The 108964-nt window shown below is 73.6% G+C and carries 110 protein-coding genes, 3 pseudogenes and 2 riboswitches (2 of these 115 cut by a window edge); of the genes and pseudogenes, 51 read left to right on the top strand and 62 right to left on the bottom strand.

The window, feature by feature from the left end; genetic code table 11:
• Positions 1-521 carry the 5' portion of an SAM-dependent methyltransferase gene (locus Aau02nite_RS17615; protein ID WP_212989500.1) on the bottom strand. 286 nt of this gene lie to the left of the window's left edge, so the window shows 521 of its 807 coding nt (coding positions 1-521); it begins with the start codon at positions 519-521; the stop codon falls past the left edge of the window.
• Between the two features lie 111 nt (positions 522-632).
• On the opposite strand from Aau02nite_RS17615, the gene Aau02nite_RS17610 reads away from it, so the two are divergent.
• The 10 genes from Aau02nite_RS17610 (at position 633) to Aau02nite_RS17565 (ending at position 12529) form a co-directional block, all read left to right on the top strand.
• Positions 633-2951 (top strand): PAS domain S-box protein, encoded by a 2319-nt coding sequence (locus tag Aau02nite_RS17610; protein WP_212989499.1) that lies wholly within the window; start codon positions 633-635, stop codon positions 2949-2951.
• Positions 2952-2985: 34 nt separating this feature from the next.
• On the top strand, positions 2986-4665 hold the full coding sequence (locus Aau02nite_RS17605) for a cyclic nucleotide-binding domain-containing thioredoxin-disulfide reductase (protein WP_212989498.1): 1680 nt from the start codon (positions 2986-2988) through the stop codon (positions 4663-4665).
• Between the two features lie 44 nt (positions 4666-4709).
• Positions 4710-5603: a polysaccharide deacetylase family protein gene (locus Aau02nite_RS17600; protein ID WP_212989497.1), complete on the top strand. Its 894-nt coding sequence runs from the start codon at positions 4710-4712 to the stop codon at positions 5601-5603.
• 60 nt (positions 5604-5663) lie between these two features.
• The gene (locus tag Aau02nite_RS17595; protein ID WP_212989496.1) at positions 5664-6749 is read left to right on the top strand and encodes a glutamate-cysteine ligase family protein; all 1086 of its coding nucleotides are present in this window, start codon (positions 5664-5666) and stop codon (positions 6747-6749) included.
• A 61-nt stretch (positions 6750-6810) separates the two neighbouring features.
• Positions 6811-8313, top strand: a complete 1503-nt coding sequence (locus tag Aau02nite_RS17590; protein ID WP_212989495.1) for an IMP dehydrogenase — start codon at positions 6811-6813, stop codon at positions 8311-8313.
• A 68-nt stretch (positions 8314-8381) separates the two neighbouring features.
• Positions 8382-8933 (top strand): RNA polymerase sigma factor, encoded by a 552-nt coding sequence (locus Aau02nite_RS17585; RefSeq protein WP_212989494.1) that lies wholly within the window; start codon positions 8382-8384, stop codon positions 8931-8933.
• Positions 8930-9730 (top strand): cupin domain-containing protein, encoded by an 801-nt coding sequence (locus tag Aau02nite_RS17580; RefSeq protein ID WP_212989493.1) that lies wholly within the window; start codon positions 8930-8932, stop codon positions 9728-9730. The genes Aau02nite_RS17585 and Aau02nite_RS17580 overlap by 4 nt, the downstream gene beginning before the upstream one ends.
• Before the next feature lie 77 nt (positions 9731-9807).
• A complete protein-coding gene (locus Aau02nite_RS17575; RefSeq protein WP_212989492.1) occupies positions 9808-10611 on the top strand; it encodes an ATP-binding cassette domain-containing protein in 804 nt (267 codons plus the stop codon).
• Positions 10608-11927, top strand: a complete 1320-nt coding sequence (locus tag Aau02nite_RS17570; protein ID WP_212989491.1) for a hypothetical protein — start codon at positions 10608-10610, stop codon at positions 11925-11927. Before Aau02nite_RS17575 ends, Aau02nite_RS17570 begins: the two co-directional genes overlap by 4 nt.
• Positions 11924-12529, top strand: coding sequence for a hypothetical protein (locus Aau02nite_RS17565; protein ID WP_212989490.1), 606 nt, complete (start codon positions 11924-11926; stop codon positions 12527-12529). The genes Aau02nite_RS17570 and Aau02nite_RS17565 overlap by 4 nt, the downstream gene beginning before the upstream one ends.
• A 14-nt stretch (positions 12530-12543) precedes the next feature.
• Here the strand turns inward: Aau02nite_RS17565 and Aau02nite_RS17560 are convergent, their stop codons facing one another.
• Together Aau02nite_RS17560 and Aau02nite_RS17555 are read right to left on the bottom strand one after the other, a co-directional pair.
• Positions 12544-13791, bottom strand: coding sequence for an MFS transporter (locus Aau02nite_RS17560; protein ID WP_212989489.1), 1248 nt, complete (start codon positions 13789-13791; stop codon positions 12544-12546).
• The gene (locus tag Aau02nite_RS17555) at positions 13788-14273 is read right to left on the bottom strand and encodes a MarR family winged helix-turn-helix transcriptional regulator (protein WP_246595219.1); all 486 of its coding nucleotides are present in this window, start codon (positions 14271-14273) and stop codon (positions 13788-13790) included. The genes Aau02nite_RS17560 and Aau02nite_RS17555 overlap by 4 nt, the downstream gene beginning before the upstream one ends.
• Positions 14274-14322: 49 nt before the next feature.
• Here Aau02nite_RS17555 and Aau02nite_RS17550 point away from each other — a divergent pair, with 49 nt between their 5' ends.
• Both Aau02nite_RS17550 and Aau02nite_RS17545 read left to right on the top strand, forming a co-directional pair.
• Complete coding sequence (locus tag Aau02nite_RS17550; protein ID WP_212989488.1) at positions 14323-15243, top strand: LysR family transcriptional regulator; 921 nt, start codon at positions 14323-14325, stop codon at positions 15241-15243.
• A 59-nt stretch (positions 15244-15302) separates the two neighbouring features.
• Positions 15303-16205: a DMT family transporter gene (locus Aau02nite_RS17545; protein WP_212989487.1), complete on the top strand. Its 903-nt coding sequence runs from the start codon at positions 15303-15305 to the stop codon at positions 16203-16205.
• Positions 16206-16207: 2 nt separating this feature from the next.
• Here the strand turns inward: Aau02nite_RS17545 and Aau02nite_RS17540 are convergent, their stop codons facing one another.
• The 5 genes from Aau02nite_RS17540 to Aau02nite_RS17520 are packed head-to-tail and all read right to left on the bottom strand — an operon-like array spanning position 16208 to position 20109.
• Complete coding sequence (locus Aau02nite_RS17540) at positions 16208-16549, bottom strand: VOC family protein (protein WP_212989486.1); 342 nt, start codon at positions 16547-16549, stop codon at positions 16208-16210.
• Positions 16550-16569: 20 nt separating this feature from the next.
• Positions 16570-17433, bottom strand: a complete 864-nt coding sequence (locus Aau02nite_RS17535) for a TauD/TfdA dioxygenase family protein (protein WP_212989485.1) — start codon at positions 17431-17433, stop codon at positions 16570-16572.
• The gene (locus Aau02nite_RS17530) at positions 17430-18209 is read right to left on the bottom strand and encodes an ABC transporter ATP-binding protein (protein WP_212989484.1); all 780 of its coding nucleotides are present in this window, start codon (positions 18207-18209) and stop codon (positions 17430-17432) included. The genes Aau02nite_RS17535 and Aau02nite_RS17530 overlap by 4 nt, the downstream gene beginning before the upstream one ends.
• Complete coding sequence (locus Aau02nite_RS17525; protein ID WP_212989483.1) at positions 18196-19224, bottom strand: taurine ABC transporter substrate-binding protein; 1029 nt, start codon at positions 19222-19224, stop codon at positions 18196-18198. The genes Aau02nite_RS17530 and Aau02nite_RS17525 overlap by 14 nt, the downstream gene beginning before the upstream one ends.
• 9 nt (positions 19225-19233) lie before the next feature.
• Positions 19234-20109: an ABC transporter permease gene (locus Aau02nite_RS17520; protein ID WP_212989482.1), complete on the bottom strand. Its 876-nt coding sequence runs from the start codon at positions 20107-20109 to the stop codon at positions 19234-19236.
• A 269-nt stretch (positions 20110-20378) separates the two neighbouring features.
• Between Aau02nite_RS17520 and Aau02nite_RS17515 the strand changes: the two genes are divergently transcribed.
• Complete coding sequence (locus Aau02nite_RS17515; protein WP_212989481.1) at positions 20379-20822, top strand: hypothetical protein; 444 nt, start codon at positions 20379-20381, stop codon at positions 20820-20822.
• Here the strand turns inward: Aau02nite_RS17515 and Aau02nite_RS17510 are convergent.
• The 5 genes from Aau02nite_RS17510 to Aau02nite_RS17490 all read right to left on the bottom strand — a co-directional run bounded on the left by Aau02nite_RS17510 (position 20770) and on the right by Aau02nite_RS17490 (position 27540).
• The gene (locus Aau02nite_RS17510) at positions 20770-22569 is read right to left on the bottom strand and encodes a CocE/NonD family hydrolase (protein WP_212989480.1); all 1800 of its coding nucleotides are present in this window, start codon (positions 22567-22569) and stop codon (positions 20770-20772) included. The two genes, Aau02nite_RS17515 and Aau02nite_RS17510, sit on opposite strands and share 53 nt — an antisense overlap.
• Positions 22570-22675: 106 nt before the next feature.
• Positions 22676-23338: a response regulator gene (locus tag Aau02nite_RS17505; protein ID WP_212989479.1), complete on the bottom strand. Its 663-nt coding sequence runs from the start codon at positions 23336-23338 to the stop codon at positions 22676-22678.
• Positions 23335-24561 carry a sensor histidine kinase gene (locus Aau02nite_RS17500; RefSeq protein WP_212989478.1) on the bottom strand — a complete coding sequence of 409 codons (1227 nt, stop codon included), beginning with the start codon at positions 24559-24561 and terminating at the stop codon, positions 23335-23337. Before Aau02nite_RS17500 ends, Aau02nite_RS17505 begins: the two co-directional genes overlap by 4 nt.
• Positions 24554-26860 carry an FtsX-like permease family protein gene (locus Aau02nite_RS17495; RefSeq protein ID WP_212989477.1) on the bottom strand — a complete coding sequence of 769 codons (2307 nt, stop codon included), beginning with the start codon at positions 26858-26860 and terminating at the stop codon, positions 24554-24556. The genes Aau02nite_RS17500 and Aau02nite_RS17495 overlap by 8 nt, the downstream gene beginning before the upstream one ends.
• Complete coding sequence (locus Aau02nite_RS17490; RefSeq protein ID WP_212989476.1) at positions 26857-27540, bottom strand: ABC transporter ATP-binding protein; 684 nt, start codon at positions 27538-27540, stop codon at positions 26857-26859. The genes Aau02nite_RS17495 and Aau02nite_RS17490 overlap by 4 nt, the downstream gene beginning before the upstream one ends.
• Positions 27541-27713: 173 nt before the next feature.
• On the opposite strand from Aau02nite_RS17490, the gene Aau02nite_RS17485 reads away from it, so the two are divergent.
• Positions 27714-28187 (top strand): hypothetical protein, encoded by a 474-nt coding sequence (locus Aau02nite_RS17485; protein WP_212989475.1) that lies wholly within the window; start codon positions 27714-27716, stop codon positions 28185-28187.
• Here the strand turns inward: Aau02nite_RS17485 and Aau02nite_RS17480 are convergent.
• Positions 28184-28909 (bottom strand): MBL fold metallo-hydrolase, encoded by a 726-nt coding sequence (locus Aau02nite_RS17480; RefSeq protein ID WP_212989474.1) that lies wholly within the window; start codon positions 28907-28909, stop codon positions 28184-28186. The two genes, Aau02nite_RS17485 and Aau02nite_RS17480, sit on opposite strands and share 4 nt — an antisense overlap.
• 159 nt (positions 28910-29068) lie before the next feature.
• On the opposite strand from Aau02nite_RS17480, the gene Aau02nite_RS17475 reads away from it, so the two are divergent.
• Genes Aau02nite_RS17475 through Aau02nite_RS17455 form a run of 5 tightly spaced genes read left to right on the top strand, consistent with a single transcriptional unit; the run spans position 29069 to position 33695 of the window.
• A complete protein-coding gene (locus tag Aau02nite_RS17475) occupies positions 29069-30214 on the top strand; it encodes a S8 family peptidase (RefSeq protein ID WP_246595218.1) in 1146 nt (381 codons plus the stop codon).
• Positions 30215-30236: 22 nt separating this feature from the next.
• Positions 30237-30800 (top strand): hypothetical protein, encoded by a 564-nt coding sequence (locus Aau02nite_RS17470; protein ID WP_212989473.1) that lies wholly within the window; start codon positions 30237-30239, stop codon positions 30798-30800.
• Complete coding sequence (locus Aau02nite_RS17465; protein WP_212989472.1) at positions 30800-31594, top strand: phosphotransferase; 795 nt, start codon at positions 30800-30802, stop codon at positions 31592-31594. The genes Aau02nite_RS17470 and Aau02nite_RS17465 overlap by 1 nt, the downstream gene beginning before the upstream one ends.
• Positions 31595-31617: 23 nt before the next feature.
• Complete coding sequence (locus tag Aau02nite_RS17460; RefSeq protein WP_212989471.1) at positions 31618-32589, top strand: hypothetical protein; 972 nt, start codon at positions 31618-31620, stop codon at positions 32587-32589.
• On the top strand, positions 32589-33695 hold the full coding sequence (locus tag Aau02nite_RS17455) for a DUF4241 domain-containing protein (RefSeq protein ID WP_212989470.1): 1107 nt from the start codon (positions 32589-32591) through the stop codon (positions 33693-33695). The genes Aau02nite_RS17460 and Aau02nite_RS17455 overlap by 1 nt, the downstream gene beginning before the upstream one ends.
• A gap of 8 nt (positions 33696-33703) precedes the next feature.
• Here Aau02nite_RS17455 and Aau02nite_RS17450 read toward each other — a convergent pair whose 3' ends face one another.
• Genes Aau02nite_RS17450 through Aau02nite_RS17440 form a run of 3 tightly spaced genes read right to left on the bottom strand, consistent with a single transcriptional unit; the run spans position 33704 to position 35992 of the window.
• The gene (locus tag Aau02nite_RS17450) at positions 33704-34405 is read right to left on the bottom strand and encodes a DUF998 domain-containing protein (RefSeq protein ID WP_212989469.1); all 702 of its coding nucleotides are present in this window, start codon (positions 34403-34405) and stop codon (positions 33704-33706) included.
• Positions 34406-34464: 59 nt separating this feature from the next.
• The gene (locus Aau02nite_RS17445) at positions 34465-35091 is read right to left on the bottom strand and encodes a redoxin domain-containing protein (RefSeq protein WP_212989468.1); all 627 of its coding nucleotides are present in this window, start codon (positions 35089-35091) and stop codon (positions 34465-34467) included.
• A 55-nt stretch (positions 35092-35146) separates the two neighbouring features.
• Positions 35147-35992, bottom strand: a complete 846-nt coding sequence (locus Aau02nite_RS17440) for a zinc-binding dehydrogenase (protein WP_212989467.1) — start codon at positions 35990-35992, stop codon at positions 35147-35149.
• A 169-nt stretch (positions 35993-36161) separates the two neighbouring features.
• Between Aau02nite_RS17440 and Aau02nite_RS17435 the strand changes: the two genes are divergently transcribed.
• Both Aau02nite_RS17435 and Aau02nite_RS17430 read left to right on the top strand, forming a co-directional pair.
• Positions 36162-36563 (top strand): winged helix-turn-helix transcriptional regulator, encoded by a 402-nt coding sequence (locus Aau02nite_RS17435; protein ID WP_212989466.1) that lies wholly within the window; start codon positions 36162-36164, stop codon positions 36561-36563.
• Positions 36564-36616: 53 nt separating this feature from the next.
• Positions 36617-37072 (top strand): GNAT family N-acetyltransferase, encoded by a 456-nt coding sequence (locus Aau02nite_RS17430; RefSeq protein WP_212989465.1) that lies wholly within the window; start codon positions 36617-36619, stop codon positions 37070-37072.
• A gap of 8 nt (positions 37073-37080) precedes the next feature.
• Here Aau02nite_RS17430 and Aau02nite_RS17425 read toward each other — a convergent pair whose 3' ends face one another.
• Both Aau02nite_RS17425 and Aau02nite_RS47395 read right to left on the bottom strand, forming a co-directional pair.
• Positions 37081-38061: a DMT family transporter gene (locus Aau02nite_RS17425; RefSeq protein ID WP_212989464.1), complete on the bottom strand. Its 981-nt coding sequence runs from the start codon at positions 38059-38061 to the stop codon at positions 37081-37083.
• 530 nt (positions 38062-38591) lie between these two features.
• Positions 38592-38933, bottom strand: a pseudogene (locus tag Aau02nite_RS47395) (ATP-binding cassette domain-containing protein); the annotation flags it as partial.
• 95 nt (positions 38934-39028) lie between these two features.
• Positions 39029-39145, top strand: a riboswitch (SAM riboswitch).
• Positions 39146-39180: 35 nt separating this feature from the next.
• On the opposite strand from Aau02nite_RS47395, the gene Aau02nite_RS17410 reads away from it, so the two are divergent.
• The 3 genes from Aau02nite_RS17410 to Aau02nite_RS17400 all read left to right on the top strand — a co-directional run bounded on the left by Aau02nite_RS17410 (position 39181) and on the right by Aau02nite_RS17400 (position 43534).
• Complete coding sequence (locus Aau02nite_RS17410) at positions 39181-40431, top strand: aminotransferase class V-fold PLP-dependent enzyme (protein ID WP_212989463.1); 1251 nt, start codon at positions 39181-39183, stop codon at positions 40429-40431.
• A 90-nt stretch (positions 40432-40521) separates the two neighbouring features.
• Positions 40522-41319, top strand: coding sequence for an alpha/beta fold hydrolase (locus Aau02nite_RS17405; protein WP_212989462.1), 798 nt, complete (start codon positions 40522-40524; stop codon positions 41317-41319).
• Positions 41320-41407: 88 nt separating this feature from the next.
• On the top strand, positions 41408-43534 hold the full coding sequence (locus tag Aau02nite_RS17400) for a catalase (protein ID WP_212989461.1): 2127 nt from the start codon (positions 41408-41410) through the stop codon (positions 43532-43534).
• Between the two features lie 33 nt (positions 43535-43567).
• Here the strand turns inward: Aau02nite_RS17400 and Aau02nite_RS17395 are convergent, their stop codons facing one another.
• Both Aau02nite_RS17395 and Aau02nite_RS17390 read right to left on the bottom strand, forming a co-directional pair.
• Positions 43568-44371: an MBL fold metallo-hydrolase gene (locus Aau02nite_RS17395; RefSeq protein WP_212989460.1), complete on the bottom strand. Its 804-nt coding sequence runs from the start codon at positions 44369-44371 to the stop codon at positions 43568-43570.
• 50 nt (positions 44372-44421) lie between these two features.
• Positions 44422-46371 (bottom strand): putative bifunctional diguanylate cyclase/phosphodiesterase, encoded by a 1950-nt coding sequence (locus Aau02nite_RS17390; protein ID WP_212989459.1) that lies wholly within the window; start codon positions 46369-46371, stop codon positions 44422-44424.
• A gap of 137 nt (positions 46372-46508) precedes the next feature.
• Here Aau02nite_RS17390 and Aau02nite_RS17385 point away from each other — a divergent pair, with 137 nt between their 5' ends.
• Positions 46509-47669, top strand: coding sequence for a branched-chain amino acid ABC transporter substrate-binding protein (locus tag Aau02nite_RS17385; protein ID WP_212989458.1), 1161 nt, complete (start codon positions 46509-46511; stop codon positions 47667-47669).
• Positions 47670-47679: 10 nt separating this feature from the next.
• On the opposite strand, the gene Aau02nite_RS17380 is transcribed toward Aau02nite_RS17385, so the two are convergent.
• A complete protein-coding gene (locus Aau02nite_RS17380) occupies positions 47680-49302 on the bottom strand; it encodes an ArnT family glycosyltransferase (protein WP_212989457.1) in 1623 nt (540 codons plus the stop codon).
• A gap of 78 nt (positions 49303-49380) precedes the next feature.
• Between Aau02nite_RS17380 and Aau02nite_RS17375 the strand changes: the two genes are divergently transcribed.
• From Aau02nite_RS17375 to Aau02nite_RS17360, 4 genes are all read left to right on the top strand, one after another.
• On the top strand, positions 49381-50613 hold the full coding sequence (locus Aau02nite_RS17375) for a sensor histidine kinase (protein WP_246595217.1): 1233 nt from the start codon (positions 49381-49383) through the stop codon (positions 50611-50613).
• Positions 50610-51260, top strand: a complete 651-nt coding sequence (locus Aau02nite_RS17370) for a response regulator (protein ID WP_212989456.1) — start codon at positions 50610-50612, stop codon at positions 51258-51260. Before Aau02nite_RS17375 ends, Aau02nite_RS17370 begins: the two co-directional genes overlap by 4 nt.
• Positions 51261-51352: 92 nt before the next feature.
• Entirely contained in the window at positions 51353-51859 is a 507-nt protein-coding gene (locus tag Aau02nite_RS17365; RefSeq protein ID WP_212989455.1) for a hypothetical protein, read from the top strand.
• Positions 51860-51913: 54 nt separating this feature from the next.
• Positions 51914-52183 (top strand): DUF2277 domain-containing protein, encoded by a 270-nt coding sequence (locus Aau02nite_RS17360; protein WP_212989454.1) that lies wholly within the window; start codon positions 51914-51916, stop codon positions 52181-52183.
• Between the two features lie 4 nt (positions 52184-52187).
• On the opposite strand, the gene Aau02nite_RS17355 is transcribed toward Aau02nite_RS17360, so the two are convergent.
• A complete protein-coding gene (locus tag Aau02nite_RS17355) occupies positions 52188-52919 on the bottom strand; it encodes an RlpA-like double-psi beta-barrel domain-containing protein (protein WP_212989453.1) in 732 nt (243 codons plus the stop codon).
• A 72-nt stretch (positions 52920-52991) separates the two neighbouring features.
• Here Aau02nite_RS17355 and Aau02nite_RS17350 point away from each other — a divergent pair, with 72 nt between their 5' ends.
• Both Aau02nite_RS17350 and Aau02nite_RS17345 read left to right on the top strand, forming a co-directional pair.
• On the top strand, positions 52992-53351 hold the full coding sequence (locus Aau02nite_RS17350) for an ArsR/SmtB family transcription factor (RefSeq protein WP_212989452.1): 360 nt from the start codon (positions 52992-52994) through the stop codon (positions 53349-53351).
• Positions 53348-53980, top strand: coding sequence for an SRPBCC family protein (locus Aau02nite_RS17345; protein ID WP_212989451.1), 633 nt, complete (start codon positions 53348-53350; stop codon positions 53978-53980). Before Aau02nite_RS17350 ends, Aau02nite_RS17345 begins: the two co-directional genes overlap by 4 nt.
• A gap of 8 nt (positions 53981-53988) precedes the next feature.
• Here Aau02nite_RS17345 and Aau02nite_RS17340 read toward each other — a convergent pair whose 3' ends face one another.
• The 5 genes from Aau02nite_RS17340 to Aau02nite_RS17320 all read right to left on the bottom strand — a co-directional run bounded on the left by Aau02nite_RS17340 (position 53989) and on the right by Aau02nite_RS17320 (position 57990).
• Positions 53989-54564: a sigma-70 family RNA polymerase sigma factor gene (locus tag Aau02nite_RS17340; RefSeq protein WP_212989450.1), complete on the bottom strand. Its 576-nt coding sequence runs from the start codon at positions 54562-54564 to the stop codon at positions 53989-53991.
• Entirely contained in the window at positions 54561-55280 is a 720-nt protein-coding gene (locus tag Aau02nite_RS17335) for a YcnI family copper-binding membrane protein (protein ID WP_212989449.1), read from the bottom strand. Before Aau02nite_RS17335 ends, Aau02nite_RS17340 begins: the two co-directional genes overlap by 4 nt.
• A gap of 123 nt (positions 55281-55403) precedes the next feature.
• On the bottom strand, positions 55404-55877 hold the full coding sequence (locus Aau02nite_RS17330; RefSeq protein WP_212989448.1) for a hypothetical protein: 474 nt from the start codon (positions 55875-55877) through the stop codon (positions 55404-55406).
• 83 nt (positions 55878-55960) lie between these two features.
• Positions 55961-57319 (bottom strand): HAMP domain-containing sensor histidine kinase, encoded by a 1359-nt coding sequence (locus Aau02nite_RS17325; protein WP_246595216.1) that lies wholly within the window; start codon positions 57317-57319, stop codon positions 55961-55963.
• 2 nt (positions 57320-57321) lie between these two features.
• On the bottom strand, positions 57322-57990 hold the full coding sequence (locus tag Aau02nite_RS17320; protein ID WP_212989447.1) for a response regulator transcription factor: 669 nt from the start codon (positions 57988-57990) through the stop codon (positions 57322-57324).
• A 102-nt stretch (positions 57991-58092) separates the two neighbouring features.
• Here Aau02nite_RS17320 and Aau02nite_RS17315 point away from each other — a divergent pair, with 102 nt between their 5' ends.
• The 4 genes from Aau02nite_RS17315 to Aau02nite_RS46485 all read left to right on the top strand — a co-directional run bounded on the left by Aau02nite_RS17315 (position 58093) and on the right by Aau02nite_RS46485 (position 61429).
• Positions 58093-59235: a LolA family protein gene (locus tag Aau02nite_RS17315; RefSeq protein ID WP_212989446.1), complete on the top strand. Its 1143-nt coding sequence runs from the start codon at positions 58093-58095 to the stop codon at positions 59233-59235.
• The gene (locus tag Aau02nite_RS17310; protein WP_212989445.1) at positions 59232-60164 is read left to right on the top strand and encodes an ABC transporter ATP-binding protein; all 933 of its coding nucleotides are present in this window, start codon (positions 59232-59234) and stop codon (positions 60162-60164) included. Before Aau02nite_RS17315 ends, Aau02nite_RS17310 begins: the two co-directional genes overlap by 4 nt.
• Complete coding sequence (locus Aau02nite_RS17305; protein ID WP_212989444.1) at positions 60151-61020, top strand: ABC transporter permease; 870 nt, start codon at positions 60151-60153, stop codon at positions 61018-61020. The genes Aau02nite_RS17310 and Aau02nite_RS17305 overlap by 14 nt, the downstream gene beginning before the upstream one ends.
• Positions 61021-61285: 265 nt before the next feature.
• On the top strand, positions 61286-61429 hold the full coding sequence (locus tag Aau02nite_RS46485; protein ID WP_246595215.1) for a dihydrofolate reductase family protein: 144 nt from the start codon (positions 61286-61288) through the stop codon (positions 61427-61429).
• Here the strand turns inward: Aau02nite_RS46485 and Aau02nite_RS17295 are convergent.
• Complete coding sequence (locus Aau02nite_RS17295; protein ID WP_246595214.1) at positions 61405-62850, bottom strand: alpha/beta fold hydrolase; 1446 nt, start codon at positions 62848-62850, stop codon at positions 61405-61407. The two genes, Aau02nite_RS46485 and Aau02nite_RS17295, sit on opposite strands and share 25 nt — an antisense overlap.
• Before the next feature lie 132 nt (positions 62851-62982).
• Here Aau02nite_RS17295 and Aau02nite_RS17290 point away from each other — a divergent pair, with 132 nt between their 5' ends.
• Both Aau02nite_RS17290 and Aau02nite_RS17285 read left to right on the top strand, forming a co-directional pair.
• Positions 62983-64167, top strand: a complete 1185-nt coding sequence (locus Aau02nite_RS17290; protein WP_246595213.1) for a sensor histidine kinase — start codon at positions 62983-62985, stop codon at positions 64165-64167.
• Complete coding sequence (locus Aau02nite_RS17285; protein WP_212989443.1) at positions 64155-64847, top strand: response regulator; 693 nt, start codon at positions 64155-64157, stop codon at positions 64845-64847. Before Aau02nite_RS17290 ends, Aau02nite_RS17285 begins: the two co-directional genes overlap by 13 nt.
• Here Aau02nite_RS17285 and Aau02nite_RS17280 read toward each other — a convergent pair.
• Positions 64844-65566 (bottom strand): Stf0 family sulfotransferase, encoded by a 723-nt coding sequence (locus Aau02nite_RS17280; protein WP_212989442.1) that lies wholly within the window; start codon positions 65564-65566, stop codon positions 64844-64846. The two genes, Aau02nite_RS17285 and Aau02nite_RS17280, sit on opposite strands and share 4 nt — an antisense overlap.
• A gap of 123 nt (positions 65567-65689) precedes the next feature.
• Between Aau02nite_RS17280 and trpB the strand changes: the two genes are divergently transcribed.
• The 3 genes from trpB to Aau02nite_RS17265 are packed head-to-tail and all read left to right on the top strand — an operon-like array spanning position 65690 to position 68347.
• Complete coding sequence (trpB, locus tag Aau02nite_RS17275) at positions 65690-66850, top strand: tryptophan synthase subunit beta (protein ID WP_212989559.1); 1161 nt, start codon at positions 65690-65692, stop codon at positions 66848-66850.
• On the top strand, positions 66847-67650 hold the full coding sequence (gene trpA, locus Aau02nite_RS17270; protein ID WP_212989441.1) for a tryptophan synthase subunit alpha: 804 nt from the start codon (positions 66847-66849) through the stop codon (positions 67648-67650). The genes trpB and trpA overlap by 4 nt, the downstream gene beginning before the upstream one ends.
• On the top strand, positions 67610-68347 hold the full coding sequence (locus Aau02nite_RS17265) for a GntR family transcriptional regulator (RefSeq protein ID WP_212989558.1): 738 nt from the start codon (positions 67610-67612) through the stop codon (positions 68345-68347). Before trpA ends, Aau02nite_RS17265 begins: the two co-directional genes overlap by 41 nt.
• Here Aau02nite_RS17265 and Aau02nite_RS17260 read toward each other — a convergent pair.
• Positions 68310-69617, bottom strand: coding sequence for a tyrosine-protein phosphatase (locus Aau02nite_RS17260; RefSeq protein ID WP_212989440.1), 1308 nt, complete (start codon positions 69615-69617; stop codon positions 68310-68312). The genes Aau02nite_RS17265 and Aau02nite_RS17260 overlap by 38 nt on opposite strands.
• Before the next feature lie 388 nt (positions 69618-70005).
• On the opposite strand from Aau02nite_RS17260, the gene Aau02nite_RS17255 reads away from it, so the two are divergent.
• The gene (locus Aau02nite_RS17255) at positions 70006-70398 is read left to right on the top strand and encodes an SCO5389 family protein (RefSeq protein WP_212989439.1); all 393 of its coding nucleotides are present in this window, start codon (positions 70006-70008) and stop codon (positions 70396-70398) included.
• 41 nt (positions 70399-70439) lie between these two features.
• On the opposite strand, the gene Aau02nite_RS17250 is transcribed toward Aau02nite_RS17255, so the two are convergent.
• The 4 genes from Aau02nite_RS17250 to Aau02nite_RS17235 are packed head-to-tail and all read right to left on the bottom strand — an operon-like array spanning position 70440 to position 74771.
• The gene (locus Aau02nite_RS17250) at positions 70440-71627 is read right to left on the bottom strand and encodes a YibE/F family protein (protein ID WP_212989438.1); all 1188 of its coding nucleotides are present in this window, start codon (positions 71625-71627) and stop codon (positions 70440-70442) included.
• Complete coding sequence (locus Aau02nite_RS17245) at positions 71624-72805, bottom strand: tetratricopeptide repeat protein (RefSeq protein WP_212989437.1); 1182 nt, start codon at positions 72803-72805, stop codon at positions 71624-71626. The genes Aau02nite_RS17250 and Aau02nite_RS17245 overlap by 4 nt, the downstream gene beginning before the upstream one ends.
• Positions 72802-73986 (bottom strand): ATP-binding protein, encoded by a 1185-nt coding sequence (locus Aau02nite_RS17240; protein WP_212989436.1) that lies wholly within the window; start codon positions 73984-73986, stop codon positions 72802-72804. The genes Aau02nite_RS17245 and Aau02nite_RS17240 overlap by 4 nt, the downstream gene beginning before the upstream one ends.
• 38 nt (positions 73987-74024) lie before the next feature.
• Positions 74025-74771 carry a TetR/AcrR family transcriptional regulator C-terminal domain-containing protein gene (locus tag Aau02nite_RS17235; protein ID WP_212989435.1) on the bottom strand — a complete coding sequence of 249 codons (747 nt, stop codon included), beginning with the start codon at positions 74769-74771 and terminating at the stop codon, positions 74025-74027.
• A gap of 75 nt (positions 74772-74846) precedes the next feature.
• On the opposite strand from Aau02nite_RS17235, the gene Aau02nite_RS17230 reads away from it, so the two are divergent.
• On the top strand, positions 74847-75794 hold the full coding sequence (locus Aau02nite_RS17230; protein ID WP_212989434.1) for an ATP-binding cassette domain-containing protein: 948 nt from the start codon (positions 74847-74849) through the stop codon (positions 75792-75794).
• The gene (locus tag Aau02nite_RS17225) at positions 75791-76570 is read left to right on the top strand and encodes an ABC transporter permease (protein ID WP_212989433.1); all 780 of its coding nucleotides are present in this window, start codon (positions 75791-75793) and stop codon (positions 76568-76570) included. Before Aau02nite_RS17230 ends, Aau02nite_RS17225 begins: the two co-directional genes overlap by 4 nt.
• A 63-nt stretch (positions 76571-76633) precedes the next feature.
• Here the strand turns inward: Aau02nite_RS17225 and Aau02nite_RS17220 are convergent, their stop codons facing one another.
• Positions 76634-77410 (bottom strand): SDR family NAD(P)-dependent oxidoreductase, encoded by a 777-nt coding sequence (locus tag Aau02nite_RS17220; RefSeq protein WP_212989432.1) that lies wholly within the window; start codon positions 77408-77410, stop codon positions 76634-76636.
• 45 nt (positions 77411-77455) lie between these two features.
• Positions 77456-78535, bottom strand: a complete 1080-nt coding sequence (locus Aau02nite_RS17215) for an epoxide hydrolase family protein (RefSeq protein WP_438841145.1) — start codon at positions 78533-78535, stop codon at positions 77456-77458.
• Between the two features lie 62 nt (positions 78536-78597).
• Here Aau02nite_RS17215 and Aau02nite_RS17210 point away from each other — a divergent pair, with 62 nt between their 5' ends.
• Positions 78598-79014: a MarR family winged helix-turn-helix transcriptional regulator gene (locus Aau02nite_RS17210; protein ID WP_212989430.1), complete on the top strand. Its 417-nt coding sequence runs from the start codon at positions 78598-78600 to the stop codon at positions 79012-79014.
• Here the strand turns inward: Aau02nite_RS17210 and Aau02nite_RS17205 are convergent.
• The 4 genes from Aau02nite_RS17205 to Aau02nite_RS17190 all read right to left on the bottom strand — a co-directional run bounded on the left by Aau02nite_RS17205 (position 78989) and on the right by Aau02nite_RS17190 (position 82648).
• Positions 78989-79891 carry an aminoglycoside phosphotransferase family protein gene (locus Aau02nite_RS17205; RefSeq protein WP_212989429.1) on the bottom strand — a complete coding sequence of 301 codons (903 nt, stop codon included), beginning with the start codon at positions 79889-79891 and terminating at the stop codon, positions 78989-78991. The genes Aau02nite_RS17210 and Aau02nite_RS17205 overlap by 26 nt on opposite strands.
• Before the next feature lie 187 nt (positions 79892-80078).
• Complete coding sequence (locus Aau02nite_RS17200; RefSeq protein ID WP_212989428.1) at positions 80079-81071, bottom strand: C40 family peptidase; 993 nt, start codon at positions 81069-81071, stop codon at positions 80079-80081.
• A 14-nt stretch (positions 81072-81085) separates the two neighbouring features.
• A riboswitch (cyclic di-AMP (ydaO/yuaA leader) is annotated at positions 81086-81223 on the bottom strand.
• A 136-nt stretch (positions 81224-81359) separates the two neighbouring features.
• Positions 81360-82283, bottom strand: a complete 924-nt coding sequence (locus Aau02nite_RS17195) for a M56 family metallopeptidase (protein WP_212989427.1) — start codon at positions 82281-82283, stop codon at positions 81360-81362.
• Positions 82280-82648, bottom strand: coding sequence for a BlaI/MecI/CopY family transcriptional regulator (locus Aau02nite_RS17190; protein WP_212989426.1), 369 nt, complete (start codon positions 82646-82648; stop codon positions 82280-82282). Before Aau02nite_RS17190 ends, Aau02nite_RS17195 begins: the two co-directional genes overlap by 4 nt.
• A gap of 75 nt (positions 82649-82723) precedes the next feature.
• On the opposite strand from Aau02nite_RS17190, the gene Aau02nite_RS17185 reads away from it, so the two are divergent.
• Genes Aau02nite_RS17185 through Aau02nite_RS17170 form a run of 4 tightly spaced genes read left to right on the top strand, consistent with a single transcriptional unit; the run spans position 82724 to position 90721 of the window.
• Positions 82724-84118 (top strand): cytochrome ubiquinol oxidase subunit I, encoded by a 1395-nt coding sequence (locus Aau02nite_RS17185; protein ID WP_212989425.1) that lies wholly within the window; start codon positions 82724-82726, stop codon positions 84116-84118.
• Positions 84119-84127: 9 nt separating this feature from the next.
• A complete protein-coding gene (cydB, locus tag Aau02nite_RS17180) occupies positions 84128-85108 on the top strand; it encodes a cytochrome d ubiquinol oxidase subunit II (protein WP_212989424.1) in 981 nt (326 codons plus the stop codon).
• The gene (gene cydC / locus Aau02nite_RS17175; protein ID WP_212989423.1) at positions 85105-88662 is read left to right on the top strand and encodes a thiol reductant ABC exporter subunit CydC; all 3558 of its coding nucleotides are present in this window, start codon (positions 85105-85107) and stop codon (positions 88660-88662) included. Before cydB ends, cydC begins: the two co-directional genes overlap by 4 nt.
• A gap of 25 nt (positions 88663-88687) precedes the next feature.
• Positions 88688-90721: an aminotransferase class I/II-fold pyridoxal phosphate-dependent enzyme gene (locus Aau02nite_RS17170; protein WP_212989422.1), complete on the top strand. Its 2034-nt coding sequence runs from the start codon at positions 88688-88690 to the stop codon at positions 90719-90721.
• Here the strand turns inward: Aau02nite_RS17170 and Aau02nite_RS17165 are convergent.
• The 4 genes from Aau02nite_RS17165 to Aau02nite_RS17155 form a co-directional block, all read right to left on the bottom strand.
• Positions 90713-91990: a protein kinase domain-containing protein gene (locus Aau02nite_RS17165; RefSeq protein WP_281420995.1), complete on the bottom strand. Its 1278-nt coding sequence runs from the start codon at positions 91988-91990 to the stop codon at positions 90713-90715. The genes Aau02nite_RS17170 and Aau02nite_RS17165 overlap by 9 nt on opposite strands.
• Before the next feature lie 21 nt (positions 91991-92011).
• The gene (locus Aau02nite_RS46480; protein WP_246595211.1) at positions 92012-92161 is read right to left on the bottom strand and encodes a hypothetical protein; all 150 of its coding nucleotides are present in this window, start codon (positions 92159-92161) and stop codon (positions 92012-92014) included.
• Positions 92162-92261: 100 nt separating this feature from the next.
• Positions 92262-93386 (bottom strand): alpha/beta fold hydrolase, encoded by a 1125-nt coding sequence (locus Aau02nite_RS17160; RefSeq protein WP_212989421.1) that lies wholly within the window; start codon positions 93384-93386, stop codon positions 92262-92264.
• 152 nt (positions 93387-93538) lie between these two features.
• Positions 93539-94120 (bottom strand): TetR/AcrR family transcriptional regulator, encoded by a 582-nt coding sequence (locus Aau02nite_RS17155; protein ID WP_212989420.1) that lies wholly within the window; start codon positions 94118-94120, stop codon positions 93539-93541.
• 107 nt (positions 94121-94227) lie between these two features.
• On the opposite strand from Aau02nite_RS17155, the gene Aau02nite_RS17150 reads away from it, so the two are divergent.
• Together Aau02nite_RS17150 and Aau02nite_RS17145 are read left to right on the top strand one after the other, a co-directional pair.
• Positions 94228-94656 carry an ester cyclase gene (locus tag Aau02nite_RS17150; RefSeq protein ID WP_212989419.1) on the top strand — a complete coding sequence of 143 codons (429 nt, stop codon included), beginning with the start codon at positions 94228-94230 and terminating at the stop codon, positions 94654-94656.
• A gap of 66 nt (positions 94657-94722) precedes the next feature.
• Positions 94723-94980: pseudogene (locus Aau02nite_RS17145) on the top strand (DUF1772 domain-containing protein); the annotation flags it as partial.
• A 28-nt stretch (positions 94981-95008) separates the two neighbouring features.
• On the opposite strand, the gene Aau02nite_RS17140 reads toward Aau02nite_RS17145, so the two are convergent.
• Positions 95009-96004 (bottom strand): aldo/keto reductase, encoded by a 996-nt coding sequence (locus Aau02nite_RS17140; RefSeq protein ID WP_212989417.1) that lies wholly within the window; start codon positions 96002-96004, stop codon positions 95009-95011.
• A gap of 102 nt (positions 96005-96106) precedes the next feature.
• On the opposite strand from Aau02nite_RS17140, the gene Aau02nite_RS17135 reads away from it, so the two are divergent.
• Positions 96107-96979, top strand: a complete 873-nt coding sequence (locus Aau02nite_RS17135) for a helix-turn-helix transcriptional regulator (RefSeq protein WP_212989416.1) — start codon at positions 96107-96109, stop codon at positions 96977-96979.
• On the opposite strand, the gene Aau02nite_RS17130 is transcribed toward Aau02nite_RS17135, so the two are convergent.
• From Aau02nite_RS17130 to Aau02nite_RS17055, 16 genes and pseudogenes are all read right to left on the bottom strand, one after another.
• Positions 96936-97727: a class I SAM-dependent methyltransferase gene (locus Aau02nite_RS17130; RefSeq protein ID WP_212989415.1), complete on the bottom strand. Its 792-nt coding sequence runs from the start codon at positions 97725-97727 to the stop codon at positions 96936-96938. The genes Aau02nite_RS17135 and Aau02nite_RS17130 overlap by 44 nt on opposite strands.
• Complete coding sequence (locus Aau02nite_RS17125; RefSeq protein ID WP_212989414.1) at positions 97717-98793, bottom strand: radical SAM protein; 1077 nt, start codon at positions 98791-98793, stop codon at positions 97717-97719. Before Aau02nite_RS17125 ends, Aau02nite_RS17130 begins: the two co-directional genes overlap by 11 nt.
• Complete coding sequence (locus Aau02nite_RS17120; RefSeq protein ID WP_212989413.1) at positions 98790-99542, bottom strand: class I SAM-dependent methyltransferase; 753 nt, start codon at positions 99540-99542, stop codon at positions 98790-98792. The genes Aau02nite_RS17125 and Aau02nite_RS17120 overlap by 4 nt, the downstream gene beginning before the upstream one ends.
• Positions 99539-100033 carry a hypothetical protein gene (locus tag Aau02nite_RS17115; RefSeq protein WP_212989412.1) on the bottom strand — a complete coding sequence of 165 codons (495 nt, stop codon included), beginning with the start codon at positions 100031-100033 and terminating at the stop codon, positions 99539-99541. Before Aau02nite_RS17115 ends, Aau02nite_RS17120 begins: the two co-directional genes overlap by 4 nt.
• Entirely contained in the window at positions 100033-100494 is a 462-nt protein-coding gene (locus Aau02nite_RS17110) for a glycosyltransferase (protein ID WP_212989411.1), read from the bottom strand. The genes Aau02nite_RS17115 and Aau02nite_RS17110 overlap by 1 nt, the downstream gene beginning before the upstream one ends.
• Before the next feature lie 65 nt (positions 100495-100559).
• Positions 100560-101075, bottom strand: coding sequence for a GNAT family N-acetyltransferase (locus Aau02nite_RS17105; RefSeq protein WP_212989410.1), 516 nt, complete (start codon positions 101073-101075; stop codon positions 100560-100562).
• The gene (locus Aau02nite_RS17100) at positions 101072-101632 is read right to left on the bottom strand and encodes a helix-turn-helix domain-containing protein (protein ID WP_212989409.1); all 561 of its coding nucleotides are present in this window, start codon (positions 101630-101632) and stop codon (positions 101072-101074) included. Before Aau02nite_RS17100 ends, Aau02nite_RS17105 begins: the two co-directional genes overlap by 4 nt.
• A 25-nt stretch (positions 101633-101657) precedes the next feature.
• On the bottom strand, positions 101658-102068 hold the full coding sequence (locus tag Aau02nite_RS17095; protein WP_212989408.1) for a ChaB family protein: 411 nt from the start codon (positions 102066-102068) through the stop codon (positions 101658-101660).
• A gap of 33 nt (positions 102069-102101) precedes the next feature.
• Positions 102102-103079 (bottom strand): DNA topoisomerase IB, encoded by a 978-nt coding sequence (locus tag Aau02nite_RS17090; protein WP_212989407.1) that lies wholly within the window; start codon positions 103077-103079, stop codon positions 102102-102104.
• Positions 103063-103998: a glycosyltransferase family 9 protein gene (locus tag Aau02nite_RS17085; RefSeq protein ID WP_212989406.1), complete on the bottom strand. Its 936-nt coding sequence runs from the start codon at positions 103996-103998 to the stop codon at positions 103063-103065. Before Aau02nite_RS17085 ends, Aau02nite_RS17090 begins: the two co-directional genes overlap by 17 nt.
• A complete protein-coding gene (locus tag Aau02nite_RS17080) occupies positions 103995-104624 on the bottom strand; it encodes an SDR family oxidoreductase (RefSeq protein ID WP_438841142.1) in 630 nt (209 codons plus the stop codon). Before Aau02nite_RS17080 ends, Aau02nite_RS17085 begins: the two co-directional genes overlap by 4 nt.
• A pseudogene (locus Aau02nite_RS17075) lies at positions 104570-106066 on the bottom strand (PfkB family carbohydrate kinase); the annotation flags it as partial. The gene Aau02nite_RS17080 and the pseudogene Aau02nite_RS17075, both read right to left, overlap by 55 nt.
• A gap of 74 nt (positions 106067-106140) precedes the next feature.
• Positions 106141-106764, bottom strand: coding sequence for a D-sedoheptulose-7-phosphate isomerase (locus tag Aau02nite_RS17070; protein WP_212989403.1), 624 nt, complete (start codon positions 106762-106764; stop codon positions 106141-106143).
• The gene (locus Aau02nite_RS17065) at positions 106764-107987 is read right to left on the bottom strand and encodes a glycosyltransferase (RefSeq protein WP_212989402.1); all 1224 of its coding nucleotides are present in this window, start codon (positions 107985-107987) and stop codon (positions 106764-106766) included. The genes Aau02nite_RS17070 and Aau02nite_RS17065 overlap by 1 nt, the downstream gene beginning before the upstream one ends.
• On the bottom strand, positions 107978-108901 hold the full coding sequence (locus tag Aau02nite_RS17060) for a glycosyltransferase (RefSeq protein ID WP_212989401.1): 924 nt from the start codon (positions 108899-108901) through the stop codon (positions 107978-107980). Before Aau02nite_RS17060 ends, Aau02nite_RS17065 begins: the two co-directional genes overlap by 10 nt.
• Positions 108898-108964: the 3' end of an HAD-IIIA family hydrolase gene (locus Aau02nite_RS17055; protein ID WP_212989400.1), read on the bottom strand. Its footprint extends 1526 nt past the window's final position; 67 of the gene's 1593 nt are visible here — the last part of the coding sequence; its start codon lies beyond the right edge, outside the window — the gene reads right to left on this strand; the stop codon is at positions 108898-108900. Before Aau02nite_RS17055 ends, Aau02nite_RS17060 begins: the two co-directional genes overlap by 4 nt.

Here is a 108964-nt window from a genome sequence, read left to right as displayed (position 1 = left end):
AGCGCCCGGGTCAGCTCCGGGCCGTCCGGCAGGAAGTGCAGCACCGCCACCATCAGCACGCATACCGGCTCGGCGAGGTCGATCACGGCGCGCAGGGCCGGATCGTCGAGCAGCTCGCGGCTGCGCCGCAGGTCGGCCTGGAGCACTACCGTTGCCGGATCGTCGCCGAGGATCGCCCGGGCGTGCAGCACCGCGGTCGGTTCGCGGTCGACGTAGGCGACGCGGGCATCCGGCCGGATCGCCCTCGCGGTCTCGTGCACCGGGTCCGCCGTGGGGATGCCCGAGCCGAGGTCCAGGAACTGCCGGATGCCGCGGCCCGCGGCGAAGCGGACGGCGCGGCCCAGGAAGGCCCGGTTCGCCCGGGCGATCCGCGGCACATCGGGCACCAGCTCGACGGCCCGGTCCGCGACGGCGCGGTCGGCGGCGAAGTTGTGGGTGCCGCCGAGGAAGTAGTCGTACATCCGGGCCGGACTGGGCCGGTTCGGGTCGATGCCCGCCGGAAGCGGCGCCGGCTCACCCATGTCGCCTCCCGGAACGGGAGCGATTCGAAGAACCTCGCCCCTCTCGGCCGTCCCTGATCTTACGTTGGGTGTCGCGCGTGCGGGCCGAGAACCGGGCGGATCGGGGGACTTGTGGAGGCGCTGGAGTCCCTCACCGGCCTGCTCGTCGAGGAGGCACCCGACGCGGTCATCATCGTGGCCGCCGACGGCACGATCGCGCTGGCCAACCGGCGCGCGCACGGCATGTTCGGCTATCCCGAGCGGAAGCTGGCGGGCCGCTCGGTGGACGAGCTCGTACCGGACGAGATCCGGGCCGTGCACGCGCAGCACCGGTCCGGCTACCTGGCCAGTGCCCATCCCCCGCTACGGCGCCTGCCGCTGCGCGGCCGGCGGTGTGACGGCAGTGTCTTCCCGGTCGAGGTGTCGCTGGCCGCGGTGACCGCGCCCGGCGGCGAGATGTACGTGACCGCCGTGCTGCGCGACGACACCGCCCACCGCGAGGCCGAGCAGGCCCGGGCGCTGCTCGCCTCGATCGTCCAGTCGTCGCACGACGCCATCGTCACCACCGACCTCGACGGCCTGGTGCTGACCTGGAACCCGGGCGCGGAACTGCTCTACGGCCACACCGCCGCGGAGATGGTCGGCTCCCCCGTGCACCGGATCATCCCCGACGACCGGCGGGTGGACGAGGACGAGGTGCTGGCGCTGGTCCGTCTCGGTGGCCGGATGGACCGGTACCGCACCTACCGGCGGCACGCGGACGGGTCGGCCATCGCGGTGTCGCTGCTGGTCTCCCCGCTGCGCGACGCGACCGGCGCGATCGTCGGGGTGACCGCCACGGCCCGCGACATCAGCGACCGGGAGCAGGCCGAGGCGCGGGTCCAGGCGGTGCTCGACGCGGCCCCGGACGCGCTGCTCGGGGTGGACGCCGCCGGTTCCGTCGTGCTGGTCAACGCCGAGGCGGAGCGGATGTTCGGCTACCCCCGGCACGACCTGACCCACATGGCCGTCCGGCGGCTGCTGCCCGACGGCCTGCCCGCGGCCTCGGCCGTGCTGCGCACCGGCGGCGACTCCACCCCGCTGGACACCGAGCGCCTCACCGGTGCCACCACACAGGGCTGGGCGACCCGGACCGCCCGGCGCCGCGACGGCACCGACCTGCCGGTGGACATCTCCTGCAGTGCCCTGGACACCGGCGACGGGCTGATCGTCGTGGCCGCCGTCCGCGACATCACCGACCGGCTCGCCGTCGAGGCCGAGCAGCAGGCCCTGCGCGCGGAGGCCGAGCAGCAGAAGATGGAAGCCCGCTTTCAGCGCACCCAGCGGCTGGAGAGCCTGGGACAGCTCGCCGGCGGCGTCGCGCACGACTTCAACAACCTGCTCGCCGTCATCCTCAACTACGCCGCGTTCATCGTCGAGGACAGCGCCGGCACCCCGTTGGCCAAGGACGCCGAGCAGATCGCCCGGGCCGCCCGCCGCGGCAGCGACCTGACCCACCAGCTGCTGTCCTTCGCCCGCCGGGAGGTGATCCGCCCCCGGGCGCTGGACGTCAACACCGTGGTCACCGAGGTGCACCAGATGTTGCGGCGCTCGATCGGCGAGCACATCACCCTGGCCGTCCGGACCGCTCCCGGCCTGCCCGCCGTGATGGCCGACCCCGGACAGCTCGAACAGGTGCTGGTCAACCTCGCGGTCAACGCCCGCGACGCGATGCCCGGGGGCGGGCACCTGACCATCGACACGGCCGCGGTGGCCGTCGACGCCGACCACGCGGCCGGCCGCTCCGGCCCGATCCCCGGCCGCTACGTGCGCATCCGGGTGTCCGACACCGGTACGGGGATGCCGAAGGACGTCATCGACCGGGCCTTCGACCCGTTCTTCACCACCAAGCCCAGCGGCCAGGGCACCGGGCTGGGCCTGGCCACCGTCTACGGCATCATCACCCAGGCCGGCGGCACGGTGCAGATCTACTCCGAGACCGGCCTGGGCACCACCATCACGGTGCTGATGCCGGTCACCGACACCGCGGTGACGGCCGAGTCCACCCAGCAGCCACCCGCCGTCGTCGACGGTCACGGCATCACCGTCCTGGTCGTCGAGGACGAGGACGCCCTGCGCGAGGTGACCGAGCGCATCCTGCTGCGGGCCGGCTACACCGTGCTGACCGCGGCCGACGGCGTGCAGGCGCTGCGGCGCGCCAAGGCGTACCCGCACCGGATCGACCTGCTGCTCACCGACGTGATCATGCCGGGGATGCTGGGCAGGGACGTGGCCGCGGCGGTCATGGCGGAACGCCCGGAGACCCGGGTGCTGTTCATGTCCGGATACGCCCAGCCGGTGCTGACCACCCATGGCACGCTCAGCGCCGACGTGCACCTGCTGGAGAAGCCGTTCACCAGCGTGGAGCTGATGGCGGCGATGCAGGCGCAGCTGCCCCCCGGCGCCCGCTGAGCCGGCTGTCGCCGGTGCAGGGCATGCTTGGCCGGTGACCAGCACGGCAGCGGGCCCGGGTCCCGCCGATCCCCGGTTCTCCGACGAGCAGCTCGCCGCGCTGCGGGCGTACGGCGGGCCGCGCCGGGTGCCGGCCGGCGCCGTGGTCTACAGCCCGGCCGACGAGCGCAACGATCTGCTCGTGGTGCTCTCCGGTGAGATCGCCGTCGGGGACGAGTCGCCGGACAACGAGGTGGAGTTCGCCCGGTTCGGCAGCCGGGGCTTCGTCGGCGAGCTGAACCTGCTGACCGGGCAACGGCCGTACGTGACGGCCCGCGCCGCTGTCGACAGCGAGCTGCTGGCCGTCCCGGTGGACCGGCTGCGGGAGCTGCTCGACCGGGAGACCGATCTGGCCGATCTCCTGGTCACCGCCATGATCGCCCGGCGCCGGTTGCGGCTGGCCGGGGCCCGGGACGCGCCTTTCGAGATCATCGGCACCGACCGGTCCGAGGCCTCGCTGGCCCTGCGGACGTTCCTGAACCGCAACACCATCCCGTACCGGTGGGTGGACGTGGACGCCGAAGGCGGGCCGGACGAGCTCGCCTCGGCCGGGGCGACCCGCGCGGACCTGCCGGTGGTCGTGCATCCGGGCGGGGTGCTGCTGCGCTGCACGCCCGGCCGGCTCGCCGAGGTGCTGGGCCTGGCCCAGCTGCCCGGCGACGACCTGCTGTACGACGTCGCCGTGGTCGGCGCCGGTCCGGCCGGGCTCGCCGCAGCGGTCTACGGCGCGTCCGAGGGGCTGCGGGTCGCCGTCTTCGACGCGACCGGGCCGGGCGGGCAGGCCGGCACCAGCTCACGCATCGAGAACTATCTCGGCTTCCCGGACGGCATCTCCGGCGCCGAGCTGACCACCCGGGCGACGATCCAGGCGCAGCGCTTCGGGGCCCGGCTGAACAGCCCGTGCCGGATCACCGGGATCGAGCCGCAGCCGCGCGGCTTCACGGTGCTCGTCGGCGACGACACCCGGTTGTCCGCCCGGACGGTCGTGGTCGCCACCGGCGCCCAGTACCGGCGGTTGCCGCTGGAGAACTGGGACCGGCTCGAGGGCGCCGGGATCTACTTCGCCGCCACCGAGCTGGAGGCCGGGCTCAGCGCCGGCGGTCCGGTCTTCGTCCTCGGCGGCGGCAACTCGGCCGGGCAGGCGGCCCTGTTCCTGGCCCGGCGGTGTACGAGCGTGACGATCGTGATCCGCCGGGAGTCCCTCGCCGAGTCGATGTCGCAGTACCTGGTCGACCGGATCGACGCGCACCCGGTGATCAGGCTGGCGTCGTCCACCGTCGTCGAGGCGGTGGACGGCGGCGAGCACCTCGAGACGGTGGCGCTGCGGCACACCCCGACCGGCGTGGTCAGCGAGGCGCCGGCCCGGGGGCTGTTCTGCTTCATCGGGGCGCGGCCGGCGACCGGGTGGCTGCCGGTGGAGGTGGACCGCGACGACGACGGTTTCATCCGTACCGACGTGGCGCTGGGCGGTTCGCGGCTGCCGTACGAGACCTCGCTGGACGGGGTCTTCGCCGCGGGCGATGTGCGCCTGGGCTCGATGAAGCGGGTGGCGGCAGCCGTGGGCGAGGGCTCGTCGGTGATCCGGTCGGTGCACCAGTACCTGACCGAGCGTACGGACCGTGACGGCACCGAGGATCCGAGCGAGGGCCGGCCCGCGCCGGTGGCCGGAGGCTGACGCGCTCGCGGCTACCTTGTCCGGCCTTGATAGCTTTCCGTCACATGATCTTCCGTCGACCCTCCTTCCTCGAGCGTGCAACGCCCCCTCTCTCCATAACGGAGAGTGATAATGCGAGTGCGCGAGAGCCGGCGATCTCCCGGCGGCGCCTGCTGCGGGCCGGGCCCGGACTGGCCGGTGCGCTGGTGCTGGCCGGCTCGGCGTCGGCTTCGGCCGGCGTACCCTCGCCCCGGGCCACCGCCTCGCCGCGACCGACCGCACCGCCGCCGTCCGTGGCACCGTCGGTGCCGGCCGGATTGCGGCCGCTGAAGAAACCGGTCTCCACCCTCGAGGACTACCGGCGCGCTCTGCCCGGCTCGGCGTTCCCGGCCGACGCGGTCGCGCTGACCATCGACGACGGGCCGCACCCGGTGTGGACGCCCAAAATCCTGCGGCTGCTGCACAAGCATCACGTGCCCGCGCTGTTCTGCATGATCGGCAACCAGGTACTCGGTCATGAGACGGTGGCCCGCGACGTGGTCCGCGACGGCCATCAGGTGGCCAACCACACGTGGAGCCATCCCACCGAGATGGGCCGCCGGCCGCACCGCCACATGCGCCGCGAGCTGGCCCGCACCCAGGAGAAGATCTACGACACCACCGGGCACGCCCCCAATCTGTTCCGCTCCCCCGGCGGCGACTGGTCACCGGCGCTGCTGCGGACCGCGGCGAAGGCCCGGCTGGTGCCCCTGGACTGGAGCGACGATCCGCGCGACTGGTCGCGCCCCGGCGTCGCCGCGATCACCCGGCGACTGCTGGCCGCCCGGCCCGGACGGATCCTGCTCTGCCACGACGGCGGCGGCGACCGCTCGCAGACCTACACCGCCCTGCGCACGGTGATCCCGGCCCTGCAGGCCCGCGGCTACCGCTTCGTGGCCCTCGACCACCGCCACCCCTAAGACCCATAATTCCTGTCGGGTGAGTAGGATGGACATTCGCATCGACCCGGGGAGCGCCGTGTGCTGTCGCTGACCGAACCGGCCGCCGAGCTCCTGGTGGCCGACCACGCCTTCACACCTGGAGTGCCCGGCTTCGTCGGCCTCGCCGTCGACCTCCTGCTCGACGAGCCGGGACTGCCCGGTTCACTGGTCGGCTCGCTGCGGGAACGCCCACCGCTACGGCACGGCCTGCTCGGCGCCCGGTCGCCGCGGATCGCGGTGGTCAGCGGCCCACCCTCGCCGGGGATCGACGTCTGCGCCGGGCGGATGGCCGAGGACCTGCCGATGCCCCTGCCGCTGATCGCAGGCCACGGGATCACTGTGCTCTCCGAGGCCGCCGACGCCGTCGATCCCGCCACGGCCGGCGGCGACACGTTCGCCACCGCGACGGCGGGCATCCGGGTGGCCCTGGAAGCGGGCGTCGAGGGCGACGGGCCGTACGGGCTGCGCCGACGGTGGGACCTGGCCCACGCTCTCGCGCCCGTGCTGGCCGCGGCGTTCGCCAACGCGCCGCTGCGGCGCGGCCGGCCCTCCGGCTGGCGCAGCACCCGCCAGGCCCTGCGTCGGAACCTGCCGTCCGCGCCGCCCGGGCCGGACCCCCGCGCCGCCTGGACGGCCCTGGTCCTGGACGCGCCGGTGGCCGGCACGGGCCGGACCCTGCGCGCCTGGAGCCGGTCCGGACCCGGTGACCGGCCGACCGTCGCGGACCTCACCCGGCACCTGACGGAACTGCGGCCCCCGGTGGCGGCCCGCGGGCACCTGGAGCTGGACGTGGCCGACCGGCAGCCCGGCAACGGGTGGCGGGTGCCGCTCGCGGTGATCACGGCCCTGCTCGACGACCCGCAGGCGGCCACCGAGGCCGAGACAGCGACGCGGGCCCTGGCCGGCACGCCCCGGGTCTGGGAACGGACCGCCCGCGACGCCCTCACCGATCCGGAGCTGGCGGCGGCCGCGCGGGAGTGCTTCGTGGCGGCGTACGCGTCGCTGGCCCGCCAGGGGGTCTCCCGGGAGCTGCGGGACGCGGTGGCCGACTTCACCGAGCGCTACGTGCTGCGCGGACGCTGCCCCGCCGACGACGTCCTCGACCGGGCGACAGCGCGCCCCTGAGCCTGGGCCGACTGGTAGTTTCGTACCTTTATGTCGGCCCGGCCCACTGCTCAGGAGCCTTGTGAAGATCCTCGACGAAGTGTCGCGAACGCTCAACGAATTCCTGCTCGTCCCCGGCCTCACCACCGCAGACTGCACCCCGGACACCGTCGACCTCGGCGCGCCGCTGGTGCGCCACCGCGTCGGTGAGCCCGCCGCCATCCGGGTGGCCACTCCCCTGACCAGCGCCATCATGGGCGCGGTGTCCTCGCCGCGGCTGGCCATCGCGCTGGCCCAGTGCGGCGGGCTCAGCTTCGTGCACCAGAACCAGCCGGTCGCCGCCCAGGCCGCGATGGTGCAGGCGGTCAAGCGGCACAAGGCCGGCTTCCGGTTCTCCGACATCAACATCAAACCGTCGGCCACCCTCGGCGAGGTCGCGCTGCTGCTGGAGTCGGCCGAACGCGACGTCGCGGTGGTCACGGACGACGGCAGCCCGCACGGGCGGTTCATCGGCCTGATCTCGACCGACGACTTCCATCCGCACCGGCACGATCTGGCCAGCCCGGTCGCGTCCCGGATGCGACCGGCGCAGGATCTCGTCACCGCCCCGCCCACGATCACGCTCTCCGAGGCCAACACGCTGATCTGGGACCACCGCCTCGACGTGCTGCCGGTGGTCGACGCCGGCGGTCTGCTGCAGTCCATCGTGCTGCGCCGCGACTACGAGCTGCACAAGCGGTTCCGCAACGAGTCCATCGACGCCGACAAGCGGTTCCGGGTCGGCGCCGGGGTCAACACCCACGACTACCGCGAGCGCATCCCGGCGCTGGTCGAAGCGGGCGCGGATCTGCTCTGCATCGACTCCTCCGACGGCTACTCGGTGTGGCAGGCCGACACCCTGGCGTTCGTCCGCGACACCTACGGCGGCCGGGTCCGGATCGGTGCGGGCAACGTGGTGGACGCCCGCGCGTTCCGCTACCTCGCCGACGCGGGCGCCGACTTCGTCAAGGTCGGCATCGGCGGCGGCTCGATCTGCACCACGCGCGACCAGAAGGGCATCGGGCGCGGGCAGGCGTCGGCACTGATCGACGTCGTGGCCGGGCGGGACGCGTACGCCGCGGAGACCGGCGTGTACGTGCCGCTGTGCTGCGACGGCGGGTTGCTGACCGACGCGCACATGGCGGTGGCGTTCGCCCTGGGCGCCGACTTCGTGATGCTGGGGCGCTACTTCGCCCGCTTCGACGAGAGCCCGGCGCCCCTGGTCCGGGTGGGCGGGCAGTTCTTCAAGGAGTACTGGGGTGAGGGCTCCAACCGGGCCCGCAACGTGTCGCGCTACGAGCACGGCGGCGGCAGCCGGCTCACCTTCGAGGAGGGCGTCGACGGCTACGTGCCGTACGCGGGCAGCCTCTACGACAACGTCGCCCTGACCATCGCCAAGCTCAAGGCGACGATGATCAGTTGCGGGGCGACCGGCCTGCCCGGCTTCCACCGTGACGCGGTGCTGGTGCCGGTGTCGCAGCAGAGTTTCCTGCAGAACAGCGCCGAGATCCAGCTGCGGGACCGCCCGGGCGACGCCGGTCGCTGATCCTCGGCGAGTGACTCATGTCACAGCCACGGGAGAACCGCGAGCGGTGATCTTTCGTCTTGCTGGGTGTGAGACGAAGCTTGGAAGCGGCCGGCGAGGACGACCTCGTACGCCGCACCGCCGCCGGTGACCGGGGCGCATTCGACGAGTTGTACCGGCGCACGTCGCCGTGGCTGCTCGCCCGGTTGCGTCGCCGGTGCGCCGACGAGGACGTCGTCGCCGACGTGATGCAGGAGACCTACCTGGCCGTCTGGCGGGCCGCGGGCACCTTCGCCGGGTCCGCCACCGCCGGCAACGGGATCGGCTGGCTGTGGACCATCGCGGCCCACCGCCTGGTCGACGCGTTCCGGCGGCGGGCCCGGCAGAACCAGCTTCCGGCGGTGGCGCTCACCGAGACGGTCGCCCCGGCCGCCGAGGACGAGGTGATGGCCGCCCGCGTCGGCCAGGAACTGGAACACGCCCTGCTCGTGCTCCCGCCGGAGGCGCGACAGGTGTTGCAGGCGATGGTGCTCGACGGATTCTCGGTGCGGGAGACGTCGCTGCTGCTCGGCGTACCGGAGAACACGGTGAAGTCCCGGGCCCGGCGGGCCCGGCTCGCGCTGCGGGAGGCGCTCTCATGACCACCCATCCGAACCCCACCGTGATCACCCGCTACGCCGACCCGGCGGCCGACCTCGACGAGGTCACGGTGTGGGCCGTCGAGGTCCACCTGGAAGGGTGCGCGGACTGCCGGGCCCTGGTGGCGGGCAGCACGGCGGACGACACCCGGGCCCTGCTCGCCCGGGTCGCCGCCGGTATCGACGACGGCATCACCACCGGTCCGGCCCCGGAGCGCCGCCGGAGCTGGTCGGCGACCCCCCAGCGCTGGCTGGTCTGGCATCTGGTCCCGTGGCTGACCATGACGGTCGGGGTGCTGGCCTGCGCTGTGCTGCTCCAGGCGCTGACGCCCGGGCTGCCGTCGCTGGTGTCGCTGCTGGCTCCGGTGGCACCACTGCCCGGGGTCGCGATCGCCTGGAGCCGGCGCCACGACCCGGCCTGGGAACTGATCGCGGGAACGCCGGCGGCCGGGCTGACGATGCTGTTGCGGCGTACGGCCGCAGTGCTGGCCGTGGTGGTGCCGGCGCTCGCGCTGGCCAGCGACCGGGCGGGCATCTCTCTGGCCCTGACGCTGCTGCCGTGCCTGGCCTTCACCGCCGCGACCATCGCCCTGGGCGCCTTCGTCGGTGTGCGCCGGGCCGCCCTCGGGCTCGGTACCGCCTGGGCGCTGGCCGTGATCATGCCCGCTGTGGTCACCGCCGAACTGCCGGTGGTGCTGCGCGCAGGCAGTTCTCCCGGGTGGGCGCTGCTCACCCTCACGCTGGCCGGGTTCGCCTTGCTGCGGGCCGACAACTTCCGCCGGCTGTCCAGCCACAACTGAGCCCACCCGCGGCGGAAAACCCATGCAAGTTCGTTACATGAGCTCCCGGGCACCTGCCCGGATTTTTCGGAGGATCGATGATGCGTACGGTGAGCGCGGACGAGACGGCTCCCACCACCCACCCCTGGGCTGTGCACGCCGAGGAACTGCGGGTGCGCGCCGGACGCCACCTGGCGGTCGACGGGCTGGACCTGGCCCTCGGCACCGGGGTGCACGGCCTGCTCGGCCCGAACGGCGCCGGCAAGACCACCCTGATGCGCGCCCTGGCCACGGTGGTGAAACCGGCCGGTGGCCGGCTGACGCTGCTCGGTGAGGCGGTCGACGGCCGGGCCGACCTGCGGCGGGTGCGCCGCGGGCTGGGGTATCTGCCCCAGCAGTTCGGCTTCTACCCGCGGTTCACGGTCCGCGAGTTCGTCGAGTACATGGCCTGGCTCAAGGAGATGCCCAAGGCCGCGGTGCCGGGCGCGGTGCAGCGGGCGATCGACCGGGTCGGCCTCACCGCCAAGGCCGGCGCCCGGATGAAGACGCTGTCCGGCGGCATGCTGCGCCGGGCCGGCATCGCCCAGGCGATCGTCAACGACCCGGCGGTGCTACTGCTCGACGAGCCGACCGTCGGGCTGGACCCGGAGCAGCGCCTCGACTTCCGGGAGCTACTGCGCGACCTCGGCGTCGACAGCTGCGTCCTGGTCTCCACGCACCTGGTGGAGGACGTGGTCGTTGCCTGCACGGACGTGGTCCTGATCAACGAGGGCCGGCTGGTCTACCAGGGCACCCCGGACGACCTCGTCACGCGCGGCGGCCAGGGCGACGCCGGTGACAGCGCGGCCGAGCGCGGCTATTCCGCGCTGCTGCGCCGGCACCGGGCGGAGGCCGGCCGATGACCCGCATTCTCGGTATCGAGCTGCGTCGCTCGGCGGCGCTCGGCTCGGCCCTGGCCCTGGCGGTGGCCGGCACCCTGCTGATCTTCTTCGCCGAAGGGATCGACTTCTCCACCGGCTGGATACAGCTGGCCATGACGCAGCGGCTCTACCTGGCGGTGCTCTGGCCGCTGGCTCTGGCCGCCGGCGCCTGGCAGGCCCGCCGTGAGCACCGGTCCAACGTGGAGGAGCTGTTCGGCAGCACACCCCGTCCACGGGCGCAACGGACGGTGCCGACGCTCGGCGCCATGGGTGTCGCGGTGGTGGTCGGCTACCTGGTGATGGGCATCGCGGGCGCCGTGTGGATCATCAGCACCGCGCGGTACTTCCCGGTGGCCGTCCTCGTCGTCACGGCCGTCGGCGCACTCGCGCTGATCGCGGCGGTCTGGCTCGGCCTGGCGGTCGGTCGCCTGCTGCCGTCGGTGGCGACCGCTCCCGCCCTGGGTATCGCGGGCCTGGCCCTGCTGCTGCTCATTCCGGCGGCGACGCGTCCGCGGGGCTGGCTGGCGCTGGTGTTCTCGCCGATCTACGAGATGAACATGCCGGGCGCCTATGCGACCGTGCCCGGCCGGGCCAGCGCCGCCCAGGCCATCTGGCTGGCCGCTCTCGCCGTCGCCGCCGTGCTGCTGTTCGCCTCCGGCGGCTGGCGGATCCGCGTGGCCGCGCTGCTGCCGGTGGTGCTGGGCGCCACGCTGGCGATCGCCGTGATGCCGCACCGGAACAGGCTCGTCACGGACGCGATCGACCCGGTGGCGCGGGCCCTGGTCTGCACCGAGGACCAGCCGCGCGTGTGTGTCAGCCGGGTCCACTCCGGACTGCTCACCGAGGTGACCCCCAAGGCCCGGGAGGGCCTGGCGGTCCTGGCGAAGCTGCCGGACGGGCCGGTCGAGGCGCACGAGGACACCACGTCCTACCCCGACGTCTACCCGGCGTGGCGGGAGAACGTCGCCCTGCTCCGCGTCGAGGCCGGTCCGGACGGTCACGTCCTGGAACCGTCGGCGATTCCGGCCGACGTGGCGTTCGGCGCGTTCGCCAGCCCGCCCGGATGCGAGAAGCCGGCCGGTTGGCCGGAGCGGCTCGCCGCCGCCTCCTGGCTGCTCGGACGCGAGCCGGTCGCGGACGAGATGAGCGACCCGGAGGTCCACGGCACTGCCGTGCAACTGTGGCAGAGCCTGCGGCAGCTGCCCGAGGGCGAGGCGAAGGCGCGCGTGGTGGCCCTGCGCCGGGCCGCACTGAGCTGCTCGGTCGACGAGGGAATGCTCGCGGGGACCGCGCGATGAGGTGGCTGACGCTCTATCTGCGTTCCCGGCGGGCCCCGATGGCGCTGGCCGCAGCCGGCAGCCTCGCGGTGCTGATGTGGTCACTGTGGTCGTTGTTCTCCGACGCCCGCGACGTGGGCTTCCAGATGGTCGCCCTGACCGTCCTGCTGCTGGTGGTCGCGCTGACCGCCACGCTCGGCGGCCCGGACGACGCCCTGGAGGGCACGGCCGCGTTGCGCTGGCCCCGGCGACGGGTCGCCCACCTGCTGGTCGCCTTGCTGGTCGTCGTGGCGCCGCTGCTGGTCACGTTCGCGACCGGCGCCCACTTCGGGCCCGGGTGGATGGTGGTGCGCGACGCGGCCGGGCTGCTCGGGCTGACCGCGCTGGCCGCCGCCGCGACGGGTACCGCTCGGGCCTGGTTCCTGCCGCTGGCCTGGACCCTGGCCGCGGCCCTGTACCCCCGCACGGAACCGGTCCTCGGCCAGATTCTGACGTGGCAGTCCCAGCCGCCGGCGAGCACGGCTGCGGCTGTCACGGCCGGGCTGCTCGCGCTGGCCGGGCTCGTCGCCTACGCGGTGGCGGGACCGGCCCGGCGCCCACCGGCGGAAGCGGGCCAGCACTGAGGCGACCGGGCCCGTCATGGCGCCGGCTCGGTGACCCGGTCCTCGACGGTGAAGCGGCGCAGCGCGGGAGTCGTCAGCGCGATCAGGCCCGTCGCCACCACGCCGAGGACACCACCGATGGCCAGGGACGCGCCGCCCGAGGTCACCGTGGCGACCAGGCCGGCCCGTAGATTGCCGAGCTGCGGGCCGGCCGAGCCGACGATGTGTTCGAGCGAGGCCACCCGTCCCCGGTACGCGGCCGGCGTCACCGACTGCACCACCGTGCCCCGGGACACGACCGCCCAGGTGTCGGCCCCGCCGGCCACCACCAGCAGGCCGAGCACCACGAGCAGGTGGCCGCTGAGTCCGACCAGGCCCAGCGCCACGGCCCAGACGGCCCCGCAGATCAGCAGCACCGTCCCGGGGTGGCGGCGGCGCGTGGCCAGGCCGGACAGCACCGAGGCGAGCACCCCGCCGACGGCGACGGCCGTGATGAACAGCCCGAGGATCTCCGGCCGGCCGCCGAACCTCTCCTCGTTGATCACCGGGAACAGCGCGATGGGCATGGCCAGCAGCGTGGCGGCCAGGTCGGCCAGGAACGCGCCCCGGACCTGCGGGGTGCGCACGGTGAAGGCGATGCCGTCGCGGACCGCCGCCGCACCCGGGCGACCCGTCGCACCCTGCACGCCCCGGGGCAGGCCGGCGATGCCGATCAGCGCGAAGCCGAAGGTGACCGCGTCGATGACGAAGCACCAGGTCGTCCCCCACTGGGCGGTGACCAGGCCGGCCGCCGCCGGGCCGAGCAGCATGGCGAGCTGGAACGACAGGTGGTTCAGGGCCAGACCGGCAGCCAACCGGTGCCCGCTGAGCAGCACCGGGGTGAAGGTCTGCTTGGCCGGCCCGCCCAGGGCGGCCAGCCCGGAGGCGGCGCCGGCCAGGACCAGCATCAGCAGTACGCCGCCCACGTCCGAGGCGGCCACCCCGGCCATTCCCGCACTGATCAGCAGCTGGCCGTAGGAGCAGCCCAGCGCCAGCCGTCGCCGGTCGACGTGGTCGGTGAACGCGCTGCCGGCCAGCGCCAGCACGATCAGCGGGACCGCGCTGACCAGGCCGACCAGGCCGACCATGGCGGCGCTGTGGGTGCGTTCCCAGATGTAGTAGACGACGGCGAAACCGCCGAACTGGCCGCCGAGGCCGGAGGCGGTGGTGCCCAGCCACAGCCGGCGGAACGTGCGGTTCTCGCGCAGCGGGCGCAGGTCGACCAGCGAGTCGAGCGCGCTCACGGCTGCTCGCCGGCGAGCTGGTCGCGCAGCCGCTGGGCGAACGGGCGGGTGCGCAGCGCGGCCTGGAGGTCGGCCACCGCCCGCATGATCGGGTACGGCAGCTCGGCGTCCAGGGCCAGCACCGCCGCCTCGGTGGCCCGCCACTCGGCCTGCAGGAACGGCAGGAGCTCGCGGGAACGGGCGGTGAGCTGGACCCGGCGCTTGCGTCCGTCGCTGTCCTCGGCCGGCTCGACCAGGCCGGCCTTGCGCATCGCCGCGACGGTCTGGCTCATCGCCGAGTGGCTGACCTTGCGGCGTTCGGCGATCTCCTTGATGGACAGCGGGCCGCCGCGGCCCAGCTCGATCATCGGCCCGACGAAACGGGTCCGTACGCCCTCGATGCCGGCCTCGGCGTAGAGCCCGGCGATGTCGGCGTCCATGTCGGCGAGCAGGCGGAACAGCGGACCGTAGTAACTGCTGTCGAGCAGATCGGGAGGAGTCACGGGGGAACTGTAACAGTGCTTATATAAATCCTCCGCCTAGGATGCGGGCATGGGACAGATCGACCTGCGGCGGCTGCGCCTGTTGCGGGAGTTGCGCGACCGGGGCACCGTCACCGCCGTCGGCTCCGCGCTGCACATGACCTCGTCGGCGGTCTCGCAGCAGCTCGCCCTGCTGGCCAAGGACGTCGGGGCGCCGCTGCTGGAGCCGCACGGGCGGCGGGTACGGCTCACCGACGCCGCCTGGCTGCTGCTGCGCCACGCCGACCGGCTCTTCGCCCAGCTGGAGCTGGCCCAGACCGAGCTCGACGCCTACGTGAGCGGGGCGGCCGCGACGGTCCGGGTGGACTGCTTCACCACGGCCGTGCCGGCCCTGGCGGTGCCGGCGATGGCCCGCCTGGCCACCGACGCGCCGCGGCTCACCCTGCGGGTGCGCGAGGCCGACACCGAGGAGGCGCTCGACCGGCTGCTGCGCGACGAGACCGACGTCGTGGTCGGGCTGGACGGGGAGGTACGGGCGGACGACGCGCGCTTCACCCGTACGCCGCTGCTGGTCGACCCGCTCGACGTGATCCTGCCGGCCGGCCATCCGCGGGCGGCCACCACCGACCTGTGCCTCGCCGATCTGGCCGAGGAGGAATGGATCGTGCCGCCGGCCGGCCTGTGCCGCGACATCGCCCTGCGCGAGTGCGCGCTGGCCGGCTTCACGCCCCGGACCGCGCACACCGCGGACAGCTACGTCTCGGTGTTCGCCCTGGTCCGCGCCGGGCACGGCGTCGCGCTGGCACCCCGGATGTGCGGTGCCGACCAGGCGCCGGGGTTGACCGTACGGGCGCCACGAGCGCAACAGCCGGCGCGTCAGGTCTCGGTGTTCCTCCGGCACGCCGCCGTGCAGGCGCCACACCTGCGTCCGGTCGTCGAGGCGTTCCGCCGGGCCGCCGCCGAGCTGGAGCAATCTTTCATTTCTGCTTAACAAAAGCGCTTAGAAACGCCTGGTGGACGCCGGAGCCCCCGCACTTCGAGGATAGGACCATGAAGATTCGCTTCGTGGTTCTGGCCCTGCTCTGGGGCAGCAGCTTCACGTTCATCAAGGAGGCCCTGGCGGGTCTCTCCCCCGCACAGCTCGTGCTGGCCCGGCTGGTGCTGGGCGCGGCGGTGCTACTGAGCATCGTGGCGGTCCGCCGGATGGGACTGCCGCGCGGCGCCGCCGTCTGGGGTCACCTGGCCGCCGCCGCCCTGTTCGGCAACGTCATCCCCTTCCTGCTGCTCTCCTACGGCGAGCGCACCGCGGGCGCCGGTATCGCCGGGGTCCTGGTCGGCGCGACGCCGCTGCTCACCCTCTCGGTCGCGGCCTTCGCGCTGGCCGAGGAACGCGCCACCGCGCGCAAACTGGTCGGGCTGCTGGTGGGCTTCGCCGGCCTGGTCGTGGTCATCGCGCCGTGGCGCACGGGGCTCGGCGCGGCCGGCGGGGAGCTGGCGTGCTTCGGCGCGGCGGTGAGCTACGCCGCCGGCTTCGTCTACGTCCGCAAGTACCTGTCACCGCGGCACCTCCCGCCGATGTCCCTCGCCGCCGGCCAGCTGTCCATGGCCGTGGTGCTGCAGGCGGCGGTCAGCCCGTTCCTGCAGTGGGGTGCGGTGACGCTGACGCCGCGGGTGACGGTGAGCATCGTGCTGCTCGGCGTCCTGAGCACCGGGCTGGCGTACGTGCTGTACTTCCAGCTCATCGGGGAGGCGGGCGCGACCACGGCGTCCGCGGTCAACTACCTCGTGCCGATCGCGGCGGTCGTCGTCGGAGCGATCACGCTGGGCGAGCGGATCACCCTCACCACGGTGGCCGGCGGGGTCATCGTGCTGGCCGGCATGGCGTACGCGGAGAACCGCCTGCGCCGTCCCCGCCGGGCCCCGGTCACCGCGGCCGCGTCGCAGCCGCGGTGACCTCAGAGCGGGGCGCCGCCGAAGCCGATCTCGTTGCCGTCCGGATCCCGGAAGATCGCCTTGCGCACGCCGTTGCCGTAGGTCTCGCTGTGGGCCGGGGTCAGGCCGCGCTCGGCGATCGCGGCCAGACGGACGTCGAAATCGCTGACGAAGACCGTCTGCAGGGCGTGCCCCGCCCGGGCCGGGAGCACCTCGATGTACAGGAAACGGTGCTCGGCAAGCTCCCAGACCGCCTCGGTGTCGTTCGGCAGGAACGACGGCGGCTCCCCGAGGAGCTGCTCGTACCAGGCCGCCGCGGCGGTGAAGTCACGGACCGGGACGCCCGCGAACAGGTCCAGAGTCATCCGGCCATCGTGCCACCTGCTCAGCTCCGGCCGGGACCCACCGGCACGTCGCCGCGCAGGGTGATCCGGTGCATGACCCGCCGGTCGGTGCCGTAGTCGCGGTTGGCGTAGTGGGCCGTGCTGCGGTTGTCCCACATCGCCACGTCGCCGGCCCGCCAGCGGTGCCGCACGATGTGCTCCGGCTTGGTCAGGTGGGCGTAGAGCAGGTCGAGGATGGCCCGGCTCTCGAACTCCGACACCCCGGTGATGTGCGAGGTGAAGCCCGGGTTGACGAAGATGCCCTTGCGACCGGTCTCCGGGTGCACCCGGATCACCGGATGCTCCACCGGGTCGAGCCGGGTGACGACCTCGCCGTCCCACTCGTTGCCCTGGCCACCGCGGCGCTGGGCCAGGTAGTAACCGAACTCGCGGGTGCCGTCGTGCGCCGCGGTCAGCCCGTCCACCAGGTCCTTAACCGCCGGGCTGAGCGAGTCGTAGGCCAGCTGCGAGTCCGCCCAGTTGGTGTCGCCACCACTGGGCGGCAGCGTGACGGCCCGCAGGATCGAGCCCAGCGGTGGGCGGCGCATGAACGTCACATCGGTGTGCCACACGTCGGCGAAACCGTTGTCGGTGCTGTCCAGCGCGTACACCTCGGGGTGCGCGGCGTCGACCCCGCCGACCACCGGGTGCGACGCGGTGAGCTCACCGATCCGCCGGCCCAGCCGGACCTGGCCGTCGTCGTCCAGGCGCTGGTCGCGGAAGAACAGCACCTTGCGCTCCACCAGGGCGGCCCGGACGGCGACGAGCTGCTCGTCGCTCGCGGCGCCCAGGTCCACCCCGCGCACCACCGACCCGAAGTGCGGGCCGAGCGCCTCGAGGTCGAGCTGAACTGCGACAGCGGTCATGGGGAAACTCCTTCTCGTACGGTCGCCGCCGCGCGGACGGCGTGACCGATCTCCGAGCGCAGGGCGGCGTACGCGGGCAGCCCGCGCAGCTCGTCCGGCGCGATGCCGGTGCGGGGCAGGTCGATGGGCAGGTCCAGGGCGATCCGGCCGGGCCGGGCGCTGAGCACCACGACCCGGCTGCCCAGGAACACCGCCTCGTCGACGCTGTGGGTGACGAAGACGCACGTCCGGCCGGTGTCGGCGCTGACCCGGCGCAGGTCCTCCTGCAGCCGCTCGCGGGTCAGCGCGTCCAGCGCGGCGAACGGCTCGTCGAGCAGCAGCAACGGGTTCGGCACGGCCAGCGCCCGGGCGATGGCGACCCGCTGCTGCTGGCCGCCGGAGATCTGCCAGGTCCGCCGGTGCGCCACGTCGTGCAGCCCGACGCCGGCCAGCAGCTCGGTCACCCGGGCGCCGCGGTCGGCGATGCCGGCGTAGCGCAGGGCCAGCTCGACGTTGCCGCCGACGGTCTTCCACGGGAACAGCCGCGGCTGCTGGAAGACCAGGCCCGCACCGCGGCCCGGCACGGGTGCCGTCCCGCCGGTGCGGACCGTGCCGAGGGTCGGCTGCTCGAAACCGGCGATCAGCCGCAGCAGTGTGCTCTTGCCGCAGCCGGACGCGCCGACCAGCACCAGGAACTCCCCGGCCGGCACGGTCAGGCTGACCGGTCCGACCGCCGTGACGTCACCGTAGGAGTGCTGGACGCCGTCGAGCTCGACGGCGGCCTCAGCTGAGGACATCGGGCAGTCCCTTGACGTAGACGGACTTCTGCACGGTGGCCAGATCGGGAACGGCGTCGATCTTCTGCTGGCTCTTGAGGAACTCCGAGGCGCTGACCAGGTTCTCGGCGAGCTTGCCGACCTGCGCCTCGGTGCCCAGCCACTCCGGCGAGGCGAGGTCCGCGGGCTTGAGGAAGACGCCCTGGCTGAGCCGCTTCTGGGCGTCGGCGGGGCTGAGGTTCAGCTCCTGGCCGACCGCCTCGGCCGCCGCAGCCGGGTCGTCGGCGATGACCTCGAGGGCCTGCGCCTCGACCTTGCGCCAGGCGTCGACCGCCTCCGGGTGCGCCTGGATGAACGCGGTGCTGACCACGCCCAGGTCCAGGGTGGGCTTGCCGGCGGTGGCCAGCTCCTTGCTGCTGATCAGGACCTTGCCGTTCTTCTTCAGCTCGTCCAGCGACGGCAGCCACGAGTACGCGGCGTCCAGGTCCCCCCGGGTCCAGGCGGCCAGGATGTCCTGCGGCTCGAGGTCCACGATGGTCACCTCGGACTCCTTGACGCCGGCCTTGTTCAGCGCGGCGAGCAGGCTGTAGTGCGCGGTGGAGGCGAACGGCGTGGCCACCTTCCTGCCGCGCAGGCCGGCCACGTCGGTGACCCCGCTGCCGTTGCGGGCCACCAGCGCCTCGTTGTCACCGGCCACGTCGAGCACGAACGCGACCTGGTACGGGATGTTCAGCGGTGCGGACAGCCCGCGGGCCACCGGGCTCGAGCCGATCGCGGCGATGTCGATGCTGCGGCCCAGGAACGCGGTGTTGATGCCGGCGCCGGAGTCGAACTTGGTCCAGGTGATCTTGTAGTCCGGCAGCGCCTTCTCCAGCAGCCCCTGGTTCTTCACGATCAGGTCCCCGCTCGGGAACGCCTGGTACGCGAGCCGGATGGTCTTGTCCGCCGACCCGGCACCACCGCTGGCGGCGCCGTCGCCGCAGGCGGCCGTCGCGAGCAGCAGAGCGGCGGCGAGAACGGAGAGGAGTTTCTTCACGGGGGTTCCTTAACTACGGCCGCGCCACGGGATCAGCCGGTCCTCGGCTGTCCGCAGCAGGGCGTCGATGAGCAGGCCGGAGAGGCCGATGGCGAACAGACCGAGCACGACCACGTCGGTCTGGGAATAGCGCTGGGCGTCGCGGATCAGCCCGCCGATGCCGGGGACGCCGTTGATGGTCTCGGCCGCGACGACCGAGGAGTACGCGACCCCGACGGCGAGCCGCGCGCCGGTGAAGATCTCGGGCAACGCGTTCGGCAGCACCACGTCCCGGGTGGTCTGCCAGCGTCCGGCCCCCAGCGCCCGGGCCGCCTCGACCAGCCCGGTCGGCGCCGAGTAGACGGCCGCGGCGGTGGCCACCGCGACCGGCGGCAGCGCGGCGATGGACAGCAGCCACAGCTTGGGCGTCTCGTCGATGCCGAACCAGATGATGAACAGGCTGAAGTAGGCCAGCGGCGGCAGCGCCCGCACGAACGTGACGACGGGCTCCACGACGACCCGCAACCAGCCGACCGTGCCCATCAGGACGCCGAGCACCAGGCCGCCGCCGATACCGATGGCCGAGCCGATGAGGATGCGCCGCAGGCTGACCCCGAGGTGCTCGACGAGCAGGTGACCGCTGTAGCCGCGGATGCCGTCGTGGGTGGACGAGGTGACGATCAGCTGATGCCAGACGGCGGCCGGGGCCGGGATGAAGGTCGGGTTGCGCACCAGCCGGGCCGCGACCTCCCAGAGCACGTACAGCACGAGGAGGGAGACCAGCCGCAACAGCAGGCGACGCCGGCGCCCGCCGCGCGCGGCCGGGGCGGGACGGCCGGCGCTGGGCGCACCCAGGCCCGGATCGGCACCGGCGGGAGCCGGCGGAACGGACACGGAGGTGCTCACGGGTGACTCCTGCGGGACGGCGGATGCGGCCTGCTATTCCTATAGCCTTACTAGGCTATTGGGCAAGACCCCGTCCCGCCTGCTGGAAGCGAGCTGCGTCCTGACCACCCGGCGGAACGCTCCCCCACGGTCGGGCCGTGCCGAATCGGCGCCGGCACGGTCATCGGGGCGGCCCTCGGCCTGGCCGGGCTGGCCCTGCTGGCCACGGCGACGCTCGCCGTGCTGCTGCCCTTCGTTCTGCCGGACGGGCAGGGCCCGCCGCGGTTCTGGTGGCCGGTGGCGCGGCGGCGGCGCTGGTCGCGCTGATCGCCTGGGAGCGGCGGTACGCCCGCGGCGGCCGCACCCCGACCCCGCTCCCCGCGTTGCTGGGCTCCCGCGGCACCCTGACCGCCATGTTCCAGTTCGGCGCGACGATGTCGGCGTCCCCGGCCCTGACGCTGTTCCTGCAGGACGGTCTCGGCTGGTCACCGCTGCACGCGGCGCTGACGATCCTGCCCAGCTCGGTCGCGACCGTGCGTGCGGCCCTCGACGTGCGGCGGCCGCGCCGGGCCGCGGTGGCCGGCGGACCGGCGCGCAGACGCCGCCGGTCACGTCGGGCACCGGCCCGGCCGGTTGGAGCAGTCCCACCGGCCGGGCGGCTCACTCGAGTCGACCGAGTGCTCAGCGCGCGTTGCGGACGGCGAGCGGGAAGGTGCCCTCCCCGACGCCGGTGAGCGTCCGGGTGTACTGCCTCAGGTAGGTGTCGAGGAACGGCGACCGGTCGCCCTGGGTCGGCACGTCGAACCGGGGGTTCTGCAGGGCCAGCTCCAGCCGCGCCCGGGTGACCCCGATGGTGTTGCCCGACGGGGTGTCGAGCCAGCTGCCACTGCCGATCGTCCCGATCTGCACCCCGAGCTGGTGCCCCACCGCGAAGGTCCAGTCGGTGGACTTCAGGTCGAACGCCACCCGGCCGGCCCGGGCGATCAGCGCGACGTTCTCGTCGAACATCACCGCGGTCCCGTCCGGCGCGACGTCCCAGAGCCGCACCATGACGTTGCCCGGTGCACCGGCCCGCAACGTGATCCGCGGCGTGGCGGTGATCCGCACCCGGGACCGGACCGGCGTCGACCAGCTGAAGTAGCTGTGGGCATCGGCGGCGGCCGGCATCGGCGCGAGGCTTCTGGTGGCGGGCGGGGCCGGATCCGTGGCGTGCTCCATGTCCCACTGGCGGCCGGCGGGGACGGCCGGTGCGGCCAGCGTCGAGGCGACGCCGTCGTCCACGTACTGCCCGTCCGGCAGCCGCACCGCGGTGGACGACGACGGCGCCGGCCAGGTCCGCTGGGCGCGCCACGCACCGGTGTTGTCCTCGATGGCGTAGGCGGGGTCCTGGACCGCGGGCCTGATGCCCTTCAGGTAGCGGTCGTAGAAGCGCATGACCTCGGCGAAGAAGCCGGCGCGCCCCTGCAGCAGCTGCCCCTGCTCGTTGGTGTCGTTGCCGCGGACGTGCTCCCACTGCCCGAGCCAGCCCCGCTCCACGCCGCGGTGGTTGGCCAGGTACTCCTGCATGTCCTCCGGCTTGGTGTTGTTCTCGATGAAGCCCTGGGTGACGAACAGCGGGGTGCTGGTGCCCTTGGCGTTCGCCGCGAGGTTGCGGGCCCGCCAGTACGGCGAGGAGAGGTCAGGGTTGTTGTTCTTCGCGAGGTTGTCGGCGAAGCACTCGGGGTGGCTCTGCTCGTAGGCGGCGTTGGCCCGGTAGCGCCCGGTGTCGTCGGGCAGGGCCCCGGTCGCGGCTATGCCGTTGTAGGCGTTCGGGGTGGCGGTCACGTTGGGCCGGGGTACGCGGTTGCTGAACAGGTAGTTGTACATGTTCCACACCGGCTCCTGGGCCACGACGGCCTTGAGCGCGCCGAGACGCAGATTGTTGCCGACCAGGCCGGTCACGGCGTCGTACGACTTGCCGTACATGCCGACCTTGCCGGTCGACCACCGCCGGCTCGCCGCCCACTGGATCGCGGCCTTCACGTCCGCCTGCTCGCCGGGGCCCGCCCAGTCGAGGCAGCCGGTGCTCCCGCCGAAGCCGCGCAGGTCGACCATGACGTAGGTGTAGCCGCGGGCGAACAGGTCCGTGCCGCTGGTGAAGTCCAGGAACCGGCTGGACGGGCCGGTGCGGGTCCACCCCTCCGGCCCGGTCTGGCCCGAGTGACCGAAGTAGGGGCCGACGGCGAGGATCACGGGCGTCCTGGCGTGGGGCGGCAGATGGGCCGGCCGCAGGACGTCTGCGTGGAGCTCGACGCCGCTGCGGTCGGCGGACGGGAAGTAGGCCTCCGTCCACACCGCACCCTCCGGGACCCGGGGATTCTCCTCGTGGGTGAGGCCCCCCGGCACCGGCGGAGCGGCGGTCGCCGGGCCGGTCACCGCAAGAGTCGCCATCGTGATCAGCGCGCCGGCCGCGGCGACTGATGCCCGCCTGCGTATGTTCATCCGATCCCCCCGAGGGATAGACCAGTGTCACTGCGAGGCTTCACGGTAGCGCGCTTCGGCGGCCCCCGGAATGCCGTCGATCCGTCCCCCGGAGGACCGCCGGAGGTCAGTTGTCGCTGCCGGGCCGGACCAACCCCGACTCGTAGGCGAAGACCACCGCCTGCACCCGGTCGCGCAGGCCGAGCTTGGCCAGGATCCGGCCGATGTGGGTCTTCACGGTGGCCTCGGCGACCTGCAACCGGCCGCCGATCTCGGCGTTGGACAGTCCCTGGGCGACCAGCAGCAGCACCTCCCGTTCCCGTTCGGTCATCTCCGGCAGGCCGGCCGCCGCCGGGTCCCTGGTGACCAGCCGGCCGGCGAAGCGGTCCAGCAGCCGTCGGGTCACCCGGGGCGCCACGACGGCTTCACCCCCGGCCACCACCCTGATCGCGCTCAGCAGGTCGTCCGGCGGCACGCTCTTGAGCAGAAAGCCACTCGCCCCGGCCTGCAGCGCGGCGAACGCCTCCTCGTCGGTGTCGAAGGTGGTCAGCACCAGCACCCGGGGCAGCGGTCCGGCGGCGCAGATCCGCCGGGTCGCGGTCACCCCGTCGAGCACGGGCATCCGCAGGTCCATCACGACGACGTCGGCCGGGGTCGTCTCCAGCAGGCGCAGCGCCTCGGCACCGTCGCCGGCCTCCCCGACCACGGTCATGTCGTCCTGGTAGTCCAGCACCATCCGGAACCCGGCCCGGACCAGGTGCTGGTCGTCGACGAGCACGACCCGGATCACGCCGCCACCACCCGGGCGGCGGAGCCGGTGAGGGGAATCCCGGCGTGCACCCGCCAGCCGCCGCCCGGCTGCGGCCCGGCCTCGAAGGTGCCGCCGTACAGGGCCACCCGCTCGCGCATGCCGATGAGCCCGTGCCCGCCGGAGCCCGCCTGCTCCGCGGCAGTGCCCGTGTCCGTCACCTCGATGTCGATCATCGCCGGCCGGTAGCTGACGGTCACGGTGGCGACGGGCTCCGGGCCGGCGTGCTTCAACGTGTTCGTCAGCGACTCCTGCACGATCCGGCAGACGGCCAGGGCCACTCCCCCGGGCACCTCGGGCGGGGTGCCGTGCACGGTCAGGCCGGCCGTCAGGCCCGCGTCACGGGCCCGCTGCACCACGGCGCCGACCTGGTCCAGCGCGACCGGGGCCCGGTCGGGCGGGCCGTCACCGGCGCTCCGGAGCAGCTCGACCAGCTGCCTGATCTCCTCCAGGGCGTCGCTGCCGGTCGTGCCGATCGTCCGCAACGCCTCGCGCGCCCGCTGCTGGTCGTGGTCGAACGCGTACGCGGCCCCGTTGGCCTGCAGGATGATCACCGACAGCGAGTGCGCGACGATGTCGTGCAGCTCCCGGGCGATCCGGGCCCGTTCCTCGGCCACGGCGATCTGCGCCACGTGCCGGCGCTCCCGCTCGGCGCTCTGCCGGCGCTCGGAGGTGTTCATCTTCAGCTGGCCGACGTACCGCACGCTGAGGGCCGCCACCCAGATCACGGACCCGTAACCCAGCAGGATCCCCTGGCCGCGCGCGAACTCGTGGAACGAGACCGTCGACCACTCGGCCGGGGAGTTGTTCTGCAGCGGCAGCAGCACGGAGGCGAACAACCACCCGCCGATCCCGCCCGCCACCGCCCGGCGCAGCGTCGGGGCGTACACGATGACCGCGTACATCGCCACGGCGACCGTGATCAGCAGCATGCCGTCGTGCAGTTTCGTCTCGTTGACCTCGATCGTCGCGGTCACCGCGGTCAGCACCGCCACGGCGGCGAGGACGGTGACCGGCCGATGGCGCCGCCACAGCAGGGCCAGTCCCGCCAGCACGCCGAACAGCAGGCCGCCCAGCCGGAACTGGTGCCACCACCACGTGGACAGGGCGGCCACCGAGCAGGACACCGCCAGGTCGCCCCACAGGCCCCGGTCGCGGGCCAGAGCGCGCAACGACATGCCGGTCAGCGTAGGGGCTTCACTCACTGCGCAGCTCCTGAACCGTCAGCAGCCGGAACAGCAGGGGCAGGCCGGCGGCCGTGACGGCCAGGACCATCCCGGCCACCGTGACGGTCAGCGCGGCGATCGCCGGCCAGTCCAGCTCGACCGGGGCCCGGACGGCCGCGAGCAGGACGGCCGACAGGCTGCTGCCGATCAGGACAGCCAGGAGCAGTCCGATCGAGGCCGGGACAGCCACCTGGTAGAGCACCGACGCCGACAGCGTCCGCCGCCGGGTGCCGAAGGCGGCGAGCACAGCCAGCAGCCGCCGGCGCTCGCGCAGCTGCTCGGTGACGCCGACGAGCATGCTCGCGCCGATGAACAGCAGGAGCAGCACGGCGCAGCCCTGGGCCACCTGCCGGGCCCCGCCGAACTGGTTGCCGATCCGCTCGTCGCCGAACAGCTGCAGGGGTGCGGCCGGGGCCAGGCCCGTCATGGTGTTCCGGACCCGCTCGACGGCCTCCGGGCGGGCGGGATCCAGCCGTACCAGGTAGCCGTCGGTCAGCAGGCCCCGCAGGTCGGGACGGACCTCGAGCGCCGCCGGGGTGGCCAGGTACGACGCCGGGGCGGCTTCGCCGGCGTACAGCGTCACGGCCGGGAGGCCGGTGGGCACCTTCCACTGCGAGAGCGGCGCGGTGTCGTCGCTGCCGTGGAAGGCGGCCGTGACTCCGGGAGCCAGCTCGGGGCTCTCCCAGCCCGGGTGGACGGCCCGGAAGCTGTCCCCCTCCGCGCAGGACGGCAGCGGCGCGTACTGCCGGAGCACCTCGCAGTCGCCCACCCGGACGGTCACGCCCATCTGCTCCCGGTCCGCACGCAGGTAGCCGTAGCCGGAGGTGCGCACCGCCTGGACGCCCGGGGTGCCGGCCAGGGCGGCGCCCCAGCCGGTGCCGTCGGCGCCGTTGGTGTAGACGACGGCCTGGAACCGGTCGGCGGGCGGCTGGGCCCCGGCGGCGTTGGCGACCGAGGTGCTGAGCACGCCCTGGACGGCGATGATGCCGGCCACCGACACCGCGATACCGGAGACGAAACGGACGGCGGTGTCGCTGTCGAGCTGCAGGCGGCGGAGGCCGAGCTGCCATGCGACGCTGCCGCCGCCGAGGTGCCGTACGGCCGCCTGCACGAGCCAGGGCAGCAGCACGACGACGCCGGCCAGCAGCAGGATCGCCCCCGCCGCGAGCTGGGTCCGGGTGCCCGCCCCGACGTCGTCGGGCAACCCGCCGAGCAGGGGGTAGAGCAGGGCCACGCCGACGCCCGGGGGGACCAGCCGCCACCAGAGCCGCCGGCGGCGCGCGCCGCTGCGGCGGACCACGCCGAGCGGCTCGATGACGACGCGGCGCAGCGCGGACAGCGCCATCACCACCGCGCCGGCCGGCACGATCAGCAGGATCATGGCGAGCAGCGCCGCCACCGGGCGCAGATCCGCCGGGTACGGGCTGAAGTCGGCCGGCAGCAGGGCACCGACGACCCGGCGCAGACCGAGGAAGACCAGGCCGCCGACGGCGAGTCCGAGCACCGCGCCGATGAGGGCGTCCCCGGCCGCGATCCGGCGGGTCATCCGGCTGTCCGCGCCGACCAGCCGGATCGCGGCGAGCTGCCGTTCCCGGCTCTCGCTGCCGAACCGTACGGCCGTCGTGACGAACACCAGCACCGGCAGCAGCATGACGGCCGACCCGATGACGGCCAGCACCACGATCAGCGGGTCGGTCGTCGGTGAGCTGTCCGCACCGAACGAGGCGATGCGTGCCGCCCCGTCCTCGGTGGTCAGCGTGCCGGACCCGACGTAGAAGTAGACCTCGTCAGGCCCGGAGAGGCCCTGCGGTGCGATCGTGCCGGCCACCGTGGCGGACCACCGCGCCGGCAGCAGCTCACCACCGGGGCCGGCGATGAGGTCGGCCAGCGCCGGTGAGACGTACAGCTCTCCGGGCGCCGGCATCCGCGCCACCCCGGGCGGCGCCGGCGCGCGGTCCCCCTCGGCGCGCAGGATCCTGCCCCGCACGGGCTCGTCGCGGAACCGGGTCTCCGTGGTCAGCGCCAGCAGCGTGCCCGGCCCGGCCTGCTCGACGGTCGCACCCATCGCCCGGTCGGCCCGTCGCTCCTCGCGGGCCCCCACCGCGGTCGGCGCACCGGCCAGCATCAGCAGCATCCCCACGCCGAGGCCCACTCCGGCCGCGATCAGGGCGAGCCGCAGCCAGCCGGAACGCCCGCCCGACACGCTCAGCCGTACCCCCAGGACGAGGTCGCCCAGCCAGGCGAACCGGCCCCGGCGGCCGCGCTGCGCGGCGCTCATCGGGCGACCGCGGCGGAGACGGCGGCACCGTCGCGGAAGGTGACCTCGCGATCGGCGTACGACGCGATCGGCGGCTCGTGGGTGACCAGCACGACCGCGCTTCCCTGCTCCTTCGCGGCGGCGACCAGCAACCGCATCACGTGCTCACCGTTGCGGGAGTCGAGCGCACCGGTCGGCTCATCGGCGAAGATCACCCGGGGTGAGGTGATCAGCGCGCGGGCCACCGCGACCCGCTGGGCCTGCCCGCCGGACGCCTGCCCGGGGCGCTTGCCGGCCACCTCGACCACTTCCAGCTGCACGAGCAGCTCGGCCGCCCGCCGTTCGGCCCGGGTGCGCCGTACGCCGGCGAGCCGCAGCGGCAACGCGACGTTCTCCAGGCAGGTGAGCTCGGGCACCAGCTGGCCGAACTGGAAGACGAAGCCGAACGCGTCCCGCCGCAGCGCGCTGCGCTCCCGGTCGTTCAGCGAGGTCAGGTCGCGGCCCTCGAAGCTCACCCGGCCGGAGTCCGGGGCCAGGATCCCGGACAGGCAGTGCAGCAGGGTGGACTTTCCAGAGCCCGACGGGCCCGTCAACGCCAGCACCTCACCGGGGTGGACCTGCAGCGACGCGCCGTGCAGGGCCCGGGTGAGACCGAACGACTTGCTCACGTCGTCGGCGACGAGCAGGGGTGACGATGGCACGGGAGCTCCAGGTGGATCGGGGGCCGGGGACCTCCACGACGCTAGGAGCCGAGCGGTGGACGCGCGTCCACCTTGATGATGGACCTTCGCGTACGACTTGAGTCGTACGTCGGCGTCCGCCTCCGACCGGAGGCGTACCCGGCGGCGTGGTGCGGGTCGCCTACGCTGCGGCTGTGCGGATCGGTCGACGGCGCCTGGGCGCCGCCCTCGCTGGGGTCCTGGCGGTCGTCATCCTCGCCCTGGGGGCGATGACTCTCGTACGGTGGAGAGCCGCCGGCGTCCCGCGCACGATCACCCCGCCCGCCGGAGCGGTCCCCCAACCTCCCGCCGCTGAGCGGGTCGTCATCGACCGGGCCCACATCATGGCGCTCGGCCTGCGCAGCGATCGCGGAGACGCGACGGTGCACACCTATTCCTTGCCGGCGAGATCCCCGTGGCTGCAGGCGCGGAAGATCGTCGCCACGCAGCTCGATCACTGGGAGCAGCTCGGTGACTGCGCCGACGACCCCGCGGCCCCGATCGTGGAGTGCGCCTGGCGGGAACCGACCCGGTGGTGGCCGCGCGAGGTCCGGCTCACCATGATGCGCCTGCCGCAGACCCAGCCGGACCACACGTACCTGATCATCGCTTCCGGCCGGGGCGATTAGGGCGCCCGGAGAATGCTCTCCAGGAGTGCGCTGGGCTTCGGCTCGTCGTGGCTGTCGGCGTACCAGGAGAACCGGGAGGGAGGGAAGTCGGCGAGCAGGCGGTGGATCAGGGCGAGGTCGAGCCCGTCGTCCGGCTGCCGCAGGTGCAGCGGCGGCGGGTAGAAGCAGTCGCCCAGCAACACCACTCCCGAATCCGGCACGACCACCACCGTGGAATCCTCGGCGTGGCCACCGCCGACGTGCCGGACCTCGACGCCACCGGGAAGCGTGAGCACGTCGTCGAACTCGACGTGTGGCGCGACGACGGTGAAGCCGTCCCAGAGCCCGGACATCGCCGCGATCCGGGCCGTGCAGCTCGGGATCATCCGCTCGTTCCCGGCGGCCAGCTCCCGCACGTACGCCTCGCTCCACGGCCGGCCGGCCTCGGCGCGCAGGATGCGTGCACCGGCGCGGTGGCCGATGATCTCCACGTCGGGCCAGGCGCAGGCGCCCCAGACGTGGTCCCAGTGGTGATGGGTGTAGATCAGCCGGCGCGGCAGAGGCAGACCGGCGGTCACGACGGCCTCGCGCACACGTTGCGCCACGGCCGGGCTGTTGCCCGCGTCGACCAGCACGCTGCCGGCGTCGTCGGCGATCACCGCGACACAGCCCTGCACCCGGGCCGGGTCCGGATCGTGAGGATGGATCCAGACCCGCCCGGCGAGATGCCGAAGTGCGCCCACAGCCGCTTCCTTCCCTGCCCCGCGCGGCAAGCGCCGGGAGATCCATTATTCACAGGCGTCGATCCGGCTGCTAGCGTCACGTCACGTGGTTGCGTGACCACCCAATGTGGGGAGGCTCCGGTGAGAACAGCCATCCGTCGAGGCGCCGCAGCAGCAGGCGTGATCGTATTGTCGGTCCTCGGTTTCACCAACGGTGCGCAGGCGGCACCGGCCGAGGCGGACGTACTGTCGGTGTCCGGGGCCGAGGTGGTGCCGGACAGTTACGTCGTCGTCCTCAAGTCCGGCAGGGTCGCCCGCACGGTGGCCGCCGAGCACGACGCGACCGTGGTGCACACGTACACCAAGGTCTTCAACGGTTTCGCGGCGACGATGTCGGCGCGCCAGGCGCGGCAGGTGGCCGCCGACCCGGACGTCGCGTTCGTGCAGCCCAACGTGATCCACCGGGCCTCCGAGACGCAGACCAACCCGCCGTCCTACGGCCTGGACCGCATTGACCAGCGCAACCGCCCACTGGACCAGGCGTACACCTACTCCACGACCGCGGCGAACGTGCACGCGTACATCATCGACACCGGCATCCGCACCACCCACGCGGACTTCGGCGGGCGCGCCGTCAGCGGACACGACGCGGTCGACGGCGGCACCGCCGACGACTGCAACGGCCACGGTACGCACGTCGCGGGCACCGTCGGCGGCAGCGCCCACGGCGTCGCCAAAGGCGTCCAGCTCGTCGCCGTGCGCGTGCTCAACTGCGAGGGCAGCGGGACCACCGCGCAGGTCGCCGCCGGCATCGACTGGGTCACCGCCAACGCGGTCAAGCCCGCCGTCGCCAACATGAGCCTCGGCGGCAGCGCCGACACCGCCCTGGACAACGCGGTACGCGCGTCGATCGCTTCCGGGGTCAGCTACGCGATCGCGGCCGGCAACGGCCTGTTCGGCCTGTTCGCCCTGGACGCCTGCACCCAGTCCCCGGCCCGGGTCCCGACCGCGCTGACGGTCTCCGCGACCAACAGCAGCGACGCCAAGCAGTCGTGGGCCAACCGCGGCACCTGCGTCGACGTCTTCGCCCCCGGCATCAGCATCACGTCGAGCTGGTCCACCAACGACACCGCCACGAACACGATCAGCGGCACGTCGATGGCCGCACCGCACGTGGCCGGCGCCGCCGCGCTGTATCTGGCCACCCACCCCGGCGACACCCCGGCGCAGGTGCACAGTGCCATCGTCAGCAATGCCACCACGGGCGTCGTGACGAGCCCCGGCACCGGCTCACCGAACCGGCTGCTCTACACGGGCGGCCTCTGAATCAGTCGTTGAGCAGCATGGTGTGGAGCAGGCTGAGTTGCCGGACGTTCGTTTTTCCGAGCCGGAGGAGTTGGTTCATGGGCCGGTTCCCATGATTCCGGTGTTGCGGTGGCGGCGTGCTGCTGATGTGGGCCGGCCGCTGGTGAGCGCGCCCGAACCGGCGGTGGTGGAGGAGCCGTATCTGCCGAACCGGGGTGTCGTGCATCCGGAACAGCTCGTCGACTACCGGTACGTGGAGTTGCTGCCCCAGGATTTGCAGGACCGGATCGCCGAGTGGGAGAAGAATGGCGACGGGCTCGGCTACTCGGCGTGGTCCGTGGTGCCGGGGTGGAAGGTGGGCGGCTTCCCCTCGTGGCGGATGAGCGGTCCCTGGACGGTGAACTGCTCAACGTGCGGCACGGAGATGTCACTGTTGTTCACCATCGGTCACGGCGAGTGGGACGCGGCCGGGCTCTGGTGGCCGGTCGAGGAGCCGGCCGACACGGCCGATCCCCTGACCGGGGTTTTCATCGGGCGCGGCTTCGACTGGTACGTGTTCCACTGCCCCGCCTCGTTCGACCATCCCTTCTCGACGGCCATGCAGTGATGACCACTCCGGAGCGACTCGGTACATGGGGATCGGGCACTCACGTCGCGGATGCGGTTCTCCTCGACGGCGTGGTCCGTAAGGCGGCGGGGCCTTGGACGCCTGCGGTGTTCGCTCTGCTCGGGCATCTCGAGAGGGTCGGGTTCGTGGGCGCGCCACGCGTTGTCGGCGCCGGGTACAGCTTCGTGCCTGGGGAGTCGCCTCATCCGCACGCCTGGCCGGACGACGCTGTGGGCGCGGTCGGGACGCTGTTGCGCGGTTTGCACGACGCCACGGCCACATTCACACCGCCTGCCGGCGCGGTCTGGCAGCCGAACTGGTTGCGGGATTTGCGCGGTACGGACATCGTGATCGGCCACTGTGATACCGGTCCGTGGAACATCGTCGGCCGGTACGGGCAGGCGGAGGCATTCATCGACTGGGAGTTCGCCGGGCCGGTGGATCGGCTGTGGGAGCTCGCCGAAGCCGTCTGGCTGAACGCCCACCTCGTCGACGACGACATAGCGGAAATGCACGGGCTGCCCGAGGCCACCGCTCGCGCCCGTCAGGCCAGGGCCATCGTCGACGGGTACGGCCTGCCACGAGCCGCGCGTGACGAACTCGTTGATCGCCTTTCCGACGTTGCCGCCCACGGCGCCCGTCACGAGGCTGTCGCCGGAGGCGTCACGATCGACAGCACCGCGGCCGTCGCTCAGAACGGCTATCCGGTGCTCTGGGGCATTGCCTGGCGGGCGCGCAGCGCGTCGTGGATCGCCCGGCACCGCACGATGATCCGCCGTGCCGTCTGTGACTGACCCCGCGCCTAGACTTCGTGATCGTGACGATCGAGGTGGAGCTCGGCCAGGTGACGTGCCCGTCGGGCCAGTTGGTAATCATGGATGGTGGTTACCTCGAGCTGTGGTCGGGCGCCCGCGTACCGGACGACGAGGAGCGCCCGGCGACCGACTTCGCGGTCGTGGGATCCGATGCCGAGGCCGCGGCCGAGTCCTTCGACCGGCAGACCGGCACCCGCCTGTACGACATCCCCGCCCACGCCGTGGCCGAGTTCACCGCGACGTTCGACGGCCACTGCCGGGAGCGCGGGCACGACGCGAGCCTGCGGGCGTTCGACCAGCCGGTCCCCCACCGGGAACGGGTACGGCACGCGGTCGCGCACCGGGAGCCGGGATTCATCGTCATGGGCGTTCCGGTGCTGGCGATCGAGGCACCGGCCGACCGGGCTCTGCCGGTCACCGCTGTCCCCGGCGAGCACGGCTGGCGGTCCATGCGGATCGCGTTCAGTGCCGCGCCGGTCGCCGACTCCTGGGTGTTCTGGGAGCTCGGGATCGACCACGCGCGGTTCGTCTTCGCCGACGCGGACGCGCTGAACTCGTGGGAGCACACCCTGTCGCTGGACGGGCTGGCCGATCTGGTCCTCTGGGGCCGCGACCAGGAGCAGGTCGCGGCCGAGTTCGGCGCGCCCCGGCTCGGCGGCTCCCCCGATGCCGGGTACGGATGGGTGGACCTGCCGGCCGGGGAGGCGTACGAGCGAGGACTCGCCGTCGAGCGCCGGCGTAACGAGCCCGGCGGGCCGACGTTCGCCTTCGACTTCCGGCCGCACTCGCACCACTGGCAGGTGATGGCCGCGGTACGGGCTTCCGACCACGAGGCGGGCGTGATCCAGGTCGACGGCGCGGACATTCTGTTGGCGATGACGTCCGTGGGAGACGGCTTCTTCCCCGTCCACCTCGACGTCGACGCGGCCGGACTCCCGGTCGCCCTCCGCATCGAGATCACGGGTGAGGACTGATGGCGACGTTGACCGCGGTCTACTGCGACGGCTGGGACGAGGCGGTGATCAATCCGCTGGACCGGGATGTCGCTGAGGGCCGGCATGCGGCCGGGGAGCCGTACTCCGTGGTGCTGGTTGTCGGTGGACGGCCGCACGCCGTGCTCGATGTCGCGCTCGGCGCGGAGTATCTGGGGTTGACCCGGTTCGACGGTTTCGGTGGCCGGGCTTCCCGCCACCAGTGGCGGGTGGCCGCCGAAGGCGATCTGTTTCTGCGGGAGGCCCGTTCGTGGCGGCCTACGACCCGGACGACCGTCACGTTCGAGCTCAACGGCCGCCGCACCGACCTCGTCGAGCGGGAGAACTCGCGGGAGCAGCACTACACGCCCGATTCGCCGCCGCCGCGTACCCCTGTTCCGGTTTTCGGGCAGTGGCAGGCGCTGCTGGAGTTCGCCGGCGACGGCCGGCCCGATATCGCTGATGCGTCCGGGCACTTGCTGCCGGTCCGGGAGGGCACCCGGCCGTGGCAGCCGCCCCGGCCGATGGGGCCTCGCCGGATCGAGGAATTGTTCACCGACGGCACCGAGCGGCCGGTGCGGGACCGGACGATGCGGATCTCCACCCAGGCCGCCGGGCCGTTGCATCTGCCGTCCGGCCGGCTGGTGGCCGCCGACCCCTCGTCGCTCGACCACGGCGAGGACCCGTTCACCGTCACCGTGGCGCCGGGGACCTGTCCGGTGACGATCAGCCTGGCCACCTTCACCGACGACCCGGGCCATCGCCGGGTGGCCGCCGCCCGCCTCCAGGTCGTCGACTCGCCCACCGTCACCTGGGAACTCGCCCTGCGGACCGGCCAGGACCAGCTCGACCTGGGCGACGGCGAGTTCTTCGGGTTCGGGGTCGACGGGGGTATGGGCTGCTTCGTCGACGAGGACAACCGCGAGCGGCTGGCCGAGGAGTGGGAGCGGTTCGACTTCGACCGCTTCACCACGCTGCCCGGCGGCGACATGGTGGCCTGGTCCAGCGGGTGGGGCGACGGGGTGTATCCGACCTGGATCGGGCGGGACGCGTCCGGGGCGGTGACCTGCTTCGTCGCCGACATGCTGCTGTTCGGCACGAAGGCGTAGCGCCCGCCTCAGCGCATGCCGGGAGCCTCGCCGGCCGGGGCAGCGCCGCCCTGAGCGACGACCGGTGGATCCTCAGCGGCCGCGCGGGCGGCCCACCACGCGAGGGCCAGCACGATGCCGACCTCGCTCAGCGTGAGCGCCCGCTCGACAGCCCCCAGCGGGATCGCCTGCCACCACGGGACCCCGGTCCAGCGCTGGGCGACGATCGCGGCCACGATCGGCGTGAAGCACAGCGACGACCACAGGCCCAGACCCCAGATCCAGCGGGCGTACCCGCGCCACCGCGGATGGGACCACGACGCCCGTCCGATCAGCAGCGCGCCGATCGGCAGGCTCAGGAACGCCACCACGCCGGCGTACCGGTGCACCGTTCCTTCGAAGCTCGGGCCCACCGCCCAGTTGTGCTTCGGGAAGTAGACGACGACGGCCAGCGCGACACTCCACGTCAGCAGGGCGGCCACGCCGGCCGATCGCCTGGGCACCAGGCCGGCCCCGACGACCGCCAGCATCGTGGCCACCGAGCCGGCGGCCAGCATCAGCACCCCCACGTTGAACAGCACGCCGACCTCGGTCAGCGCGTACTCGCTGATGGTGCGCCGGTACGGGCTGATCGCGGACGACGGGGGAACGACGTGCAGCAGGCCGATGACCAGCACGGCCGCGCCGACCGTGCCCGCACCGACGATCGCCAGCCACCGGGGAGCGCTCATCCGCGCCATGGTGCCACGCTCAGCTGAGTCCCGTTCTCAGGTGCGCACAGCGGCGGTGGTCAGCCGCGCGGGGCCACCGGGATGGAGCCGATCTGCTGGCGCAGCGTCGCGAGGATCGGCGCGGCCGGGGTGCGGGCCGCCGTGAACGGGTGGACGTCGGCGTAGCGTACGGTCCCCGTCCGGTCGGCGACCACCACGCTCGGGTACGGCAGGACCGACCGGCGTGTGCCGAGCAGCTCGGTGGCCTCCGGCGCCTGATACCCGATGCCGAACGCGTCGATCAGGGCGTGCCGGGGGTCGGCGGCCACCAGGTAGCTCAGGTCGTTGCGGTGCTTGACCGGGGCGAGCAGCTCGGCCCGCTGCGGGCTCACCGCCACCAGGTGGGCGCCCAGGTCGGAGCAGGCCGGGGCCAGGGTGCGCTGGTACGCCACCAGCGTGTCCTCACAGGCCGCCGAGCCCGCGTACCGGATGAAGACCAGGACGAGCGGTCCGGTGCCGAGCAGCCGGCGCAGGTGGATCGGGCCCAGGTCGACCTCGATCAGCGGCAGGTCCGGCACCCGCCCACCCGGGGCGATCATCCGGCTCCAGACGGCGTCCTTCTCGAACTGGCGCCGGACCGCCGCCTCCTCGGCTCGGCGGCGAGCGGCTTCCGGCTCGCCGGCGCTCAGGTACACGGATCTCGTCATGGCGCCACCGTATCCATCCAATAGGTAGGCATTGTGAAGCCCGGATGAACGCTTGTCAGGGCACCAGCACCAACCGTCCCCGCAGGCCACCGGCCGCCAGCCGGTCGTGCGCCCGGGCCACGCCGGCCAGCGGGTACTCCTCCGCCACCGTCAGCGTCAGCAGACCCGCGTCGACCAGCGCCGCGAGCTCGGTCAGCCGGCCGCCGTCGGCGTCCACCTCCTGGACCACGACCCGGGTGGCGCGCAACGGCGGCGGGGCGAACGGTGCGACCAGAGTCACGAAAACGCCCGCACCGCGCAGCGCCTCGTGCGCTGTGATACCCACCACGGCGGCGTCGACGACGGCGTCCACTCCCCCGGGCACGACGTCGCGGACCGCCGCGCCGAGCCGGTCGGTACGCACCACGAACTCGTCGGCGCCGCGGTCCCGTACCGCCTTCTCGTCCGTTTCGTCCGCCACCGCGACCGTGCGGATCCCGCGCAGGGCGGCGAGTTGCAGCAGCAGGCCGCCGACCCCACCGGCCGCGCCGGTCACCAGCAACGTCTGGCCTGCCCGCAGGCCGGTCAGCGACAGCGCGCGGTCGGCGGTGAGGCCGATCAGCGGCAGGGTGGCCGCCTCCGGCAACGTCACCGAGCGGGGCGCCGGAGCGGTCGCGGACTCGTCCAGCACGACCCACTCGGCCTGCGCGCCGCCGGCCGACAGGACGTCGCGCAGGCCCACGACGGTGTCACCCGGCGCGCGGCGGCGTACCCCCGGGCCGGTCTCGTCGATCACCCCGGCGACGTCCCAGCCCAGCCCGATCCGGCCGGCCGGCGGCAGCAGGCCCGCCCGAGTCATCGCACCGGTGCGGGTCGACAGGTCGATGCGGTTGACGGCCGCCGCGGCGACCCGGAGCCGCACCCCGGCCCGGGCCGGGGTGCGGCTCCGGCAGGTCGGCTACTTCCAGCACTTCGGGGCCGCCGAAGCGGCGCACGGTCACGGCTCTCATGGTGGCGACGCTAGGGGCGATATCGTCGGGCGGTAAGGACGCACCCGGGAGTGCGTACCGTACCGGGAGGAGCCCGCCGCGATGGCCACGAAGTCCGCCGCGCAGCGCCGGGACGAGGCGCGCCGCAGCTACAACGCCAACCTCGCCGAGTGCCCCGGCCACGAGCTGCTGGCCGCGCTGAGCGACAAGTGGCTGACCCTGGTGGTGGCCGCGCTGGCGGACGGGCCGCTGCGGTACGGCGAGCTGTCCCGCGAGGTCGCCGGCGCGAGCCAGAAGATGCTCACCCAGACGCTGCGCAAGCTGGAACGCGACGGCCTGGTGGCCCGGACGGTCACCGCGGCGGTCCCGGTGCAGGTGTCGTACGCGCTGACCGCCCTCGGCCACGAGCTGGTGCCGTTGCAGCGGGCGGTCAAGAGCTGGGCCGAGACCCACATCGACGAGGTACGCCGGGCCCGCGCCGCCTACGACGCCGAGGTCGGCTGAGCCGCGCCGCACGCCTCTGGCATCCTGGGGCGGGCTACGCGAGGAGGAGTCTCATGGGGGATCGTCAGCGGGACGGCTATGTGCTGACCACGGAGGCCACGGGCATCGACGTCGCCCGGGTGCATCGATGGCTGTGCGACGAGTCCTACTGGGCCGCCGGGCGGGACTACGAGGTGGTGGCGCGCTCGATCGAGGGCTCGCTGCCGTACGCGGTCCTGTACGGCACCGAGCAGGTGGGCTTCGCCCGGGCGGTCACCGACGGGGCGACCTTCGCGTGGATCTGCGATGTCTTCATCGCCGCCGAGCACCGCGGCCGGGGGCTGGGCCGGTGGCTGGTCGACAGCATCGTCGAGGACCTCTCCGGCCGGGGCGTGGCCCGTTTCCTGCTCGCCACCAGGGACGCCCACGACGTGTACCGGCGTTCCGGCTTCACCGTCCTGGAGGGCCCCGGCCGCTTCATGGAGATCGACCGGCGCCCCACCCGCGCCGCCATTCTCGGCCACGCCTGAGACCCCGGTCAGGGGGCAGCCGCCGCCGGGCCGGGCCGCACCGCCACCGGGTCGTCCGGCGGGCGGGCAACGCGGCGGCGCGACAGCAGACCCTGGGAGATGGCCACGCCCGTCAGCACGATGAGCGCGCCCAGCGGCTGGTTCCAGATCAGGTGCTCGCCGAGGATCAGCACGCCGACCACCGTCGCCACCACCGGCATCAGGTAGGTCACCGACGCCGACGTGCTGGCCCCGGCCACCCGGATCACCCGCATGTTGAGCACGAAGGCCAGCCCGGTGCCGAGCGCGCCGAGCGCCAGCACGCACAGCACCACCTGCAGCGACAGCGCCGACGGGACCGGCGGGGCGCCGGCGAACAGCGGCGCCAGCACGGCGAGCTGGGCCAGGGCCATCAGCAGCTGGCCGGCGGCGATCGACACCCCGGAGCCGGCCCGGCCGGCGATGAACTTCTTCTGGTACGGGATCGCGACGGCATAGCACATCGCCGCGCCGAAGCACATGAGCTGTCCGGTGAGCTGCGAGCCGCCGAGGTCCCGCCAGACGCCCAGCACCACCAGCACACCGAGGAAGCCGGTCGCGATGCCGGCCACCCGGCGCGGGGTCAGCGCCTCGGTGCGGAACACCAGCACCGCCAGCGGCAGGGCGACCAGCGGGGTGGCCGCGTTCCAGATGCCCGCGAGCACCGAGGAGACGCGCTGTTCGCCGTACCCGAAGAGGGTGAAGGGCAGCGAGACGCCCAGCGCGGCCACGACGGCCAGATGACCCCACAGCCGCGCGTCGCGCGGCAGCCGGTCACGGGTCACCGCGAGCACGACGAGCAGGACCGCCGCGCCCGCGATGACCCGGGCGAAGGTCAGCCACAGCGGATGCAGCTCACGGACGCCGACCTTGATGAACAGGAAGCTGGTGCCCCAGATCGCGGCGAGAGCCAGATAGCTCGGCAGCCAGCCGCGCGGGTGGGCAGTGTCAGGACCGGTAAGGCTACGCACCCCTGACACTCTGCCGCATGGGTACGACACTCAGAAGGCCGCCGGCACCGAACCCTGGTACTTGTCGGTGATGAACTTGCTGACCACGGGCGAGTGCAGCAGCTTCTCCAGCTTGGCCACCCGCGGGTCGCCTCTCGGGGTTGGTGGCGATGTCCTTCTCGGTCGCCTTGACGCCGGCCCCGGGCTTGAGCGTGATGAGCCCGTTCCTGGCCAGCAGGTTGAGCGCCCGGCCGGGGCTCGGCCGGGGGCAGCGGGAAGAGCCCGTGCGCCGGCTCGGAACCGGGCCGGCGCAGCAGGTCGGCGACCGGGCCGGACTCGGTGAACCGGCCGTCGCGCATCACCGCCGCGCCGTGACAGATCCGCTTGACCACGTCCGTCTCGTGGGTGATCAGCAGGATGGTGAGACCGAGCCGCTCGTTCAGCTCGCGCAGCAGGTCCAGGATGGAGCGGGTGGTCTCCGGGTCCAGCGCCGAGGTGGCCTCGTCGGAGAGCAGCACCTGCGGCCCGGCCGCGAGCGCCCGGGCGATGCCGACCCGCTGCTTCTGCCCGCCGGACAGCTGCGCCGGGTACGCGTTCGCCCGCTCGCTGAGCCCGACCAGGTCGAGCAGCTCCGCCACCCGGCGCGCCCGCTCGGTCCGGGGCACCCCGGTGACCTCCAGCGGGAAGGCGACGTTGCCGGCCGCCGTGCGCGAGGCCAGCAGCGCGAAGTGCTGGTGCACCATGCCGACGCGGCGGCGGGCGGCGCGCAGCGGCTGCCGCTTGGGCCCGGTCAGCTCGACGCCGTCCACCACCACGGTCCCGGCGTCCGGGCGTTCCAGCAGGTTGACGCAGCGCAGCAGGGTGCTCTTGCCCGCGCCGCTGTGTCCCGGCACGCCGAAGATCTGGCCCCGGGCGACGCTGAGCTCCTTTGCAACGACCGTCACCGCCTGGCGGACCTGACCCCGGTGGCTCTGATACCGTGCCGGCAGGTCATGAGTGCCAGCGCGAAGCCCCGGCTTGCTGGCCGGCAACCCTTGTGTTCGCGATGGGGTGCTCCGGGTGAGGACCGGGCCGGCGTCGACACCGACGCGGGCAAGCGCGGGCCCCGGGCGGGGTCCCCGACCTCCCGGAGGCAGCACCATGTCCCTCGTCCTGCAGCGCACCGACCTCGACGTCGTCGGGGCCGAGCTGACCGTCGACCTGCCCGGCGGCACGACGGTCCCGTTCGCCCACCTCGACTACGCCGCGACCGCCCCCTGCGTCCGCGCGGCCGCCGACGCCGTGCAGGGCCTGCTCCCCTGGTACGGCAGCGTGCACCGCGGCACCGGCATCCGCTCGCAGACCTCCACACTGGAGTACGAGCGCGCCCGCGACCTCGTCGGTGAGTTCGTCGGCGCCCGGGCCGGCGACACGGTGGTCTTCACCCGCAACACCACCGACGCGCTCAACCTGCTCGCCCGCGCCCTGCCGGCCGGGGTGACCACGATCGTCTTCGACGGTGAGCACCACGCGAACCTGCTGCCCTGGCACCGCCCGCTGCGACTGCCCACGCCGTCGAGCCCGGACGAGGCCGTCGCGGCCGTCGAGCAGGCCCTGCGGGAGCTGCGCGGACCGGCCCTGGTCGCGGTCACCGGCGCGAGCAACGTGACCGGCGAGATCTGGCCGGTGCGACGGCTGGCCGACGTGGCCCACCGGTACGGCGCGCGCATCGTCGTGGACGCCGCGCAGCTGGCCCCGCACTCCCCCGTCGACCTCGCCACCCTGGGCGCGGACTACCTCGCGCTGTCCGGGCACAAGCTCTACGCCCCCTTCGGCTCCGGGGTCCTGGCCGGGCGGGCCGACTGGCTGGACGCCGCCCCGCCGTACCTCAGCGGTGGCGGGGCCAGCACCGCGGTCGGGGCCACCGCCGGGGACGTGACCTGGGCCCACGGACCTTCGCGGCACGAAGCCGGCACGCCGAACCTGCTGGGCGCGGTGTCGCTGGCCGCGGTCTGCGCGGCGCTGCTGCGCACCGACCGCGCCGCGCTGCACGAGCGCGAGCAGGAGCTGCTGGGCCGGCTGCGGGACGGCCTGGCCGGGGTGCCGGGCGTACGGCCGGTGAGCGTGTTCGGCGAGCGGCAGCCCCGGGTCGGCATCGTGTCGCTGGCCCTGCCCGGCCACGATCCCGCGGTGATCGCCGACCGGCTGGCCCGCGAGTACGGCCTCGGCGTGCGGGCCGGGCTGTTCTGCGCCCATCCGCTGACCCGGCGGCTGACCGGGGACACGGGCACGGGTGGCTGCGGCAGCGCGACGCCGGGGCTGCTGCGGGCGAGTTTCGGGCTCGGGACCAGCGACAGCGACGTGGACCGGCTGGTCGTCGCCCTGACCGAGCTGACCTCCGGCCCGGCCTGAGCTCCCACGGCGCCTCCGCCGATCGGGGTATCCGAGGTTCGCGGGGATGCCCGGGGGTATGTGCGGCAGGTGATACGACGCATCGCACGGATGAGTCCCGGCCAGCGGCAGCTGACCCGGGCAGCGCCGAGGACCGCCCAGGGATTCGTGAGCCACTGGACCGCGGTGGCCGGCCTGCGGCTGCACGTGCGCTCCCGGGCCGCCGCCGGCCGGCCGTGGGTGCTGCTGCACGGGCTGGCCGTCTCGCACCGCTACCTGATGCCGACCGCCGCCGCGCTGGCCGGCGGGCCGGTGCACGTGCCGGACCTGCCGGGTTTCGGGCTCTCCAGCAAACCGCGGCAGGTCTTCGACGTGGAGCAGCACACCGCGGTCGTCGCCGCCTGGATGGACACCGAGGGCATCACCGGCGCGCGGGTGCTCGCCAACTCCTTCGGCTGTCAGGTCGCCGTCGAGCTGGCCGTGCGGCGACCCGATCTGGTCTCCGCGCTGGTGCTGGTCGGCCCGACGGTGGACCCGGCCGCCCCCACCGCCACCGGCCAGGCGCGGCGCTGGCTGGCCGACCTGGCCTGGGAGGACGAGCGGCAGGCCCGGATCATCGCCGCCGACGTGCGTGACGCGCGGCCCCGCCGGATCCTGGCCACGCTGCGGCTGTCCGTGCGCCATCGCATCGACCACCGGCTGCCGCTGGTCCAGGCTCCGGTGCTGTTCCTGCGGGGCGAGCACGATCCCATCGCGCCGACGCGCTGGCTCCGGCAGGCCGCCCGGCTCACGCCGCTCGCCGCGACCGATGTCGTCCCGGCCGCCGGGCACAACGCGATCACGACCGCCGGGACCGTCGTGGCCCGGCAGGCGATGGCCTTCGTGGCCCAGTACACCGTGGGGAAATAGATCAACTGAACGTTTCGGGCGTTTCATACCGGGCACCGGGGATACAGCCCCGAATCTCCGGTGCCCGTGTTCGAGACGAGGACAGTAGATGGCAGTGAAGCGCCCCCGCAGGTCAGAGCCCACCGTGCCGAGCCCGGCCGCCATGGAACCGGCGGCTACCACCCCGCTGACCGGTGCTCTGGCACCGGAGCAGGGGTTGCAGACCGGGGAGTACCTCACGACGGCGCAGGGTCTGCGGCTCAGCGACACCGACCATTCACTGAAGGCGGGACCCCGCGGGCCGTCGCTGCTCGAGGACTTCCACCTGCGGGAGAAGATCACCCACTTCGACCACGAGCGGATCCCCGAGCGGGTCGTGCACGCGCGCGGTGCCGCCGCGCACGGCGTCTTCCGGGCGTACGGCAGCGCGGCGTCGGTCACCAAGGCGCGCTTCCTGGCCGAGGAAGGCAAGGAGACGCCGGTCTTCGTACGCTTCTCGACCGTGCTGGGCTCCCGCGGGTCCGCCGACACGGTGCGCGACACCCGCGGCTTCGCGGTGAAGTTCTACACCGACCAGGGCAACGTCGACCTGGTCGGCAACAACATCCCGGTGTTCTTCATCCAGGACGGCATCAAGTTCCCGGACATCATCCACGCCGGCAAGCCGCACCCGGACCGGGAGATCCCGCAGGCGCAGTCGGCCCACGACACGTTCTGGGACTTCGTCTCGCTGCACACCGAGGCCACCCATCACGTCTTCTGGAACATGTCCGACCGTGGCATCCCGCGCTCGTACCGCACCATGGAGGGCTTCGGGGTGCACACGTTCCGGCTGGTCGATGCCGACGGCGGTACGCACCTGGTGAAGTTCCACTGGAAGCCGGTCGCCGGGGTGCACTCGCTGGTCTGGGAGGAGGCGCAGATCGCCGCCGGGGTCGACCCGGACTTCCATCGCCGCGACCTGGCCGACGCGATCGACGCCGGCGCCTTCCTGGAGTACGAGCTCGGCATCCAGGTGATGCCGGACAGCGCCGAGGAGACCTTCGAGGGGATCGACCTGCTCGACCCCACCAAGATCGTCCCGGAGGAACTGGCGCCGGTGCAGCCGATCGGCCTGCTGACCCTCAACCGCAACCCGGACAACTACCACGCCGAGGTGGAGCAGGTCGCGTTCCACACCGGCCACCTCGTGCCCGGCATCGAGGTCACCAACGACCCGCTGATGCAGGCGCGGCTGTTCTCGTACCTGGACACCCAGCTCACCCGGCTCGGCGGGCCGAACTTCCCGCAGCTGCCGATCAACCGGCCGCACGCGCCGGTCAACGACAACCTGCGCGACGGGATGCACCAGACCGCCGTGCACCGCGGCATCGCGCCGTACCTGCCCAACAGCCTGGCCGGGGCCGAGGGCCCGGCCCCGGCGAGCGCGCCGGAGGGCGGCTTCGTGCACGTGCCGCGGCTGGTCGAGGGTGCGAAGGTACGGGCCAACCCGGTCTCGTTCGACGACCACTTCAGCCAGCCGGCGATGTTCTACGCCAGCCTGAGCGAGGTCGAGCGGATCCACCTCACCGAGGCCTTCACCTTCGAGCTCGGCAAGTGCTACGAGCAGGCGATCCGCGAGCGCATGCTGGGCGTGCTGGCGAACGTGGACGCCGGCCTGGCCGCCCGGGTCGCCGCCGGTCTGGGCCTGCCCGCGCCGGCCGGCACGCCCGTCCCGGAGGTAGCCGTCTCCGCCGCGCTGTCGCAGATCACCGGGGTGCCCGGACCGATCGCCGGCCGCGTCGTCGGCGTGGTCGCCGGACCGAAGGCGGACCTGGCCGGGATCGGCAAGCTGCGCGACGCGCTGACGGCTCAGGGCGCCCTGCTGCGGGTCATCGCGCCGCACGGCGGCGAGCTGGTCAAGGGCCTGCGCAAGGAGATCATCGAGCGCACGCTGCTGACCACGCGGTCGATCGAGTACGACGCGGTGCTCATCGCGGGCGGCGCCGGTGACCTCGCCGACGTGAAGCTGACCGTGCTGCTGCAGGAAGCGTTCCGCCACGCCAAGGCCATCGGCGCGTGGGGTGACGGCGTCCAGGCGCTGCGCACCGCGGGGATCGACGTCGAGGCGCCGGGCATCCTGCTCGCCGACGGCATGACGGCCGCGTACCGCAAGCAGCTCGTCACCGCTCTCGGTCTGCACCGGGTCTGGGCCCGCACGCCGCAGGTCATGGCCGCAGCGGCACCGACCGCGTAGCCGGCGGGGCTGCCGCTGCGCCGGGCCCGGGGCTCAGCGCAGCGGCAGCTCCAGGCTGTCCCCGCGAGTGATCGGCTGGATCCCGGTCAGGCCGTGCTCGCGGGCCCGGCCCAGGAACGCGCTCAGCGGCAGCTTCTGCACCACGTAGTCGTCGTTGTGGATCGGGATGGTGAGCCGCGGCCGGATCACCTCGGTCGTCGCCACGCCCTGTTTGTCGTCCATGGTGAGCAGCATGCCCAGGATCTTCGTGCCGCCGAGGTGGATGATCATGGCATCGATCTCCCCGCACCGGCGGGGCACTTCTTCCAGGAACGGCCGGTACAGCGTGTCGCCGGTGATGTAGAGCCGCAGCCGGCACCGGCTGTCCTCCTCCAGCTCCACCACCGAGCCCATGACGTCCGGCAGCAGCCGGTCCATCAGGCCGGGACCGTGCCGGCCCGGCACGGAGGTCACCCGCAGCCGCTGCCGTCCCCGCGAGAGCTCGTGGCTCTCCCACGTGGGCAGGCCCAGGACCTCTTCGAACTTGCGGCGCCGCAGCTTGCGCTGGGCCTCCCGGGTGGTGACGATCGGTGTCGTCTTCCCCACCTCGGCCGTGGCCACCCGGTCCCAGTGGTCGCCGTGGAAGTGCGACAGCAGCACCGCGTCGAGCGGCGGCAGCTCGGCGACCGAGCAGGCCGGGTCCAGCAGCCGCCGGGTCCACATGCCGTAGCCCAGGTGCACCCGGCTGCCCGCGGACACGAAATTGGGGTCGGTCAGCAGGGTGAAGTCCCCGAGCCGCAACACGGTCGTCGCGTTGCCGATGAACGTCATGCTCGCGCGCAGGCCGTCGGAATCCATGTGGCACCTCCGCGCGGCGCATACCCGCACGACGGCGGTCCACACCGGTTTCAGACGATCGGCGCGGCGGTACCGACGGCGTGGCGCACGACCTCCTCGGCGTCGCGGCAGGCCTGCGGGAGCCGGTCGGCGGGCACCGGGTGGCTCAGCGCGTAGCCCTGGGCGTACTCGCAGGACAGCTCGCGCAGCCGCAGCAGCGCCGCCACGTCCTCCACCCCCTCGGCCACCATGGACAGGCCGAGGTTGTGCCCGAGGTCGATCGCGCTGCGCACCATGACCGCGTCCGGGGTGCCCGGCGTCAGGTCGCGCATGAACGTACGGTCGATCTTCAGCTCGTCGGCCGGCACCCGGCGCAGCTGGGCCAGCGAGCTGAAGCCGGTGCCGAAGTCGTCGACCGAGACGGTGATGCCGTGCTCGCGGACCTCGTGCAGGGCGCGGACCGCCCGGTCCGGGTCGGCCATGATGCTGGTCTCGGTCAGTTCCAGGCACAGCAGGCGCGGCGGCAGCCCGGCGTCGGCCACGGTGCTCAGCACCCGGGCGACGAATCCGGGGTCGACCAGGCAACCGGGTGACACGTTCACCGCCACCTGGAACGCGTGCCCGGCCAGCCGCCACCGGGCGGCCTGGCCGACCGCGAGCCCCAGGAGGTGGTCGGTCAGCCGGATCTCCAGGCCCCGGCTCTCCGCGACGGGCAGGAACGTGGCCGGCAGCAGCAGCCCGCGCTCGGGGTGCTGCCAGCGGACCAGGGCCTCGGCCGAGGTCACGACACCGTCGCTGAGGCGTACCTGGGGCTGGTAGTAGAGCCGCAGCTGACCGTCCGGGTCGCCGCTGTCGAGCAGGGCCCGCAGGTCGGCGAAGAGCTGCATCCGGTCGGGGGTCTCGGCGTCCTCGGCGGCGTCGTAGACGGCGACGCCGCCGCCGTTGCCCTTGGCCCGGTACATCGCCGCGTCGGCGTGCCGGAACAGCTCGTCGCCGGCGCCGTGCAGCGGGCCCAGCGCGATGCCGAGGCTGCCGCTGATCGCCGCCGGGCCCTCGGCCAGCACGAAGTCGCGGCGCAGCGCGGCGACCAGCCGTCCGGCGAGTTCGGTGGCCGCCTCGACGCCGGTGACGTGGGGAAGCAGCACAGCGAACTCGTCCCCGCCCAGGCGGGCCACCACACCGTCGGTGCCGACGCTCTCGGCCAGCCGCCGCCCGGACTCGAGCAGCACCTGGTCACCGGCCTGGTGGCCGAGGGTGTCGTTGACGGCCTTGAAACCGTTGAGGTCGATCACCATGAGGGCGATCTGATGACCCCCGGCCGCGGTGAGCCCGGCCAGGGCCGCCTGCAACCGCTGGCCGAACAGGGTGCGGTTGGGCAGGCCGGTGAGCGGATCGTGCAGGGCCAGGTACCGGCTCGCGGCGGCCTGGTCCACCAGCCGCCGCTGGTAGCTCAGCACCAGCCGCAGGATCATGCCGACCAGGGTCAGCCCCACGGCGAAACCGACCGAGGTGCCGATCAGCAGCCGCACCTGGGTCCGGCGCAGCGCCGACACCTGCGACTGGGCGGCGTCGTGGTACGCCCGCGACACCTCGTCGATGTCGTCCTGGAGCGTGTAGAAGGCCGGCGTCACCTCGAGGCGGTCCAGCTGGACGTGGGCCGGGTCGCTGTCGGCGATCAGAGCGATCAGCCGCTCGGCGAGAGCTTGATAGGCGCGCTGCTCCTCGCGCAGCCGCAACGCGTCGGCCCGGGCCTGGCCGGTGTCGCCGGCGGCGATCTGCGCCAGCGTGTCGTTGGCGGTCAGCGCGACCTGGGCGAAGCGCTGCTCGACGGCCACCGAAGGCTCCACCTGGTAGTGCCGAAGGTTCACCTCCTGCATGGCGATCGCGATCCGCGCCTCGGAGAACAGCGAGTCGACGACCAGCGCGTGACTCTGCTGCTCGGTGGCCCGGGTGGTGTGCACCGTGCCCTGGATGACGTACCCGGCCAGCGCGAGCAGCACGCCCGCCAGGGCAGCAGTCATCGCGACACTGCGTCCCCGGATGCGGCTGATCACGGCGCTCTATTCGGCAGCGGCGGGCGGCGGTGAAGGCGAATGGGCTCAGGTGACCGGGCTGGAGACCGATGAGACCCATGAGCCGAAGGACGGGGTGTGGTTCCATGCGCAGCCGGAAACTGCTGTCCAGCATTGCCGTGGCGGTCGCCCTGACCGCCCTGGGCGGTTGCGGCGGGAGCGCGGACGGGCCCGCGGGTGACCCCGCGCCGTCGTCGGGCACCATCCGCCTGGGCACGCTGGTCCCGCTGACCGGGCGCAGCAGCCCGTCCGGCGAAGCCATGGTCAACGGGGCGCGGCTGGCCGTCAGTGAGGCCAACGCGGCCGGTGGGGTGCTGGGCCGGCAGGTCGAGCTGGTCGTCGGGGACGACGCCTGTGATCCCGGCACCGCGGTGACCGCCGCCCGTACGCTGGTCGGCCGGGACATCGTCGCCTCGGTCGGCGGCTACTGCAGCAGCGCCACCGTGCCGACGCTGAAGATCTTCCGGGCCGCGGGCGTGCCGATGGTCGTGGCCCAGTCCAACTCGACCGACCTGCTCGCGCCGAAGTACGACAGCGTCTTCCTGATCTGCGGCACGGTCACCGCCGAGGCGGACTTCGCGGTCGGCTGGATGAAGCGGCTCGGCGGGCGCCGCCTCGCGGTCGTGCACGACGGCACCAGCTTCCCGGTCACCCTGGCCGAGTCGACCGCGGCCGCGGCCGCGCGCACCGGCGCCCTGACGGTGACCGGCGAGTTCGAGCTGAGCCAGGGCGCGCCGAGCTACGCGCGGATCGCCGGCTCGGTGCGGGCCGGCCGGGCCGACATCGTCTACTACACGGGCTACTACGCCGAGGCGAGCCAGCTCATCAAGGACCTGCGCGACAGCGGCTTCACCGGCAAGATCGTCGTGGGCGACGGCGCGACCGACGGCCCGCTGCTGGCCGGGCTCACCCCCGAGCAGTCCCGCGGCGTGTACGGCACAGCCCTGATCTTCCCGGAGCTCCTGCCCGAGCTGGCCGGCTGGTCGAAGCGTTACCAGGCGGCATTCGGCTCGCCGCCGGGGCCGTCGACGGTCGAGGCGTACGACGCGGTGAAAGTCGCGCTCGACGCCGTGAAGCGCGCGGGCAGCACCGACCGCGAGGCGGTCCGCAAGGCGATCGCGGCCACCGACCTGCCGGCGATGAGCGGTCCGCTGAGCTTCAACCCCGACGGCACCCGGACGACGCCGAAGTTCCTGCTGCTGCGGGCCGAGAACGGCAAGTTCGGCCTGGAGCGGACCGCCGGCTGACCGCCCCGCCTCAGGGGCGGCGGTAGATGCTGATCGAGTGGCCGACCATGTCGATCGGTTCGCCGCTGCCGGCGATCAGTGCCCGGGTCCGGCCGGTCGCGCCGGCGACCGTGGAGTTCGAGACCACCAGCAGCCCGTGCACGTCGGCCGGCGGCACCCCGAGCGGGCTCCGGGCGTCGATGCCGTACGCGGCCGGCACCCCCGCGCCCTTGTACACCAGCCAGACCTGCTCGCCGGGATAGCGCTCGCGCAGCCGGTCGGCGAGCCGGCCCAGGTCCTGGCCCCAGTCGACGTTCGAGTCGTGCAGCCGCAGGTGGGTCTTGGCCGGCCCGCCGAACGCCTCGTTGGAGTACGGCAGGTAGTACGGGAACGTCCGCACGGAGCTGACCGCGACGAACGCCACCAGTACCGCTGCCGTGATCCGCGTCCAGCGCGGGCGCAGCGTCACCACCGCCGCGGCGGCGACGGCCAGGAAGACCGGCAGGAAGATCGCGTACCGGCTGCCGAAGTTGCGCGCGCCTGTCATGGACACGGCGAAGAGGATGGCCGGCGTCACCAGCAGGTAGAGGGCCGCGATCCGCAGCCGCGCCACGGCCAGCAGGGTCACCGCGCCGGCCAGCCACAGCACCAGCAGGCCCAGTGGCGTCTTCACGAGCATCGCCGCGGGCATGTAGTACCAGCGCGAGCCCTGGTACCGCTCACCGAACAGGAAGCCGTTGAAGGTCCGGTTCTCGAACCCGAACTGGATGCGCATGCCGTCGCGGTACGGCTCCGGCAACGGCACCAGGTTCACCAGCGTCCGCTTCAGCCCCTGCAGCTCGGGCAGTCCGATCGGCGTCAGGAAGTGCAGCGTCGGATCGATGACGAGGTAGCTCAGCCACACGACGGCGAGCGCGATCACGCCGACCCCGGCCGCCGCGGCCACCCCGCGCAGCCGTTTGACCGCCAGGAACGCCAGCAGCAGGAGCACCGGCACCGCGGGCAGCGCGCTCATCCGGGTCGCCAGGGCGGCGCCGAGGGCCAGCCCGGCCAGCGGCAGGTACAGCCCGGGACGGTCGCGGGCCCGCCAGAGCAGCCAGGTGGCGGTCAGCAGGAAACCGGCCGCCGGCACGTCGAGGGTGGCCAGCGACCCGTGCGCGATCAGGTCGGGAGAGAAGCTGTAGAGGGCCAGGGCGAGCAGCCCGCCCACCGGTCCCACCAGGTCCCGGGCGAAGGCGAACACCACCAGCCCGAACAGCAGCGTCAGGATGATCATCGGGAGCCGGGCGGCGGCCATCAGCTCGTACGGGTCGTTGCCGGCCTCGTAGAGGAGGTGCCGGCCGAGCTCGGACTGGTTGCCCCGGTAATCCGGGTCGAGCCGCGGCTCGGCGAAGACCAGCCCGGCCGCCATGATCAGCTTGCCCAGCGGCGGGTGCTCGGGATTGTACCGCAGGCTGTGCTGCTCGACGTAGGTGACGGCCGCGCCGACGTAGACCGGCTCGTCGATGGTCGGCGTCTGCTGCACCGAGGTGACCACCATGGCGGCCGCCATCTGACCGAGCATGACCACGATGAGCGCAGCGAACAGCCACCGTCGGTGACGGTGGGGCGGGGCTGCGGCAGCGGGCTGCGACTCGTCCACGTCCACGCTCATCCGCAGAACCTATCCGGGTCCGCGAACCGGACAACGGCGGGGCAGCGGCCCGGCGCCCCGGCGAACTAGGGTCCGGGCATGTCCCCTGTGGCACCGCCGGCTGGGTCCCAGGCCACCGCCGCGAGCCGGCTGATGTGCCGTCTCCTCCGGCCGCTGGTGCGCGCGACGACCTACCGGAGAGGCGCGTTCCTGCTGCTCGGTGGGGTTCTGCTGCTGCCGTACGGGCTGGTCGGGGCAGGTCTTGCGCGGCTGGCGGCCGACGGCGGCACGCCGCTCGCCGTCGTCGTCGTGCTCGGCGCCGCGACCGCCGCCATCGGGCTCACGCCGCCGTTCCTGCCCGGCACGCGGGCCTTGGAGGTCGCCGCCGCCCGCTGGCTTCTCGGCGTCGACCTGCCGGACCCGCCCGCGAGACCCGCGCCGGAGGCCCGCCTGCGCGCCGCGCTGTGGTTCGCCGTGCACCTCGGCGTGGGCGCGATCGTCGGGCTGGTGCTGTTCGTCGCCGTGCCGGTCGCCGCGACGCTGATCATGACGCACACCGGCTGGCGGGCCGCCGGGCTGGCCCTGCTGGGCGTGGCGCTGCTGCTGGCCACCGGCTACGCCACCGCCGGGCTGGGCGCACTGGCCGCCATGATGGCGCCGGTGCTGCTGGGCCCGTCGGCCGACGAGCGGGTGGCGGCGGTACGGGCCGAGGCCCGCCGGCTCGCCGAGCGCAACCGGCTGGCCCGCGAGCTGCACGACTCGGTCGGCCATGCACTGACGGTCACCGTGCTGCAGGCGGCCGCGGCCGGGGAGCTGCTGGGACGCGACCCGGCCTTCGCCCGGCGGGCGCTGACCGCCATCGAGGAGACCGGCCGCGCCGCCATGGAGGACCTGGACCAGGTCCTCGGCCTGCTCCGTGACGAGCGGCACCGGCCCGGCCGCTCGCCCGCCGGGCTCGGTCCGCCGGGAGCGCCAGGGCCGAGTCAGGCGGCCCCGTCCAGGCCCGACCTTCGGGATCTCCCCCGGCTCGCCGCGGGTGCCGGCGCGCAGCTGGTGACGACCGGCCCGGTCGACGAGGTGCCCGCGGAGCTGTCCCGGGAGGCGTACCGGGTCGTGCAGGAGTCCCTGACCAACGCGCTGCGGCACGCCGCGCCGGCGCCGGTGTCCCTGCGGGTCACCGCCCGCGGTCCTGACCTGGTCGTGGAGGTGCGCAATCCGCTGCCCGGCCGCGGGCTGGCCGGGATGCGGGAACGGGTGACCCTGCTGGGCGGCGAGCTGGTCGCCGGGCCGGACGGCGACGACTGGCGGGTACGGGCGGAGTGGCCCCGGTGAGCGCCCCCGCCGGGCCGGTTCGGGTGGCCGTGGTCGACGACGAGGAGCTCGTCCGGATCGGACTGACCGCGATCATCTCCACCGCGCCGGATCTGACCGTGGTCGGTGAGGCCGCCGACGGAGCCGCCGTCCCGCCGTTGCTGGCCCGGACCCGGCCCGACGTGGTGCTGATGGACGTGCGGATGCCGGCGATCGACGGTCTGCAGGCCACCCGGCACGCGCTCGCGACCGCCGCCCACCCGCCGCGCATCCTGATCATCACAACCTTCGAGCACGACGAGTACGTGTACGCCGCCCTGCGCGCCGGAGCGAGCGGCTTCCTGCTCAAGCGGGCCCGCCCCGCCGAGGTGCTGGCGGCGATCCGGGTGGTGGCCGCCGGGGAGTCGCTGCTGTTCCCGGCGGCGATCCGGCGCCTGGCGGCCGCGTACGGCAGCCGTACGCCCCCGGCGGACCTGACCGACCGGGAGGCCGAGGTGTTACGGCTGATGGCGCGGGGCCTGTCCAACGCGGAGATCGCCGAGCGGCTGGTGCTGGGCGTGCAGACGGTCAAGACCCATGTCGGCAACGTGCTGGCCAAGCTCGGCGCCCGCGACCGCACCCAGGCGGTGATCGCCGCGTACGAGTCGGGTTTCGTGAGTCCCTCCTGAGAGGGAGCCGGTTCCCTCCCGCGCGGGAGTCGCGTCCGGCCGCGACGGACCAGGCTGATTCATGTCGGAAGTACCCGAGACATGGAGGAAGCATGATGAAGCGCGCAGTGCTCGCCCTGACCGCGGCAGCCGCCGTCCTGATCACGTCCGGTGGCGCGGCGTCGGCGAGCCGCCCGAAGCCCACCGAGCCCAGCCTGGTCGGTTCGGCGAGGTTGTGGCGGGCCGCGGGTGACGACATCCGGTTCACCTTCGACGCCCACGGCCTCGGCCCGGACGCCCGGGGGACGTTCCGGATCAGCCACTACCTCGGCACCGAGGGGGCCTGGTTCAGCGGGCGGATCGACTGCCTGGCGGTCGGCGGCCCGGTGGCGGTGGCGACCGGCATCATCACCGCCAGCAGCCGGAAGGAGTTCATCGGCGTGCGCCGCGGCTTCACGGTGTACGACCACGGCCGGCACGACCGCGTCGGTTACAGCTGGGTGATCGATCCGGGCAGCACCGAGTCGGTGCCGCTCTGTGTGAGCGGCGCGCCGTACGAGACGGTGGAGAGCGGGGACTTCCGGACCGTCGAGTGGTTCCCGCCGGGCGTGCTGCCCTGACGGCCCGGCGGCCGGGGACCCCCACGGCCCACCGGCAGTGACTACGCTTCTGCCATGTGCCGAAACATTCGCCAGCTGCACAACTTCGAGCCGCCCGCCACGCCCGACGAGGTCCAGGCGGCCGCCCTGCAGTACGTGCGCAAGGTCGCCGGGTCGACGAATCCGTCGCAGCGCAACCAGGCCGCGTTCGACCGGGCGGTCGCCGCGGTCGCGGCGGCGACCGAGGAGCTGCTCGCCGAGCTGGTCACCACCGCGCCGCCGAAGGACCGCGAGACCGAGGCGGCCAAGGCCCGCGAACGCGCCGCCAAGCGGTACGCCTCCTGACCGCTCAGCCCAGCCGCAGCGACGCCCCGGTGAGGGTCAGGTACCACGGCGAGTCGGTGAAGCCGGGCCCGGTCTCCTCGCCTATGTAGAGGTCGACGTGCCGACTGCCGCCGAGGCCGGGGGTGAACTCGTCGGTCACCGTCCAGCGGGCCCGGCGCAGTGCCGCGCAGACCGTCCCGTCCGCCGCGGCGCCGTCGTCGGTGCGCCCGCAGCCGGCGATGCGGAAGGTCGCGCCGCGGGGCAGCACGCCGGGGTCGGCGGCGGCCGAGACGAACGGCCGTAGCGGAGCCCCGGCGGCGTCCCGGGCGGCGGTGTCGAGCCAGTAGCCGATGTCGTACGACCAGTTCAGGTACGTGCCGGCCGCCGTACGCCCGGTGCCCTCGTCCTTGACCGCCGCGACGAAGCCGGCGGGATACTCGCCCAGGTCGTCGTCGCCGTGCGCGCAGTCGAGGCCGCGGCAGCCGGTGACGGTCTCCGGATCACCGCCGTGGAAGCTCTGCACAGCGGTGTAGTAGACGGTGATCTCCCACCCGCTACTGACGGCGGCGGTCCGCGCCGGGGACGAGACCGGGGCCGGCGCGGCGGGCGCGGCGCTCACCGCGGGGCCGGGGACGGACCACTGCCCGAGGGACGGCCGGGGCAGCACCGTGGAGGGCCCCCGCGTCGCCGGTTCGCCGCAGCCTGTCAGCAGACCCAGCACCAGCATCACCGCGCAGAACCGCACGTGGAGCAGCATCGCAGCCACCGGCCCGGCCGGTCGGGCGTTTAAGAATTGACTTATATAAGCTGCGGCTGGCATAGTGGCGCGGTGCATGCCTTCGACGTCCTGGGCGACCCGGTCCGCCGCCGGATCCTGGAGCTGCTCGCCGACGGCGAGCAGCCCTCCGGCGCGGTCACCGACGTCATCCGGGCCGAGTTCGGCATCTCCCAGCCGGCCGTCTCCCAGCACCTGCGGGTGCTGCGCGACAACGGCTTCGCCACGGTACGCCCGGACGGCGCCCGCCGGCTCTACTCGGTCGACGACACGGCGCTGCGCGAGGCCGACGAATGGCTGAGCCGGTTCCGCCGGTTCTGGAAACCCCACCTGGACGCGCTGGCCACCGAGGTGGCCCGCGGCAAGCGGCAGCGGCGGCTCGCCGCCCGCGACGACGATCGGAGCGACGGATGATTGACGCGAAGCAGCAGATCAGCGCGGTACGGCGCCAGTACGGTGAGCGCACCCTGGAGGCCGGCGAGGCACGCGTGTCGACCATCAGCCAGGTCTACGACACCGGCCAGGACGACCTGTGGGACGCGGTGACCGACCCGGAACGGATCACCCGCTGGTTCCTGCCGGTCAGCGGCGAGCTCCGCGAGGGCGGCAAATACCAGTTCGAGGGCAACGCCGGCGGCACGATCTCGCGCTGCGACAAGCCGAACGGCTTCGCCGCGACCTGGGAGTACAACGACGGCGTCAGCTGGGTGGAGGTCCGCCTCGTCCCGGAGGGCGACGGACGCACCCGCTTCGAGCTGGAGCACGTCGCGCAGGTGGCCGACGAGTTCTGGGAGCAGTTCGGCCCCGGCGCAACCGGGATCGGCTGGGACGCCGGCCTGCTGGGCCTGGCCATGCACCTGGCGGATCCGGCGGCGCCCCGCGACCAGGCCGCCATCGAGGCGTGGATGGCCTCCGACGAGGGCAAGCTCTTCTACCGGCTGAGCAGCGACGGCTGGGCCGGGGCCGCCGTCGCCGACGGCACCGACCCGACCGTCGCCCGGGAACGCGCCGACCGGTGCTACGCGGCCTACACGGGCGGCTGACCGGGCCGTCAGCCCGCCGCGTTCGACCCTCGGCCGCGACGCGGGTCACCGCTGGCGGCCAGCGCCGCCACCAGGTCCTCGCGGGCCCGGGCCACCCGGGAGCGGATCGTCCCCACCGGACAGTCGCAGACCTCGGCCGCTTCCGCGTACGAGAGACCGAGCAGCTGGGTGGCCACGAAGGCCTCCCGGCGCTCGGCGCTCAACGCCCCCAGCAGGTCGCGCAGGGCCAGGTCGTCCTCGAAGCGGGGCCGGTCGGCGCCGAGCGCCGCGTCGGCCGCGCCCTGCCAGTCCTCGACCCGGGCGATCCGCGGCCGGACGACCGCGGCCCGGACGTGGTCGACGGCGACCCGGCGCGCGATGGTGTAGAGCCAGGTGCGGGCGCTGGACCGGCCGGCGAAGCCGGGCAGGCTGCGCAGCGCCCGCAGGTACGTCTCCTGGGTCAGGTCGTCGAGCTCCTCCGGGCCGGCGAGGTGCTGCAGGAAGCGCCGCAGCTGCCGCTGGGTGGCCCGGACGAACGCCGCCGCCGCGTCCCGGTCACCCCGGCCCGCGGCGAGCGCCCACCCGGTCACCTCCTCGTCGGTCACTGCCCCGCGGTGCTCTGACCCGAGCGGCGGTACGCGAGCAGCCCGAGCACCAGCGCGGCCAGCCCCAGCCCGATGCCGACGATGCCGGCCCAGGTCCCGTTGCCGTCCGGCTCGGCCGCACCGGCGGCCGAGACGGTCGGCGCCGTGCTGCTGGTGGCGGCGGCCGGCGCGTCGGCCCCCGCGGCCGCGGCGAGCTTGAGGACGGGCGCGGGACTCTCCGGCTCGGTGCCGTCGGTGGTCGGCTCGTCGATCCAGCGCACGATGTTGCCGTCCGAGTACGTCTGCAGCGCCTTGAACACCACCTGCGGCACCTGCGGCAGCGGGCCGAGCGAGACGTCGAACTCCTGGAACTGGCCCGGCTTGATCGCCGCGTCACCGGCGGCGGTCCAGGTGATCTTCGTGACCGCCTCGTCGATCTTCGTGCCGTGCGCCTCGATCGGCTTGGCCAGCTTCGACTTCACCGGCGCCATGGTCCAGCCGGCCACCGGCTTGAGCGACACCGACGCGAACGGCGTGTCGGCCGGCAGGTTGATCTCCACCTTGGTAGTGCTCGCGGTGTCGCTCTCGTTCGGCACCCGGAAGGTGACCTTGGCGTAGCCACCCTGCACCGCGGTGCTCGCATTCACCGTGACGTGCGCGGACGCGGGCGCCGCGAGGACGAGGGTGAGCGCGGTGACCATCCCGGCCACCGCGGCCGAGCGCTTCAACAGCGACATCAGAAACCTTCCGGTCGGACCCGGCCGGGGCGCCGGGCACGGTCATTGGTCGGTGACCGTCCCGGATAAGTTCCCGCGGATTCTCGCGCCCTTTCACGCCGCGCCCCCGGTCAACGGCTCCACCTACCGGCCCGCACCGCCGTCATCTCGGGAGATCCAGGCCCAGGGCCGCAGGACCAGCAGGTACGCGATGGCCACAACGTCGTAAGTGAGCGTGACCAGCACCGTCAGCAGAACCCCGAGCCAGCCGTGTCCGGCGGTAACCGGCGGCAGCAGGGCCAGAAACAGCGTCACGAGCACGGCCGGGGCCGCGGCGATGAGCCACCGGGCCCGGCGCCGGCCCGGACGGGTGAGGGCCAGCAGCGTGATCGCGACGAGCGGGATTCCCAGGCCGGCGAGCGCCCCCAGAAAGGCCAGCGGGCCGTGGATGTGGGCTGCGTAGTCCGAGCCCTGCAGAATGAGGCCGGCAATCGTCATGACGATGAGCACCACCGTGGCGATGAGCTGGAAGTTCTCGTTGCCGCGCAGCACCGCGATCAACGTCGTGAGCCGTGACGGCGGCGCAGCTGATCGGCTCCCGTTCACATCGATGTCCACGCCTGCCATCATCACAGAAAGACAGCTTCCATAAACCGTGAGTCAGATATGGCGTCACGGCGCGTCGCCGCCCTGAGCCGCCCTCAGGCGCCCGGCAGGCGGACGTCCACGCGCAGGCCCGGCGGCGGGGAGGTCCCCCGCAGCACCACCGTGCCGCGGTGCCGGCGGACCAGTTCACGGACGATGGCCAGGCCCAGGCCCGAGCCGCCCGCGTCCCGGGCCCGCGCGTCGTCGAGCCGGGTGAAGCGGTCGAAGACCCGCTCGCGGTCAGCCGCCGGGATGCCCGGGCCGTCGTCCGAGACCGAGATCAGCTGGTACGCGCCGTCCGTCCCCACCGTGAGCCGCACCGACGACGCGGCGTGCCGGACGGCGTTGTCGAGCAGGTTGCCCACCACCCGGCCGAGCGCGTCGCGTTCCCCGCGGGTGCGCAGCGGCACCGCCGGGCGTTCGTACTCCACCGCCGGGTAGCGGGCCGCTACCTCGCCCAGCAGCTGGCCCAGCTCGACGGTCTCCATCCGCCGCTCCTCGACCCGGGTGCTCCCGTCGTCGGCCCGGGCCAGCAGCAGCAGGTCGTCGACCAGCCGGCTGAGCCTGTCCACGTCGGTGAGCAGGTCGTCGGCGAGCGCCGGCCAGTCCGTGGTGTCCGGCAGCCGCTGCGCCACCTCCAGCTCGGTGCGCATGTTGGTCAGCGGGCTGCGCAGCTCGTGGGCGGCGTCCGCGACGAAGGCCCGCTGGCGTCCCCGGGCCGCGTCCAGGCGGTGCAGCATGCCGTTGAGGGTGACCGCCAGCCGGTGGATCTCGTCGTGCGAGTCGGGCACCGGCAGCCGGTCGGAGCGGGCGCCACCGGTGATCTCCTCGGCGCCGGCCCGCAACGCCTCCACCGGGCGCAGGGTCGCGCCGACCACCCGCCAGGCGACCAGCGCGAGCAGTGCCACCAGGGCCGGGAACGTGAGCAGCAGCGTGGTCCGCAGCAGGTGCAGGCCCTGGGTGAGGTCCGAGGTGGGCCGCGCGACCAGCACCCGGACCGGAGCGTCGGCCGGCCCGGCCAGCACCATGACCACCCGGACCCGACCGTCGAAGCCGATCCGGTGGCCGGGGATGAACTGGCCCTCCCGGTTCCCCAGCGCGTTCATCTCGTCCGGGTAGAGGATCGGCACCAGCCGGTCGGCGCCCGCGGACACCGCGAGGACCTTGTCCTGGGCGTTGACCACCTGCACCCGTACGCCCGGAGCAGCCGGCAGCGGATCGCTCAGCGTGTCCTCGTTCACCAGCTCGGCCACCGCCGTGGCGGTGTCGAGCGCCTCCTCGTTGGCGGTGCGCAGCAGCGCGTAGTTCATCGTCGCGACCAGCACCACGCCGCCGCCGGCCAGCCCGACGAAGAGCACCACCACCGACACCAGCAGCAGCCGCGCCCGCAGGCTCAGCCGGCGCAGCCAGGCCACGCTCAGGACCCGTCGACGGCGGCCAGCCGGTAGCCCGCGCCGCGGACCGTCTCCAGCCGCTCCCGGCCGATCTTGCGGCGCAGGTAACCGACGTAGACCTCGACCGCGTTCGCGGCGGTGTCCAGCGCGGCGTCCCAGACGTGGTCGAGCAGCTCGGTCTTGGAGACCACCTCACCGGGGCGGCGCAGCAGGTACTCCAGCAGGGCGAACTCGCGGGCGGTCAGCACCACCTCGGCCCCGGCCACGGTGACCTTGCGCTGCGCCGGGTCCAGCTCCAGGTCCCCGTGGCGCAGCACCGCCGGGCGTTCCGGGGTGCCCCGCCGCAGCAGCGCCCGCAACCGGGCCAGCAGCACCACGTACGAGAAGGGCTTGGTCAGATAGTCGTCGGCGCCGCAGTCCAGCCCGTCGGCCTGGTCGTACTCGCCGTCCTTGGCCGAGAGCATGAGCACCGGCAGCCACTTCTGCTCGGCGCGCAGCTGGCGCACCACCCGGTAGCCGGACAGCCGCGGCAGCATGACGTCGAGGATCATCGCGTCGTAGTCACCGTGGCGGGCCAGCTCCAGCCCGTCCTGACCGTCGCCGGTCACGTCCACCGCGAACCCCTCGGCCTGCAGACCACGCTGCAGGGCAGCCGCGAGCCGCGCCTCGTCCTCCACCACCAGCAACCGCACCCCACTACCTTGGCACGGGCAGGGCAACCCCTAGGGGATGTTCTCAGCGGCGTCACAGCCGGTGCGGCGCAGGATGGCTGCAGACAACGGGAGGTGCTCATCGTGAGTGTGTTCAGGTCAAGGCCCGCCCTGCGCTGGCTGGTTCCGGCAGCGGCAGCGGTCGTCGTCATCGGTGGCGGCGCCGCGGCGGGCACGATCGTCGCCAGCGCGGACCCCTCGCTGCCGGAGCGCAGCGCGGCTCAGCTGCTGGTCGACGTGCAGAACGCCAAGGTCGACGGGTTCTCGGGCACGGTCGTGCAGACGGCCGATCTGGGACTGCCGTCGCTGCCCGGCGTCACCAGTGGCGCCGGCAGCTCCGAGATCATGAATCTCGTCGCGGGCAGCAACACCGCGCGGGTCTGGTACGCCGGCGAGGACAAGGCCCGCCTCGCCCTGATGGGCACGCTCGGCGAGACCGACGTGATCCGCAACGGTTCCGACGTGTGGATGTGGCGCAGCGCCGACAGCTCAGCGACGCACTTCAAGCTGCCGGCGGACAAGGCCGGCAAGCCGGCCAAGCCGCAGGCGCTGCCGTCGGGTGTGCCGTCGACGCCGCAGGAGGCCGCCGACGCGGCGCTCGCCGCCATCGACCCGACCACGGCGGTCACCACGACCGGCGCGGCCAAGGTCGCCGGCCGGGACGCGTACGAGCTGGTGCTCAGCCCGCGCGACACCGCCTCGCTGGTGGGCCAGGTGCGCCTGGCCATCGACGCGGAGAAGCACATCCCGCTGGGCGTGGACGTCTACGCCAAGGGCGCCAACAACCCGGCCGTACGGGTGGCGTTCCAGCAGGTCAGCTTCGAGGTGCCGGACGCCGAGCAGTTCACCTTCAACCCGCCGCCGGGCACCAAGGTGACCGAGCCCAGCGAGGCCGACATCGCCGAGGAGCGCGCGAAGGCGACCACGCCGGAGGCGGAGAAGGCGCAGAAGGAAGCCGCCGAGGGCACCAAGGTCGTCGGCAAGGGCTGGACGTCGGTGCTGGTGGCCAAGATGCCCAAGGGTGACGACGCCAAGGCCGACAACGGCGCGGCCGGCGCCGCCGGGCAGCTGGACGCGATCGTCGGGACGCTGCCCAAGACGAGCGGCACCTGGGGCAGCGGGCGCCTGCTCACCAGCGCCCTGTTCAGCGCGCTGATCACCGACGACGGCCGGATCCTGGTCGGCGCGGTGGCCCCGGAGAAGCTCTATGAGGCAGCCGGCAAGTGACTGACCTCGCGGTCGCCACACAGGGGCTGACCAAGCGGTTCGGCAGCCAGGTCGCGGTGGACACCGTCGACCTGGCTGTCCCCCGCGGTTCGGTCTACGGCTTCCTCGGCCCGAACGGCTCGGGCAAGACCACCACCATCCGGATGCTGCTGGGGCTGATCGGCCCCAGCGCCGGCCGGCACGAGCTGCTCGGCGCGGAGATGCCCGACCACGCCGCCGACGTGCTCCCCCGCGTCGGCGCGCTGGTCGAGGGGCCCGGCTTCCACCCGTACCTGTCGGGGCGGGACAACCTGCGCCGGGTGGACGCGGCCGACCGCAGCGCCGAGGCCCGCACGTCGGACGCCCGGATCGCCGCGGCTCTGGACCGCGTGGGGCTGGGTGCGGCAGCCGGCAAGCGGTACCGCACCTACTCGCTCGGCATGAAGCAGCGGCTGGCCATCGCGGCCGCTCTGCTCGTGCCCCGGGAACTGCTCATCCTCGACGAACCGACCAACGGCCTGGACCCGCAGGGCACCCGCGAGGTGCGCACGCTGGTCGGGGCGCTGGCCGCGGAGGGCGCGACGGTGCTGCTCAGCACGCACCTGCTGGCCGAGGTCGAGCAGGTCTGTACGCACGTCGGCGTCATGCACCGCGGCAAGCTGGTCGCCCAGGAGCCGCTGGCGCAGCTGCGCTCCGACGCGGCGCCGCGGGCCCGGGTGCTGACCGACCAGCCGGCCCAGGCCGCCCGGGTGCTGCGCACGCTGGGCCTGACCGAGGTCGCCGAGACGGCGGCCGAGGCCACCGGGCAGCTCGGCGCGATCGCGCCGGAGAAGGTGGTGGCCGCGCTGGTGCACGACGGGGTGGCGGTACGCGGCTTCGCGGCCGAGTCGCCCAGCCTCGAGGACGTGTTCGTCTCCCTGACCGGAAGAGGCTTCGATGTCAGCGGTTGAGGTGTCCGGGGTCCCGGCGACCCCGGTACGCCGGGTCTCCACCCGGTTCCTGCGCTCCGAGCTGCGCCTGATCGCGGTCCGCCGGCGTAACCAGGTCGGCCTGGCCGCGCTGGCCGCTGTGCCGATCGTGCTGGCTGTGGCCATGAAGGTCGCCGCACCGGACACCTCGGACCGCCCCGGCGGCGGCCCGGACTTCTTCGCCCAGATCACCGGCAACGGCTTCTTCGTCGCCCTGGCCGCGCTCGGCGTCGAGCTGGGACTGTTCCTGCCGATCGCCATCGCGATGCTGGCCGGGGACGCGGTGGCCGGCGAGGCGAACCAGGGCACGCTGCGCTACCTGCTGACCGTGCCGGTCGGCCGGACCCGCCTGCTGGCCGTCAAGTACGCCGGCATCGTCGCCGGCGCGTTCCTGGCGCCGCTGGTCGTCGCGGTCTCGGGGCTGGTGATCGGGCTGATCCTCTTCGGCGGCGGGGACGTCACGCTGCTGTCGGGCACCCAGGTCGGCTTCGGCGAGGCGCTGCTGCGGCTGCTCGGCGTCTGTCTCTTCCTCGGGGTGTGCCTGTCGGCACTGGGCGCCCTGGGGCTGTTCCTGTCGACGCTCACCGAGCAGCCGATGGGTGCCACCATCGCGCTGACCATGCTGACCGTGGCGAGCTTCGTGCTGCAACAGATCCCGCAGCTGGACTGGCTGCACCCGTACCTGCTGACCCGGCACTGGCAGGATTTCGGCGAGCTGCTGCGCGATCCGGTGTCGTTCGACGCGCTGACGCCGGGACTGCTGTCGGCCGGCGCCTACATCCTGGTCTTCCTGTCGGCGGCCTGGGCCCGGTTCGCCGGCCGCGACATCACTAGCTGACATCCCTCATGGCGTACGTGACCTCCGACCCCGGCGTCTCCGTGGACGGGTTCGTGGCCGGGCCCCGGCAGAGCCTGCAGGACCCCCTCGGTGAGGGCGGGGAGCAGCTGCACCGCTGGATGTTCGAGACCCCGGACGAGAACACCGCCGAGCTGGCGGCGATCACCGCCGCCGACGCGTTCATCATGGGGCGCAACATGTTCGCTCCCGGCCGGGCGGCGCCTCGACGATCAACCAGGCCCTCGCCGCCGGGCTCATCGACGAGTTGCGCCTGCACGTCGCGCCGGTGGTGCTCGGCCGGGGTGAGCGGCTCTTCGACGGGATCCCGCCGGTGCGCCTCGAACAGCTCTCCGGCCGGCCGGCGTCGCTGGTCACCCACCTCACCTACCGGATGCTGCCGCCGGACTGAGCCAGCACCTCGTCCATCACCTCGGCGAAGCGTCGGGGCTGTTCCAGGAACGCCCGGTGACCACCGGACGGCACCACGGTCAGCCGCTTGACGGGCGCGCGCAGCGCTTCGTACCAGGGGGTGAAGAGGGTGGCGAGGCCCCGCATCTCGTGCGCGCCCTGCACGAAGTACACGGGCACCTCCAGCCGCGGCACGTCGCGGCGCAGGTCCACGCCCTGCATCCGGGGGTAGAGCGCGTTCCAGGTGTCCAGCACGGCGTTGACCGTGTGGGCCTTCTGCAGCGCGGTGTACTCGGAGGCGCCGACGCTGTGGAAGGGATCACCGGCCCCGGCGGCGTTGCCGGAGTGGTCGTAGCCGTAGACCTCGTTCGCGTAGAGCATGATCGGCTCGTACGAGTACACGTCGCGGTACGGCGGTGGCCCGAACGCGGTCAGCGTGCGGACCAGCCCTTCCCGGCCGGTGGCCCGCGCCCACGCCAGGATGTCGGCGTAGCTGATCCGGTCGCTCGCGGGCAGGTCGACGGCCTGCCCGGCGCCGACGTACGCCCGGTACAGCTCGGGCCGCCGCTGCACCGCCAGCACGCCCAGGATCGAGCCGCCGGAGTGCCCGAGCAGGTAGATCTTCTCCTGGTGGAACCGCCGGCGCAGCGCCTCGGTGACGGCGATGACGTCCGCGACCGCACTCTCCAGCGTCACCGTCGCGGTCGGGTCCAGGGCCGGATACGACGAGCCGCCGCCGCGCCGGTCCAGCGTCACCACCACGAACCGCTGCTCCAGCTCGGCGAGGTGGCGCCGGGCCGCGCCGAGCTCGGAGCCACCCGGGGCCCCGGGCACGAAGAGCAACACGGGTGCCGTCCGGTCGACGCCGCGGATCAGCGCGCCGAGCCGGTGGCCGCCCGCGTCGATCCGGGTCAGCTCGGCGATGCTCCGCTCCCCCGATATCGCCGGCGTCCGGGCCGGTACGGCCACCGTCACCGTCCCGGCCAACAGCACCGCGCTCAGCAGCCCCGTGGCCGTACGGCGCAGGTACCGCCAGCCGCGCCGGCCGCTCACCCCCGCACGCCGCCGCGCGTACCCGGCGCCGTACGCGGCGGCGAGCACCAGCGGCAGCACCGACAACAGTGCGTGCAGGCCGCGCCCGGCGACCAGCACCACGAAGCCCAGAGCGCTGGCGTGCGGCGCATCGACCGACGGCCCGTCCACGCGCAGCCGCATCAGCTCGACCGCGACGACGAACACCGCCGGCGCGATCAGCAGCGACCACCGTGACCGGCTCGACCATCCGGCCGCCAGCCCCACGACCACGCTGAGCCCGACCGACCACAGTGCCTGCGCTCCCGTCAACGGGCCGCGCGGCATCCACCACCCCGCGACGATCCCCCAGCCGGCCGCCGCACCGATCCATCCCATCAGCTTGACCATGGCCGTGAGCCTGGCTCCGGGTGCCCGCCCGCCGCATCAGCCCTCGGATCCGGTACGCACCCCTACTTCGGTAGGGGGCGCCGGTGACTTCGGACAGTGCCCCCGCGGGGCGCCGGATCGTAGGCTCGGCACATGGCCGGCCTGATGTTCGCGTTGCTCGTCCCCGACCCGGCGGGCAGCCACCGGTCGGTGATCCGGGACCGGCTGGCCGACACCGTCGCGGTGATCGTGGCGCTGGCGTACGGGTCGTTGACGGTGCCGCTCGGGGACGCCACCCGGGAGGGTGCGCCGCTGCCCTGGCCGGCCGACGTCGCCCTCGGCGTGCTGTGCTGCGCCGCGCTGCTGCTGCGCCGGCACCGGCCGGTGGGTCTGACGATCGTTCTGCTGCTGGTCAGCACGGTGTCGGTGATGGCGACCGGTGCCGTCATCGTCGCGTTGTTCACCGTGGCGATCCACCGGCGCGGCCCGGTTGCCCTGGTGCTCGGGGCGGCGTACGTCGCGGTCGTGCCCGTGTACTTCGTGCTGCACGACAGTCCGCAGTTCCCGGTGTGGGTGGACCTGCTGGTCCGCGCGGTCACCACCGCGGGGGCGCTGGGGTGGGGGATGTTCGTGCGGGCGTACCGGCGGCTCACCGGGACGCTGCGGGAGCACACCGCCCGGCTCGAGGCCGAGCAGCACCTGCGCGAGGATCAGGCCCGGCTGACCGAGCGGGCGCGCATCGCGCGGGAGATGCACGACGTGCTGGCCCACCGGATGTCGCTGGTCAGCCTGCACGCCGGAGCCCTGGAGGTGCGCACCGACGCGCGGCCGGAGGAGGTGGCGATCGCGGCGGGGGCGATCCGGGCCAGCGCCCACGAGGCCCTGGAGGAACTGCGCGGGGTCATCGGGGTGCTGCGTGAGGGCGCCGCGGGCCGCCCGGAGCCACCGCAGCCGGGGCTGGCCGATCTGCCCGGGCTCGTCGACAGTGCCCGGGCGATGGGCATGACGGTGCACTACACCTGTGCGGTGCCGGAGGGCGGGCCGTCGGTGGTGCTCGGGCGTACGGCGTACCGGATCGTGCAGGAGGGCCTCACCAACGCGCGTAAGCACGCGCCGGGATCGGCCGTCCGGGTGCAGCTCGACGGCGAACCCGGCGCCGAGCTGCGGATCAGGATCGCGAACCCGGGCCCGGCGCCGGCCGCCCGCCCCGACGTGCCGGGCGCGGGGATGGGCCTGGTCGGTATCGGCGAACGCGTGGCGCTGGCCGGCGGCCACGTCCGGTACGGCCCGCTGGGCGACGACTTCCTCCTGGACGCGCGGCTGCCATGGCGGGCCTGACCGGCACAGCGGACGGCGGGCGGACGCGGCCCATCCGGCTGGCCATCGTCGACGACGATCCGCTGGTACGGGCCGGGCTGCGGATCCTGCTCGGCGGTTCGCCGGACATCGAGGTCGTCGCCGAGGCCGGCGACGGGGCCCAGGCGGCGGCGATGGCCGACGCGCACTGGCCCGACGTGGTGCTGATGGACATCCGGATGCCGCAGGTCGACGGGCTGGTGGCCACCCGCCGGCTGCGGTCGCGCCCGGCCCCGCCGGAGGTGATCGTGCTGACCACGTTCCACGCCGACGAGTACGTGCTGGACGCGTTGCGGGCCGGGGCCAGCGGCTTCCTGCTCAAGGACACCCCGCCGCGCGACATCATCGAGGCGGTCCGGGCGGTGGCGGGCGGCTCGGCCACGCTGTCGCCGGCGGTGATCCGGCAGCTGATCGACCACGTCGCCGATCCGGCCGCCGGGCCGCGCCGGGACCGGGCCCGCAACCGGCTGGCCGGCCTGACCGAGCGGGAAGGGGCGGTGGCGCTGGCGCTGGGCCGGGGCTGGTCGAACGCGGAGATCGGCACCGAGCTCACGATGAGCCTGCCGACGGTGAAGGGTCACGTGTCGCGGCTGCTGGCCAAGCTCGACCTGAACAACCGGGTCCAGGTGGCGCTGCTCGTCCACGACGCCGAGCTGCTCTAGCGGGCGATTTCCGCCCGGTATCGTGCCGCCCACTGCTCATTGAGCTGGTCGCCCTGGCGGCGGTGGCGGGGCTGGATCGGACGTCCCGCGTCCGGGTCGAGGCCCAGGTAGCTGAGCACGCCGCGAGTGGTGCCGATCAGGTCGGCGGTGAGCTGCTCGTAGGTGATCTCGTGGGGGGCGACGCCGTACCGGGTGAACCAGGCCCGCCAGGCGGCATTGTGGTCGGCCACCGTGTCCAGCAGCGACGTGATGCCGGCCTTGTCGTAGTGCGGCTCGGCCGCGGTGCCGCCCGGGTCGCCGGCCTTCCAGGTGCGGGTCTGTTCCGCGCGCAGCCAGGACACCGCCTGGGCCAGTTCGTCCTCGCGCCGCAGGTACACGAAGCGGACCGGCCCGAACGCGGCCTCCAGCACCGCCAGGTCGTGGCCCTCGGTGGACGGTGCCAGCTGGGCCACCAGCCGGTCGAGGGTGCCCCACATCAGCTTGGCGCCGAAGACGCCGTTGGGCGTCGTTCCCGCCCCGACGGCTGCCCGCACGAAGGCCCGATACTCGAACGCCGGGTCGGCCGGGCCGGGAATCTTCCACCGGTCCGCCCACAGCTGCTCGTCCGGCTGCCGGAAGTACGACTCCGGGGTGCCGGCCAGCCCGGTCGACGCCAGCAGGCCGAGGAGCAGGGAACTGCCGGTGCGCGGCGTCGCGCAGACGAAGTAGGACTCGGTCATCACCCCAGCCAAGCCGTCGGTGACCCGCGCGACAACTGAAATAAAGTTCTAGAACTCTGCACACGACTATGGAACACTCGGCTGAGAGTTATAGAACTTTGGAGGCACACCGTGACCGTGGTCATGCGCGAACCCACCACTGACGGGCGCTTCGGCGAGTACGGCGGCCGATACGTCCCCGAGTCCCTGATCCCCGCCTGCCTCGCCCTGGAGGAAGCGTTCCGCGAGGCCTGGGCCGATCCGGGGTTCCGCCAGGAGCTCGACGGCTACCGCCGCACCTACGCCGGGCGCCCCACCGCCCTCACCGCGGCCCGCAACCTCTCCGCCGAGCTGGGCATCACTCTGCTGCTCAAGCGCGAGGACCTCGCCCACACCGGCTCCCACAAGATCAACAATGTGCTCGGGCAGGCGCTACTGGCCCGGCGGATGGGCAAGACCCGGCTGATCGCCGAGACCGGGGCCGGCCAGCACGGCGTCGCCACCGCCACCGCGGCGGCCCTGTTCGGGCTGCGCGCCACGGTCTACATGGGTGAGCGCGACATCGAGCGCCAGGCCCTCAACGTCTTCCGGATGCATCTGCTCGGCGCCGAGGTCGTCCCGGTGACCAGCGGCAGCCGGACCCTCAAGGACGCCACCAACGAGGCCATGCGCAACTGGGTGTCGGCCGTCGGGGACACCCACTTCTGCCTCGGGTCGGTCGCCGGGCCGCACCCGTACCCGTGGATGGTCCGGGAATTCCAGCGGGTGATCGGGGAGGAGGCCCGCGGGCAGGTCGCGGGCGAGCTCAGCACCGGCGTCCCCGACGTGGTCGTGGCCTGCGTGGGCGGCGGCTCCAACGCGGCCGGCACCTTCGCGGGCTTCGTCGACACGACCGCCCGGCTCGTCGGCGTGGAGGCGGCCGGCGGGGCGGCGGTGTCCGGCGGTGAGCCGGGGGTGCTGCACGGCTCGCGGTCGCTGGTGCTGCAGGACCGGCACGGGCAGGTCGCCGAGGCGCAGTCGATCGCCGCCGGCCTGGACTACCCGGGGGTCGGGCCGGAGCACGCGCAGCTCGGCGGGCTCGGCCGGGCGACGTACGTGACCGTGACCGACGACGAGGTACTGGTCGCGGTCCGCCGGCTCGCCGAACGCGAGGGGATCATCTGCGCGCTGGAATCAGCGCACGCGGTGGCCTGGGTGCTGCGCGCGGCCGGGACGGTGGAGCTGCCGGCCGGCTCGACGGTGCTGCTGACCCTCTCGGGCCGCGGCGACAAGGACATGGGCCAGCTGATGGAGGGACTGCGATGACGACCACGCTCAGTGCGGCGCTGCCGCTCACCGGACGGCCGCTGCTGGTGCCGTACGTGACCGGTGGGATCACCGCGGATTGGACCGAGCTGCTGCTGGCCTGCCAGGACGGCGGGGCGGACGCCATCGAGGTGGGGCTGCCGTTCTCCGACCCGATGCTCGACGGGCCGACCATCCAGGAGGCCTCGGACCGGGCCCTGGCCCGCGGGGCCACGGTGGAGTCGATCCTGGCGGACCTCGCGGCCACGCCGCTGCGGGTGCCGGTCGTCGTCATGACGTACGCGAACATCGTCCTGCGGATCGGCCTGCCCGCGCTGGCCGCCGCCGGGGTCTCCGGGCTGATCGTGCCGGACCTGCCGCTGGAGGAGTCGGCGGCGACCGAGGCCGCAGCGGCGGCCGCCGGCATCGACCTGGTGCTGCTGGCGGCCCCGTCGACCCCGGACGACCGGCTGCGGGAGATCTGCGCCCGCAGCCGCGGCTTCGTGTACGCGATCAGCGTCATGGGCACCACCGGCGAACGCGCCCGGCTGGCGGATTCGGCCGCGACGCTGGCCGCCCGGCTCAAGGCGGTCACCGACCTGCCGGTGCTGATCGGCTTCGGGGTGTCCACCCCGGCCCAGGCGGTCGAGGCGGGACGCGCCGGGGACGGCGCTGTGATCGCGTCGGTGCTGATGCGTAGGGTTCTCGACGGCGCCACGGCGAACGAGCTCGCCGCCGACGTCGCCGCCTACCGCACCGCACTCGACCTGGGGGTGTCTCCTGGAACGCCGCACGCCGAAATATCAGGTCATCGCGGCTGACCTGACCGCGAAGATCCGCGGTGGCGACCTGCCGCCGGGCTCGGCGCTGCCCCCGCAGAAGGAGCTCAGCGCCGCGTACGGGGTGACGCTGGTGACCCTCCGGCAGGCGCTGCGGCAGCTGGAGGACGACGGGCTGCTCTCCCAGCAGCCGGGGCGGGGCACGTTCGTCGCGTCGCCGAAGGCCACCTACCGGCTGGACTCGCTGCGCGGGCTGGCCGAGGATCTGCGGGCTCAGGGCCGTACGGTCAGCACCGAGATCCTCGGCCAGAGCATGCACCGCCCGCCGGCCTGGGTCGCGGCGCACCTGGGCCCGGCCCGGGCCCTGCGCCTGGAACGCCTGCGGCTGCTGGCCGGGCGGCCCGCGGTGCACCAGCTGTCCTGGGTGCGTCCGCCGGTCGGCGCCGAGCTGCGCACCGCCGACCTCAGCGACACCTCCCTCTATGCGGCGATCGCCGAGCACGGGGTGGTGGTGCACCGGGCCTCGGAGGTGCTGCGCCCGGAGGTGCTCGCCGGGCCGGTCGCGGAGCTGCTGCGCCAGGCGGCGGGCACGCCGGTGTTCGTCTCCGACCGGGTCACCTACGGCCTCGACGACCAGCCGATCGTGGTGGACCGGGCGACGATCCTGGGCACGGTGATGGAGGTCCGCACCGAACGCGCGGCTACCGGTCTGTCGGTGCAGTGGACGTCGTCGTCCTGAACGCGGGGTCCCGGCCGGACCGGCCGGGCTGACTCCCTGACGGCCGGCGGGCCACCAGGTACGCCTGCGACACCGACTCGGTCAGGCCCGGGTGCTCGGCGGGCTCGCGGACCGTGCGCAGCACCAGCTCCAGCCCGGCGTCCGCGAGCAGCGCGGCGACAGCTTCGGGTCGGCGGCGGTGGAAAGCGATGCCCTCGCGGACCAGGATCTCGTCACCGGTCTGGAACGCCATGATCACCGGCGCGCCGGGCGCCAGCACCCGGTGGAACTCGGCGAACACCGCCGGCAGGGCCTCGTCCGGCACGTTGATGATCGAATACCAGGCCACCAGCCCGGCCAGGGACGCGTCGGGCACCGCCAGCTCCGTCATGGAGCCGACCCGGAAGCCGATCCCGGGGTGGTCGCGGCGGGCGACGGCCACCATCTCCGGCGACAGGTCGACGCCGGTGACGTCGAGGCCCAGACCGTGCAGGTACGCGGTCGTGACGCCGGGGCCGGAGCCGACGTCGACGACCGGGCCGGGCACCGCGCCGACCAGCTCGGCGAAGCCGGTCAGCAGGGCCCGGTCCCAGATCTTGGCGGCCAGCTCGTCGCGGAACCGCTCGGTGTACCACTGCGCGATGGTGTCCCAGCCGGTGCGGGTGCCGGTCAGGAAGGCGGGCTCGCGGAGGCGCTCGCGGACCGCGTCGAGGTGGCGTTGCTGGACGCCGATGCCGCGCAGGTAGTTCTCCACGCCGCCGTAGACCTGCTCGGCGTGCACCAGAGTGTTGATCATCGTGGCCGCCGGGCAGTCCTCGGAGAGCGCGTAGTCTTCGGCCACCACTTCCGGGCCGACCCCGGCGACGGTGAGCGCGAGGGCGACCAGGGTGCCCGTCCGGTCCCGGCCGCCGCGGCAGTGCACGAGCACGCCGCCCGGGGGCGCCTCGGCGATGGCCCGGAAAGCGGCTGCCATGCGCTCCTTGTTGTGATCGAGCATCGGCCCGTACGAGTCCGCCGGATACTCGTAGTGGGTCACGTCCCTCAGCAGCGAGACGTGAAGGTAGACCGGGTCGCCGGCGAACGGGCTCGGATGCTCGGCGAGCTCCGCGGGGCGGCGCAGATCCAGGATCCGCGAGATCCCGGCCGCGCGGACGGCGGCGACGTCGGCCGGGGTCATCGCGCCGTGGTGGTCGGAGCGCAGCAGCGCGCCGCCGCGGATCCGGCCGCCGTCCTGGGTGGGCAGGCCCCCCAGGTCGCGGGCGTTGCGGCAGGCGGGCCAGTCGAGGATCACCGGGCGGGCTCCGATCCGGCGGTGAGGCGGTCGAGAAGCTCACCCAACAATGCGGCCTCGCCCGCGGTCAACCCCGTCCGGTCGGCCGCCAGTGCGGCCCGCAGCGTGACGGCGGCACCGGCCCGGGAGACGTCGGCCGGTGCGCAGGATCACCCGCAGGGCGGCCTCCCGGGTCCGCACGGACAGGCCGGGATCCCGCTGATCGACCGGCCGGCCGATCAGGCTCAGCGTCACCCCGACCACCGGCGGCGTACTGCGCGACGCCGTGATCAGCGAGCTGACGATCGGGTGACACCGGCGCGGCTTTCTTTACAATGAAAACCGTTGCCAACAAGATGGACCCGTCGCCGGTACTCCGCCGGCACGCCGTCTTGCCGGAAGGATCCGCATGTCTCTCACCGTCTCCCCCGAGCTGCTCTCCGTCGCCGAGCGTGGCGAGGTCCCGGACGCCGAGTTCGTCGACTGTGTCCGCACGTCGCTGCCGTACGCCTGGGAGGTGATCAGCCAGGTCGTGACCGAGCTGGAGACCACCGGTGGCGAGTTCGCCGACCACGAGATCCCGCCGCCGTCCGGGCAGCAGCGCGGTGAGCTCCTGCGGGCCCTGGCCAGTGACGCGATCCGGGGCGGGCTGGAGCGTCACTTCGGCGCCAAGCTCGCCTTCCAGAACTGCCACCGGGTGGCGGCCTTCCGCCCCGGCGCGGTGGGCGGCGACCGCTACCGGGCCTTCGTCTCCCCGCGCGGCCAGCTGCTCAACCAGTCCCCGGAACTGCGCAACTGCTGAGGACCGGCCGATCGCGGGCGGCGGGCCCCGGCCCGCCGCCCTCAGGCCCGCCGGGCGTGCCGGCCGGCGATCACCGGCGTGGCCGGGCCCAGGTCGGCCACCAGGGCGGCCAGCGCCGTCGTGATCGGGACCGAGGCGACCAGGCCGATCGTGCCGACCGCGCTGCGCAGGATCTCCTGGGCCAGGTACTCGCTGGTCAACAGGTCCGTGACGGGCTCGCTGGAGGCCGCGATGAGCAACAGCAGGGGCAACGAGGCCCCCGCGTACGCCAGCACGATCGTGTTGACCGCCGACGCCACGTGCGCGCGGCCGACCCGGATCGCCGCGCGGTACAGCTCCCACCGGCTCGTCGCGCCGGGGCTCATCTCGGCCACCGTCACGGCCTGGGTCACCGTCACGTCGTCCAGCACTCCGAGGGCACCGATGACGATGCCGGCCAGCAGCAGGCCGCGCAGGTCCAGGCTGGTCCGGGTGACCGCCAGGGCCGAGCTGTCGTCGCCGCCCAGCCCGCTCAGCTGCATCAGCGAGGTGAACACCGCACCGAGCACACCGGTGAGCACCAGGCTGGCCAGCGTGCCGGCCACCGCCACCGAGGTGTGCACGTTGACGCCGTGGGTCAGATACAGCGCCGCGAACATGATGGCCGAGGCGCCCACCACCGCGATCAGCAGCGGCGGTGAGCCGGCGAGAATGGCCGGGATCACGAAGAGCAGCAGCAGTGCGAAGCTCACCGCCAGGCCGGCCAGCGACGCCAGCCCCCGCCGTCGGCCGAACGCCAGGATCACCGCCACGGCCACCGCGACCAGCCAGATCATCGGGGTCGAGCGCTGCCGGTCCACCACCGAGTACGCCCGCCCGCCGGGAACCGCGTCCGGGAAGTAGAGCAGGACCACGCCGTCGCCGACGTGCAGGGCGCTCGTGCCGGGGCCCTGCGGGAGGTCGACCGCCTGATCGGCACCCGCGCCGGGCCCCTCGGTGACCCGGACCGTGGCGGAGCCGCAACGTTGCTGCGGGGCACCGGCCGGACAGACCTGCTCGGCGACGGCCGTCACCGTGCCGAGGGCCCGCTGGCCCCCGCCCGCGGCCGGGTCGGTGCGCACGTTGCCGGGCCAGAGCAGGATCAGCGCCACCAGGGTGGCCAGGGCGGCCGGCACCAGCACCGCGGTGACGATGCGCCGGGTGCGCCGGGACGCGGCCGGCGGCGGGCCGTGGCTGTGCTGGTGGCTCATCGCGACGAGCCGGGACGCGGGGGCAGCGGGTTGTCGTCGTTCCAGGTCTCGCGCAGTTCGCGCTTCGTCTCCTGCCACCACCGGACCAGGTCGCCGCCCCAGTCGCGGAAGTCGCGGCCCAGCGCTTTGAGGGCGTGCAGGAAACCGGGGTCGTCCAGCCGGGCACCGAGCAGCTCGGCCAGGCCCAGGCCCCACAGCACCGGCACCGCCGCGAGGGCGAGCACGGCCGGCCACCGGTGGCCCGTCACGGCGTACGCCAGCAGCAGCGCGACCATGACGCCCACGGTGACCATCGCGGCGCGGGCAGCCCGGCGCAGCAGCCCGGGCACCAGTCGCAGGCAGCGCCACGGCAGGCGGCCCGCGGGAATCAGCACCCGCAGGGCGAAGCCGGCCACGACCGTGGCGAACAGGGCCGCCAGGATGCGGCTGCCGAGCGCGGCCGGTGGCCACCAGGCCGCCGCGAGCGTGCCCGCCACGACCAGCAGGACCGCGGCCGCGAACCAGCGGCGCAGCGCGCTGAGCAGGCTGCGGATCGGCCAGGTCATCGAGATGACGTCCGGGCGGGCCGGGTTCTCCCGGGCCACGTCGTGCAGAGCGCGCAGCGAGCGGCCGACCCGCAGCCGCTCGGCGTCGAGCATGGCCAGCAGCCAGCGGCCGTAGGCGTTGGCGGGCTCGATCGCCAGCGCCGCCCGGGCCGCCTCCTCGGCCGCGTCCCGGTTGCCCGCGTCGCGTTCCACGTCGGCCAGGGTCAGCAGGCCCTCGACCGACCGCGGGGCCAGCGCCAGGCCGTGCCGGGCCGAGGCGCGGGCCTCGGCGAAACGGCGGCCGGCGGCCAGCGCCCGGGCCAGCACCAGGTGCCCGGCCGGCTCGTGCGGAGTCAGCCGGACCGCCTCACCGGCCGCGGCGACCGCGTCCTGGTCACGGATCAGGGCGATCAGGGACTCCGCGCGTTCGGCGTGCGCGCCGGCCAGCCCGGGAGCGGCGGCCACCGCCGCGTCGCAGGCCGCCAGCGCGGCCACGTAGTCGCGCTGCTGACGCAGCACGTAACCGAGCAGGGTGAGCAGGCCGGCATCGGCCGGCCCGACGGCCAGCGCCGCGCGCAACCGGGCCTCGGCGTCCGCGTGCCGGCCCACCTCGGCCAGCTGCCGGGCCTGGCGGTACGCGTCGTCGCCGCTCACAGCAGCTTGCGCTTGCGAAGGTACGCGGCCAGGTCGTCGTACTCGCCGCTCGCGTTGCCGAACATGACCACGCTGCGGGCCGTGGCGAACCAGGCGTCCGTGGACGGCCGCACGTCGCGCACAGCCGCCGTCATGTCCTGCTGCGAGATCATCCGGACCTCGCCGGTGGCGATGGCGTCGCGCAATGCGAACTCGGCGGCGGTCTCGCACACGTGGGCCAGGTCGGCGCCGGAGAAGTGCTCGGTGGCGGCGGCCAGCGCGCGCAGGTCGATGCCGGCGACCGGCCGGTCCCGCAGGTGGTACTCCAGGATGGCGGCGCGGGCGGTCGCGTCCGGCGGCAGCACCAGGACCGTGCGGTCCAGGCGGCCGGGCCGGCGCAGCGCCGCGTCGATGTCCCAGGGAGCGTTGGTCGCGGCCAGCACGAACACCCCTTCGTTGCCGCCGCCCACCCCGTCCAGCTCGGTGAGCAGCTGGTTGACCAGGGTCCGCATCGCCGAGGAGCTGAGCTGGCTGCGCTTGTGGCCCAGCGCATCGATCTCGTCGAGGAACAGCACGCAGGGCGCGTGCGACCGGGCGGACTCGAACAGGTCGTGCAGGTTGCGTTCCGAGCTGCCGATCCACATCTGCAGCACGTCGACGATCGACAGGGAGATGAACGCGGCGCCTATCTCCCCCGCGACGGCCCGGGCCAGGAACGTCTTGCCGCAACCGGGTGGGCCGTACAGCAGCAGGCCGCCGCGCAGGCTCTTGCCGAACAGAGTGCGCAGCTGCGGGTTGCGCAGCGGAGCGAGGAAGGCCAGCTCGAGGCGCTGCTTCACCTCGTCCATGCCGCCGACGTCGGCCAGGGTGACCGCGGCCCGTTCGACCTCGAACGCGTCGTCGCCGGCACCGGCCGGCGCGAACCGGGGCGGGACGACGCCCTCGAACTCGCTCTCCAGGGCGTCCCAGTCGACGCCGGGGCGCGACGGGGCCGCCGGCGCTTCACCCGGAAGAGCGGCCGCCATCACCCGCCGCGCAGCCTCGTTGCCGGGGTCCCGGGCCAGCACCTGGGCGGCGTGCCCGATCGCCTCGCCGGCGCGCCCGGCCCCGGCCAGCAGCTCGGCCAGGTGCAGCCGCAGCGCGACATCGTCGGGCCGGGCGGCGACGGCCGCCGTGAGGCTGTCGATCAGGGCGTCGCTCATGAGAGGCGATTATGCCCGGCTTCCCCGGGCCGCCCCGCTCAGCGGTCGAGCAGACGCTCCAGCCCGTCAAGGATGCGGTCGAGGCCGAAGCGGAACGACCGCTCGGGGTCGCCGACCGCGTTGTACTCCTCCCCGGCGGCCTGCCCGACCCGGCCGGAGATCGGGTAGGCGCCGGCGGGCATCACCCGCTCGAGGACCGGCACGTTGACCGCCCACCACTCGGCGTCGGAGATGCCGGACTGCTCGGCGGTGCGCCGGGTGTCGACCGAGGACCGCGCCGCCCCGGCCGTGAAGCTGGCCAGCAGGGTGATCACCTGATCCATCTCCAGGTCGGTGAAACCGGCGCCCTCGATGGCCGCGAGCTGCCACTCGTAGCGGTCCGAGACGTTCGGGCCGATCCACGGGCGGCTGTTCTCCACCTGCAGCAGCCACGGATGCCGGTGGAACTCGTCCCAGATCTGCTGGGCGACCGCGGTCATCCGCTGCCGCAGCGGGCCCTCGTGCGGCGGCAGCTCCCGCTCGCCGGCCACCTCGTCGACCATCAGGCCGATCAGCTCGGAGCGGCCGGGGACGTAGGTGTAGATCGACATCAGCTTGAGCCCGAGCCGGTCGGCGACCTTGCGCATCGAGAAGGCGGGCAGCCCTTCCTCGTCGGCCACCGCGATCGCCGCGCGCACCACCTCGTCCACGCTCACCCGCTGCTTGGGGCCCCGGGTGCCCTGCGGGGTCCCTAGCGTGCGCCGCCACAGCAGCTCGAGCGTGCGGTCGATGTCCTGACTCTCCATGTGCGCAGATTACCCCGTGGGGTGTACGGTGTTGCCGGCGCAATTTCCGTAAGGCATACGGAGTTAGGAGCTACGGTGACCGACAACGCTCTCGAAGCGGACGGACTACGCAAGAGGTACGGCGATCTGCAGGCCCTCGACGGCTTCGACCTGACCGTGCCGCCCGGGGTCATCCACGGGTTGCTCGGCCCCAACGGCGCCGGCAAGACGACCGCGGTGAAGGCCCTGGCGACCCTCATCCGCACCGACGGCGGCAGCGCGAGGGTCGCCGGTTTCGACGTACGGACCCAGGCCCGCGAGGTCCGGCGGCGGATCGGCCTGGTCGGGCAGAACGCCGCGGTCGACGAGATCCTCGGCGGCCGGCAGAACCTGGTCATGTTCGGCCGGCTCTTCGGCCTCTCCACCGCCGCCGCCCGGGCCCGCGCCGACGAGCTGCTCGACACGTTCGGCCTCACCGGCGCGGCCGAACGGGCGGTCTCCACCTACAGCGGCGGGATGCGCCGCCGGCTCGATCTCGCCGCCGGCTTCATCCTCACCCCCGCGGTGCTGTTCCTCGACGAGCCCACCACCGGCCTGGACCCCCGGGCCCGCAACGAGGTCTGGGAGAGCGTGCGGGAGATCGCCGCCCGCGGCACCACGGTCCTGCTCACCACCCAGTACCTCGACGAGGCCGACCAGCTGGCGGCGCGGATCTCGGTGATGAACCACGGCCGGGTGGTCGCCGACGGCACGCCGGACGAGCTCAAGCGTCAGGTCGGCGGCGACCGGGTGACCGTCACCGTGCCGCGCTCGGAGCCGCTGGAGGCGGTGGCGCAGCGGCTGGCGGCAGCCCTGGGCGAGGCGGCGGTGACCGACGCGGACACCCACCGGGTGACCTTCGAGGTCGGGGCCGGGGTGGTCGCCCTGGCCGACATCGTCCGGGCCCTCGACCAACTGGGCATCGCCCCGGAGGACCTGGTGCTGCGCCGGCCCACCCTCGACGAGGTTTTCCTCACCCTGACCGACAAGGAGGTCGCGCGATGACGACGCTGCGAGCCGGCTGGGTCATCACCCAGCGGGACCTGGCCCACTGGGTCCGCCAGCCGTGGGCGCCGATCTTCGGCCTGCTCTTCTCGATCATGCTGCTGCTGGTCTTCGGTTTCCTCTTCGGCGGCGCGATCACCGTCCCCGGCGGCGGCGACTACATCAGCTTCCTGCTGCCCGGCATGCTGGCGCTGAGCATGATGTTCGGGGTCGAGAGCACGGCCACCGCGATGGCCAACGACGCCCGCAAGGGCATCACCGACCGGTTCCGGTCGATGCCGATCGGCAGCGCGTCGGTGGCCCTGGGCCGCGTCGGGGCCGACATGGCCAACTCCACGGTCGAGGTGCTGGTGCTGATTCTCGGCGGCCTGCTGATCGGCTGGCGGATCTCGTCCGATCCGGCGTCCGCGGCGGCGGCCGTGCTGCTGTTGCTGCTGTTGCGGTTCGCGGTGCTGTGGATCGGCATCTTCGTGGGCCTGAGCTTCCGCGGTGAGGGCGCGACGATGGCGGTGCAGGTGCTGGTCTGGCCGATCGGCTTCCTGTCCACCGCGATCGTGTCGGCCGAGACGATGCCGGGCTGGCTGGGCGCGATCGCCGCCTGGAATCCGTTGTCGGCGACCGCGTCGGCCGCGCGGGAACTCTTCGGCAACCCGACCGGCATCACCGAGGGGCCGCTGGCCGACGGCGCGGTGTGGCTCGCCATCGGCTGGCCGGTGCTGCTCACCGCGATCTTCGTGCCGCTGTCGGCGCGCGCCTACCGCCGGCTGCGCGACTGAGCCGGGCCGGCCGGACCGCGGTCTCCCCCGCGGTCCGGCCGGGCCCGGTCACCCGGGGCTCGGTCAGGGCAGGATCGCGTCGACGTAGCCGCCGTCCACGCGCAGCGCGCCGCCGGTGGTGGCCGACGCCTGCGGGGAGCTCAGGTAGACCACCATGTTGGCGATCTCCTCGGGCTCGATCAGGCGCTGCAGCAGCGACTGCGGCCGGTGCAGCCGCATGAACTCCCGCTGTGCCTCGTCCCACGGCAGGTCGCGGTCCACGAGCTGGTAGACGAACTCCTCGACACCGGCGGTGTGGGTGGGCCCGGCGATGACGCTGTTCACCGTCACGCCGCTGCCGGCGGCCTCCTTGGCGAAACCGCGGGAGACCGCGAGCAGCGCGGTCTTGGACATGCCGTAGTGGATCATCTCGACCGGCGTCACCACCGCGGAGTCGCTGGCGATGTACTGGATCCGGCCCCAGCCCCGCTCCCGCATCCCGGGCAGGTACGCCCGGGTCAGCCGGACCGCGGTCAGCACGTTGACCTCGAAGTACCGCCGCCACTCGGCGTCGGTGATCTCCAGCGCCGGCCGCGCGCCGAAGATGCCCAGGTTGTTGATCAGGATGTCGACCTGCGGCAGCCCGTCGAGCAGCGCGGCGAGGCCGTCGTCGGTGGTCAGATCGGCCGGGGCGGCGATGTAGTCACCGTCGCTCGGCAGCACGGCGAGCACCTTGTCGCGGTCCCGGCCGTTGATCGCGACCCGGGCGCCGGCCGCGGCCAGGCCGGTGGCGATCGCGAGGCCGATGCCCTGGGTGGAGCCGGTGACGAGAGCAGTCTTACCGCTGAGATCAAGTCGCATGCCTCCACTCTTCCCCCTGCCGCGCCCCGCGACGCGGGACCGGTACTACGGTGAGGAAGAGATCACCAGGCTGCGGAAGAACGCGCGGATGTCGGCGGCCAGCTCGACCGGCACCTCCAGCGCCGCGAAGTGCCCGCCGCGCGGCAGCTCCGTCCAGTGCCGGATGTCGAAGAGCCGCTCGGCCAGCGGGCGCACGCTCAGCACGATGTCGTGCGGCAGGACGGCGACGCCCATCGGGACCGGGCAGGGGGTGCCGTGTCCGCTCTCCTTGGCGAGCCGGGCCGACGAGCCCGCCGTCCGGGTGAACCAGTAGATCGACACGTCGGTGAGCAGGACGTCGTCGCTGATGGCGGCGGCCGGGTCGGCCCATTCGGTGAACTTCTCGGCGATCCACGCGAGCTGGCCGGCGGGCGAGTCGGTCAGCGCGTACGAGATGGTCTGCGGCCGGGTCGCCTGCAGCACCTGATAGCCGGGCCGGTTCGCGGCGAACGCCGCGGTCCGTTCGGCGCGGTCGCGGTCCGTGCCGGTCAGGCCGGTCGCCGGGCCGGGCGTGGGCAGATAGTTGACGTGTACGCCGACCACCCGTTCAGGGACGGCGCCGCCGAGCGCCCGGGCGACGCCGGAGCCCCAGTCGCCGCCGTGCGCGCCGAAACGCGGGTAGCCGAGCCGGGTCATCAGCTCGGCCAGGGCCCGGGCGATGCGGTGCAGATCCCAGCCGCGCTCCGCGGTCGGCCCGGAGAAGCCGAAACCGGGCAGCGACGGCACGACCAGGTGGAAATCGCCGGCCAGCCGGCCGATCAGAGCATGGAACTCCAGCACCGAACCCGGCCAGCCGTGCAGGAGCAGCAGCGGCAGCGCCTCCGGGTTGGCCGAGCGGACGTGCAGGAAGTGGACCCGCTGACCGTCGATCTCGGTGGTGAACTGCGGGAACTCGTTCAGCTCGGCCTCGTGCCGGCGCCAGTCGTAACCGTGGCGCCAGCGGTCGGCGAGGGCGCGGACCCGGTCCAGCGGGATGCCGTAGTCCCAGCCGGCGCCGGGTAGCTCGTCGGGCCAGCGGGTGCGGTCGAGACGGTCGGCCAGGTCGTCGCGCTCGGTCTGCGGGACGTCGATCCGGTACGGCACGATATCGTTCATGCGACTAACGTTAGTCCACCTAACGTTAGTCGGGCAAATGTTAGGCTCCGCACATGGAGCACCTCCCCAGCTGGCTGCTGACCCAGACCGCCGCCCACGCCGGCCGCCTCGTCACCGAGCGTTTCGCCGAGGTCGGTGCCCGCGGCTACCACTACCGGCTGCTCGAGACGCTGCTCGGCGGCCCGGCCAGCCAGGCGGAACTGGGCCGGCGCACCGGCATCCACCTCAGCGACATGGTGGCGGTGCTCAACGAGCTGACCGCGGACGGCTACGTCGAGCGCAGCCCGGACCCGGCCGACAAACGCCGCAACGTCGTGACGATCACCGACCGCGGCCGCGAACGGGCCGCGGAACTGGCCGCCCGGGCCGAGGCCATCCAGGACGAGCTGCTGACCCCGCTGACCGCCGCCGAGCGCGCCGAACTCGTCCGGCTGCTGAGCCTGCTCAGGAAAGGCGCGGCGCCAGCTTGAGCGCCACCTGCAACGCCTGACCGGGCTCCGGGGCGCCGGCGTCGGCGTCCCACACCTCGGAGAGCACCGCCTGCACGAAACCCCAGGCCACCACCCGGTCGACCGGCATGCCGAGCCCGTCCGCGAACTGCTCCACCCGGGCCGGCAGCAGCTCCAGCACCGGTTCGTCACCGTCGAACGGGTTGTAGAGCACGGCCCCGATCTCGTACCCGGGATCGCCGAGCACACCGTGCGGGTCGATGGCCAGCCACGGCTCCCGAACTGCGGCCAGCACGTTCTCGTGGTGCAGATCGCCGTGCAGCACCACCCGCTGCGAGGCCGAGGCGCACAGGTCGGCCAGCAGCTCCCGGGCCTGCTCGACCAGGCGCCGCGGGAACGGGTCGTCGCCGGGATACCGGACCAGGTGCGCGTCGAACGCCGCGACCCGGGACGAGAGCTCCTCCAGCACCAGCCCCTCCGGCGCCGGGCGGTGCAACCGGCGCATCATGTCGACGAGCACGGCCGTGGCCTGCTCGTCGTGCTCACCGACCAGCGCCCGTAGCGTCCCGCCGGGCTCGGCCCGTTCGAGCAGCAGCGCGCCGCGGTCGTCGTCGCGGGCCAGCACCTCGACCGCGCCCCGGCCACCGAAGAACCCGAGCGTGTCGGCCTCCGTCGCGACATGACCGGCCGCGGCCAGGCCGAGCTTGAGCACCACCGGCGACCCGTCGGCCCGCCGCGCCGGCGCGACATAGTTGAAACTCAACGGGTACGGCGTACCGACCGTCAGCCCCCAGTCACGAGCGACATCGTCGATCAGATCGGGCAGCTCCACGAGCCAGTGCCGGCCGTCGTCGCCCCAGTTGCCGGTGACGTTGCGGACGAACGCAGCGGGGAACATGCGCCCCATTGTCGCAGCCCGATGATCGAACACATTGGAGCCCGCCGCTATCGCCGCAGCCGTAGCACCGAAGAGGTGGATGCCCGGGACTGAGGTGAGCGACGGCAGCCGCCGGGAAAGGAGAAAGCCGCCACGGTGGTGGCGGCTTTCCGTCGTGCCCTATGCGTTTCCGTCGCGCCGGTCCGGCTCAGCCCGTCGGGCGGCGGATGCCGGTGATGGCTCCGCTGCGGTCGATCGAGGCCATCCGGACGTGGTCACCGGTGTGCGGTGCGTGCACCATCGTGTTGCCGCCGACGTAGAGGCCGACATGGTGCACCGGACTGCCGTAGAAGATCAGGTCGCCCGGCTGCAGCTGACTGCGGCTGACCGCCCGGCCCGCCCTGATCTGGTCGCCGGTGAAGTGCTCGAGGTGCACCCCGGACACCGCCCACGCCACCTTGGTCAGGCCGGAGCAGTCGTAACCGCCCGGCCCCTCCGCACCGAAGACGTAGGGCTTGCCGATCAGGTCGCACGCCTTCTGCGCCGCCCGGCCACCCTTGTCGTCGGTGTAGTCGACCGGGCACGGGCCGGTCTTGAACGGACCGTCGGAGACGCCGCTGGCGCCGTACGCCCGGATCCGCAGTTTCTGCAGCTCGTCGACCTTCTTCTGGATGTCCTTCTTCTGCTTGGCCAGCGCCTTGTCGCGCGCCGCCACGTCTTTGGTCAGGGTGTCCAGATCACGCTTGTCGCCCGCGAGCTGATCGCGCAGTTTCGCGACGCCCGCGACCGACTGACGCTGGTGCCGGCTGATCAGATCGAGAAACGTGAGCTTCTCGGTCAGACCGGTCGGCGAGCCGCTGACGACCATGGCCTTCATGGCGCTGGGTGAGCCCTGCATGTAGGCCTGTCCCGCCATGTTGCCCACCTGCGACATGGCCAGGTCGACCTGCAGCTCCAGCGGGGCGAGCCGCTTGTCGATCTTCCGGAGCTGGGCCTGGTTCTTGAGCAGCTGGTTGTGCACGTCGTTGTACTGCTCGATGACCGGTTCCAGCTTGTTCCACTGCTCGTCGATCTGCTTTTCGATACTCGACGGGGACGGTGTCGCATTCGCCACCCCGGGAGTGAGAAGAATCCCGACCGCGGCGACGGCGCAGGCGATGCTGCGCAGAATTGCGGCGCTGCGCGCCTCAATCCGTTTCACGTAGGTGCAGTGTCCTTTCTTCCCTCGGCCGCCGACCGGGTTAGCTGACGGGTGCGGGCGGGAAGCGCGCCCGGCCACCGTGCTGCTGGTGGCTTTACCCCAGAACTGCGGGGTCCCCGGTTCGTCTCGCGACGATTGGGCGGTGGCCCGTCAGTTCGCCCGGGTTGGGACGAGGGGGGACTGCCGAGCCGGGCATTACCGTACTCCCGATCAACGACGAATTGAACCCGGCGGTATCAGGACACACTGCGCCGAACATCGGTTGACTCAGCGTGAGAGAAACGGCCGTCAGAGCGGCCATGCGGAGAGCGCGCGATCGAGCCACGGCAGCACCAGGATCACGGTGGGTAACACCAGTAGGCCGACGGCGCCGGTGGCCGCCACCATGGTCAGGCCCAGGGAGACCTGCCGCGGATCGCTGAGGTTCAGCCGGTCGAGCCGGCGCCGGCGCTCCGCCGCCGCGCTGCCGAGCTCCACCGGAGCGTCCGGGCTCACCGCGTCGCTGAGCAGCGTCAGGGCGGTGCGCAGCGGCTCAGCGCCGCAGCGCCGCCGGGCGGCGTCGTCGGCGACCATCTCGAGCAGCAGGTGTACGGCGTCCAGCGGGGCCCGGCTGCGCAGGGGCCGCGGCACCGCCCGGTAGAACGCGGTGAACGACTCCATGACCACGTCGTGCCGGTGCCGCAGGTGGGTCTGCTCGTGCGCGATCACCGCGGCCACCTGCCCGGCGTCGAGCACCCGCAGCGCCCCGCCACTGAGCACCACCCGCGGCGAGCGGCCCGGCAGGCAGTACGCGAACGGCAGCGGCCCGTCCAGCACCCGCAGCCCGGCGGGCACCTCGGCGGGCAGCTCGCCGTGGCGTTCGGCGGTGTCCAGCAGGTCGACCAGCAGCCGGTGCCGGGACCGGCGCGCCCGGGACCGGATGCTCACCCGGACGAGCGACACCAGCAGCCGGACGATGATCACCGCCGCGATCACCAGCGCGAAGATCAGCGCGACCGCACCCACCGGACGGTCCGAACCCAGCTCGCTGACCAGCTCCTGCGGCCCGGCCAGGACCACGCCCAGCGCACAGAGGACCCCCGTGAGGGTGATGCTCTGCCAGAGCGCGACGGCCGCGGCGGGTGCCCGGTCGGGCCAGCGCGCACCGGCCAGGATGCCCGGCACCACCAGCGACAGGGTGAGCCCCAGCGCGCCGAGCAGTAATGCGGTCACGGCTTTACGCCCGGGTCCTTCCGTGCCGCCTCGATGGCGGCGGTCAGGGCCGACGGGTCGATGCGGCCGACGAAGTGGGCCAGGGCCGCGTCGCGGACGCCGTCGGGCGCCGCGCTGAGGGCGTCGAGCATCAGCGCGGCGGTCATCTCCTCGCGCGACTGCGCCGGGGCATAGCGGTACGCCCGGTCGGCCCGTTGCTGGGTGACGACACCCTTCTTGGCCAGCCGGTCCAGCACGGTCATCACGGTCGTGTACGCCAGCTCGCGGTCGCGGCTCAGCCGTTCGTGCACCTGGCGCACGGTCAGCGGCTCGCCGGCGTTCCACAACTGCGTCATGACCTCACGTTCGAGGTCTCCCAAAGCCATGTGACCCACTCTACTGCACAGCGTCGTACTACGAGGCGTAGTATCTACTACGGAACGTCGTAGAGGGGGCCATCCGTGGACGTGCTCGAGCTGACCCGGCTGCAGTTCGCGGTCGTGACGATCTACCACTACTTCTTCGTGCCGCTGTCGATCAGCCTGGCCGGCACCGCCGCGGGCCTGCAAGTGGCCTGGCTGCGCACCGGCCAGGAGCGTTACCTGCAGCTCACCAAGCTGGTCGGCAAGCTGCTGATCGTCACCTTCGCGGTCGGCGTGGTCACCGGGCTGGTGCAGGAGTTCCAGTTCGGCATGGGCTGGAGCAACTTCGCCCGCTTCTACGGCGACGTGTTCGGCCCGACGCTGGCCATCGAGGGCATGCTCGCCTTCTTCCTCGAGGCGACGTTCCTCGCGCTCTGGTACTTCGGCTGGGACCGGCTGCCGCGCAAGCTGCACGCCGCCACCATCGTCATCGTCGCGGCCGGCACCGTGATGTCCGCGTTCATCATCCTGGCGGCCAACTCGTTCATGCAGAACCCGGTCGCGTACTCGCTGGACCCGGTGACCGGGCGGGCCCACCTCGACGACTTCGGCGCGCTGCTGCTCAACGAGGTCAACCTGGCCGCGTTCCCGCACACGCTGGCCGGGGCGGTCATGGCCGGCGGGTCGCTGCTGCTGGCCATCGGGGTGTGGCGGCTGCGGGCCGGTGGCGAGGCCGCGTTCCGTACGCTGGCCCGGCTCGGCGCCTGGCTGACGCTGACCGGCGGCGCCCTCACCGCCCTGACCGGCGACCACCTCGGCAAGGTCATCACCGAGGTGCAGCCGATGAAGATGGCCGCCGCCGAGGCCCTGTACGCCACCACCACCGGCGCGCCCTTCTCCGTCTTCGCCGTGGGCGGCCCGGACGGCGGTGAACCGTTCTTCAGCCTGGAGATCCCCCGCCTGCTGTCCGTACTGGCCAAGGGCGACCCCGGCGCGACCGTGCAGGGCATCGACGACCTGCAGGCCCAGTACGTCGCCCAGTACGGCCCGGGCAGCTACATCCCGATGATCCCGGTGGCGTTCTGGACCTTCCGGCTGATGATCGGCATCGGCATGCTGGCGGCGGCCGTGGCGGCGTACTACCTGTGGAGCACCCGGCGCGACCGGCAGGCCCACCGGCTGCTGATCCGCTTCCTGCCGCTGATCCCGATCCTGCCCGCCGCGGCCAACACGTTCGGCTGGATCTTCACCGAGACGGCCCGCCAGCCGTGGCTCGCGTTCGGCATCTCCCGGGTCGCCGACGGCATCTCCCCCGGCCTGACCAGCGGCGAGGTGCTCGTCTCCCTGATCGGCTTCACCGTCGTCTACGGCGTCCTCGCCGTCGTCTGGCTGCGGCTGGTCCGCCACCTGTCCCGGCAACCGCTCGAAGCCGCCGCGCCCGCCGCATCCGCCGGCGAGCAGGCACCCGAGCGCGAACCCGTCCCGGTCTACTGAGGAACTGCCATGATCACTGTCTGGTTCGCGCTCGTGGTGCTCTGCTGGGTGCTGTTCTTCGTCCTCGAGGGTTTCGACTTCGGCGTCGGCCTGCTCTCCCCGGTCGTCGGCCGCGACGACCACGAGCGCGGCGCGGTCGTGCGCACCGTCGGCCCGTTCTGGGACGGCAACGAGGTCTGGCTGGTCGCCGCGATCGGCGTGACCTTCGCGGCCTTCCCCGACTGGTACGCCGCCCTGCTCTCCGGCCTCTACCTGCCGATGGCCGCCCTGTTGCTGCTGCTCGCCGTCCGCGGGGTGGCCCTGGAGTTCCGCGGCAAGGGCGACGGTCCGGGCTGGCGCCGCCGCTGCGACGCGGCCCTGGCGGCCAGCTCGGCCGGCATCGTGCTGCTCTGGGGAGCCGTGCTGGGCGTGCTCACCCACGGCCTGGCCCTCGGCCCGGACGGCCAGGTCACCGGTACGGGTCTGAGCCGCAGCACCGCGGCCCTGCTCAGCTGGCCGGCCCTGGCCGGAGCGGGCGCGGCCCTGTTCGCCGCCCTGCTGATCGGCGCGATGTTCCTCACCCTGCGCACCACCGGCCCGGTGCACGAGCGGGCCCGCCGCCTCGGCGTCACCCTGGCCACCGGCGGTGCTGCCGTGCTCGCCGGGATCGGCTTCGGCACCGAATCGCGGCTGGTGCTGGCCGCGGCCGTGCTCTGCGTGGGGATCGCCATGCTGGCCCGCAGCAACCAGGAGGGCCTGGCCTTCGGCGGTACGGCGCTGAGCATCGCCGGCGCGGTGGTGGCCGTCTTCACCGTGCACGGCGACGTCGTGCTGCGCAGCACACTCGACCCGGCCTGGTCGCTCACCATGACGGGCGCGGCCGCCACCGACTCGGCCCTGCGGCTGATCAGCGTCGTCGGCGTCGTGGTGCTCCCCGGCGTCCTGGTCTACCAGGCCTTCTCCTACTGGGTCTTCCGGCGCCGGGTGGCCAGCGAGCGGGTGCCGTCATGACCCGGGGACCGCTCGACCCGCGGCTGTTGCGGCACGCGCGGGCCAGCCGTACCGGAATCGCCGGGCTGGCCGTGCTCGGCGCCGGCCAGGCGGCCGCGACGGTGGTCGTCGCCGTCGCCCTGGCCCGGATCGTCACCGGCCACGACGCGCTGGCCCTGCTGGCCGCGGCGTTCGTGCTGCGGGCCGCGCTGACCTGGGCGGAGCAGGTGGTGGCCCGGCGTACGGCGGCCGCCGTCACCGACGACCTGCGCCGCTCGGCGCTCGCAGCGGCCCTGCGCCACGGTCCCGCCTGGGTGGCCCGCTTGGGCGGCAACCGGCTCACCGCCGTGCTGGGCAGCGGCCTGGACTCGCTGCGCCCGTGGTTCTCCGGCTACCTGCCCGCACTGGTGCTCGGCGTGGCGCTGCCCCCGCTGGTCATCGTCGCGATGGCCGTCACCGACCTGACCTCGGCGCTGATCGCACTGGTCACGCTGCCGCTGATCCCGGTGCTGGGCGCGCTGATCGGCTGGGCGACCCGCGAGCGGGCCCAGCGGGCCTGGGAGGCGGACGCCCGGCTGGCGGGCCACTTCCTCGACGTCGTGCGCGGGCTGACGACCCTGCGGGTGTACGGCCGCGCCGACCGCCAGACCACGGTGGTCCGCGACATGACGGACCGGCACCGCAAGGCGACCCTGCGCGTCCTGCGGGTGGCGTTCCTGTCCTCGACGGCACTGGACCTGGTCGCCACCCTGTCGGTCGGGCTGATCGCCGTCGAGGCCGGCCTCCGGGTCGCCGCCGGCAACCTGACCCTCGGACCGGCCCTGCTGGTCATCCTGCTCGCGCCGGAGGTCTACCGGCCGCTGCGCGAGATGGCGGCCCGCTACCACGCGAGCGCCGACGCGTCGGCGGTCATCGCCGACGCCGACGAGATCCTCACCCCGTCCGACGACGACCCGGCCTTCCTGCCCACCGGCGCGATACTGGCCGGAGCCCGCGACGGACGCTTCGGCGCCGGCGGCGGACGACCGGCCGTGTACGCGTCCCGGCTGCGGGTCCGGCACCCCGGGGCCACTGTGGACGCCCTCGACCTCGGCACCCTGGCCGTCCGTGACGGCGAGCTGGTCGCCCTGCGCGGACCGTCCGGCGCCGGTAAGACCACGGCACTGCGGGTGCTCGCCGGCCTGCAACCGGCCGTCACCGGACGGGTCGAGCTCAGCGGCCCCGGCCTGCTGTACCTGCCGCAGCGACCGGCACTGCCCCACGTCCGCACGGTCGCCGACGTGTTCCCGGGCTCGGACCCCGCCGCGGTACGCGAAGCGCTGCACACGGTGGGACTGGACACCGAGATCGACCCGGCGACGGTGCTGGGCGAGCACGGGTCCGGGGTGTCGGCGGGCCAGCGCCAGCGGCTGGCGCTGGCGGCTCTGCTGCGCGCGGCCGGGCGCGCACCGGCGGTCCTGCTGCTCGACGAACCGACCGCGCACCTCGACGCGGACGCCGAGCGGCTGGTGATCGAACGGCTGCGGGCGGCGGCGGATCGGGGGTGTGCGGTGCTGGTGGTTGCGCACCGGCCGGGGCTGCTGGCCGCGGCCGACCGGATCATCGACGTGACTCCCCCGGCGCCCGACGCCCCGCCGGCGTCGGGGTCCGCCGGGGATGAGGATTCCCGGCTCGAGGACGAGCTCGTCGCTGCGGGTCCGGTCGGGGGCGCGACCGTCGCTGCGGGTCCAGTTGGGGGCGCGACCGTCGCTGTTTCCGCGCCACGGGCAACCGGTGCGGCCGGCGGGATGCCGTCGGGCCCGACGGCCACAACGCTGACGGATCGTGCCCCGACCGCGGCCGGGCCGACCTTCAGGCCAACCGCAAGCGGACCGACCCTCACCCCGACCTCGAACGGGTTCACCCTCACCTCAACCTCAACCTCAACCTCAACCGAGCCGGGCCGGGGCGCGGCCGCGGGCGGGTCGCGGGTGGCTCGGGTTGCGGGGTGGTTCGTGCGGCGGCCCGGCACGGCTGTCGGGTTCGGGGCGGCCTCCTGGCTGGCCGGGATCGTGCTGACCGGGGCGGCCACCTGGCTGCTCGTGCGGGCCGCCACCCTGCCGCCCGTGCTCACCCTGTCGACCGCCGTCGTGCTCGTGCGGGGCAGTGCCGTCGCCCGGCCACTGCTGCGCTACGTCGAGCGGCTCGTCTCGCACGATGTGGCTTTCGCCCGGCTCGGGGAATGGCGGGCCCGGGTCTTCGCCGATCTGGTTCCGCGGGTGCCCGGGCCCCGGCTGCGGCGGCGCGGTGACCTGCTCACCCGGGTCGGTGAGGACGTGGACGCCCGCGTCGACGGACTGCTGCGGGGCCGCCTGCCCGCCCTCGCGGCGGCCCTGACGCTGGCGCTCGTGGCCCTCGCCGCCGTGGCGGTGCTGCCGGCCGTCGCCGTTCCGCTCGCCGTGGGACTGCTGATCAGCGGGGTGGCCGCCCCGGCGCTGGCCGCGCGGCAGGCGAGCCGGCTCGATGCCGCCACCGGCCGGGCCCGGGCCGAGCTGCGGGACGCCGTCGTGGAGACCGTCGAGGGTGTCGAGGAGCTCGCCGTGCGGGACCGCGGGGACGCTCTGGCCGTACCGGATCGGCGCAGCCGGGAGCTGGCCCGGCTGGAAGCGCGGGCGGCCCGCTCGGCCGGTGCCGCCGCCGCGCTCGGCCTGCTCGGCTGGGGCGTCGCGGTGACCGGGACCGCGCTGGTGGCCGCCGGCAGTGCGCTGTCCGACGAGTGGGCCGCCGTGCTGCTGCTGGCCGTCGTCGCCCTCGGCGAGCCGATCGCCGCGCTGCCCGATGCCGCCGTCGCGCGACGCCGCGCCGCCGGTGCGCGTACCCGGCTCGCGGAGATCGCCGCGCAGCCACCGTCCGCGGGTTCCCACCCGGCCGGTCCGGCCGGGGACATCGCGGTCCGCGGCCTGGTCGCCGGCTGGGACCCGGGCCGGCCGGCCGCGCTGAGCGGCGTCGACCTGGACCTGCCGGCCGGGTCACGGATCGCGGTGCTCGGGCCCTCCGGGGGCGGCAAGTCGACCCTCGCGGCCGTGCTCGCCCGGCTGCTCGACCCGCGCGCGGGGACGGTCACCGGCGTGGGGCGCAGCGCGCTGGTCGGGGACGAGGCCGACCACGTCTTCGCTTCCACGGTCCGGGAGAACCTGCGCCTGGCCCGGCCCGGCGCCACCGACGCGCAGCTGCACGCCGCCCTGGCCCGGGTGCGGCTCGACGGCTGGCTGGCCGGGCTGCCGCACGGACTGGACACCTGGCTCGGCACCGGCGGCGGCACCATCTCCGGCGGTCAGCGCCGCCGGCTGGCGACCGCCCGGGCCCTGCTCGCCGACCCCGACCTGCTCATCCTCGACGAACCGACCGAAGGCCTGGACGAGGCAGGTGCGGCCGACCTCATGGCCGACCTGCTCACCGCCGCCGACGGGCGCACGGTGCTGCTGCTGACCCACCGCACCGAGGGCCTGGACCGGGTGGACGCCCGGTACGAGCTGCGCGACGGGCAGCTGGCGCGCTGTCGGCGAGCGGACACCGCGGCGGTCGGGGCTCGGTGATACTGACCTCCTTTGTGGAGGTTGCATGGACAGCTTCGTGCTGGTCGGGGGTTCGGGCTTCCTCGGCACCGAGGTGGCCGCCGCGCTGCTGGGAGCGGGGGCCGCGGTCACCAGTGTGGACCGGGTCGCGCCGCCGGAGGCCACCGCCTCGGCCGGGCTGGGCTGGGTCAGCGCCGATCTGCTCAGCGACGATCTGGCCGAGCTGCCGCCCGGCGTCGTCGTGTTGCTGCTCGGGGCCAGCGACCCGCGGCCCCGCCGGCCCTGGACGCTGCCGCTGCACAACGCGATCAGCACGGCCCGGCTGCTGCCCGCGCTGGCCGGGCGGCGGGTCATCCTGACGTCGTCGGTCGAGGTGTACGGCTCGGCCGACGGCCCGCTGACCGAGGACACCCCGCCGGTGCTGCCGTGGTCGGCCGGTGAGATCGACGCGTGGTGCGCCGGCGCCCGTGACCTGGCCCGGGCCGCGTGTCCCCCGTGGCGGGCGGCGCCACTGGCCCGGGAGATGGCCGACGCGGACCCGACCGGCCGGTGGACGTACGCGATGGCCAAGCTCGCCCAGGAACGGCTGGTCGCCGGGGCCGTCGAGCCGGACCGGCTGACCGTGCTGCGGCTGGCCAACGCGTTCGGCGCCGGTCAGGACCGGGTCGCCACCCGGCTGGTCCGCCGGGCGCGGGCCGGGCTGCCGCTGCCGGTCACCGCCGGCACCGTGCGCAGTTTCCTGCCGCCGGTGGAGCTGGGCCGGATCCTCGTCGGCGGCATCGGCCCCGGCGTCTTCAACGTCGGCGGGCCGCCGGTGTCCCTGCACACCCTGGCCACCGAGATCCGCACGCTGTGCGGGTCCGCCTCCCCGGTACGCGAGCAGCCACGCAGCCTGCCGGACAGCTCGGGGCTGGTGGTCACCGACCGGCTCGCCGCGGCCGGCTACCGGATCGGCCCGCTGCGCCCGCACCTGGCCCGGCTCATCGAGCAGATCAGCGACGACCGCGAGCCGCTGTTCCGGCCACCGCTGCCGGTCGTGGTCCCGCCGCGGCCGGTGCATCCGGAAGTCATCGTGGCCCGCCAGCAGCAGTGCCTGGTCAGCGGCGAGGTGAAACACGGCAACCGGTGGACCCGGGAGCTCACCGAGCGCCTCGGCAAGGAGCTCGACCTCGACGACGACCGGCGGGTCCTGCTCACCGCCTCCGGCACGGCGGCGCTGCGGATCATGGTGGCGGCGACCACGGGCCCGGCCCGGCCGGGTGACGTGGCGGTGCTGCCGTCGTACACGTTCCCGGCGACCGCCGAGATCCTGGTGCAGCTGGGCTACCGGCTGCGCTTCGCCGACGTGGACCCGGCGACCTGGACGCTGTCGCCGGCCGCGGTCGCCGAGGCGCTGCGCCCGGGTGATGTCCGGCTGGTCATGGCGGTCGACACCTTCGGCAATCCGTGCGACTACCCGGGGCTGCGCGCCGTGTGCCGGCGGGCCGGGGTGCCGCTGCTGGCCGACTCGGCGGCGGCGCTGGGCGGCCTGCATCAGGGCCGGCCGGTGGCGCAGCAGGCGGACGCGCACGCGTACTCGATGAGTTTCGCCAAGGTCCTGTCGGCCGGCGGCGCGGGCGGTGCTCTGGTGCTGCCCGCCGAGGCAGCCGAGCGGGTGCAGGCCGACCCGGCCGGCTGGACCCGCTCGGAGCTGATGAACGAGCTGCACGCGGTGGTGGCGCTGGATCAGCTGCCGGTGCTCGGCGATCTGGTCCGGTGGCGGGCCGAGGTGGCGGCGGTCTATGCCGGTCTGCCGCTGGAGACGCAGCTCGTGCGCGACGGCGACCGGCACAGCTACGTGCACTGGGTGGCCCGGGTGCCCGACCGTGACGGCTTGCAGCGGCGGCTCGGGGAGCTGGGCGTGGGGACCAAGCCGTACTTCGCGGCGGTGCACCGGGGGCCGCTCGGCGCGGGCGGGACCCTGGCGGTCACCGACGCGCTGCACACCGAGGCGCTGGCCCTGCCGCTGTCGTCGGAGATGACAGTGGAGCAGGCGGAACGCGTGGTCGCGGCGGTCCGGCGCAGCCTGCCCTCAGGATGAGGTGAACGCGGCGCCGGTGGGCTCGCCCTGCTCGGGGCGGGCCAGGCAGTGCACCAGCCGCAGCTCCGTGCCGGGAACTTCGATCGGCCAGGCCTCGCGTTCCCAGCCGTCGGTCGCGGTGCGGTCCCGGCTGCGGTCCGCCATGACCCGCGCCGAGCAGGCAGCCGCGATGTCCTCGCGCAGCAGGAGTTCGTCCTCGTGCCCGGGGCGGACTTCGGCGGGCAGGCCGGTGGCCGCGAAGGTCTCCCAGCGGTGCCCCTCGGCGCAGTCGAGATCCCGCGGCGACGACGCCCGGCCGTTGATGGCGGTCAACCCGGCCCAGCACAGCGGCTCGGCCGGGCAGAGCGTCGGCCCGCAGGTGACGAAGCCGGCCGGCGGCACCGCCCCGGGCGCGGCGGGACTCGAGGTGCCGGCGCCCGTTGCCGGCCCGTCGTCCGGTCCCGGCCGCAGCGTCTGCCACAGCGCCACGCCTCCGGCCACGGCCAGGACAAGCAGTGCCGCGGCCAGCACCACCCCGCGCCGCGAGTGTGAACCGGACGGCCGTCGGACCCGCGGCGCCGGTCCGGGACCGGCCGCGGCCCGGGCGGGATCGGCCGAGACCGGGGCGGCCCCGGCTGCGGCCCGAGCAGGACCGGCTGCGGCCCGGGCGGCATCGGCCATCGCGGCGGCCGACGGCCAGCGGTCGGCCGGGTCGGTGGCCAGCGCCCGCTCGACCACGGCCAGCACCGCGCCCGGGACATCCGCGCCGAGAGAGCGGGGCGCGGCCTGCAGCCGCTGCAGGGCCACCGCGTACGGGTTGTCGCCCTCGAACGGCCGCCGCCCGGCCAGACACTCGTACGCCGCGAGCCCGAGCGAGTACACGTCGCTGCGGCCGGTGGCGGGCCGGCCGAGCACCTGCTCCGGTGACAGGTACGTCGGCGTGCCCAGGACCGCGCCGGAGGCGGTGAGGGCGGTGCCGTCCTCGGTCCGGGAGATCCCGAAGTCGGTGATGAGCAGCGAGCCGTCCCGGCGTACGAGAAGATTGGCCGGTTTGATGTCGCGGTGCACGATGCCGCGCTCGTGCACCGCCTGCAGGCCGTCCGCGGCCTGCGCGACGAGCCGCATCGTCGTCGCCGGGTCGAGGCGGCCTTCGCGGGCCAGCAGCTGCGACAGGGACTCGCCGTCGATGAACTCCATGACCAGGAACGTGATCCCGGCGCCGCGCCCGTAGTCGTGGATCTGCGCCACCGCGCGGTGGTTGACGCTGGCCATCGCCTTGGCCTCGACCAGGAACCGTTTGGCGAAGTCGGGCTAATCGGCGACGCCGGGCAGCATGGCCTTGACGGCGACGACCCGGCCGAGCACCTCGTCGACCGCCCGCCAGACCTCGCCCATGCCGCCGGCGCCGATGCGCGCGTCGAGCCGGTAGCGGTCACCGAGCCTGAGACCGGCGTGCAGCATCGCCCTCCACCGTCCGTCCGTCGGGCCACCCCAGCGGTCGCCCGCCGCGCATCCTGTCATGCGGCGGCGGACGGGCAGCTGCGGAATCCCGGTCCGGCGCTCAGGCGGCGAAGCGGGCGGCGATCCAGTCCGCGACGGTGGTCGTCGAGGCGAACGCGGCGCCGTCGTGGTTCTCGTTGGTCAGGGAGACGAAGTCGACCGGCTGCGAGTACTCCTCCAGCTGAGCCCGCAGCACGTCGGTGATGCCGGCGGGCACCGCCTCGTCGGCCGTGCCCTGCACGATCAGGATCGGCGCGCTCGGCGCCACCTGGGCCGGGTTGTCGTACTGCGCCAGCTGGTCCACCACCGCCTGCGGCAGGGCACCGCCCAGGACGAGCTGGCCGGCCTTCAGTGACTGGTACTGCGCCAGGATCTCGTACAGGCAGCCGGATTCGAGAACGGGTACGCGTTGCCGGGCCGGCGGGGCCAGCACGGTGAGCGGGTCGAACGACGGTTGCACCGCGGCGAGGCCGTACAGGGCCATCACCAGGTAGCCCTGGCCGGGCGTGCCGGGGATCAGCGGGGCCAGCAGGTTCACGTTGGAGACCGGGGCGATGGCCGCGACGCCGCGCAGAGTCAGGTCGCCGTCGTAGCTCGGTGCCAGTTCCCCGGCGAACAGGGCGCCCTGCCCGCCCTGGGAGTGGCCGTCGAGGACGTACTCGGGGCCGAGGTTGGTGTCCAGGTGGCGGGCGGCCCTGACGATGTCGATCATCGACCGGGCGGCGCTGCCGCCGATCAGGTACGGGTGCGCGTCCGGAGTGCCCAGTCCCGGGTAGTCCGGGGCGGTGACGGTCCAGCCGCGGCTGAGCAGCTCGCCGATGGCGGCCCGGGCCTCCGGCCAGAACACTCCCTGGTGCTCCGACGGCGCGCACTGATCGGCCAGCCCGGTGGTGCCGTGCCCCCAGACCACGGTCTTGTTCGTCTTCTTGCGCCTCGGGCTGAGCACCAGTCCCGTCGTGGTGAGGCCGGCGCCGGTGACACTCGTGCTGACGTACGAGACGCGTTTGCCGGTGGCCAGGGCGGTCAGCTCGGGCGGCAGGGTGGCCGCCGCCGTGGACAGGACCGTGCCCGGCGGGTCCGCGGCGGCCACCGCGGGACGTGTGCCGGGGAGACCACTGCCGAGGACCGCCAGGACGGAGCCGACGACGGCGGCCCTCCTCGCGTGATGCCGCAGGACTGCGCTCATACGTTCCACCCCTTCCGGGTGTGATCTCGCTGATGCGTCCATGCAAGCCCGCTGACCAGGGCGATCTCGCACAGCGGGTGCGACGCCGGCGAGGACTCCCCGTTCGGTGCGCCGTCCCGTCGCCCGATCGACGGGCCCGGGCCGGCCGGCGTCTAGACCGACGTGGCGCGCAGCTGGGTGACCAGGAGCGCGATGCGGTCGGCGTCGTGTCCCGGGCGTAGCCGGCCGTTGCGGCCGAGCATCACCAGTCCGTGCAGCGCCGACCAGACGACCTCGGTGAGGGTGTCGACGTCGCGCGCGCCGGCGATGGTGGCGACGGCCCCGCGCAGTTCGGCGAAGGCTTCTCTCAGCGGCGCCGGGGTGTCCTGCGCACCGAAGTGCAGCCGGGTGGACCGGACGAACATCGCGTCGAACAGCGCCGGGTTCTTCGCGGCGAAACCACCGTAGGCGGCGGCGACCCGGCCGAGCTCGTCGCCGGGCGCCCCGCTGTCGCGGCGGGCGGCGCGCAGCGCTCCGGCGAGCTCCTCGAAACCCTCGACGGCGACGGCCTCGACGATGTCCTCCATCGAGCCGAAATGCTTGTACAGCACCGGCTGGCTGTACTCGATCTCGGTGGACAACCGGCGGGTGGTGACGGCTTCCCAGCCCTCGTTCTCGGCCAGGGTGCGCGCCGTCGCCGTGATCAGCCGGCGACGGGCGACGCGCTCGCGCTGCCGGCGGTCCTCGATAGCCATGCCTGACTGTAGCACCGATAGCTTCGCTAGCGGCGCTATTGACACGAGCGCGGTCCAGAGCTAGCGTCGCTGGCGCTAGCAATGCTAACCATGATCGGAGAAGCGCCATGACGACCCCCGGACACCAGCTCGCCGACCTCTTCGTCGAGATGACCAACACCCACGACCCCGACCTCGTGGACCGGTTCATCGCCGAGGACTACCGCAACCACAACGACTTCGTCGCCGACGGGCGTGAGGCCAACCGCGAGTTCTGGACCGCGTACTTCGCCGGCCTGCCGGACGTGAAGGTCACCATGGAGGACCTGATCGTCTCCGGCGACCGTGTCGTGGGCCGCTTCGTCTACCGCGGCACCCACACCGGTGCTCTGCTCGGCATCCCGGCCAGCGGCAAGCCCGTCGAGATGCGCAGCATCGACATCTGGCGCGTCCGCGACGGCCTGTTCGTCGAGCACTGGGACCAGCTGAACCTGATGCAGATGTTCCAGCAGATCGGTGCCCTGCCGCCGCTCGGTGGTCCCGAGGCCCGGGCATGACACTGCTCTCGCAACTCGCCGCGCTCCTGGCCATCCTGAGCACCGGGATCGTCTACGGCCGCCGCGGCCGTGCTGGCCGCGGCGGCCGGTCGCTCTGCCGCGTCGGCGACCGCGGGAGCGGCATTCGTGCTGCTGGTGATCTGGGTTCTGCTCTACCTGCGGATCAGCGCCCCCATCAACCGCCGGCTCACCGCGGCCGCCGACGCCCACGAGACTCCGGCCGACGTCCGCAGCTGGCAGCGCGCCTGGGACCGCATCATCGTCGGCCGAGCCGTCCTGCAGGGCCTGGCCGTGCTGGCCCTCGGTGTGAGCCTGCTCAGCTGAGGCCGCCACCCGCACGGAATGGACGACGCTAGTTGCCCACGCCGAGCGAAGCCATGAACGCCGCCGGGTAGCGGTCGCCGCGGGCCGCGCCGGCCGGCACCGCCCGCGCGATCTCGGCGAGATCGTCCGCCGTCAGGGTCAGCTCGGCGGCGGGCAGCGCCTCGGCCAGCCGGTTCCGGGTACGCGCCCCGACCAGCGGCACGATGTCCGTACCCTGCGCGGCCACCCAGGCGATGGCCAGCTGGGCGACCGTGCAGCCCTTCGCCCCGGCGATCCGGCGCAGCGCCTCCACCAGGGCCAGGTTGTGTTCCACGTTGCCGCTGGCGAACCGGGGGCTGAAGCCGCGGCTGTCGCCCGGGCCGGCCTGCCCGGCGGACCAGTGCCCGGAGATCAGGCCGCGGCCGAGCACGCCGTACGCCGTCAGCCCGATCCCCAGTTCCCGCAGCGTGGGCAGCACCTCGGCCTCCACCGCCCGGGACAGCAGCGAGTACTCGATCTGCAGGTCCGCCACCGGGTGCACGGCCTGCGCCCGGCGGATCGTCTCCGCGCCGACCTCCGACAGGCCCAGGTGCCGCACGTACCCGGCGTCGATCATCTCCTTGATCACGCCGACGGTGTCCTCGATCGGCACCGCCGGATCCAGCCGGGCCGGACGGTAGATGTCGATGTGGTCGACGCCCAGCCGGGTCAGCGAGTAGCCCAGGAAGTTGCGGACCGCCTCGGGGCGGCTGTCCTGGCTGCCGAACGTGGCGCCCGGCCCCCGCTGCATGCCGAACTTGACGCTCAGCTGGTAGCTGTCCCGGTCCCGGCCGCGCAGGGCCTCGCCGAGCAGCAGTTCGTTGTGGCCCATGCCGTAGAAGTCGGCGGTGTCGATCAGGGTCACTCCCGCGTCCAGCGCGGCGTGCACCGTGGCGATGGCTTCCGCGCGGTCGGTGGCGCCGTACGCGCCGGACATGCCCATCGCTCCCAGGCCCAGCGGAGAGACGGCCGGTCCGGTCCTGCCCAAGGTTCGTGTCTGTGTCATGGCTCAACCGTGGACCCGGCCCGGCGCGTGCGGGAGCGGAGAGTTCATCGTGGGAGAGCCGCTCCCTGGATACCCGGGCGCGACGCGGCGCACCATGAGGTCATGCACCGTGACGAGCTCGCCGACTTCCTGCGCCGCCGCCGCGAGGCCGTCCACCCGGCCCAGGTCGGCCTGGCCGAGGGCCCGCGCCGGCGCACCGCCGGGCTGCGCCGCGAGGAGGTGGCCATGCTGGCCGGCATGTCGGTCGACTACGTGGTACGCCTGGAGCAGGGCCGCAGCAGTCAGCCCTCGACCCAGCTTCTCGGCGCGCTGGCCCGGGCCCTGCGCCTCTCCGACGACGAGCGTGACCACCTGTTCCACCTGGCCGGGCACCGCCCCCCGCCCGCCGAGGGTGTCGCCGGTCAGGCCCGCGCCGGCCTGGTGCGCATGCTCGACCTGCTCGGCGACACCCCGGCCATGGTGCTGTCGGACCTGGGCGAGGTGCTCGCCCAGAACCGCGCGGCCGTCCTGCTGTCGGGCGACCTCACCGGTTTCTCCGGGGACCGGCGCTACCTCGTGTACCGCTGGTTCACCGAACCCGCCTCCCGCGGCGCCCACCCGGGCGAGGAGCAGGACGACCACGGCCGCCGGATCGTGGCCGACCTGCGGGCGACCGCCGGCCGCCGGTCCGGTGACGCCACCGTCGCCGGGCTCGTCGACCGGCTGCGGGCGGTGAGCCCCGACTTCGGCCGGCTCTGGGCCGAGCACGAGGTGGCGGTGCGGCGGATGGACCGCAAGACCGTGCTGCACCCGCGGGTGGGCCGGCTGCGGATGGACTGCGAGACCCTGGTAACCCCCGACCAGGGTCAGGAGCTGGTGGTCCTCACCCCGGCCGACGACGAGGCCCGCGAGCGGCTGGCGCTGCTGCGCGTGGTCGGCATCGAGGAGTGGCCTACTCCGGCGCCGGACCAGCCGGCCCGCGACGGCGCCCGGTGACCAGGAGCTGCTTACCGGTGTCGGCCAGCAGGGGCGACTCCAGCAGGTGACGTTCCAGGTCCAGGTGGGCCTCGCGGTCGGTGGTCAGCCGGCGGGTGAGTTCGTCGCGGCCCAGGGGCGTCGCCGTCACCAGCAGGCCACGAGTACGGAGGTCGGTGAGACCGGCCGCGGTGAACGCCGCCTCCAGCCGGGCCCGGTCCAGCAGGTGCAGATCGGCTTCCCGGCCGTGCTGGCGCCACACGCCGCGCCGGGTCGTCAGCCGGTGCCGGGCCTCCTCCTCGCGGCCGTCGCGCAGCAGCTCCAGCACCAGGGCGACCAGCGAGTCCACCAGTACGGCCAGGACGCCGCCGGGGCGTAGCCAGCCGGCCAGATGGGCGACGGCGGCCTCGGGGTCGTCCGTGTACTGCAGTGAGCCCATCGCCAGCACCATTCCCGCGTCCGGCGGCAGCTGCGCGTCGGTCATCGACGCCTCGACGAGGGTGAACCCCGGGTCGCTCGGGTGGCGGCGCAGGGCGGCGATCATGCCCGGGGACTGCTCGACGCCCGTCACCTCGTACCCCCGGCTCCGCAGCCGCCGCGCCCACCGGCCGACGCCGCAGCCGGCGTCGACGATCCGGTCCGGCGGCTCCGGCAGCAGGGCGACCGTCTGCTCCCAGGCCAGGTCGTCGTAGGCCCGGCGGTGCGGGACGGCGAAATGCTCCTCGTAGCCGTCGGCGAGCACGTCGTAGAGGGGCCGGCTAGGCCGCAAGGGACTTCCGTCCCGCGCGCCACTGCAGGTCCGCGAGGTACGTGCCGGGCCGCCACCGCAGGTTGAGGCTGTAGTTGCTGCCGCAGCCGACGCACTCCTTGCGGAACAGCTTGGCGTGCTCCTCGCGGTATTCGGGGGCGTCGACGATGGCGGCAAGGGACCGGGAGCGGACGGTGGCGGTGGGGTCGTGGGCCCAGCACCCGCCGACCTGGCCCTGCGAGTGGACCATCAGTTTGAGCTGCGACTCGGCGCACGGCAGGTCGCGTTGCACCAGATCGCTGAAGTGGCCGCGCAGGTAGCGCAGGTCGGAGTAGCGCGGCAGCCAGCGGCGGTCGCGGCGGGCCATCTCCTCCAACCCGGCCAGGGCGGCGTCGAGGCGGTCACGGTCGACGGCGGTCTGGTCGGTCACCGCGTCGGTGCGGAACAGGAACGTACGGTCGGTGACCAGGTTGAGGTAGAGGGCGACGCCGAGCTCCTGGGCCAGGGCGGCGATGGCGGGCAGGCTGTCCACGTTGTCGCGCATCACCGTGAAGTTCATCCGCACCTTGAGCCGGTGCCGGTCACGCTGGGCGATCAGGTGGCGCAGGTGCCCGGTGGTGGTGGCGAAGGCGCCCAGGCGGCCGCGGATCCGGTCGTGGACCAGGGCGGTCGGGCCGTCGACCGAGACGTTGAAGCTGCGCACGCCCGCGGCGACGACCTCGTCCAGCACGGCCGGGGTGAGCTTGATGCCGTTGCTGTTGAGGTGCAGGTGGCGGACGCCGGCGCTGCGGGCGTACGCCATCAGCGCGATCGCGTCCAGCCGGATCAGCGGCTCCCCGCCGGTGAAGTTGACCTTGTGGATGCGCAGCGCCACGAGCTGCCGCAGCACGTCCTGCCACTCCTCGGTGGACAACTCCCCCTTGGTGTTCGAGGTCCAGCAGCCGCAGCTGGTGCAGCGCAGGTTGCAGTTGTCGGTGAGGAACAGCTCGGCGACCAGCGGCCGTACGTGCAGCCGGGGCGCGAACCGTTCCTTGACCGCCAGCCGGCCGAAGAACGCCGCCAGCCGTGCCTTCTCCCCGAGGGTCATGGCAGTCTCCTCGCCGCGACGAACAGGTTGGCCGAGCGGAACAGCCGCCCGTCCAGATGGATGCCCCGCTCCAGCAGCCGGCGCAGCGGGCCGCCGGTGAGCAGGGCGGGGATCTGCAGCCAGCGCCAGAACAGGTTGGCCCCGGTCACCACCACCGGCTCGAAACCGTTGTCCCGCAACAGCCGCAGCAGCTCGGGCGTGCGGTAGTTGGTGTGCCGGTCCTTGCCGACGGACATGTCGCCGCGCAGGTCGTTCGCCAGGTCGGTGAAGCGCTCGTGGTAGACCCGGGCGCCGAAACGGCGGGTGTAGACCCAGCGGTGCAGCCGCGGCAGCCGGAACTTGGCGTCGTCCGGGTCGAGGAACGAGAAGACGTGCCGGCGTGGCACGGTCACCACGAGCAGCCCGCCGGGGACCAGGATGCGGTGCGCCTCGGCGAGCAGCTTCGCCTCATCCGGTACGTGTTCGAGCATGTCGAGCGCGCTCACCGAGTCGTAGCAGGCGTCGGGCAGCTCCAGCGGCCCGCCCACGGTGAGCCGGTGCAGGGTCAGCCCGGGGTGCCGCGCCCGCACCTCCGCCAGATATCCGGGGTGCGGGTCGGCTCCTTCCGCGACGACGCTGCCCCGGGTGTGCAGCACGCCGAGGAAGTCGCCGGTGCCGCAGCCGAGGTCGAGGTGCCGTCCGGCGCGCCCGTCGAGCTGCTCCCAGGCGAAGGCGTACCGGTGCAGCGGATGGCCGGCGAACGGGTTCATCGCACCAGCCGCCCGCACAGCTCGTCGAGGACGGCGACCAGCCGGTCGTCGGAGACCGCCGGTGGCAACGGGCGTTCGGCGAGCAGCCGCCGCGCGACGTCACGGTGCCGGGCCACCGCCACCGGCAGCTCCCCGACGTCCCAGACCGCGACGACCCGGCCGGCCCGCTCCTCGGCCCGCAGATACTCGACCTGGTGGTCGTTGCCCATCTCGCCGCGCGCGGCCTCACGCGCCACCGCCACCGGCACGCCGCCGAGCCGCTGCACCAGCCGCACGGTGTTGCCGGCGTGGGTCAGGACGACGTCCGCGGCGGCCAGCCGTTCCCGCAGCTCGTCCAGCGGCAGGAACGGCGCGTGCGGGCAGGGCGGGACGACGGTGGACGTGCCGGTCTGGGCGAACACCTCGTGCTCGGCGCAGAGCGGGGCCAGCGCGGCGATGAGCCGGTCGAAGGGCCACGGACCCATGCCCACGGTGACCAGGACGCGGGCCATCAGTAGAGCTCCCCGATCAGCACCGCGCGGCGGCGGGTCGCCAGCAGGGCCGGCCGCTGCACCAGCACGGCGGCGGCGAGCCGGGCGCAGATCCGGGCGGCGGCCCCGGGCGGGCCGGTCATGTTGAACGTCTCCACCCACAGGGCGGGCACGCGCAGCAGCCGGGCCGCGAGGAAGAAGCCGACGGCCACGCCGGTGCCGGCCGACACGATGACGTCGGGCCGCTCCGCCCGCAGCAGCCGCAGCGCCCGCCAGGCCGCCGGGAGGACCCGCAGCTTGGTGCCGGTGGTCAGCTCGGGACGCCAGTGCACCCGCTGACCGGCCAGGGCGACCTCGGTGTCCGGGCCGGGCACGGCGACCCAGACCGGATCGTGACGCTGCCACCACGGTCGCAGGGCGAGCAGATCCAGCAGCACACCGCCGCTGCTGGAGACGAGGAGCACCCGATAGCGCCGGCCCATAGGGCGTCAGGCTAGCGCAGCACCCGGCCCGGCCCCTCCACTGTGGAGAGGCGGATTCCCGACAGTCAGCCGAGCTTCTTGTAGTAGAAACTGCAGTCCCGGAGCCGTCCGGCCGGGTCCGCCGCGTAGTCCGGGACGATGCCGTACCGGTGCCAGCCCGCCGACCCGTAGAGCCGTTCCGCCGCGCTGTCCGTCTGGGTGTCGAGCAGCAACAGGGTGATCCCCGAGTCGGCGGCGGCCTGCTCCGCGGCGGTGAGCAGGCGGCGGCCGAGCCCGTGGCCCCGCGCGTCGCGGCGGACGGCCAGCTTGACCACCTCGGCGCGGTGCCGGGCGTTCGGCTTGTCCGCGTACGCCAGGCTGACCGTGCCGGTGACGCCGGCCGGTCCGGTGCTGATCCACACTGCCAGGCTGCCGTCCGCGACCGCACCGGCGCGGGACCGCCACCAGGCGCCGGCCGCCGCGTGGTCGAAGCCGGCGAGGAAACCCACGGAGGCGCCGTCGGCCACCGCGTCGACCAGCAGGTCGGCCAGGGCCGGCAGGTGGGCGGCGAAGCCGTCGGGGGTGAGCCGGGTGACGGTCATGGCAGCACCACGAAGACGGCATAGCGGACCGGGCCGGGGCCGGGATTGTGGAAGCGGGTCGGGCCCCAGAGCCGGAACCGCAGGCAGTCCCCCGCGCCGAGGTGGTGCGGGGTGCGGTCGTCGGTCAGCTCGAGCCGGCCGTCGAGCACCCACACGTGCTGCTCCATGCCGGTCACCGGCGGCGCGTCGTAGGAGATGTCGGCGCCGGGCTCGAGGACCCCCTCGATCAGCTCGCCGCGCAGGCCGGCGTGCGGCGGGGAGACGCTGCGGCGGGTGAAACCGGCGGACTCGTCGCGCCAGACGGCCTGGTCCACGGCGCGGACCACGGCGGGCGGCTCGGCCTCGACCTCGGCCAGCAGGCGGGACATCGTCCAGCCGTACGCGGTGCAGAGCTTGCCGAGCAGCGACGCCGTCGGACTGATCTCGCCTCGTTCGAGGCGGGACAGGGTGGAACGGCTCACGCCGGTGCGGCCGGCGAGGTCGTCCAGCGACCAGCCGCGCGCCACCCGCAGCTCGGCGACGCGGGACGCCAGCCGCTCGTCCAGGGCATCTCTCATATCCGGGATCTTATCCCAGATCTGATCAGTCCTCGCGTTCGGCCTTCAGCGCGCGCCGGCTGGCCGCGTCGTTGGCCTTGCCGATGGCCTCGACCAGCTCGGCCTTGGTCATCCGCGAACGGCCGGTCACGTCCAGCCTCTTGGCCACCTCCAGCAGGTGCTTCTTGCTCGCGTTGGCGTCGACACCCCCGGCTGTCGGACGGTCGGTGTCGACACCGCCCTCGGCCTGCGCGTCACTCGGGCCGCGCTGCTCCTTGGGCTCCCAGTGGTCGCCGACCTTCTCAAAGGAATGCTTGAGCGATGACAGGGCGGTGCGGTGCGCGCGCTCGCCGTCGCCGTACTGCTCGACAGCGCTGTCCAGGGTGGCCGCGTAGGTGTCCTGGGCCTTGGGCGGCGACCGCTTGATGGTGCTCGGCAGGTTCTCGCGTGCGGGCATACCACCGGGTTTCCCGCGGGCCCCGGCGCGAAACTAGTCCGCGAGCATGTCCAGCACTGCCTGCTCGACCGGCTCGTCCCGCGGCACGGTCCGGCCCTTCTCGAACTCCTCCACCACCCGCGGATCCACGTACGAGCTGCGGGCCACCGCCGGGGTGTTGCCGAGCATCTCCGCGACCTCCTTCATGGCATGCGAGACGGCCCTCTTGCGACCGGTCTTCGTGTCCTGCGGCCCGGCGGCAGCCAGCTCCTCGGCGGCCTTGACCGTGCCGTGCCAGGTACGGAAGTCCTTCGCGGTCATCTCCTCGCCGCTGATCTCCCGCAGGTACGCGTTGACGTCGTCGGCGCGGATGTCCCGCCACCGCCGGCCGGCCGGATCCCAGTACGCGAACAGCCGCTGCGCACCCCGCCGGCGCCGCTTGAGGTCGCGCAGCACCTGGCAGACCTCGCCGTCCTCGACCGGGTTGGCGTGCTCGACCCCGGACTTGCCGGTGAACTCCAGCACCACGCAGCCGCCCCGGACCCGGACGTGCTCGGGCAGCAGGGTGGACAGGCCGTAGGAGGGGTCGTCGTCGCGGCGGGCGTACTGGTCGCTGCCGACCCGGAACATGCCCATGTCGAGCAGCCGGGCCACCGCAGCCAGCACCCGTTCCCGGCTCAGGCCCCGCCCGCTGAGGTCGGCGCAGAGCCGCGAGCGCATCTCCGGCAGCCGCTCGGCGATCTCCAGCGCGTGCTCGAACTTCTCCTCGTCGCGGGCGGTGCGCCAGGCCGGGTGGTAGAGGTACTGCTTGCGGCCGGCGGCGTCCTGGCCGGTGGCCTGGATGTGCCCGCGCGGATCGGTGCTGATCCACACGCCGGTCCACGCGGGCGGGATCACCAGTTCCTTGATCCGGGTGACGGCGTCCTCGTCGCGCAGCGTCGTCGTGCCGTCGGTGTCGAGATAGCGGAAGCCCTTGCCGGAGCGGCGCCGGCCGTAGCCGGGCCTGGTCAGGTCGCTACGCCGCAAACGCATGGCGCGCCTTCTCCGCCTCGCCGGCCGCCGCGAGCACCTCGTCGACGCTCACCCGCAGCAGCGCGGGGTGCACCCCGGGGTCCATGGTGTCGCCCCGCTCGGCCCGGGTGCCGTGCCAGATCGCCCGGTGGTACGCGCGGTCCGGCGGCGGCCCCCAGCGGCGCGGCGGCACCGGGCCGAACAGCACGACCGACGGCGTGCGGTACGCGGTGGCCAGGTGTGCGATGCCGGTGTCCCCGCTGACCAGCAGTCGCGCGTGGGCGACGAGCGCGGCCAGCTCAGCGAGGCCGGTGTTCCCGGCCAGGACCGCGGCCGGTGACAGGCCGGCGTCGCGGGCCACAGCCAGGGCGAGCTCCCGTTCCCCCGCCGAGCCGGTGACCACCACGTCGTGGCCCCGCTCGGCCAGCACGCGGGCGACCGCGGCGAAGTGCGGCCAGCGGCGCGCCGGTGACTTCGCCCCCGGGTGGACGATCGTGACCCGCCGCGGCACGTCCACCCCGGGAACGGCCAGGGACAGGTCGGCGGGATCGGCCCGTACGTCGTAATGGCTCAGCAGCCGGCACCAGCGTCGCACCTCGTGCTCCTCCTCGGCCCAGGTCGGGCCGTCGAGATGCCCCGCGCCGGCGTTGGCAAACGCCCACATCCGCGCGGGCGCCAGCGCCTGCAGCAGCCGGTGCGACTCCGGGCCGCTGCCGTGCAGATTGACCGCCAGCTCCGGCGCGGGCAGGGCCGGGAGCGCGGCCAGTCCCTCGGTGGCCACGATCCGGTCGACGCCGCCGATCAGTTCGATCAGCGGCGTCAGCCAGGCCGGTGCGGCCAGCGCCAGGGTCCGGTCCGGAAACGCGGCGCGCAGGGCCCGCAGGGCGGGCACGCCCGCGGCGAGGTCGCCGACGCCGAGGGCGCGCAACACCAGGATCACGGGTACGACGTCTCCTGCTCGGCCGCGACGATGAGCTCCCGCACGGCGCTGCCGGCCGGCTGGGTCAGCGCGAACATGATCGCGTTGGCCACGTGGGCCGGGTCGTTGAGGATCGCGTCCGGGCCGGGCTTGTACTGCTCGTCGCGGTCGTCGAAGAACTTCGTCCGCATGCCACCGGGGATGAGCAGCGTGACGCCCACCTGCCCGGCCAGTTCGGCGGCGAGCGAGCGGGTGAAGCCGACGACGCCGAACTTCGCGGCGCAGTACGCGGTGGCGTCGCCGACCGCCTTGATGCCCAGCGTGGAGGCGACGGTCACGACGGTGCCGTGCGACTCCTTGAGCGCCGGGATCGCCGCCCGCACGACGGCGGCGGTGGCCAGCAGGTCGATCATGACGATCCGGTCCCAGGTCTCGCCCGGAATGTCGGCCAGCGCGCCGGGCACGTCCATGCCGGCCGCGGTGACCACCCCGTCGATGCTGCCGCCGGCCTGGGCGATGACCTCCCGGGTGGCGGCCTCGGCGGCCCGGGTGTCGGCCAGGTCGCACTCGACCCACGGGACGCCCTCGGCGGGCGGCTGCCGGTCGATGACGAACGGGCGGCCGCCGGCCTTGAGGACGGCGTCCACGACGGCGGCGCCGAGGCCGCTGGATCCGCCGGTGACGATGACAGCGTCGGTCATGAGTTTCCTTCCGAATGGCCGCGCGCGGCGGCGATGGTCCTGGTGGTGGAACGGCCGTCGAGGTACGGCACGATGACCGTCTGGCCACCCCAGCGGTGCATGAGCTCGGCCTCGGGCAGGTCCGGCCCGCCGTCGGCGTAGTCGCCGCCCTTGACCCAGATGTCCGGGCGCAGCCGGGCCAGCACGGCCTCGGGCGTCGGCTCGTCGAAGACCACGACGGCGTCCACGCAGTCGAGGGCGGCGAGCAGCCGGGCCCGGTCCCCCTGGCCGGTGAGCGGCCGGTCGGGGCCCTTGAGGGCGCCCACACTGGAGTCGGAGTTGAGGCAGACGACCAGGCAGTCGCCCAGCTTGCGGGCGGCCTGCAGGGTCGCCAGATGGCCGATGTGCAGCAGGTCGAAGCAGCCGCCGGTGGCCACGACCGTGCCGCCCTGGGCGCGGACCCGGGCGATCACCCGGCTCGCCTCCTCGGTCTGCCGGTCCGGCTTGTCCGCGGGCGGGGCGAGGGCGACGGTGACCCCACCGGCCGCCACGTACTCGGTCGCGGCGATCACGGCCTGCTGGACGGCCTCGGAGACCAGCGCGCCCGAGGCCAGGGCCAGCGCGGCCGTCGCGGCGAAACGGTCACCGGCACCACAGGTGTCCCCGCCGGCGGCGGTGGGGGCGGGCACGACCAGCGGGGTCGGCCCGGCGTGACACAGCACCGCGCCGTTCGCGCCGACGGTCACCGCGACCGCACCGGCCCGCCAGCGCTGCCGCAGCTGCTGGCCGGCGCGGTGCACGGTGCTCAGCATCGGCCCGGACCCGGCGTCGTCGGCGAGCTTGCGGACCTCGGCCTCGTTCGGGGTCACCAGCCGCACGTTGGGCACCGGGGCCGGCCCGTTCGGGTGCGGGTCCCAGACCACGGGCGCCTTGGCCTCCTGCAACGCGGCGCGCAGCCGGGGGTTGCGGGCCACGCCGCGGCCGTAGTCGCTGACCAGGATGGCCGAGGCTTCCTTGAGCACCTCGAGGGCGGCTTCACTCGGGTCGCCCGGTGCCACCGGGGCGCCGCCGCGGTCGAGGCGGACCAGCACCTGACCGTCGGCGCGCAGCCGTACCTTCTCGGCGGTCGCCCCGGGCAGCGGCAGCGGGTAGACCGCGATGCCGGCGTCGGTGAGCAGCTCGCAGATCCGGTTCCCGGCGTCGTCGTCGGCGATCGCGGTGACCAGGGCGACGTCGTGGCCCTGACCGGCGGCGAGCAGCGCGGCCAGGCCGGCCCCGCCGGGCCGGTCGGTGACGGACTCCTCGTCCAGCACCGGGGCGGGCGCGTCCGGCGCGACCCGTCGCACCGTGCCCTCGACATCCCGGTCCAGCAGCGTGTCACCGACGATGACCAGCAGCGACCCGCTCATGCCATCGCCTCCGCTGGCGCTCCGGCGATGCCGTGAGCGTGGCGCAGTGCCTGATGATTCGCTCGCAAGCTCGCTCATGACGCCAGCACCGGCTGCATGCGCCGCACGGGTCGTGCCGGTGCTTTTCCCAGCACCACCGGCAGGGCCCGGTCCAGGTACTCGCACATCACGTGGACCGAGATCAGGTGCAGCTCCTGGACCACCTGGGAGTCCGGCGACGGGCAGCACAGCGCCTCGTCGCAGGCGTCGGCGAGCGGGTTCGGGCCCGGACCGCACAGCGCCCAGGTGCGCACACCGATCTCCCGGGCGGCGTCCGCGGCGGTGAGCAGGTTCGGGCTGCGGCCGCTGGTCGACATCAGCAGCAGCACGTCGCCGGGGCGGCCGTGGGCGCGGACCTGGCGGGCGAAGATCTCGTCGAAGCCGTAGTCGTTGCCGATCGCGGTGACCGCCGACGAGTCCGGGGTCAGCGCGATCGCCGACAGTGGCATCCGCTCGTCGCGCAGCCGGCCGACCAGCTCGGCCGCGAGATGCTGGGCCTCGGCCGCGCTGCCGCCGTTGCCGGCGACCAGCAGCCGGCCGCCGTGGCCCAGGTGCCGGGCCAGCTCGCCGCCCCAGCGGGCCAGCCGGTCGGCGGCCGCCGCGCGGTACGGCAGCAGCGCCGCGGCCATGCCGGTGAGGTGTTCGTCCAGAAGGTCCATCAGGCGACTGCCTCTCGGGTCTGGTCCTCGGCCAGGGCGCGGCCGGTGACAGCGGCGTAGACGGCGACGAGCCGGAGGGCCACGTGCCGCCAGGAGTAGGAGTGGGTGGCCCGGTCGACGGCGGCGGCCGCGTAGGAGAACCGGCGTACCTCGTCGGTGACCAGCCGGCGCAGCGCCGACGCGAGCGCCCGCGGGTCCCGGGCGGGCACCAGGTCGCCGGTGATGCCGTCCACCACGGTGTCGGTGAGCCCGCCGACGGCCGTGGCCACCACGGGCACCCCGCACGCCATGGCCTCCAGCGGGGTGAGGCCGAAGGGCTCGTACCAGGGGGTGGCGGCGAGCAGGTCGGCCGAGCGGTACCAGCGCGGCATGTCGGCGGAGGCCACCGCGCCGGCCAGCTTGACCCGGTCGCCGACCCGGCTGCGCTCGGCCAGGGTGCGCAGCTTGCGGGCGTACGGGTGGTCGTCGACCGAGCCGTCCGGCGGTCCTCCGACGATGACCAGCTCGGCCGCGGGCACGGCCGGCAGCGCGCGGATCAGGTCCTCGTAGCCCTTGCGCTCGACCAGCCGGCCGACCGTGATGATCCGCGGCACGTCCGGGTCGCGGGGCTCGGCCGGGCCGTCCGGGCGGAAGCGGTCGATGTTGACGCCCGAGGGCACCAGCGCCATCCGCGAGCGCGGCACGCCCATCCGGATCAGCTCGCGGACCTCGTCCTGGCACTGCACCACGACCCGGTCGACGACCCGGCCGAGCTGGCGCTCGTAGGCCACCCGGTGCACCGGGCTGGTGTCCGCGGCGCCCTGGTGGCGGCGCTTGACCGAGCCCAGCGCGTGATAGGTCTGCACCACCGGCACGTCGCAGGCCCGTCCGGCGGTCACGGCGGCCAGCCCGCTCATCCAGAAGTGCGCGTGGGCCACGTCCGGCAGCCAGTGCTCCCGCCAGTCGGCGGCCATCCACTCGGCGAAGTCGCCCATGAACGGCAGCAGGTCGTCCTTGGGCAGCACGGTGGCCGGTCCGGCCGGCACGTGCACCACCTCGAAGCCGTTGGCCGTGACCGTCCGGGGCTGGTCAGGGCTCTCGCGGCGGGTGTAGACCCGCACCTCGTGGCCCCGGCCGACCAGGGCGGCGGCGAGTTCGGCGACGTGCGCGTTCTGACCGCCCGCGTCCACGCCGCCGAGGGCGGAGAGCGGGCTGGCGTGCTCCGAGATCATCGCTATGCGCATGTCTGCTCCTCCAGCAGGCGGTCCCAGTCGGCGAGGAACCGGTCCAGGCCGTAGCGGGCCAGCGCCACCTGGCGCGCCCTCGCACCGAGCAGGCGGGCCTGCTCGGGCTCGTCGATGAGCCAGTGGGCGGCCTCGACGAGCGTGTCGACGCGGGTGGCGAGCACGCCGGCGTCGTCCGGGACGGCGGCGATCGCCTCCGTCGTGGCCAGCGCGAGCACCGGCATGCCGATCTGCATGGCCTCGATCAGGCTCAGCCCCAGCGAGGTCCACCGGCACAGGTGCAGGTACGCCCGCCGCTGGGCGATCTCGGCGTGCATCCGGGCCTGCGGCGGGTCGTCGTAGGTGGTGACCCGGTCCAGGTGCAGGCCGGCGACGCCCATGCCGTACACGTCCAGGGGTGCCACCGCCGCGAACCGGGGCATCAGGTCGGTGCCGGTGACCCGGTTGCGGCGGACCGGCTCGTTGGTGACCACCGCGAAGCGGTCCAGCTCGCCGGTCCAGCGCGCGGCCGGTTCGACGATGCCGTGCTCGATCACCGTGGTGCGGGTGCCGCCGACGTCCCAGAAGAGGTCGTTGAAGTGGGTGACGTGGGCGACCACCAGGTCGTCCCGGTCGGCCATCGGGTGCCGGCTGTCGGGCACGTCGCCCTTCGGGGTGTTGTGCTCGACGTAGATCTTCGGCACGTCCAGGTGGGCGACCCGTTCGAGCTCCTCGGGCCGTTGCAGGACGACGACGTCGACGTCGCGCACGTCGGCCGGGTCGACCTCCTCGACCGAGGCGGGCCAGTCGAAGGTGCGGGCCCGGCCGCGGCCCCACTCGTCGCGGGCGGCGTTCACGGGCACGAGGTAGCGGTGCTTGCCCTGGACGAACGAGGTCGTCCAGGAGCCGTGCACGTGCCAGAGCAGGATGTTCACGCGGCTACCTCACTGATGACGGGAACAGGGACACCGAGCAGGCGTACGGCGGCGACCACGTCG

The organism is Actinoplanes auranticolor (assembly GCF_018332655.1).
Taxonomy (GTDB): Bacteria; Actinomycetota; Actinomycetes; order Mycobacteriales; family Micromonosporaceae; genus Actinoplanes; species Actinoplanes auranticolor.
This window is presented reverse-complemented; position numbering and strand designations above follow the sequence as displayed.

What these genes read in the sequence shown, in the direction of transcription:
- Aau02nite_RS17600 (WP_212989497.1), top strand. Translation starts at nt 4,710, where the DNA reads ATGATCTTCCGTCGACCCTCCTTCCTCGAGCGTGCAACGCCCCCTCTC.
- Aau02nite_RS17580 (WP_212989493.1), top strand. Translation starts at nt 8,930, where the DNA reads ATGACCACCCATCCGAACCCCACCGTGATCACCCGCTACGCCGACCCG.
- Aau02nite_RS17575 (WP_212989492.1), top strand. Translation starts at nt 9,808, where the DNA reads ATGATGCGTACGGTGAGCGCGGACGAGACGGCTCCCACCACCCACCCC.
- Aau02nite_RS17570 (WP_212989491.1), top strand. Translation starts at nt 10,608, where the DNA reads ATGACCCGCATTCTCGGTATCGAGCTGCGTCGCTCGGCGGCGCTCGGC.
- Aau02nite_RS17565 (WP_212989490.1), top strand. Translation starts at nt 11,924, where the DNA reads ATGAGGTGGCTGACGCTCTATCTGCGTTCCCGGCGGGCCCCGATGGCG.
- Aau02nite_RS17550 (WP_212989488.1), top strand. Translation starts at nt 14,323, where the DNA reads ATGGGACAGATCGACCTGCGGCGGCTGCGCCTGTTGCGGGAGTTGCGC.
- Aau02nite_RS17545 (WP_212989487.1), top strand. Translation starts at nt 15,303, where the DNA reads ATGAAGATTCGCTTCGTGGTTCTGGCCCTGCTCTGGGGCAGCAGCTTC.
- Aau02nite_RS17540 (WP_212989486.1), bottom strand. Translation starts at nt 16,549, where the DNA reads ATGACTCTGGACCTGTTCGCGGGCGTCCCGGTCCGTGACTTCACCGCC.
- Aau02nite_RS17535 (WP_212989485.1), bottom strand. Translation starts at nt 17,433, where the DNA reads ATGACCGCTGTCGCAGTTCAGCTCGACCTCGAGGCGCTCGGCCCGCAC.
- Aau02nite_RS17530 (WP_212989484.1), bottom strand. Translation starts at nt 18,209, where the DNA reads ATGTCCTCAGCTGAGGCCGCCGTCGAGCTCGACGGCGTCCAGCACTCC.
- Aau02nite_RS17510 (WP_212989480.1), bottom strand. Translation starts at nt 22,569, where the DNA reads ATGAACATACGCAGGCGGGCATCAGTCGCCGCGGCCGGCGCGCTGATC.
- Aau02nite_RS17495 (WP_212989477.1), bottom strand. Translation starts at nt 26,860, where the DNA reads ATGAGCGCCGCGCAGCGCGGCCGCCGGGGCCGGTTCGCCTGGCTGGGC.
- Aau02nite_RS17465 (WP_212989472.1), top strand. Translation starts at nt 30,800, where the DNA reads ATGACCACTCCGGAGCGACTCGGTACATGGGGATCGGGCACTCACGTC.
- Aau02nite_RS17455 (WP_212989470.1), top strand. Translation starts at nt 32,589, where the DNA reads ATGGCGACGTTGACCGCGGTCTACTGCGACGGCTGGGACGAGGCGGTG.
- Aau02nite_RS17450 (WP_212989469.1), bottom strand. Translation starts at nt 34,405, where the DNA reads ATGAGCGCTCCCCGGTGGCTGGCGATCGTCGGTGCGGGCACGGTCGGC.
- Aau02nite_RS17445 (WP_212989468.1), bottom strand. Translation starts at nt 35,091, where the DNA reads ATGACGAGATCCGTGTACCTGAGCGCCGGCGAGCCGGAAGCCGCTCGC.
- Aau02nite_RS17435 (WP_212989466.1), top strand. Translation starts at nt 36,162, where the DNA reads ATGGCCACGAAGTCCGCCGCGCAGCGCCGGGACGAGGCGCGCCGCAGC.
- Aau02nite_RS17430 (WP_212989465.1), top strand. Translation starts at nt 36,617, where the DNA reads ATGGGGGATCGTCAGCGGGACGGCTATGTGCTGACCACGGAGGCCACG.
- Aau02nite_RS17410 (WP_212989463.1), top strand. Translation starts at nt 39,181, where the DNA reads ATGTCCCTCGTCCTGCAGCGCACCGACCTCGACGTCGTCGGGGCCGAG.
- Aau02nite_RS17405 (WP_212989462.1), top strand. Translation starts at nt 40,522, where the DNA reads ATGAGTCCCGGCCAGCGGCAGCTGACCCGGGCAGCGCCGAGGACCGCC.
- Aau02nite_RS17400 (WP_212989461.1), top strand. Translation starts at nt 41,408, where the DNA reads ATGGCAGTGAAGCGCCCCCGCAGGTCAGAGCCCACCGTGCCGAGCCCG.
- Aau02nite_RS17395 (WP_212989460.1), bottom strand. Translation starts at nt 44,371, where the DNA reads ATGGATTCCGACGGCCTGCGCGCGAGCATGACGTTCATCGGCAACGCG.
- Aau02nite_RS17390 (WP_212989459.1), bottom strand. Translation starts at nt 46,371, where the DNA reads ATGACTGCTGCCCTGGCGGGCGTGCTGCTCGCGCTGGCCGGGTACGTC.
- Aau02nite_RS17385 (WP_212989458.1), top strand. Translation starts at nt 46,509, where the DNA reads ATGCGCAGCCGGAAACTGCTGTCCAGCATTGCCGTGGCGGTCGCCCTG.
- Aau02nite_RS17380 (WP_212989457.1), bottom strand. Translation starts at nt 49,302, where the DNA reads ATGAGCGTGGACGTGGACGAGTCGCAGCCCGCTGCCGCAGCCCCGCCC.
- Aau02nite_RS17375 (WP_246595217.1), top strand. Translation starts at nt 49,381, where the DNA reads ATGTCCCCTGTGGCACCGCCGGCTGGGTCCCAGGCCACCGCCGCGAGC.
- Aau02nite_RS17365 (WP_212989455.1), top strand. Translation starts at nt 51,353, where the DNA reads ATGATGAAGCGCGCAGTGCTCGCCCTGACCGCGGCAGCCGCCGTCCTG.
- Aau02nite_RS17360 (WP_212989454.1), top strand. Translation starts at nt 51,914, where the DNA reads ATGTGCCGAAACATTCGCCAGCTGCACAACTTCGAGCCGCCCGCCACG.
- Aau02nite_RS17355 (WP_212989453.1), bottom strand. Translation starts at nt 52,919, where the DNA reads ATGCTGCTCCACGTGCGGTTCTGCGCGGTGATGCTGGTGCTGGGTCTG.
- Aau02nite_RS17345 (WP_212989451.1), top strand. Translation starts at nt 53,348, where the DNA reads ATGATTGACGCGAAGCAGCAGATCAGCGCGGTACGGCGCCAGTACGGT.
- Aau02nite_RS17335 (WP_212989449.1), bottom strand. Translation starts at nt 55,280, where the DNA reads ATGTCGCTGTTGAAGCGCTCGGCCGCGGTGGCCGGGATGGTCACCGCG.
- Aau02nite_RS17305 (WP_212989444.1), top strand. Translation starts at nt 60,151, where the DNA reads ATGTCAGCGGTTGAGGTGTCCGGGGTCCCGGCGACCCCGGTACGCCGG.
- Aau02nite_RS17295 (WP_246595214.1), bottom strand. Translation starts at nt 62,850, where the DNA reads ATGGTCAAGCTGATGGGATGGATCGGTGCGGCGGCCGGCTGGGGGATC.
- Aau02nite_RS17290 (WP_246595213.1), top strand. Translation starts at nt 62,983, where the DNA reads ATGGCCGGCCTGATGTTCGCGTTGCTCGTCCCCGACCCGGCGGGCAGC.
- Aau02nite_RS17285 (WP_212989443.1), top strand. Translation starts at nt 64,155, where the DNA reads ATGGCGGGCCTGACCGGCACAGCGGACGGCGGGCGGACGCGGCCCATC.
- Aau02nite_RS17280 (WP_212989442.1), bottom strand. Translation starts at nt 65,566, where the DNA reads ATGACCGAGTCCTACTTCGTCTGCGCGACGCCGCGCACCGGCAGTTCC.
- trpB (WP_212989559.1), top strand. Translation starts at nt 65,690, where the DNA reads ATGCGCGAACCCACCACTGACGGGCGCTTCGGCGAGTACGGCGGCCGA.
- trpA (WP_212989441.1), top strand. Translation starts at nt 66,847, where the DNA reads ATGACGACCACGCTCAGTGCGGCGCTGCCGCTCACCGGACGGCCGCTG.
- Aau02nite_RS17255 (WP_212989439.1), top strand. Translation starts at nt 70,006, where the DNA reads ATGTCTCTCACCGTCTCCCCCGAGCTGCTCTCCGTCGCCGAGCGTGGC.
- Aau02nite_RS17250 (WP_212989438.1), bottom strand. Translation starts at nt 71,627, where the DNA reads ATGAGCCACCAGCACAGCCACGGCCCGCCGCCGGCCGCGTCCCGGCGC.
- Aau02nite_RS17240 (WP_212989436.1), bottom strand. Translation starts at nt 73,986, where the DNA reads ATGAGCGACGCCCTGATCGACAGCCTCACGGCGGCCGTCGCCGCCCGG.
- Aau02nite_RS17235 (WP_212989435.1), bottom strand. Translation starts at nt 74,771, where the DNA reads ATGGAGAGTCAGGACATCGACCGCACGCTCGAGCTGCTGTGGCGGCGC.
- Aau02nite_RS17225 (WP_212989433.1), top strand. Translation starts at nt 75,791, where the DNA reads ATGACGACGCTGCGAGCCGGCTGGGTCATCACCCAGCGGGACCTGGCC.
- Aau02nite_RS17220 (WP_212989432.1), bottom strand. Translation starts at nt 77,410, where the DNA reads ATGCGACTTGATCTCAGCGGTAAGACTGCTCTCGTCACCGGCTCCACC.
- Aau02nite_RS17210 (WP_212989430.1), top strand. Translation starts at nt 78,598, where the DNA reads ATGGAGCACCTCCCCAGCTGGCTGCTGACCCAGACCGCCGCCCACGCC.
- Aau02nite_RS17205 (WP_212989429.1), bottom strand. Translation starts at nt 79,891, where the DNA reads ATGTTCCCCGCTGCGTTCGTCCGCAACGTCACCGGCAACTGGGGCGAC.
- Aau02nite_RS17190 (WP_212989426.1), bottom strand. Translation starts at nt 82,648, where the DNA reads ATGGCTTTGGGAGACCTCGAACGTGAGGTCATGACGCAGTTGTGGAAC.
- cydB (WP_212989424.1), top strand. Translation starts at nt 84,128, where the DNA reads ATGATCACTGTCTGGTTCGCGCTCGTGGTGCTCTGCTGGGTGCTGTTC.
- cydC (WP_212989423.1), top strand. Translation starts at nt 85,105, where the DNA reads ATGACCCGGGGACCGCTCGACCCGCGGCTGTTGCGGCACGCGCGGGCC.
- Aau02nite_RS17170 (WP_212989422.1), top strand. Translation starts at nt 88,688, where the DNA reads ATGGACAGCTTCGTGCTGGTCGGGGGTTCGGGCTTCCTCGGCACCGAG.
- Aau02nite_RS46480 (WP_246595211.1), bottom strand. Translation starts at nt 92,161, where the DNA reads ATGCTGCACGCCGGTCTCAGGCTCGGTGACCGCTACCGGCTCGACGCG.
- Aau02nite_RS17160 (WP_212989421.1), bottom strand. Translation starts at nt 93,386, where the DNA reads ATGAGCGCAGTCCTGCGGCATCACGCGAGGAGGGCCGCCGTCGTCGGC.
- Aau02nite_RS17155 (WP_212989420.1), bottom strand. Translation starts at nt 94,120, where the DNA reads ATGGCTATCGAGGACCGCCGGCAGCGCGAGCGCGTCGCCCGTCGCCGG.
- Aau02nite_RS17150 (WP_212989419.1), top strand. Translation starts at nt 94,228, where the DNA reads ATGACGACCCCCGGACACCAGCTCGCCGACCTCTTCGTCGAGATGACC.
- Aau02nite_RS17140 (WP_212989417.1), bottom strand. Translation starts at nt 96,004, where the DNA reads ATGACACAGACACGAACCTTGGGCAGGACCGGACCGGCCGTCTCTCCG.
- Aau02nite_RS17135 (WP_212989416.1), top strand. Translation starts at nt 96,107, where the DNA reads ATGCACCGTGACGAGCTCGCCGACTTCCTGCGCCGCCGCCGCGAGGCC.
- Aau02nite_RS17125 (WP_212989414.1), bottom strand. Translation starts at nt 98,793, where the DNA reads ATGACCCTCGGGGAGAAGGCACGGCTGGCGGCGTTCTTCGGCCGGCTG.
- Aau02nite_RS17120 (WP_212989413.1), bottom strand. Translation starts at nt 99,542, where the DNA reads ATGAACCCGTTCGCCGGCCATCCGCTGCACCGGTACGCCTTCGCCTGG.
- Aau02nite_RS17115 (WP_212989412.1), bottom strand. Translation starts at nt 100,033, where the DNA reads ATGGCCCGCGTCCTGGTCACCGTGGGCATGGGTCCGTGGCCCTTCGAC.
- Aau02nite_RS17110 (WP_212989411.1), bottom strand. Translation starts at nt 100,494, where the DNA reads ATGGGCCGGCGCTATCGGGTGCTCCTCGTCTCCAGCAGCGGCGGTGTG.
- Aau02nite_RS17105 (WP_212989410.1), bottom strand. Translation starts at nt 101,075, where the DNA reads ATGACCGTCACCCGGCTCACCCCCGACGGCTTCGCCGCCCACCTGCCG.
- Aau02nite_RS17100 (WP_212989409.1), bottom strand. Translation starts at nt 101,632, where the DNA reads ATGAGAGATGCCCTGGACGAGCGGCTGGCGTCCCGCGTCGCCGAGCTG.
- Aau02nite_RS17095 (WP_212989408.1), bottom strand. Translation starts at nt 102,068, where the DNA reads ATGCCCGCACGCGAGAACCTGCCGAGCACCATCAAGCGGTCGCCGCCC.
- Aau02nite_RS17090 (WP_212989407.1), bottom strand. Translation starts at nt 103,079, where the DNA reads ATGCGTTTGCGGCGTAGCGACCTGACCAGGCCCGGCTACGGCCGGCGC.
- Aau02nite_RS17070 (WP_212989403.1), bottom strand. Translation starts at nt 106,764, where the DNA reads ATGGACCTTCTGGACGAACACCTCACCGGCATGGCCGCGGCGCTGCTG.
- Aau02nite_RS17065 (WP_212989402.1), bottom strand. Translation starts at nt 107,987, where the DNA reads ATGCGCATAGCGATGATCTCGGAGCACGCCAGCCCGCTCTCCGCCCTC.